The sequence below is a fragment of the Paenibacillus sp. lzh-N1 genome (assembly GCF_002872435.1).
In the GTDB taxonomy this organism is placed as follows: Bacteria; Bacillota; Bacilli; order Paenibacillales; family Paenibacillaceae; genus Paenibacillus; species Paenibacillus polymyxa_C.
Window position 1 is genome coordinate 1720343 of sequence record NZ_CP025696.1, and the last position, 115343, is coordinate 1835685.

The 115343-nt window shown below is 45.1% G+C and carries 104 protein-coding genes, 1 tRNA gene and 3 pseudogenes (2 of these 108 running past the window's edge); 82 read left to right on the forward strand and 26 right to left on the reverse strand.

Annotation, left to right across the window (positions count from 1 at the left end; translation table 11 throughout):
* The 7 genes from mnmE to C0638_RS07800 form a co-directional block, all read left to right on the forward strand.
* Positions 1–857, forward strand: partial view of a tRNA uridine-5-carboxymethylaminomethyl(34) synthesis GTPase MnmE gene (gene mnmE / locus C0638_RS07770; protein ID WP_013373919.1) — the 3' portion only. It extends 520 nt beyond the left edge of the window; the window shows 857 of its 1377 coding nt (coding positions 521–1377); its start codon lies beyond the left edge, outside the window; it ends in the stop codon at positions 855–857.
* Between the two features lie 95 nt (positions 858–952).
* Positions 953–2842, forward strand: coding sequence for a tRNA uridine-5-carboxymethylaminomethyl(34) synthesis enzyme MnmG (gene mnmG / locus C0638_RS07775; RefSeq protein ID WP_013373918.1), 1890 nt, complete (start codon positions 953–955; stop codon positions 2840–2842).
* Positions 2842–3564, forward strand: coding sequence for a 16S rRNA (guanine(527)-N(7))-methyltransferase RsmG (gene rsmG / locus C0638_RS07780; protein ID WP_040102455.1), 723 nt, complete (start codon positions 2842–2844; stop codon positions 3562–3564). The genes mnmG and rsmG overlap by 1 nt, the downstream gene beginning before the upstream one ends.
* A gap of 386 nt (positions 3565–3950) precedes the next feature.
* Positions 3951–4769, forward strand: a complete 819-nt coding sequence (noc, locus tag C0638_RS07785; RefSeq protein WP_013373916.1) for a nucleoid occlusion protein — start codon at positions 3951–3953, stop codon at positions 4767–4769.
* 187 nt (positions 4770–4956) lie between these two features.
* Positions 4957–5718, forward strand: coding sequence for a ParA family protein (locus C0638_RS07790; protein ID WP_013373915.1), 762 nt, complete (start codon positions 4957–4959; stop codon positions 5716–5718).
* Complete coding sequence (locus tag C0638_RS07795; protein WP_058712148.1) at positions 5711–6553, forward strand: ParB/RepB/Spo0J family partition protein; 843 nt, start codon at positions 5711–5713, stop codon at positions 6551–6553. The genes C0638_RS07790 and C0638_RS07795 overlap by 8 nt, the downstream gene beginning before the upstream one ends.
* A gap of 204 nt (positions 6554–6757) precedes the next feature.
* Complete coding sequence (locus tag C0638_RS07800) at positions 6758–7279, forward strand: DUF4446 family protein (RefSeq protein WP_040102457.1); 522 nt, start codon at positions 6758–6760, stop codon at positions 7277–7279.
* Here the strand turns inward: C0638_RS07800 and yyaC are convergent.
* Positions 7233–7838 carry a spore protease YyaC gene (gene yyaC, locus C0638_RS07805; protein WP_082689681.1) on the reverse strand — a complete coding sequence of 202 codons (606 nt, stop codon included), beginning with the start codon at positions 7836–7838 and terminating at the stop codon, positions 7233–7235. The genes C0638_RS07800 and yyaC overlap by 47 nt on opposite strands.
* A gap of 250 nt (positions 7839–8088) precedes the next feature.
* Between yyaC and C0638_RS07810 the strand changes: the two genes are divergently transcribed.
* The 3 genes from C0638_RS07810 to C0638_RS07820 all read left to right on the forward strand — a co-directional run bounded on the left by C0638_RS07810 (position 8089) and on the right by C0638_RS07820 (position 9420).
* Positions 8089–9039, forward strand: a complete 951-nt coding sequence (locus tag C0638_RS07810; RefSeq protein WP_013373910.1) for a mechanosensitive ion channel family protein — start codon at positions 8089–8091, stop codon at positions 9037–9039.
* Positions 9029–9253 carry a DUF951 domain-containing protein gene (locus tag C0638_RS07815; protein WP_013373909.1) on the forward strand — a complete coding sequence of 75 codons (225 nt, stop codon included), beginning with the start codon at positions 9029–9031 and terminating at the stop codon, positions 9251–9253. The genes C0638_RS07810 and C0638_RS07815 overlap by 11 nt, the downstream gene beginning before the upstream one ends.
* A gap of 76 nt (positions 9254–9329) precedes the next feature.
* Positions 9330–9420, forward strand: a tRNA-Ser gene (locus tag C0638_RS07820).
* A gap of 206 nt (positions 9421–9626) precedes the next feature.
* On the opposite strand, the gene C0638_RS07825 is transcribed toward C0638_RS07820, so the two are convergent.
* Positions 9627–9944 (reverse strand): hypothetical protein, encoded by a 318-nt coding sequence (locus C0638_RS07825; RefSeq protein ID WP_016822453.1) that lies wholly within the window; start codon positions 9942–9944, stop codon positions 9627–9629.
* Between the two features lie 366 nt (positions 9945–10310).
* Complete coding sequence (locus C0638_RS07830) at positions 10311–10505, reverse strand: YjzC family protein (protein ID WP_013373906.1); 195 nt, start codon at positions 10503–10505, stop codon at positions 10311–10313.
* Between the two features lie 318 nt (positions 10506–10823).
* Here C0638_RS07830 and rpsF point away from each other — a divergent pair, with 318 nt between their 5' ends.
* The 24 genes and pseudogenes from rpsF (at position 10824) to C0638_RS07950 (ending at position 36266) form a co-directional block, all read left to right on the forward strand.
* Positions 10824–11108, forward strand: coding sequence for a 30S ribosomal protein S6 (rpsF, locus tag C0638_RS07835; protein WP_007433230.1), 285 nt, complete (start codon positions 10824–10826; stop codon positions 11106–11108).
* Positions 11109–11157: 49 nt separating this feature from the next.
* Positions 11158–11649 carry a single-stranded DNA-binding protein gene (gene ssb / locus C0638_RS07840; protein WP_010346813.1) on the forward strand — a complete coding sequence of 164 codons (492 nt, stop codon included), beginning with the start codon at positions 11158–11160 and terminating at the stop codon, positions 11647–11649.
* 21 nt (positions 11650–11670) lie between these two features.
* On the forward strand, positions 11671–11943 hold the full coding sequence (gene rpsR / locus C0638_RS07845) for a 30S ribosomal protein S18 (protein WP_013312800.1): 273 nt from the start codon (positions 11671–11673) through the stop codon (positions 11941–11943).
* Between the two features lie 531 nt (positions 11944–12474).
* The gene (locus tag C0638_RS07850; RefSeq protein ID WP_013373905.1) at positions 12475–14214 is read left to right on the forward strand and encodes an ABC transporter substrate-binding protein; all 1740 of its coding nucleotides are present in this window, start codon (positions 12475–12477) and stop codon (positions 14212–14214) included.
* A gap of 68 nt (positions 14215–14282) precedes the next feature.
* Entirely contained in the window at positions 14283–15245 is a 963-nt protein-coding gene (locus C0638_RS07855; protein WP_013373904.1) for an ABC transporter permease, read from the forward strand.
* Positions 15246–15256: 11 nt separating this feature from the next.
* Entirely contained in the window at positions 15257–16180 is a 924-nt protein-coding gene (gene opp4C, locus C0638_RS07860; RefSeq protein ID WP_013373903.1) for an oligopeptide ABC transporter permease, read from the forward strand.
* Between the two features lie 13 nt (positions 16181–16193).
* A complete protein-coding gene (locus C0638_RS07865) occupies positions 16194–17177 on the forward strand; it encodes an ABC transporter ATP-binding protein (protein WP_040102459.1) in 984 nt (327 codons plus the stop codon).
* Positions 17174–18139, forward strand: coding sequence for an ABC transporter ATP-binding protein (locus C0638_RS07870; protein WP_025679381.1), 966 nt, complete (start codon positions 17174–17176; stop codon positions 18137–18139). Before C0638_RS07865 ends, C0638_RS07870 begins: the two co-directional genes overlap by 4 nt.
* Positions 18140–18299: 160 nt before the next feature.
* Positions 18300–19241 carry a D-alanyl-D-alanine carboxypeptidase family protein gene (locus tag C0638_RS07875; RefSeq protein WP_040102460.1) on the forward strand — a complete coding sequence of 314 codons (942 nt, stop codon included), beginning with the start codon at positions 18300–18302 and terminating at the stop codon, positions 19239–19241.
* A gap of 234 nt (positions 19242–19475) precedes the next feature.
* Positions 19476–20537, forward strand: coding sequence for an LCP family protein (locus tag C0638_RS07880; RefSeq protein WP_016324927.1), 1062 nt, complete (start codon positions 19476–19478; stop codon positions 20535–20537).
* A gap of 45 nt (positions 20538–20582) precedes the next feature.
* A complete protein-coding gene (locus C0638_RS07885) occupies positions 20583–21011 on the forward strand; it encodes a CBS domain-containing protein (RefSeq protein WP_013373897.1) in 429 nt (142 codons plus the stop codon).
* 120 nt (positions 21012–21131) lie between these two features.
* Positions 21132–21434 (forward strand): MazG-like family protein, encoded by a 303-nt coding sequence (locus C0638_RS07890; RefSeq protein WP_013373896.1) that lies wholly within the window; start codon positions 21132–21134, stop codon positions 21432–21434.
* 5 nt (positions 21435–21439) lie between these two features.
* Complete coding sequence (locus C0638_RS07895; protein WP_058712149.1) at positions 21440–22357, forward strand: DUF2232 domain-containing protein; 918 nt, start codon at positions 21440–21442, stop codon at positions 22355–22357.
* A gap of 11 nt (positions 22358–22368) precedes the next feature.
* A complete protein-coding gene (locus C0638_RS07900) occupies positions 22369–24357 on the forward strand; it encodes a DHH family phosphoesterase (protein ID WP_013373894.1) in 1989 nt (662 codons plus the stop codon).
* A complete protein-coding gene (rplI, locus tag C0638_RS07905; protein ID WP_013373893.1) occupies positions 24354–24797 on the forward strand; it encodes a 50S ribosomal protein L9 in 444 nt (147 codons plus the stop codon). Before C0638_RS07900 ends, rplI begins: the two co-directional genes overlap by 4 nt.
* 2 nt (positions 24798–24799) lie before the next feature.
* On the forward strand, positions 24800–26158 hold the full coding sequence (gene dnaB, locus C0638_RS07910) for a replicative DNA helicase (RefSeq protein WP_058712150.1): 1359 nt from the start codon (positions 24800–24802) through the stop codon (positions 26156–26158).
* Positions 26159–26534: 376 nt separating this feature from the next.
* Positions 26535–27821, forward strand: coding sequence for an adenylosuccinate synthase (locus C0638_RS07915; protein ID WP_013373891.1), 1287 nt, complete (start codon positions 26535–26537; stop codon positions 27819–27821).
* 230 nt (positions 27822–28051) lie between these two features.
* Positions 28052–28708 carry a hypothetical protein gene (locus tag C0638_RS07920; protein ID WP_058712151.1) on the forward strand — a complete coding sequence of 219 codons (657 nt, stop codon included), beginning with the start codon at positions 28052–28054 and terminating at the stop codon, positions 28706–28708.
* A gap of 311 nt (positions 28709–29019) precedes the next feature.
* Complete coding sequence (locus C0638_RS07925) at positions 29020–30543, forward strand: M23 family metallopeptidase (RefSeq protein WP_058712152.1); 1524 nt, start codon at positions 29020–29022, stop codon at positions 30541–30543.
* A gap of 232 nt (positions 30544–30775) precedes the next feature.
* Positions 30776–31507 carry a response regulator YycF gene (gene yycF / locus C0638_RS07930; RefSeq protein ID WP_058712153.1) on the forward strand — a complete coding sequence of 244 codons (732 nt, stop codon included), beginning with the start codon at positions 30776–30778 and terminating at the stop codon, positions 31505–31507.
* 71 nt (positions 31508–31578) lie between these two features.
* Positions 31579–33264 (forward strand): annotated as a pseudogene (gene walK / locus C0638_RS07935) (cell wall metabolism sensor histidine kinase WalK); the annotation flags it as partial.
* A 65-nt stretch (positions 33265–33329) separates the two neighbouring features.
* Positions 33330–34670: a YycH family regulatory protein gene (locus C0638_RS07940; RefSeq protein WP_013373886.1), complete on the forward strand. Its 1341-nt coding sequence runs from the start codon at positions 33330–33332 to the stop codon at positions 34668–34670.
* Positions 34671–34688: 18 nt separating this feature from the next.
* Positions 34689–35453, forward strand: a complete 765-nt coding sequence (gene yycI, locus C0638_RS07945) for a two-component system regulatory protein YycI (protein WP_013373885.1) — start codon at positions 34689–34691, stop codon at positions 35451–35453.
* Positions 35454–35459: 6 nt separating this feature from the next.
* Entirely contained in the window at positions 35460–36266 is an 807-nt protein-coding gene (locus C0638_RS07950) for an MBL fold metallo-hydrolase (protein ID WP_058712154.1), read from the forward strand.
* On the opposite strand, the gene C0638_RS07955 is transcribed toward C0638_RS07950, so the two are convergent.
* A complete protein-coding gene (locus C0638_RS07955) occupies positions 36235–36441 on the reverse strand; it encodes a hypothetical protein (protein WP_013373883.1) in 207 nt (68 codons plus the stop codon). The two genes, C0638_RS07950 and C0638_RS07955, sit on opposite strands and share 32 nt — an antisense overlap.
* Before the next feature lie 503 nt (positions 36442–36944).
* Here C0638_RS07955 and C0638_RS07960 point away from each other — a divergent pair.
* A complete protein-coding gene (locus tag C0638_RS07960; protein ID WP_058712155.1) occupies positions 36945–38180 on the forward strand; it encodes a S1C family serine protease in 1236 nt (411 codons plus the stop codon).
* 86 nt (positions 38181–38266) lie between these two features.
* Here the strand turns inward: C0638_RS07960 and C0638_RS25155 are convergent, their stop codons facing one another.
* Both C0638_RS25155 and C0638_RS07965 read right to left on the reverse strand, forming a co-directional pair.
* Positions 38267–38392 carry a hypothetical protein gene (locus C0638_RS25155; RefSeq protein ID WP_324912061.1) on the reverse strand — a complete coding sequence of 42 codons (126 nt, stop codon included), beginning with the start codon at positions 38390–38392 and terminating at the stop codon, positions 38267–38269.
* A complete protein-coding gene (locus C0638_RS07965) occupies positions 38347–38532 on the reverse strand; it encodes a hypothetical protein (protein WP_058712156.1) in 186 nt (61 codons plus the stop codon). The genes C0638_RS25155 and C0638_RS07965 overlap by 46 nt, the downstream gene beginning before the upstream one ends.
* Before the next feature lie 206 nt (positions 38533–38738).
* Here C0638_RS07965 and C0638_RS07970 point away from each other — a divergent pair, with 206 nt between their 5' ends.
* From C0638_RS07970 to C0638_RS07985, 4 genes are all read left to right on the forward strand, one after another.
* Complete coding sequence (locus tag C0638_RS07970) at positions 38739–39503, forward strand: class I SAM-dependent methyltransferase (protein ID WP_058712157.1); 765 nt, start codon at positions 38739–38741, stop codon at positions 39501–39503.
* A gap of 105 nt (positions 39504–39608) precedes the next feature.
* The gene (locus C0638_RS07975) at positions 39609–39776 is read left to right on the forward strand and encodes a CxxH/CxxC protein (protein WP_013373879.1); all 168 of its coding nucleotides are present in this window, start codon (positions 39609–39611) and stop codon (positions 39774–39776) included.
* A gap of 80 nt (positions 39777–39856) precedes the next feature.
* Complete coding sequence (locus tag C0638_RS07980) at positions 39857–40765, forward strand: AraC family transcriptional regulator (RefSeq protein ID WP_058712158.1); 909 nt, start codon at positions 39857–39859, stop codon at positions 40763–40765.
* Positions 40766–40793: 28 nt separating this feature from the next.
* Positions 40794–41282, forward strand: coding sequence for a DinB family protein (locus C0638_RS07985; RefSeq protein ID WP_058712159.1), 489 nt, complete (start codon positions 40794–40796; stop codon positions 41280–41282).
* Between the two features lie 83 nt (positions 41283–41365).
* On the opposite strand, the gene C0638_RS07990 is transcribed toward C0638_RS07985, so the two are convergent.
* Together C0638_RS07990 and C0638_RS07995 are read right to left on the reverse strand one after the other, a co-directional pair.
* Positions 41366–41710 carry a helix-turn-helix domain-containing protein gene (locus C0638_RS07990; protein WP_058712160.1) on the reverse strand — a complete coding sequence of 115 codons (345 nt, stop codon included), beginning with the start codon at positions 41708–41710 and terminating at the stop codon, positions 41366–41368.
* A 57-nt stretch (positions 41711–41767) separates the two neighbouring features.
* Positions 41768–42112, reverse strand: a complete 345-nt coding sequence (locus tag C0638_RS07995; protein ID WP_013373875.1) for a helix-turn-helix domain-containing protein — start codon at positions 42110–42112, stop codon at positions 41768–41770.
* A 165-nt stretch (positions 42113–42277) separates the two neighbouring features.
* Here C0638_RS07995 and C0638_RS08000 point away from each other — a divergent pair, with 165 nt between their 5' ends.
* From C0638_RS08000 to C0638_RS08075, 17 genes and pseudogenes are all read left to right on the forward strand, one after another.
* Positions 42278–43111 carry a hypothetical protein gene (locus C0638_RS08000; RefSeq protein ID WP_058712161.1) on the forward strand — a complete coding sequence of 278 codons (834 nt, stop codon included), beginning with the start codon at positions 42278–42280 and terminating at the stop codon, positions 43109–43111.
* 177 nt (positions 43112–43288) lie between these two features.
* Positions 43289–43768 carry a 23S rRNA (pseudouridine(1915)-N(3))-methyltransferase RlmH gene (gene rlmH / locus C0638_RS08005; RefSeq protein ID WP_058712162.1) on the forward strand — a complete coding sequence of 160 codons (480 nt, stop codon included), beginning with the start codon at positions 43289–43291 and terminating at the stop codon, positions 43766–43768.
* A gap of 440 nt (positions 43769–44208) precedes the next feature.
* Entirely contained in the window at positions 44209–46320 is a 2112-nt protein-coding gene (locus tag C0638_RS08010) for a type I restriction-modification system subunit M (RefSeq protein ID WP_058712163.1), read from the forward strand.
* Positions 46317–47579, forward strand: coding sequence for a restriction endonuclease subunit S domain-containing protein (locus C0638_RS08015; RefSeq protein WP_158657697.1), 1263 nt, complete (start codon positions 46317–46319; stop codon positions 47577–47579). The genes C0638_RS08010 and C0638_RS08015 overlap by 4 nt, the downstream gene beginning before the upstream one ends.
* Positions 47576–50581, forward strand: a complete 3006-nt coding sequence (locus C0638_RS08020) for a type I restriction endonuclease subunit R (RefSeq protein ID WP_058712165.1) — start codon at positions 47576–47578, stop codon at positions 50579–50581. The genes C0638_RS08015 and C0638_RS08020 overlap by 4 nt, the downstream gene beginning before the upstream one ends.
* 502 nt (positions 50582–51083) lie before the next feature.
* Positions 51084–51710, forward strand: coding sequence for a hypothetical protein (locus C0638_RS08025; protein WP_058712166.1), 627 nt, complete (start codon positions 51084–51086; stop codon positions 51708–51710).
* Between the two features lie 216 nt (positions 51711–51926).
* Entirely contained in the window at positions 51927–52148 is a 222-nt protein-coding gene (locus tag C0638_RS25605) for a hypothetical protein (protein ID WP_233902296.1), read from the forward strand.
* A gap of 596 nt (positions 52149–52744) precedes the next feature.
* Positions 52745–54463, forward strand: coding sequence for a methyl-accepting chemotaxis protein (locus C0638_RS08030; RefSeq protein ID WP_013373868.1), 1719 nt, complete (start codon positions 52745–52747; stop codon positions 54461–54463).
* A gap of 434 nt (positions 54464–54897) precedes the next feature.
* Positions 54898–56862 carry an elongation factor G gene (locus C0638_RS08040; RefSeq protein WP_058712167.1) on the forward strand — a complete coding sequence of 655 codons (1965 nt, stop codon included), beginning with the start codon at positions 54898–54900 and terminating at the stop codon, positions 56860–56862.
* Between the two features lie 269 nt (positions 56863–57131).
* Positions 57132–57296: pseudogene (locus C0638_RS25610) on the forward strand (BBE domain-containing protein); the annotation flags it as partial.
* Positions 57297–57970: 674 nt separating this feature from the next.
* Complete coding sequence (locus C0638_RS08050; RefSeq protein ID WP_233902297.1) at positions 57971–64093, forward strand: carboxypeptidase-like regulatory domain-containing protein; 6123 nt, start codon at positions 57971–57973, stop codon at positions 64091–64093.
* 19 nt (positions 64094–64112) lie between these two features.
* A complete protein-coding gene (locus tag C0638_RS08055) occupies positions 64113–64892 on the forward strand; it encodes a class B sortase (protein WP_058711378.1) in 780 nt (259 codons plus the stop codon).
* A gap of 203 nt (positions 64893–65095) precedes the next feature.
* Positions 65096–65666 (forward strand): annotated as a pseudogene (locus C0638_RS08060) (uracil-DNA glycosylase).
* Positions 65667–65863: 197 nt separating this feature from the next.
* Positions 65864–66325, forward strand: a complete 462-nt coding sequence (locus tag C0638_RS08065) for a DUF4303 domain-containing protein (protein WP_267893768.1) — start codon at positions 65864–65866, stop codon at positions 66323–66325.
* Positions 66288–66425, forward strand: a complete 138-nt coding sequence (locus C0638_RS25980) for a hypothetical protein (RefSeq protein ID WP_267893769.1) — start codon at positions 66288–66290, stop codon at positions 66423–66425. The genes C0638_RS08065 and C0638_RS25980 overlap by 38 nt, the downstream gene beginning before the upstream one ends.
* A 51-nt stretch (positions 66426–66476) precedes the next feature.
* On the forward strand, positions 66477–67118 hold the full coding sequence (locus C0638_RS08070; RefSeq protein WP_058711379.1) for a hypothetical protein: 642 nt from the start codon (positions 66477–66479) through the stop codon (positions 67116–67118).
* A 142-nt stretch (positions 67119–67260) separates the two neighbouring features.
* Positions 67261–67797, forward strand: coding sequence for a hypothetical protein (locus tag C0638_RS08075; protein WP_058711380.1), 537 nt, complete (start codon positions 67261–67263; stop codon positions 67795–67797).
* A gap of 67 nt (positions 67798–67864) precedes the next feature.
* Here C0638_RS08075 and C0638_RS08080 read toward each other — a convergent pair whose 3' ends face one another.
* From C0638_RS08080 to C0638_RS08090, 3 genes are all read right to left on the reverse strand, one after another.
* Positions 67865–68245, reverse strand: a complete 381-nt coding sequence (locus C0638_RS08080; protein WP_058711381.1) for a hypothetical protein — start codon at positions 68243–68245, stop codon at positions 67865–67867.
* Positions 68246–68452: 207 nt separating this feature from the next.
* Complete coding sequence (locus C0638_RS08085) at positions 68453–70447, reverse strand: serine hydrolase domain-containing protein (RefSeq protein WP_058711382.1); 1995 nt, start codon at positions 70445–70447, stop codon at positions 68453–68455.
* A 166-nt stretch (positions 70448–70613) separates the two neighbouring features.
* Positions 70614–71702 carry a GntR family transcriptional regulator gene (locus C0638_RS08090; RefSeq protein ID WP_013373855.1) on the reverse strand — a complete coding sequence of 363 codons (1089 nt, stop codon included), beginning with the start codon at positions 71700–71702 and terminating at the stop codon, positions 70614–70616.
* A 289-nt stretch (positions 71703–71991) separates the two neighbouring features.
* Between C0638_RS08090 and C0638_RS08095 the strand changes: the two genes are divergently transcribed.
* From C0638_RS08095 to C0638_RS08115, 5 genes are all read left to right on the forward strand, one after another.
* Positions 71992–73605, forward strand: coding sequence for a xylulokinase (locus tag C0638_RS08095; protein WP_058711383.1), 1614 nt, complete (start codon positions 71992–71994; stop codon positions 73603–73605).
* A 1-nt stretch (position 73606) separates the two neighbouring features.
* Positions 73607–74302 carry an L-ribulose-5-phosphate 4-epimerase gene (locus C0638_RS08100; RefSeq protein ID WP_058711384.1) on the forward strand — a complete coding sequence of 232 codons (696 nt, stop codon included), beginning with the start codon at positions 73607–73609 and terminating at the stop codon, positions 74300–74302.
* 41 nt (positions 74303–74343) lie between these two features.
* Entirely contained in the window at positions 74344–75768 is a 1425-nt protein-coding gene (araA, locus tag C0638_RS08105; RefSeq protein ID WP_058711385.1) for an L-arabinose isomerase, read from the forward strand.
* Positions 75769–75941: 173 nt separating this feature from the next.
* A complete protein-coding gene (locus C0638_RS08110; RefSeq protein WP_058711386.1) occupies positions 75942–76187 on the forward strand; it encodes a P-loop NTPase family protein in 246 nt (81 codons plus the stop codon).
* A 155-nt stretch (positions 76188–76342) separates the two neighbouring features.
* Positions 76343–77920 carry a sigma-70 family RNA polymerase sigma factor gene (locus C0638_RS08115; RefSeq protein ID WP_058711387.1) on the forward strand — a complete coding sequence of 526 codons (1578 nt, stop codon included), beginning with the start codon at positions 76343–76345 and terminating at the stop codon, positions 77918–77920.
* 31 nt (positions 77921–77951) lie between these two features.
* Here the strand turns inward: C0638_RS08115 and C0638_RS08120 are convergent, their stop codons facing one another.
* The gene (locus C0638_RS08120; protein WP_058711388.1) at positions 77952–78308 is read right to left on the reverse strand and encodes a hypothetical protein; all 357 of its coding nucleotides are present in this window, start codon (positions 78306–78308) and stop codon (positions 77952–77954) included.
* Positions 78309–78853: 545 nt separating this feature from the next.
* Here C0638_RS08120 and C0638_RS08125 point away from each other — a divergent pair.
* The 5 genes from C0638_RS08125 (at position 78854) to C0638_RS08145 (ending at position 83426) form a co-directional block, all read left to right on the forward strand.
* Positions 78854–80353, forward strand: a complete 1500-nt coding sequence (locus C0638_RS08125; RefSeq protein WP_058711664.1) for a malate:quinone oxidoreductase — start codon at positions 78854–78856, stop codon at positions 80351–80353.
* A 374-nt stretch (positions 80354–80727) separates the two neighbouring features.
* Positions 80728–81306 (forward strand): TetR/AcrR family transcriptional regulator, encoded by a 579-nt coding sequence (locus C0638_RS08130; protein ID WP_058711663.1) that lies wholly within the window; start codon positions 80728–80730, stop codon positions 81304–81306.
* Between the two features lie 79 nt (positions 81307–81385).
* Positions 81386–81946: an NAD(P)H-dependent oxidoreductase gene (locus C0638_RS08135; RefSeq protein ID WP_058711662.1), complete on the forward strand. Its 561-nt coding sequence runs from the start codon at positions 81386–81388 to the stop codon at positions 81944–81946.
* Between the two features lie 21 nt (positions 81947–81967).
* The gene (locus tag C0638_RS08140) at positions 81968–82678 is read left to right on the forward strand and encodes an SDR family oxidoreductase (RefSeq protein ID WP_058711661.1); all 711 of its coding nucleotides are present in this window, start codon (positions 81968–81970) and stop codon (positions 82676–82678) included.
* A 172-nt stretch (positions 82679–82850) separates the two neighbouring features.
* Entirely contained in the window at positions 82851–83426 is a 576-nt protein-coding gene (locus tag C0638_RS08145; RefSeq protein ID WP_013373844.1) for a histidine phosphatase family protein, read from the forward strand.
* Positions 83427–83519: 93 nt separating this feature from the next.
* On the opposite strand, the gene C0638_RS08150 is transcribed toward C0638_RS08145, so the two are convergent.
* Positions 83520–84584 carry a DUF4367 domain-containing protein gene (locus C0638_RS08150; protein ID WP_058711660.1) on the reverse strand — a complete coding sequence of 355 codons (1065 nt, stop codon included), beginning with the start codon at positions 84582–84584 and terminating at the stop codon, positions 83520–83522.
* Complete coding sequence (locus C0638_RS08155) at positions 84545–85135, reverse strand: RNA polymerase sigma factor (protein WP_058711659.1); 591 nt, start codon at positions 85133–85135, stop codon at positions 84545–84547. Before C0638_RS08155 ends, C0638_RS08150 begins: the two co-directional genes overlap by 40 nt.
* 268 nt (positions 85136–85403) lie before the next feature.
* On the opposite strand from C0638_RS08155, the gene C0638_RS08160 reads away from it, so the two are divergent.
* Entirely contained in the window at positions 85404–86486 is a 1083-nt protein-coding gene (locus tag C0638_RS08160) for an elongation factor G (RefSeq protein ID WP_233902298.1), read from the forward strand.
* 63 nt (positions 86487–86549) lie between these two features.
* On the opposite strand, the gene C0638_RS08165 is transcribed toward C0638_RS08160, so the two are convergent.
* Positions 86550–87995, reverse strand: a complete 1446-nt coding sequence (locus tag C0638_RS08165; RefSeq protein ID WP_058711658.1) for a DEAD/DEAH box helicase — start codon at positions 87993–87995, stop codon at positions 86550–86552.
* Between the two features lie 285 nt (positions 87996–88280).
* Between C0638_RS08165 and C0638_RS08170 the strand changes: the two genes are divergently transcribed.
* Positions 88281–88691 carry a YjdF family protein gene (locus tag C0638_RS08170; RefSeq protein ID WP_058711657.1) on the forward strand — a complete coding sequence of 137 codons (411 nt, stop codon included), beginning with the start codon at positions 88281–88283 and terminating at the stop codon, positions 88689–88691.
* A gap of 147 nt (positions 88692–88838) precedes the next feature.
* Here the strand turns inward: C0638_RS08170 and C0638_RS08175 are convergent, their stop codons facing one another.
* Positions 88839–89420, reverse strand: coding sequence for a TetR/AcrR family transcriptional regulator (locus C0638_RS08175; RefSeq protein ID WP_013373837.1), 582 nt, complete (start codon positions 89418–89420; stop codon positions 88839–88841).
* 319 nt (positions 89421–89739) lie between these two features.
* Here C0638_RS08175 and C0638_RS08180 point away from each other — a divergent pair, with 319 nt between their 5' ends.
* The 5 genes from C0638_RS08180 to C0638_RS08200 all read left to right on the forward strand — a co-directional run bounded on the left by C0638_RS08180 (position 89740) and on the right by C0638_RS08200 (position 94178).
* Complete coding sequence (locus tag C0638_RS08180; RefSeq protein ID WP_016324914.1) at positions 89740–90801, forward strand: LLM class flavin-dependent oxidoreductase; 1062 nt, start codon at positions 89740–89742, stop codon at positions 90799–90801.
* A gap of 26 nt (positions 90802–90827) precedes the next feature.
* Entirely contained in the window at positions 90828–91766 is a 939-nt protein-coding gene (locus tag C0638_RS08185; RefSeq protein WP_016324913.1) for an alpha/beta hydrolase, read from the forward strand.
* A 294-nt stretch (positions 91767–92060) separates the two neighbouring features.
* On the forward strand, positions 92061–93017 hold the full coding sequence (locus C0638_RS08190) for an endo-1,4-beta-xylanase (RefSeq protein WP_058711656.1): 957 nt from the start codon (positions 92061–92063) through the stop codon (positions 93015–93017).
* A gap of 238 nt (positions 93018–93255) precedes the next feature.
* Positions 93256–93807, forward strand: a complete 552-nt coding sequence (locus tag C0638_RS08195) for a TetR/AcrR family transcriptional regulator (RefSeq protein WP_058711655.1) — start codon at positions 93256–93258, stop codon at positions 93805–93807.
* A complete protein-coding gene (locus tag C0638_RS08200; RefSeq protein ID WP_016822518.1) occupies positions 93807–94178 on the forward strand; it encodes a DMT family transporter in 372 nt (123 codons plus the stop codon). The genes C0638_RS08195 and C0638_RS08200 overlap by 1 nt, the downstream gene beginning before the upstream one ends.
* Before the next feature lie 107 nt (positions 94179–94285).
* Here C0638_RS08200 and C0638_RS08205 read toward each other — a convergent pair whose 3' ends face one another.
* Genes C0638_RS08205 through C0638_RS08215 form a run of 3 tightly spaced genes read right to left on the reverse strand, consistent with a single transcriptional unit; the run spans position 94286 to position 97921 of the window.
* Complete coding sequence (locus C0638_RS08205; protein ID WP_058711654.1) at positions 94286–95632, reverse strand: GntP family permease; 1347 nt, start codon at positions 95630–95632, stop codon at positions 94286–94288.
* 26 nt (positions 95633–95658) lie between these two features.
* On the reverse strand, positions 95659–97197 hold the full coding sequence (gene gntK / locus C0638_RS08210) for a gluconokinase (protein ID WP_058711653.1): 1539 nt from the start codon (positions 97195–97197) through the stop codon (positions 95659–95661).
* Entirely contained in the window at positions 97190–97921 is a 732-nt protein-coding gene (locus C0638_RS08215; RefSeq protein WP_058711652.1) for a GntR family transcriptional regulator, read from the reverse strand. The genes gntK and C0638_RS08215 overlap by 8 nt, the downstream gene beginning before the upstream one ends.
* A 213-nt stretch (positions 97922–98134) precedes the next feature.
* Between C0638_RS08215 and C0638_RS08220 the strand changes: the two genes are divergently transcribed.
* Both C0638_RS08220 and C0638_RS08225 read left to right on the forward strand, forming a co-directional pair.
* Positions 98135–99430, forward strand: a complete 1296-nt coding sequence (locus tag C0638_RS08220) for a GntP family permease (RefSeq protein ID WP_058711651.1) — start codon at positions 98135–98137, stop codon at positions 99428–99430.
* Positions 99431–99451: 21 nt separating this feature from the next.
* A complete protein-coding gene (locus C0638_RS08225) occupies positions 99452–100597 on the forward strand; it encodes a glycerate kinase family protein (protein WP_058711650.1) in 1146 nt (381 codons plus the stop codon).
* A 25-nt stretch (positions 100598–100622) separates the two neighbouring features.
* Here the strand turns inward: C0638_RS08225 and C0638_RS08230 are convergent, their stop codons facing one another.
* On the reverse strand, positions 100623–101663 hold the full coding sequence (locus C0638_RS08230; protein WP_081317912.1) for a CdaR family transcriptional regulator: 1041 nt from the start codon (positions 101661–101663) through the stop codon (positions 100623–100625).
* A 222-nt stretch (positions 101664–101885) separates the two neighbouring features.
* Positions 101886–103004, reverse strand: coding sequence for an RDD family protein (locus C0638_RS08235; RefSeq protein WP_058711649.1), 1119 nt, complete (start codon positions 103002–103004; stop codon positions 101886–101888).
* A gap of 245 nt (positions 103005–103249) precedes the next feature.
* Here C0638_RS08235 and C0638_RS08240 point away from each other — a divergent pair, with 245 nt between their 5' ends.
* Positions 103250–103807, forward strand: a complete 558-nt coding sequence (locus C0638_RS08240) for a GNAT family N-acetyltransferase (RefSeq protein WP_058711934.1) — start codon at positions 103250–103252, stop codon at positions 103805–103807.
* Here C0638_RS08240 and C0638_RS08245 read toward each other — a convergent pair.
* Positions 103788–104672, reverse strand: coding sequence for a GNAT family N-acetyltransferase (locus C0638_RS08245; RefSeq protein WP_058711933.1), 885 nt, complete (start codon positions 104670–104672; stop codon positions 103788–103790). The two genes, C0638_RS08240 and C0638_RS08245, sit on opposite strands and share 20 nt — an antisense overlap.
* Positions 104673–104844: 172 nt before the next feature.
* Here C0638_RS08245 and C0638_RS08250 point away from each other — a divergent pair, with 172 nt between their 5' ends.
* The gene (locus C0638_RS08250; RefSeq protein WP_058711932.1) at positions 104845–106797 is read left to right on the forward strand and encodes a BglG family transcription antiterminator; all 1953 of its coding nucleotides are present in this window, start codon (positions 104845–104847) and stop codon (positions 106795–106797) included.
* A gap of 170 nt (positions 106798–106967) precedes the next feature.
* Positions 106968–108965: a PTS fructose transporter subunit IIABC gene (locus C0638_RS08255; RefSeq protein ID WP_025678123.1), complete on the forward strand. Its 1998-nt coding sequence runs from the start codon at positions 106968–106970 to the stop codon at positions 108963–108965.
* Between the two features lie 139 nt (positions 108966–109104).
* Here C0638_RS08255 and C0638_RS08260 read toward each other — a convergent pair whose 3' ends face one another.
* Both C0638_RS08260 and C0638_RS08265 read right to left on the reverse strand, forming a co-directional pair.
* Positions 109105–109446 carry a DUF3243 domain-containing protein gene (locus tag C0638_RS08260; protein WP_013373818.1) on the reverse strand — a complete coding sequence of 114 codons (342 nt, stop codon included), beginning with the start codon at positions 109444–109446 and terminating at the stop codon, positions 109105–109107.
* Positions 109447–109579: 133 nt separating this feature from the next.
* On the reverse strand, positions 109580–110494 hold the full coding sequence (locus C0638_RS08265) for a phosphatidate cytidylyltransferase (RefSeq protein WP_040102509.1): 915 nt from the start codon (positions 110492–110494) through the stop codon (positions 109580–109582).
* 97 nt (positions 110495–110591) lie between these two features.
* Here C0638_RS08265 and C0638_RS08270 point away from each other — a divergent pair, with 97 nt between their 5' ends.
* Positions 110592–111134, forward strand: coding sequence for a hypothetical protein (locus C0638_RS08270; protein ID WP_040102510.1), 543 nt, complete (start codon positions 110592–110594; stop codon positions 111132–111134).
* 14 nt (positions 111135–111148) lie between these two features.
* Here C0638_RS08270 and C0638_RS08275 read toward each other — a convergent pair whose 3' ends face one another.
* Entirely contained in the window at positions 111149–112042 is an 894-nt protein-coding gene (locus tag C0638_RS08275; protein ID WP_040102511.1) for a diacylglycerol/lipid kinase family protein, read from the reverse strand.
* Positions 112043–112180: 138 nt separating this feature from the next.
* Between C0638_RS08275 and C0638_RS08280 the strand changes: the two genes are divergently transcribed.
* Entirely contained in the window at positions 112181–113047 is an 867-nt protein-coding gene (locus C0638_RS08280) for an SDR family oxidoreductase (RefSeq protein WP_013373814.1), read from the forward strand.
* 155 nt (positions 113048–113202) lie between these two features.
* Complete coding sequence (locus C0638_RS08285; protein WP_058711931.1) at positions 113203–113544, forward strand: zinc ribbon domain-containing protein YjdM; 342 nt, start codon at positions 113203–113205, stop codon at positions 113542–113544.
* A gap of 120 nt (positions 113545–113664) precedes the next feature.
* On the opposite strand, the gene C0638_RS08290 is transcribed toward C0638_RS08285, so the two are convergent.
* Complete coding sequence (locus C0638_RS08290) at positions 113665–114420, reverse strand: AIM24 family protein (RefSeq protein WP_013373811.1); 756 nt, start codon at positions 114418–114420, stop codon at positions 113665–113667.
* A 250-nt stretch (positions 114421–114670) separates the two neighbouring features.
* Here C0638_RS08290 and C0638_RS08295 point away from each other — a divergent pair, with 250 nt between their 5' ends.
* Positions 114671–115343, forward strand: partial view of an LLM class flavin-dependent oxidoreductase gene (locus C0638_RS08295; protein ID WP_058711930.1) — the 5' portion only. It continues 380 nt past the right edge of the window; 673 of the gene's 1053 nt are visible here — the first part of the coding sequence; its start codon is at positions 114671–114673; the stop codon falls past the right edge of the window.

Below are 115343 nucleotides of genomic sequence, written 5' to 3' on the forward strand. Positions count from 1 at the left end.
TCGAAGTAAATATTGATTACCCTGAGCATGATGTAGAATCCTTTACGTCTGAGTTAATCAAGGATAAAAGCAGCCAGGTCATGGCGGAAATTGATCGGTTGTTGCATACAGCGGAGCAGGGGAAAATTTTGCGTGAAGGGCTGACTACAGCGATTGTCGGAAGGCCGAATGTAGGCAAATCGTCACTGCTAAACACACTGGCTCAGGGCGAACGGGCGATTGTGACCGATATTCCGGGTACGACCCGTGACGTTATTGAGGAGTATGTGACGATTAATAATATTCCGCTCAAGTTGCTGGATACAGCTGGAATCCGGGAAACGATGGACGTCGTGGAACGGATCGGGGTAGAGCGTTCGAGAACGGCAGTGAGTGAAGCGGATCTGTTGCTCATCGTCATTAATGCCAACGAACCACTGCACGAGGATGAAATGGCATTAATGGAACAAATCCGCGGTAGACAAGCGATTGTTATTATGAATAAAATGGACTTACCGGCCCAAATAGACCGGGATTTGTTGCTGCGCTATGTTCCTGAAGAGCTTATTGTGCCGATGTCTGTGAAGGAAAATGAGGGAGCAGATCGGCTGGAGCAGGCTATATCGAATTTATTCTTTAGCGGCAAGCTGGAATCAGCGGATATGACGTATGTCAGCAATGTACGGCATATTGCTTTGCTGAAGAAAGCGCGCCAATCATTGGTAGATGCCTATGAAGCCGCTGATCAATTAGTTCCGATTGATATGATCCAGATTGATGTAAGGCTGGCATGGGAGCAGTTGGGTGAGATTGTAGGCGATACTGCGCATGATGCGTTAATAGATCAAATATTTTCACAATTCTGTCTGGGTAAGTAGAACATTCAAGCATGGCTGTTTTAAGCCTGCTATCGTTATAGATACACAAGAACATATTGGGTGAAGACTCGAATGTATAAGGAGGTAAGAGAGGTATGGGATATCAAGGAGGCGACTATGATGTGATTATCGTCGGTGCGGGCCATGCGGGCGTAGAATCCGCCTTGGCAGCAGCACGGATGGGCTGTCGTACATTGATGATCACAATTAACCTGGATATGGTCGCATTCATGCCCTGCAACCCGTCTATTGGTGGTCCCGCAAAGGGTCATGTAGTACGGGAAATTGATGCATTGGGCGGCGAAATGGGTCGGAATATCGACAAGACATTTATCCAAATGAGAATGTTAAATACTGGTAAGGGTCCTGCCGTGCATGCCTTGCGTGCGCAAGCAGACAAGTTTTCTTATCAGCATGCGATGAAGGAAACGATGGAGAAGGAACCGAATCTGACCTTACGCCAAGGTATGGTTGAAGAACTAATTATAGAAGATGGTAAATGCGTAGGTGTAATTACGAAGACGGGCACAGAGTATCGTAGTAAAGCAGTTGTCCTGACTACTGGCACCTATCTGCGCGGGAAAATCATTATGGGTGAGCTGATGTATGAGAGTGGTCCGAACAATCAGCAGCCTTCGTTGAGACTTTCTGAACATTTGAGAGAGCTTGGTTTTGATCTAGTTCGGTTTAAGACAGGAACACCACCACGTGTGCATAAGGATACAATTGATTTTAGTAAAACAGAAATACAGCCAGGCGATGATCAGCCGAAGTTCTTCTCCTATGAAACGAAGTCCTCGGATAATGAGCAGCTTCCTTGCTGGCTGACGTATACTTCAGTGGAAACACATCAGATTATTAATGATAATTTGCATCGTGCACCGATGTTCTCGGGTCTGATTGAAGGAACGGGACCACGTTATTGCCCATCTATTGAAGATAAAGTGGTGCGTTTCAGTGATAAGCCGAAGCACCAAATCTTTTTGGAGCCTGAGGGTAAAAACACATCTGAATACTATGTTCAAGGCTTGTCGACAAGCTTGCCAGAAGATGTGCAATTAGCAGTACTGCGTACCATTCCAGGGATGGAAAAGGTAGAAATGATGCGTAATGGTTACGCTATTGAATATGATGCGATGGTACCTACTCAGTTGTGGCCTACTTTGGAAACGAAAAAAGTACCTGGCTTGTTCACAGCAGGTCAGATTAACGGGACATCCGGTTATGAAGAAGCTGCGGGTCAAGGAATTATGGCTGGGATTAATGCAGCTCGCAAGGTGCAGGGCAAAGAGCCCGTCGTCCTGGATCGTTCTCAAGGTTATATTGGGGTTCTGATCGACGATCTAGTGACGAAGGGTACAAATGAGCCATATCGCTTGCTGACCTCCCGTGCAGAATACCGTCTGTTGCTGCGGCATGATAACGCGGATCTGCGATTGACTCCGATCGGGCATGATATTGGCCTGATTACTGATGAACGATACGAGCGCTTTTTGGATAAAAAACAAAAGGTAGAGCAAGAAATTGAGCGTTTGCGTTTAGCTAAAGTTCGTCCGGTTGATGTAAATGAGATGCTGGAGCAAGGTGGATCTGCACCGATACAGGACGGCAGTAATTTGTTAACGGTACTGCGTCGACCTGAGATTAGCTATGCACAAGTGGCACAAATTTCACCTTCACCTGTAGCCCTTACTGAGGAAGAGCAAGAACAGGTGGAAATCCAAATTAAGTATGCGGGCTACATTGAAAAGCAGTTGATGCATGTAGAACGCCTGCAAAAAATGGAGAAGAAGAAGCTTCCAGAGGATATCGCATACAATGAAGTTCAAGGCTTGGCCATTGAAGCCAAGCAGAAACTTGAGAAGATTCGTCCGATGTCCATTGGTCAGGCATCCCGTATCTCCGGTGTAACTCCTGCGGATATTTCCATTTTGCTGGTTTATTTGGAGCACTATAACCGTGTAACGGCAGCGAGGGGATCTTAATGGACGCGATACAACAGCAGTTCAAGCAGCGGCTGGCAGAGCATAGCATTGTGATTAATGACAGTCAGTTAGAGCAGTTTGAAACATATTACCGTGTGCTGGTTGAATGGAATGAAAAAATGAACCTGACGGGTATTACTGAGCGAGAAGCGGTGTACACCAAGCATTTTTACGATTCTGTTTCACTTGCCTTTTATGTTCCGTTAAATGATGTGGAGAGCCTGGCTGACATTGGGTCAGGCGCAGGTTTCCCTGGTATCCCTTTGAAAATATGTTTTCCACATATTCAATTGACCATCGTAGACTCATTGAACAAACGGATACAATTCTTAGCACATGTTGTAGAGCAGTTGGGACTGGAAAATGTCGAACTGATTCACAGCAGGGCAGAGGAATTGGGACGCAAAGCAGGATATCGTGATAGCTATGATCTGGTCACAGCCCGAGCCGTTGCCCGTCTCGCGGTACTAAATGAATTTTGTCTGCCTTTTGTCCGTGAAGGTGGGCACTTTGCAGCGATGAAGGGTAGCGATCCAACCGAAGAAATCAAGGAAGCTTCCTACAGTTTGAAAGAGCTGAAGGGGAGAATTAAGCATGTTCAGGCCTTCCAGCTACCTGTTGAGGATGCAGCCAGACATATGATTATTATTGAAAAAAGAGCAGCTACACCACGGAAATACCCGCGTAAGCCAGGTACTCCTTTGAAGGCTCCGTTAGTGTAAATGTTTGAAAGAAAGTGAATGTTTCACGTGAAACATTCACTTTTTTTATGGTTTATAGATCTTTGCTTAAGAAGACTCCTTGCGTAATACCCTCTACATAATTTTATTCTTTTATCCTTTCGAAAAGCTGGTAGAGACGATAGGATTATGACTGGAAAAGTGATAGAATAGAGATAATCGTTTTAGTGTAAGTTGGCTGCTTCCCGTACTCATGATTTCAGATATACATATAGGGAAGTGGGACAACAAATGTCAGGGGAGTACGTGGAGTGTACCCGCTTACGGCGCTGTTTCATATAGAAGGGTCTACAATCCCCGTAAGGAACTGTTTTTCACGAAGCGCTGTTTGTATGGTGCTATTATGAAATTAGGTGGTATTATACGGAATGAAAGAACAATTTTCCAAGCTATTTGGTTTGACGGAGCGATCCAATGGGGACGAAATAAAACAAATTCCAGTTCGGGATATTGTCAGCAGTCCTTATCAGCCCCGCACCATATTTGACGACGAGAAGATTGATGAGCTATGCCAGACTATTAAGACGCATGGTGTAATTCAACCGATTGTCGTTCGTTTCCGTAATGGACAATATGAAATTATAGCAGGGGAACGTCGTTGGAGAGCTGTCACCAAGCTGGGTATGGAGACGATTCCAGCCATTGTTCGTGAGTTTAATGATTCACAAGCTGCATCCATCGCGTTGATTGAGAATCTTCAGCGTGAGGGTCTAACTGCGATTGAAGAGGCTGTAGCTTATCAAAAGCTGATTGACCTGCATCAACTTACCCAGGAAAGCCTCGCTCAGCGACTTGGCAAAAGCCAATCCACTATTGCTAATAAAATACGGCTGCTTCATTTGCCGGAGAGAGTGAAAGAGGCCCTAATGGAACGGAAGGTGTCCGAGCGTCACGCCCGTGCATTATTGTCGTTAGAGACCGAAGAACTACAGTACAAGGTTTTAGATGAAGTAATTGCTAAGGAACTCAATGTGAAGCAGACAGAGGCACGAGTTGCCTTTTATAAACAAGTATCCACGATTAAGAAATCAAAGCGGATTTCCTTTACTAAGGATGTCCGGCTTGCGCTGAATACGATTCGTCAATCCATTGATATGGTGTCTGGCTCAGGGTTGGATATCAAAACAAAGGAATCTGATCATGAGGATCACTATGAGATTGTCATTCAAATTCCCAAACGTAAGTAAGGGATGAAGCGTACAGCGGCAGCAATTGCCGCTTTTTCTGTCTAACGCCAACATAAAACCGCAGCATACTCGTATTCTATTTTGAAAATTGCCGTTATCCGTAAGTTAAGGACTAAGTAACGTCTTCATAGAGCTTTTGCAATCATGGAACGTAGCAGGATTCCGATTAAATTATGAGGTGAATGAAGTGTCAAAAATAATAGCCGTAGCCAATCAAAAGGGCGGAGTAGGCAAAACGACTACTTCCGTGAATTTGGGCGCCGGACTTGCTTCCCTCGGCAAAAGGGTATTGCTCGTGGATATCGACCCGCAAGGTAATACAACCAGCGGTGTGGGTATCAATAAGGCGGATGTGGCAAATTGTATTTATGATGTACTCATTAACGAGGTTGACCCTAGCGAGGCGATTATCAGTACACAGGTCGAGGGATTGGATATTATCCCGGCAACCATTCAATTAGCAGGTGCTGAAATCGAACTGGTACCAACTATTTCTCGCGAATTGAGATTAAAAAGATCACTTCAGCTCGTCAAGCATAATTATGATTATATATTAATAGATTGCCCTCCATCGCTGGGTATTTTGACGCTCAATTCATTGACGGCTTCCGATTCAGTCATTATTCCGATCCAGTGTGAATATTACGCGCTGGAAGGATTAAGCCAATTGTTGAATACCGTGCGATTAGTACAAAAACATTTAAATACCTCTTTGCAAATTGAAGGTGTGTTGCTAACCATGTTTGACGCTCGCACAAACTTGGGCATTCAGGTCATTGAAGAAGTGAAAAAGTACTTTCAAAGCAAAGTTTATCAGACGATTATTCCACGCAACGTGAGACTCAGCGAAGCACCATCACATGGCCAGTCCATTATTACGTATGATCCCCGTTCTCGTGGGGCAGAGGTATATATTGAGTTGGCAAAGGAAGTGGTATCTTATGAGTAAACGGTTGGGAAAGGGACTGGACGCACTTATTCCCTCCCTTACAGTCAGTGAAGAGGATAAGGTTGTTGACATTCCGCTCAGCCAGTTGCGGGCGAACCCATACCAGCCTCGGAAAACGTTTGATGAGGAGTCTATTAAGGAATTAGCGGAATCCATTCGTCAGCACGGTGTTATCCAACCCATTATTGCGCGTAGTGTCTTGAGAGGATATGAGATTATAGCCGGGGAAAGGCGGTTTCGGGCATCTCAATTTTGTGGGAATCCGACCATACCTGTGGTTGTTCGTAATTTTACAGATCAGCAGGTAATGGAGATTGCCTTGATTGAGAATTTGCAGCGTGAAAACTTAAATGCAATGGAAGTAGCAGTAGCTTATCAGGGGTTAATGGATCAATTCTCCTTAACGCAGGAAGAGTTGTCCATGAAAGTGGGAAAATCACGTTCACACATTGCCAATTTCCTTCGCTTGCTCGCATTGCCTGAGGAGGTTAAAGATCATGTTTCACGTGGAACATTGTCTATGGGGCATGCTAGAGCAATTGTTGGGCTCAAAGATCCAGACATGGTGAAACAACTAGCCTCGCAATGCATTGAGCAACAGTGGAGTGTTCGTGAACTCGAGGAAGCCGTACAGCAGTTGGATCATAAGCCTGGAGAAACAAAAGCTAAAGCAAAGGCACGAAAAAAGGACCCCTATATTGACCATATGGAAGAGTCCCTGCGCGAGCGTTTTAAAACAACTGTGAAGATCAAGCACAATAAAGATAAAGGCAAAATCGAATTGAATTATTACAGCCAGCAGGATTTGGAAAGATTACTGGAGCTATTACAGTAGTCTGTAAAAATATGGACATGTCTCCTTGAGTGAAATGGAAAGTGAGATATGTCTTTGCTTTGTCTGGAATTGCAGGAATCAGAATGGTTTTGATGGATAAACTAATAGCCTTGTGTTATTTGTCTCGCTGTTCTCAAACGTTTAAAATAAAAGGTAAGCAAAGCAGTAACATGATTTTTGAGGTAGAGGGGTAGAAACAAACATATGGCTGAATTGAATGGACTAATCATGGAGCAGCTTGCTGGAATTGTTGCAGGGATCGTGCTTATTTTGCTTATCCTGTTGATTGTTATTATTGTACAGGGATCAAAGCTGAAGAAGATGCGGCGAAAGTATGAAACCATGATGGCAGGCAGCGGGGTTGAGAATTTGGAAACGCTGCTGATTGATTTAAAGGTACAGATGGATACGATTGAAGACGAGCAGGAAGCCCACCGTGCAAGTATGAAATCACTACGCAGCAAACTGACTGGCTTGAAGGGACATATAGGCATCAAACGTTATAATGCCTTTGGTGAGAGAGGGAGCGATTTAAGCTTCTCTCTGGCTATTGTAGACGATAATCAGGACGGAATAGTATTGACCGGTATTTATAACCGGGATGGCTCATATGTGTATGCCAAGCCTCTGGAAGCGGGACAATCCGCTTATTCCTTATCACCTGAAGAGAAAGAAGCTATTACTCTTGCGCAGCAAGTAGGACAGACCGGTAATGCCACTCCCTAATTGCGGAGTATAAGCTACTAGCTATGATATCTGATAACTTCATTACCAAATTTAGTCTCGTATTTTGTAACACGAAGTATTCCATGAAGCCGCCGACGTTAACGATACCAGTCAAATGGATATCGCCGACCGGCGGTAATTCTTTATTTACACCTGCCCCAGGCTTGAGAGGACCCTCTGCAACCTGAATGCATCCAACACTGGAGGTTTGTCCAAGACATGCGTCTATGCCAATGATATAAGGCTGTTCGTATCGGTCATGTATGCCGTTCAGTGTGGTTTGCAGGTTCATAGCATGTACAGGCTCATCTAATGTTCCATATAGATTAAATAGGGGGCTTTTGTAGCGGGACAAATGGGTACCCACAAGCGGGCCAAGGCAATCTCCAGTAGAACGGTCGGTGCCGATGCAAATGATGACGATATTTTGCAGACTCCGTGCCTGATGCAGATGGAACAGCAAACGATGGATGATGGCTGATTGGATCCCGGGATCGGTGTGTGATATTTTTAAGCTTAGGGGTTCTTGCCCCGGAATGAAGTCAGATGGATGAGTCATGGAATCTTCCTTTCGTCCTGTAATGGAGTGTGCAGGTTATGCTCGCCTACCTTTAAGAATATACTTGGCCTGCGGGTAACAATTATTCTCAAGATAGTAGCTAGTATATGGATAAACTTGTGCTTTTATACTTGGGAAAAGTAGATTATTCATAGCCATTTGTTTGAAGTCGGGAGATATGCTTATATAGATAGGAAATAGAATGTGGGAAATAGAAAGAGTAGTTCCCTGGTTTGAGGAGGAGTACAGCATGACCTTTATACATTGGTTGGCCGGTAATTTAGACACGGATGACGTAGTGCAAGGTGCGATTCATTGGAAGGATGCTGTATGGAAATGGCTTACAGATAGTGCGATGTGGTCGACCTTTTTGTTTGTGATTTTGAAAATCGTAATTATTTTCATCATTACACGTATCTTTATTCGAGTTATTAATAAAATTATAGATAAGTCGATGGAGCAAAAGGGAGATAATGGCAGATTCCGATTGAATACCAGACGGTTAACGACTGTTGGGGAACTGCTAAAAAATGTAACAAATATTGTATTCAATTTCATCTTGATTATGCTGGTGCTATCGCAAATGGGTATAAATCTAGGCCCTCTGATTGCTGGAGCTGGAGTGCTTGGGTTGGCTGTAGGTTTTGGGGCACAGAGCTTGGTTAAGGATGTAATTACCGGATTCTTCATTATATTTGAGGATCAATTTGCCGTAGGAGACGTCATTCAGACGGGAACTTTCAAGGGGACGGTAGAAATGATTGGGCTGCGTACAACCAGGCTGGTGAGCTGGAAAGGTGAGGTGTACATTTTACCGAACGGCTCCATTACGACAGTAACGAACTTCTCCATGTCCAACGCGTTGGCGGTGGTAGATGTGCCAATGAAGGCGGAGCGTAGTCTGGAGGAAGCCGTCAGCTTGGTAAAACAGGCGATCCAAGGCATTGAAGAGTCCAATGCGCAGATACTTAATATGCCGGATGTGTTAGGCGTTCAGTCCATGACTACATCAGAGTATATCGTACGTGTTGTGGCGGAATGTATGCCGAACACAGGGGCCTTGGTAGAGCGTGATATTCAGAATAATATCAAGAGGGCTCTGGAGGACGAGGAACATCGTCAGGCCGCACTGGAAACGGCGATCACCCTTGAAAAAGAAGATGAGCCAGGAAGAAAAGGGGGAGAGAAGGGTGGAGCGTAAGTCGTTTGAACTAGGGGATATTGTGCAGATGAAGAAGCCTCATCCGTGTGGAACGAACGAGATGGAAATCATCCGGATGGGGATGGATATTCGAATCAAATGTGTCGGATGCCAGCATAGTGTGCTGATTCCGCGTGCCAAGTTCGAAAAGAACATGAAAAAAGTGCTGCGCTCAAAGTCCAGTGGTGACGAGCAAAATTCGGAAACCATTTGAGTAGAGAAAGTGGATCATGGTGAACAAGAATCAGCTTGCGTCATGGTAGCAATGATGATATAATTATCCTTGCTGCGGAAAGGTACCCAAGAGGTCCAAGGGGGCTGACTCGAAATCAGTTAGGCGTCGCAAGGCGTGCGTGGGTTCGAATCCCACTCTTTCCGCCACTAACTTCATGAACTAAATCAATCTCTTCTGTCTGCTGACGTGGGGGATTTTTTGTTTTATGGCAATAAATAAATCAGATTACTAAAAATGAATGTAACGATATTGAAGAAATGATTAAGAATCTATTGGTGAATGAATAAGGCGTTAGAGCAAAAGAAAGCTCCTAACAGCATTTGAAATAATTGCTGTCAGGAGCTTTCTTTTGTTATAGCTGATTAGGCGGGTAATGATAGCGTTTTGTTCTCTTTGAGCCAGAGATCATCAGAAGGATGGCTGCAATCAAATGGAGTGCCCAGCCAACAAAAGGAATCCAGGCTAGCAAGGAAGTGAGTACTCCCCAGACAGAACCGTAGATCGCTTCCTGATTGCGTAACGACAGGATAAGTGTTACTGCATGCAGGACAAGCATAAACCCTAAAGCTGAGTAGCCAGTCCCCATGACAATAGCTCCTCCCACAATCGGTACAGCCAGCACCAATTCGAATATACCTGATATCCACTTTAATATACGAGAATAGCTCATCTTTAAACCTCCGTAAATAGTAGGTCTTTGTACTTGGATATATTCTAGCAGAAGGAGCTGAATTAATCTGCATTTTACCAGTATATGCAAAAAGTCCGATAATGCAACAAAGGAGGACCACAAAGGTCCTCCATCGTAGGCGATACATTTTTAACAGGATACGATCTGTCCAATCACATCATGAAACTCGGTGTACTGACTAGCAATACCGTGTTGAAAAGACAGTGTCCTTTTACACAAACCTAACGCTTCTAATGCCCGGAATGGATCTCCTAACAGTTTGTAAGGCTACGTTGTCCAACGGAACCACACCTCTCTGTTGTATCGCCTAATCATAATATGGCCAGGATTCCGAAGAAATATACATTAGTGGACGCGAGCTTTCGTTTTTTTCTTCCACTTGCGATTATGATTGGTGGTCTTCGGAAAAGAATCGCCTCTTTCCAACGTTATTTGCTGCGGGTTTTGGATTTCAGTATGAAAGCTTTTTTCTCCAACCTCCATATATACGCCGTCGTTTGGGACCTTATCCCCGGGTACGAACTCAGTCTTTTCACCCATACGGTTGTGCCTCCTTAGATAATGAATTTGGACTGCAACGGTTATTGTGCGCTGTCTTAAACAGAAACATGCGAAATTAGGGTACACAGATAGTAGTTAATCAAAAATTATTTCCTTTATATATGCAAAATTTGTGGTGTGATATAAAATTGTATAAAACCAGTGATATGATGTGTGTGAGCAGTTTTTAGCCTTATGCTCGAAATTGCAGGTTGCATTCAGGTGCTCGATTTGATAAACTGTTTTAGTGCGAGTTTAGGCTCGTTCCTTGCTCTCAACTGAGATTGAGGGCCTTATGTCCATAAGGAGGTGTAAAGAATGCGCAAATATGAAGTGATGTACATTATTCGTCCTGACATTGAACAAGAAGCTGTTCAAGCGACAGTCGACAAATTCCAAGGTATCATCTCTAACGGCGGTGGCGAAATTACGAATCACGATGTAACTAAACGCCGTCTTGCGTATGAGATCAAGAAATTCCGTGATGGTTCTTTCGTTCTGGTAAACTTCACAGCAGAACCTGCTGTTGTTACTGAGCTTGAGCGTATCATGAAAATTTCTGACGAAGTAATTCGTTATCTCATTACGAACGACGTAGCTTAATTATTGTACGTGATTATGTAATGAACAACGCTCAAAGGAGGGGATTGGATTGTTGAACCGTGTCATTCTGATCGGTCGTTTGACCAAAGATCCAGAGCTGCGCTATACACCGTCTGGTGTAGCAGTAACCCAGTTCACCCTGGCTGTAGACCGTCCGTTTACAAGTCAAGGCGGCGAACGGGAAGCGGATTTCTTGCCGATCGTAACCTGGCGTCAGCTTGCTGAAACATGCGCTAACTATCTTCGTAAAGGTCGTTTGACGGCTGTTGAAGGCCGTGTACAAGTGCGTAATTATGAGAACAATGAAGGAAAACGTGTATACGTGACTGAAATTGTTGCTGATAATGTACGTTTCTTGGAATCTAACCGCGATAGCGGCAACGGTGGCGGCAATAGCGGTGGAGGTATGCGTGAGGAGTCTCCTTTCGGAGGCGGTAACAGCAATAGTGGGCGCGGGAATAATAACTCGCGAAACAATCAGGATCCTTTTTCCGATGACGGAAAACCGATCGATATTTCGGATGATGATCTACCATTTTAATTGGGAAAGGACTGACAAAGAATGGGCTTCAGACAAAGAGAAGGCGGAGACGATAACAAAAGACCAGCTCGTCGTGGTGGTCGCAACAAACGTCGTAAAGTATGTTTCTTCACTGTGAACAAAATTACTCACATTGACTATAAAGATACAGACCTGCTTAAAAAATTCATCAGCGAACGTGGAAAAATTCTTCCTCGTCGTGTGACTGGAACAAGCGCGAAATATCAACGTATGTTGACAATCGCTGTTAAACGTTCCCGTCAAATCGCATTGCTTCCTTACACTACTGAATAGTAGTGGGTGGAAAAAAAGGATGTCCCCAGAATTGAGGACATCCTTTTTTATGATTTTTTTTATTGACAACAAGTGCCATCTATTGTAACTTACTAATAATACAATCCATGTTTACCCATTAAGTATAAATCACCTTTTAGTGGCTTAAGAAATTACAAGCTCCCCAACTCGCCAGAGTACACATTTCGGTCATTCGAAATGTTATTTTATATTACATAACACTCAGTTTTCTAATCATTTTCCACAAGTGAATTTCATAAACTTTACAAAAATAGATGTTTTGCAATTGCATATTACATAAAAAAAGATATTGACGTGATATTATTTTACACTTAAGATAAACCTTAATAAAAATGTAATGGTTGTCAGTGCACAAAATTGACCAAGGGTCTAAAACATGTGTTCTACACTATCATTAGGAACAGTAAGGAGGATGTGCAAAACTTCATTTTTGAACCTCGAGCTTTAACGAATCACCGCAGGAATGAGACAGGCTGTTAAATAAAGAACCGACTAAGGGGGATTAACAGGATGGTGCAAACGAAGAAATGGGTTTCTTTGCTTATGGTGCTTACGATCGTTGGTGTTCTGTTTGCAGGATGTAGTGGAGGTGCTAATGAGGCACAGCCGCAGCAAGGCAATGCGGATAATAAAACAGAGGGAAATGAAGCAAGCGCACCAGTTACAGAGGGTGTTATTAAAGCGACGGATTTGTCGCAAAATCCTCCAGGAGCAACGAATCGGAAAGATAACATTGTAGTAGGTATGACGTCACCTAAAGGGGTATTTAACCCGCTATTCTGGCAAACAACTTACGATTTATATGTAGTCAGAACAGTATTTGATTCCTTCTTACAGGTGAAGGCAGATGGTACATATGAAAATAGTTTGGCTGAAAAGGTTGATGTATCGCCGGATGGTCTAAAATACACATTCCATCTGAAACCAGGTGTGAAGTATAGTGACGGCACTCCAGTAACCGTAAAGGATTATGCTTTTGTTCTCAAAGTGCTGCATGATCCGAATTATGATGGAGAAAGCGATATATTATCTTTTAAGATTAAAGGCGGTAAGGAATACCACGATGGCAAGGCGAATGATATCTCGGGTATCAAGGTCATTGATGATAACACAGTAGAGGTAACCGTTACAGAAGCAACAGCTTATACGAAGGATTATCTGGGTGAGCAATACTTCATGCCAGAAGCTTATTACGGAAAAGGGTTCAAGAAGGGTAACCTGGACAGCATCAAGGCGCTTAATAATAAACCAATCGGCTCCGGGCAGTATGTGCTGAAGAGCTTTTCCCCAGGTCAACAAGTCGTACTTGAAGCGAATCCAAACTACTTCAAAGGTGCACCAAAGGTGAAATCAGTTATTTTCAAAACGACAACAGAAGAAACAAACCTGTCTATGCTGCAAACAGGCGAAACGGACATGGACAATATCACAGTTACGGAAGACAATGTAGAGGAATTAAAGGCTCTAGGCTTCTTGGACGTGAATATTATGCCGACAAATGGCTATGGATATATTGCGTTTAATCACAAGGAAAAGAAATTTCAAGACCCTAAAGTACGTCAAGCTTTAACTATTGGTTTAAACCGTAAAGAGATTGTGCAGGGCGTGTATGGGCCATATGCGAATGTCATTAATATTCCACAGTCTACAGAATCTTGGTCTTACACGGATGAAGGTATCAATAAATATGAGTTTGATACAGCGAAGGCGAAGGCTTTGCTGGATGAGGCAGGCTGGAAGGTTGGGGCTGACGGAATTCGCGAAAAGGACGGAGAAAAGCTGACCATTAACTTCTCCGCAACTGCTGATAATCCAGTAGTAGAGGCCTTGCTACCGATCATGTCCAATAACTATAAGGAGCTCGGCATCAAGCTAACTTCTGAAACTTTAGATTTTAACGCCATTATGGATAAAAAGGATACGGGCAAGTTTGATATGTTCTTTGCGGCTTGGGGCTTAACTCCAGACCCGGACACAACGACTTTTATTACGAATGGTGCACAAAATGATATCGGCTATTCCAATAAAAAGGTTGATGAATTAACACTTGCTGGTAAGCATGAACTGGATCAAGAAAAACGCAAACAGATTTACAAACAGCTCTATCAAGAGCTGAACAAAGATCTGCCAACTATCTTTTTGTACCAACGCAGAGATATGTGGCCAGTGAATGGACGTGTATCCGGCTTAGAAATTACACCATACAAAGATTTTGAGTTCACTCTGCATAACGCTCAAATCGCTCAATAAGGGTTGCCAATTGTATGCTCAGCTCTCACGAGCTGGGCATATCACTTTATTCGTCTGGAGGAATGAATATGAAGCAGTACATTATTCGAAGACTGCTGCAACTCATCCCCACACTTATTGGCATATCCATTATCGTTTTTGCGATTTCAGCCATGGTGCCGGGTGATTATATTACAGCCAAGCAGAACCCGAATATGACCGCCGAGAAGGCGCAGCAGCTACGACATATCTACGGGCTGGATAAACCGGAATACCAACGTTATTTTATATGGGCCGGTAATATGTTAAAGGGAAATATGGGGGATTCATTGCAGCATAAGCAGCCGGTAACGAAGGTTATCAGCAATTATGTATGGAACTCTTTTATTATCGCTTTTTTTAGTCTTATTTTTAGCTGGCTCATTGCCATTGTTGCAGGGGTATTTTCAGCTAAGTTCCAATATTCCTTATTCGATAAGTTTGTTACGTTATTTATTTTCTTATGTATGTCGCTGCCTTCATTTTTTATTGGTCTATTGGTCATCAAAATATTTGCTCTTGAATGGGGGATTCTTCCCGTCGGAGGCATGACCACAGCAGGGGTGGAAGCAGGCTCGTGGGATTATATGGTGGATGTCCTCAAGCATATGTTCCTACCGACACTCGTACTTACGATGCTGAGTACAGGAAGCCTGACTCGTTATTTCCGTACAGGCATGTTGGAGGTCATCCGGCAGGATTATATCCGTACCGCACGTGCCAAGGGCTTGAAGGAGCGGACGGTTATTTTCAAGCATGCACTGCGCAATGCTCTGATTCCAGCAATCACACTGCTCGGGTTCGAGCTTCCAGCCTTATTTGGTGGGGCAATGATCCTGGAAAAGGTATTTGTATGGCCGGGTGTGGGGCAGGTTTATCTGGAGTCTATTAGTATGCGGGATTATCCGTTTATGCTGGGCTTCACGATTTTCCTGGCCATTCTTACGCTCCTCGGTAATTTACTTTCTGATGTATTGTATGGCATGGCCGATCCAAGAATTCGCTTGAAATAGGAGGGATACTATTGTCCGCGGAAACAGTCACGATTGAAACGAATCAAAAGGCGGCGATCCGTCCTGAAGCGTCTCCATGGAGAATCGCCATTCGTCGTTTTAACCAAAACCGCCTGGCTTTGGCAGGTCTCGTTATATTAATTCTCATGGTTATCATTTGTGTATTTGGCCCCATGATTTCACCTTATCATTTAGATGATTACAAGCTATCTGACAAAAATTTATCCCCTAATGCGAAGTACTGGCTTGGTACGGATAAGTTTGGTAGAGATATTTTACTGCGTACGATGCTGGCCGGCCGTATTTCTTTGACAGTGGGGCTGGTCGCCACGTTTATTTCGGTCATGATCGGGGCGACGTTGGGTGCGCTGGCAGGGTTTTATCGTAAAGGCGTGGATACGGTTATTATGCGGATTGCCGATATTTTCATGGCGCTGCCTACATTGCCGCTGCTTATTATTTTAGGTGCTGTTCTGTCGGATTTGAAGGTTGATCCGTCGAACCGTATTTATTTTCTGATGCTTATTATCGGAATCCTGAGCTGGACGAGCTTGTCCCGTCTGGTCAGAGGGCAGATTCTTACGCTGCGTGAACAGGAGTTCATGCAGGCGACGGAAGCACTGGGGTTGAGAGACCGCCGTAAAATATTCCGACATCTGCTGCCGAACACGATTCCTACTATTATTGTTACGGCTACGCTTGGAGTGGCTGGTGCGATTATTACAGAATCTGCGCTCAGTTACTTGGGGATTGGCGTTGTGCCGCCCACACCTTCGTGGGGGAACATGATATCGGCTGCGAATAACCTGATTGACTTCCGCAAACGGCCCTGGATATGGGTACCACCGGGAATGTGTATTCTAATTACTGTTGTAGCGATTAATCTGATTGGCGACGGTTTGCGTGACGCGCTGGACCCTAAAATGAAGAAGTAGGAGACGAACGTTTATGGAAAATGCTTTGATTGAATTTCGTAACCTGAAAACCCACTTTCATACCTCTAACGGAACTGTCAAAGCGGTCAATGACGTCAGTTTTAAAATTCGTGAGGGTGAAACGCTCTGTGTGGTAGGAGAATCTGGTTGTGGTAAGAGTGTAACTGCGATGACGATGATGCGGTTGATTGATTCTCCCCACACCTCCGACGGACAAATCTGGTTTGAGGGCAAAGACCTCCTAAAACTCAATAAAGGTCAAATGCAGCAAATTCGCGGCAATGACATTTCGATTATTTTTCAGGAACCGATGTCTTCGCTGAATCCAGTGCTTACGATTGGAGAACAGATTACGGAGCCGTTGCTGATGCATACATTAATGAGTAAAAAAGAAGCACGCGCCCGGGCAATTGAACTGATTAATTTGGTGGGCATTTCGCGATCGGAGGAAATATTCCATTCCTATCCTCATGAATTGAGTGGCGGTATGCGCCAGCGGATTATGATTGCTATTGCTTTAAGCTGCAATCCGAAGCTGTTGATTGCGGATGAACCGACAACGGCACTGGATGTAACAATTCAGGCGCAGATTCTTGATTTAATGCGGGATTTGAAGGATAAGCTTAAAACGTCCATTATGCTGATTACGCACGACTTGGGTGTTGTGGCAGAAATGGCCGATTATGTGGTCGTTATGTATGCCGGGAACGTTATTGAAGAGGCTCCTGTCATTGAGCTGTTCAAAAATCCGCAGCATCCGTATACTCAAGGGCTATTAAAGGCTAAACCTGTCATTAATCAGAAAATGGATCGGCTGTATTCCATCCCAGGACAGGTGCCAAACCCCATTGAGCTGGGTGAAAATTGCCATTTTCATGATCGGTGCGCACATTGCATGCAAATATGCAAGGATCAGGCTCCTCCCTTAAATGAAAAGGAGAATGGTCATAAGGTTGCCTGCTGGCTATATGAGAAAGAAGGAGGGCAACGGATATGAGCGAGCCTTTGATTCAAGTGGAAGGGCTGAAAAAGTATTTCCCGATCACAGGCGGGGTGTTTCAGCGTACGGTCGGACATGTAAAGGCGGTCGATGATGTATCCTTTCACATACATAAGGGTGAGTCCTTTGGTCTGGTAGGAGAATCAGGCTGCGGTAAAAGTACGATTGGGCGCACGATTCTCAGATTAATGGATAAGACAGAGGGATCAGTACGGTACAAGGGCGAAGACTTGCACGCGTTAAACAAGGAGCAGATTCGTGCGCTTCGTCCGAAGCTGCAAATCGTCTTTCAGGACCCCTTTAGCTCACTGAACCCGAGAATTAAGGTTGGTGAGGCGATCGGGGAGGCTTTGCTGGATCACGGGTTGATTGATCGTAATGAGCTGCGGCAAAAGGTCAACGAAACGCTGAATATTTGCGGTCTATCCTCGTATCACTATGATCGTTATCCGCATGAGTTCTCTGGCGGTCAGCGGCAGCGGATCGGGATTGCACGGGCCTTGATTTTGAATCCTGATTTTATTGTGGCTGACGAGCCGGTATCTGCCCTGGATGTATCGATTCAGGCCCAGATCATTAACTTGTTAAGCGATTTGCAGCAGGAACGCCAACTGACGTACCTGTTCATCTCGCATGATCTGAGTGTGGTCGAGCATCTGTGTAGCCGGATTGGTGTGATGTATCTGGGCTCAATGGTAGAGTTGGCCTCCAAGGAGGAGCTGTTCAGCAATCCGCTTCACCCGTACACCAAGGCTTTGCTATCAGCAGTACCGATTCCAGATCCGACGATCAAAAGACAGCGGATTGTGTTAAAAGGGGACATCCCGTCTCCGGCTAATCCGCCGTCAGGATGCAAGTTTCATACACGTTGTCCTATGGCGGAAGCACGCTGTAAAACAGAGGCTCCAGTATATCGAGATGCAGGCGACCAGCATTTTGTAGCCTGTCATTTTGCTTAATACGTCATACTGAAGAAGCAAAATATCCGCCTTCCTGTAACAGGGATTGGCGGGTATTTTGTTGTGAAATAAAAAAAGGTAAAAAAATTGTATCTTTTTTTCGAAAAATTGCAGACAAAATGGATTTTTCATCGTCTAATAAGGTATGGAGGTTATTACGATGATGAAAAAACATTGGTTACGTTGGGCTATTGTCGTCCCGGTACTTATTATATTGATTTTTATGACACTTGGACCCCGCTTGTTGATCGGAAAGCCGAATGTGGATGCAGACGCTGCAGTGCTAATGGACATGCATACCGGGGAATTACTGATGGATGTGAATGGCGATAAGCCTATGCCCTCCGCAAATATGTCCAAGCTCATGACCGAGCTACTGGTACTGGAGGATATTCGGACCGGACGGTTAGGCTGGAATGATGAGGTGCGCATTAGTCGTTATGCCAGTACGGTGGGTGGTGTGAATCTATCCCTCCGGTATGGAGAAAGAATGACCGTATCTGAATTGTTTCAAAGTATGGTAGTGTATTCAGCGAATGACGCAGCTGTGGCACTGGCGGAACGTTCATCAGGGAATGAGTCCGCTTTTGTAAAGCGCATGAATGAAAAAGCTGCCCAAATTGGGTTGTCGCCCGATAGTCGCTTTAGTAATGCCTCTGGGGCAGGTCAGAGTGAATTAGGGCCGAACCATCCTAAGGACATTCGCGGAGAAACGAAGATGACGGCAAGCGACACTGCAAAGTTGGCCTCTTACTTGATTACATCACATCCTGAGATTCTCAGAACGTCCAGCCGTACACAGATGGAATTGAAGGATAAGGGCATTTACATCAGCAATACGAACTGGATGTTGCCTTCCTTGGCTGGACCGTACTCTTATGCGGGCACGGACGGATTGAAAGCAGGATACACAAGCGATGCTGGATATTGTTTCACGGGTACAGCTGAGCAGCATGGCAAACGGTTAGTTGCTGTAGTACTGGGTGCACCGAGCAAGGAGGAGCGTTTCGAGCAGACACGGAAGTTGTTCGATTATGGTTTTTCTCTGTCCACCTCTTTCCCTGTGCGTTTGCAAAATTTGGTGAAATTGGCTCCTCATTAAAAATAAAAGATAACTTTGAAGGCTACATAGAATACTTATATATACATTACTGAAGGCTTTGACCGTAAGGGCGAAGCCTTTTTTGTCATGAATTTGAGGAACTGACCACGCCATGGCACTTTTGACAACAAGGTAGCTGACCTTTTATGCTTTGAGGGGAAGTTTCCGCTTCATGAGGGACCCATCCGGTTTAATGAAGAGATGGGATTTGTGGACGAAAGAAGGAAGGAAGCCATGATGGAGAGAAGACATAAGAGAAGGACCCGTGGAAAGCCCAAAAAGAAAAAGAGGTTTACCGCTCTATATATTTCATGTATTGTCTTGCTTTTAGTTGCAGTGGGAGGCTATCTATTCCGCAAACAGCTGACGCTCGTGGCTTTCGACTGGTTTGTGTCACCGACGCTGGAAAGCAAACTGGAGAAATCCTACCAGCCTCGTCAATCCGCGGAACAGCAGCCGCAAGAGAAGGTGGCTTACCAAAAGGAGCCTTTTTCGGTGTTGCTACTGGGAACGGATCAAAGGCCAAACGAAAAGGCACGTGGTCGCTCAGATACGGTGATATATGCTGCTGTACGGCCCGCAGAATCGCGTGTGCTCTTGGTCTCCATTCCAAGGGATACGTATGTACAGATTGCCGGACATGACTCCAATCGAGATGGCGAGGATGATTTTGATAAGTTAGGGCATGCTTATGCGTTCGGAGGCGAGGATATGTCCATGGCCACCGTAGAGAAGCTGATGGAGCATAAGGTCGATTATTATGCTACGATTAATTTCCAGGGGATTCAGGATGCCGTGAATGCAGTGGGTGGAGTTGTGCTTCCTATCGATCAGCCCATCGAGAATAAAAACCCGCTGCATATCAAGTTCCGTATTGAGGCGGGCAAGCCGCTTTATAATGGTGAAGAAGCCATGTATTATGTTAGGTATCGGGAAGATAGCGACTTCAACCGTACAAAACGTCAGCAAATTTTTTTGAACGCTATGGCCGATAGGCTGCTGAATATCGATGGAATCACCAAGATCCCGGAGTTGCTCGATATTATGGGGGCCAATTTCACAACGGATATGGAACCTGCCTTTATTACTAGGCTTGGCAAGCAAGCTATTTCACAGGGGAATCCACAAATTTCAAGTTTTACGATTACGGGGGAAGGGTTCAAGAAAAAGGGTCTGTACTATGACCGGGCTAATGAACAGGAGCTTGAATATGCCAGACTTATGATTGCGAACTGGCTAGACTCTGATACAACCCCGCAGACGCTGAGGCTTCCCGACAAGCAGGACATTCAGTGAGTAATCAATTGATTTATATTTGATTTTGAGGGGGATTCGTTTCTCATGAATATCGCTTTTTTCTTGCTTCCCAAACAAGAGGTCGCTTGTGTAACGGCGGATGCTACTCTACGGCAAACATTGGAACGAATGGAATATCACCGGTTCACAGCGGTTCCTATTTTGGATAAGGAAGGTAGATATACGGGTACGGTTACAGAGGGCGACCTATTGTGGCATATGAAAGAGTCTGAGGGGAAAATCACCTTTGAAAACGCTTCTAAGTTTATGCTCAAGGACGTTCCGCTGCGGGTTTCGATGAAACCTGTATCCATTGATGCCAATATGGAGGATCTGATTAATTTGGCGAAGGTACAAAACTTTGTGCCCGTCGTGGATGATATGGAACGGTTTATCGGTATCGTGCGCCGCAGCCAAATTATTGAGTATTGTGAGAAATTTGTGTCTAAGGAATCGCTTAATACTTCAAGCTAAAATAAGCAGCAGAGCTGCTATGAAATAACGATTTACCCTATGGGGTAACAGTTATTTTCAAAATAGGATATGCTATAATGGAGAATAAAGCTTTTTCAGAGGGGTGTGACTCTTCATCATATGCCTAAAGAAATGGATGTAGTTAAACGAGCCAAGGTTATTGAATGGCTTAAAACAGAGGTGCTCGACCAAGTCTCCCGTCTGTTTAAGGCGATGTGGGAAGGCAGTACAGTCCGTATTGGTGATTGTTTGGCCAGCCTGGTGATGAGCAGTTATATTCTGGGGAGGCGTCTTGGGGTGTCTTACCGTGAATTGGATGATCTACTCATCGACAAGCTAAGAAAGCACAGAAAAGAAGGACACCAGTTGGAGGATTGGTATCAAGACATTTCCGCACTGGAAGAACATATGCGTAAGAGGTGAAAACGTTGAAATTCCGCTTGGCCACTGTAGCATGGAGCGTTATTTATTTGCTTCTGCTGCTGACTCTATTGACACCATTTAGAATTATTACCGTATTTTTTCTGATTGTGCCTGGCGCTGTATTGTTTTCATCGCTGCCTTTCAAAGGTTTTCTGGTTCACGTCATACCGGTGCTTTTAATTATAGCGCTACTCGATGTGTATTCGCTGCTTCCTGCGATTTACTTTCTGATTCCTTCTATATTGATGGGACGGGTATATAAAAAGGGAGGATCTGCCTTTCAGGCGTTGGTGACCGGAACGGGCATTATTTTAGCCGAATTGTTGTTTGTACTGTTTATCGCTACGTATTCCTTCGGGTTTGATCTTTCGCAGTTCCTTCGTGATCAGGCTGAGATGTCGGCCAGTATTGTACAGCAGATTTTGAGTGCGAATCCGATGTTTGCGAATATGAGCTGGACAGCTGAAGATACGCAGAAACTCGGTACAATGCTGATTGGTAAAGTTCCATATGTGATGATTGTCAGCTCGTTCATACTGGCAGTGATCACACATGCTTTGGCACGTCCAGCGTTGAGTAGTCTCGATGTGCCGGTACGTAAAATGAAGCCTGCCCGCGAGTGGATGCTACCGCGTACGCTGATCTGGTACTATCTGCTGGCAATTGTAATTGGATGGATAGCGGATTCTTCCGATAGCAGCTGGATTCAAACGGTCTCCATTAGTATGCTACCGCTGATCCATGCATGTTTTATTATCCAGACAATTGGTTTTGTATACTTCTGGACGCATAGCCGTAAAAAGAGCCCGGTGATTGCGTTGCTGCTGTCGCTCGTCGTTCTGGTGTTCCAGCCGCTCCGCATTATAGGTATTATTGATTTGGCCTTTCCGCTGCGTGAAGCTATTACAAGATCAAAGAAATAGGGTGAACAGTCATGCCTAAATTTCTACAAAAACGCTGGCACGGCTATCAGACGGTCTGGGCGTTTTTACTGCTGCTGGTGCTTGTCATATGTATTTCCATGTACAACTGGGAACTGGGTGTGATAGGACTGCTGCTATCATTCTTGCTCGGCGGACTGATGCTGAAGACGGAGCTGGATTTTCGTCGGGAACTGAATCAATATATCAGTGGTCTTTCCTTCCGGATTAAGCGGGTGGAGGGAGAAGCGATCAGTACACTGCCGTTCGGTATCATTTTATACAGTGAAAATCGAACCGTAGAATGGCACAATCGCTTTGCCAGTGAGATGTTCGAGGAGCAATCATTGATTGGAGAGCCTCTTCAAGATTTGTTTCCTCAACTCGCAAATGCTCTAAGCACTAAAAAAGAAACGAAAGAACCTGCTCGTGAACTAAAGGTTGAATTACAGCATGATGAGCGTCATTATCAGTTTCTAATCGTGCCTGATGAGCGTCTGATATATTTGTATGAAGTGACGGAGCTCGCGGTACTGCGCAAGCAGTATGAGAACGAGCGGTTGGCGCTTGGTATCGTCATGCTTGATAATATGGACGAGGCTGCTCAGGGAATGGACGATCAGCAGCGCACCGCGCTTATTGCGAAGGTTTCCAGCGAGATTACGTCTTGGGCCAATCAGTACAATATTTATTTGCGCCGGTTGTCATCTGAGCGTTATCTGATTATGCTGAATCATAAAGCACTCCAAGAACTGGAGCAGAGCCGATTCGTCATTTTGGATACCGTGAGGGAAATGACGGCGGATTTGAAAGTACCGATGACATTGAGCATTGGCTTGTCTTTCGGCGCAGAGAGTATCAAGGAGCTGGGCGAGTTGGCCCAGTCCAGTCTAGATATGGCGCTTGGACGCGGGGGGGATCAGGCAGCAGTGAAAGCGGGACAGCGTCTGTCCTTTTATGGAGGCAAGTCCAATGCTGTCGAGAAGCGTACCAGGGTGCGAGCCCGAGTCATTGCACATGCGCTGCGTGATCTGATGCAGGAGAGCGACCGCGTGCTGATTATGGGACACAAAATACCGGACATGGATGCAATAGGAGCAGCTATCGGTGTATGGAAGGCCGCGGCACTTTACAATGTAGAGGCCCATATCGTACTGGACAAATCCAATCCGTCTATTGACCGAATGATGGAGCAGGTAAACAAGGATGAGAAGCTATCGCAAGCGCTCATGACACCGGAGCAGTCGCTTCAGGTGATGACCGAGCACAGCCTGCTGGTTGTGGTGGATACGCACAAGGCTTCAATGACGATTGAGCCTCGTCTGGTGCAGACGGCCAGCCGGGTGGTGGTTGTGGATCATCACCGTCGGGGCGAGGAATTTATTAATGATTCTGTTCTAATCTATTTGGAGCCATACGCGTCATCGGCCTGTGAACTGGTGACCGAGCTGCTGCAATATATCCATGAGAAGGTCCAGCTGACACCGCTGGAGGCAACATCACTGCTGGCGGGGATTACGGTGGATACCAAGCATTTTTCCCTGCATACAGGCTCACGTACGTTTGAGGCTGCTGGCTTCTTAAGACGTAGTGGAGCAGATACAGTCATGATCCAGCGCATGTTAAAAGAGGACCTGGATGAATATATTGCTAAGGCGGAAATTATTAAGCATGCTAAAATGATATATGGGCATATCGCAATTGCGGTGACCGAGCCTGGACAAAAAATACCGCAGCTCCTGATTGCTCAGGTGGCGGATTCATTGCTCAATATGACGGATGTACTGGCCTCCTTTGTGGTCAGTGAACGTCCTGACGGCCTGGTGGGGATCAGCGCCCGTTCACTCGGACGCATGAACGTACAGGTCGTCATGGAACGGCTAGGCGGCGGAGGACATCTGACAAACGCAGCGGTTCAGCTGGATTGCTCGCTGGAGGAAGCTAAGCGCAGAGTGGTCGACGTTCTGGCCGAAATTGATGGGGAAGAGGGGTTATTTGAATGAAAGTAATATTCATTAAAGATATGAAGGGCCAAGGTAAGAAGGGGCAGATTAAGGAAGTGTCGGACGGTTATGCAGCGAATTTCCTGTTGCCACGTGGGATTGCCCGCCCAGCAACGGAAGGAAATATGAAGACGCTGGAAAACCAAAACGCTGCTGAGGAAAAACGCAAGCAAGAGGAAAAGGAAGAGGCACAAGTACTCGGCAAAAAGCTGGAAGAGACTACAATTCAGCTCAAAGCAAAGGCTGGAGAAGGTGGACGTCTGTTCGGCGCAATTACAAGCAAGCAAATCGCAGAGGCTGTTGCTAAAACAGGCATCAAGCTGGACAAACGCAAAATCGAGCTGGAAGAACCGATTCGTACGTTGGGCGTGACTCAAATGACCGTCAAGCTTCATCCTGAGGTCAAAGCTACGCTGAAAGTACAGGTGACTGAAGAATAATTATGGGCGGCGAATTTTTTGATCGGATTCCTCCGCAAAATCTGGAGGCTGAACAGGCGGTTATCGGGTCTATTTTGCTTCAGTCCGAAGCACTGATTACCGCAATGGAGCGGGTGCAGACCGAGGACTTTTACGATAAAGCTCATCAGATGATTTACGAAGCAATGATTGAGCTGGGTGAATCCGGACAGCCGATTGACTTGGTTACGCTGACCTCGAAAATTCAAGACAAGGGACAGCTAGAGGATATCGGTGGTGTCAGTTATCTGGCGAAGTTGGCTCACGGGGTGCCAACAGCGGCTAACGTGGATTACTATGCCCAGATCATTGAAGAAAAAGCGATGCTTCGTCGCTTGATTCGTGCAGCTACACAGATTGTGAGCGAAGGCTATAGCAACGGCGAGGATGTCGCCGGCATGCTGAGCGATGCCGAGCGCAAGATTATGGAAATCTCCAACGGGCGCTCAGGCAGTGGCTTTATTGCCATCCGCGATGTCGTGATGGAAGTGTTTGACCGCGTTGAATTGCTGCATCAGAACAAGGGCAACACGACCGGAATTCCGTCCGGCTTTGTTGATTTGGATAAGATGACAGCGGGTTTCCAGCGCAATGACTTGATCATTGTGGCTGCTCGTCCATCTGTAGGTAAAACGGCATTTGCCCTGAATATTGCACAAAACGTTGCAGTACGGGCAAAAGAGACGGTTGCCATCTTCAGTCTGGAAATGTCGGCGGCTCAGCTCGTGCAGCGGATGATCTGTGCCGAGGCTAACTTGGACGCGAACGTCATGCGGACAGGTGAATTTAAGGGCGATGACGATTGGGCGAAGCTGACGATGGGCATTGCAGCCTTGTCAGAGGCGGAAATCTATATCGACGATACGCCCGGCATCACTGTGGCTGATATCCGAGCCAAATGCCGCCGTCTCAAGGCGGAAAAGGGACTGGGTATGATCGTTATTGACTACTTGCAGCTCATTCACGGACGCGGCAAAGCGGGCGAGAACCGGCAGCAGGAGGTATCCGAAATTTCACGGACATTGAAACAAATCGCCCGTGAACTTGAAGTGCCTGTAATTGCCCTTTCCCAGCTGAGTCGGGGCGTGGAGCAGCGTCAAGATAAGCGGCCAATGATGAGTGACTTGCGGGAATCGGGTTCCATCGAGCAGGATGCTGACATCGTTGCGTTTCTGTACCGGGATGATTACTATAATCAGGAAACAGAAAAGAAAAATATTATTGAAATTATTATTGCCAAGCAGCGTAACGGCCCGGTCGGTACGGTAGAGTTGGTATTTCTTAAAAATTATAATAAATTCGCTAATTACGAGCGTGCCCATTCGGATGCGTTCGCCGGTTAATATATTAGTATGTTTAGAAAAGGCTCTTTCGACGCGGGTATCGCGGTTTCGAGAGAGTCTTTTTTATAGAATTCATATATTTTCATAGAACGATTGAAACTCTCAATTACGAACAATACTATTTTCATGTAATATAATGTTCGCTTTTTATTTGACTTTGAAAAATGGTACTGGTACACTTATAGTGCTGCTTCAACGTAGCGGGAGATCATTACGCCCGGGGCTTTCCGAACTTGTGGAATGTCTGCGACGGACGTTTTTTCCTGCTGTCCGAGAACGCTTCATATCTGCCCGCTGAGGCGGTTGAAGCCAGATATGTGTTAGCGCGTCAGCTCAAAATCAGAGTGTCTGTGGGCACTCCACGGAGGAATGAAACATGTCAACTGTAGTCGTTGTGGGAACACAATGGGGAGACGAAGGCAAAGGTAAAATCACGGACTATCTGGCGGAAAGCGCTGAAGTGGTGGCCCGTTACCAAGGCGGAAACAATGCTGGTCATACGATTCTCATTGACGGTAAAAAGTATAAGCTGAGCCTGATTCCATCCGGCGTTTTTTATGAAGATAAAAAGTGTGTTATTGGCAACGGCATGGTAGTGAATCCAGCCGCTCTTATTGAAGAAATTACTTATATTCATGATAATGGATTTTCCACAAAAAATTTGGTCATTAGTGACCGCGCACATGTCATTATGCCTTACCATATGACGTTGGATGTGCTGGAAGAAGACCGCAAAGGTCCTAACAAAATTGGTACTACCCGTAAAGGGATCGGTCCTGCTTATATGGATAAAGCTGCACGTAACGGTATTCGTATTGCTGATTTGCTGGATGCAGAGGAATTCGAAAAGAAACTGCGCCATCTAACGAAGGAAAAGAATCAAGTGATTGAGCAAGTATACGGCGGCGAGCCGCTGGATGTTGAAGAAATATTGAAACAGTACCTGGAATATGCTGAGTTTATCCGTCCTTATGTAGCGGACACGTCTGTTGTGCTGAACGATGCAATCGACGCGAATCGTAAGGTATTGTTTGAAGGTGCGCAAGGCGTTATGCTCGATATCGACCAAGGTACGTATCCATACGTTACGTCCTCTAACCCGTCGGCTGGCGGCGTATGTATCGGTTCCGGTGTAGGCCCGTCCAAAATTCAACAAGTGATCGGTGTAGCTAAATCGTACACAACTCGTGTAGGTGATGGACCTTTCCCAACGGAGTTGAACGATGAAGTCGGCGATTACATTCGTGAAACAGGTCATGAGTATGGCACGGTTACAGGACGTGCTCGTCGTGTTGGCTGGTTTGACAGCGTCGTTGTCCGTCATGCCCGTCGTGTCAGTGGATTAACGGGTCTTTCCCTGAACTCGTTGGACGTTTTGACAGGCCTGAAAACAGTCAAAATCTGTACAGGCTACAAATATCGCGGTGAGATCATCACGCATTATCCAGCTAGCTTGAAAATGCTGGCGGAATGCGAAGCGGTATATGAGGAATTGCCAGGTTGGAGCGAAGATATTACTGGCGTAAAAACGTTGGAGGAACTGCCTGAAAATACACGCAAATACGTACAACGCGTATCCGAGCTGACAGGCATTCCAATCGCTATTTTCTCGGTTGGTCGTAACCGTGATCAAACGAACCAAGTGCTTCCGATTTATTTGTAAGACATCTATAGGATTCTATGAAGGCGTCATGCCTGTTCTAAAATATAGCTATTCCTGCACGATTAGGAGAGAGAGGTGGTTAATTCCTTTCTCTCCTTTTTTCTGTGTAGTTGTGTTTGTGCTAGTTTTACATATTCCAAGGGTTAAAAATCGTCATATCTCGTCAATACTGGTCTATATGCACTTCATGGTGTACACATGGCAGGATGCGTATAAGGAGGTAACGGGATATGAGGTGGCTTGGATGGCTGCTTAAAAAAGGAATGACGGTGGTGCTGGTCAGCGCGCTGACACTGGCAGTGACCGGTGTGGTCGTGAATGCCTATGTTCAATCACTGCTGCGGCAGTTTAACATTCAGCTTGATCACCAGCCGATATGGGGATGGAGTTGGCTAAAAGGCAGCGCTGGTACTGACCAAAGTACAGGCACAGGGAAGAGCAAGACGACAGGGAGCGACTCTGGAGGTGTAACACCGCCTGATAATGCTTTGCCTGTCATGGGACAGGGCTTAGAAGAAAGTGGACATGAAGCTGGTGGCTCATCCAATGGAAAGGGATCTCAGGAAGGGGCCACATCGGTGGGAACACCAGACAGCGAGTCGCGTCAGCAGGCAGAAGGTACAGCTACACCCGAAACGAGTATCGAAGGTCATGATTTGGTCATTACGCCCGACCATCTGACAGAGAAAAAGAACAATTTACCGGCGGCTCAGAAGCAGGAGATTTTTACGATTCTCATGAATAAACTACCGCCGGAGGAGATGCAGAAAATATCAGCCGCGATGGAAGGCGGTCTCACCGAGCAGGAGCTGCAAGATATTCAGCAGGTGCTTGCGAAGTATTTGACCAAAGAGGAATATAACAAGTTGATGGGTATGCTTAAATAATGCATAAATAAAAACGCATGAAATGTATGGGCAATGTTAATGCTCAAAACAGGACTGTAGAATCCGCGCCAGGCGCGGATTTTTTTGCGTTCAAGGAAGTAATTGGGTTGTAGTTGAATTCTTTGTAAAAGCTATGTTAAAGTAAACTGTGTTGTGAAAAGGTTAAATTTTTGAAACCTTTTACGTAACTATGCAATGCTAGATAGCGACTATTATCATAGATAAGCTTGTAAAAGGGCTACTTTTATCATGTAAAAAAACAATAATGAACGCATTTAATAGAGATAGGATATGCTGAAAAGGAGAGAACCATGGAGGTTTCTAAGGGGAAGTTATCACCAGACCACAGGAGTGGAAATTCAAGTGTTGAGGGCAATTCTGCTGATAAAGCAGGGAAAATAGCAACATGGTGGAGCGGACGGAAAAGATGGTTAAGTTGGGCGGCAGGCGGCATTGTGATTGTTGGCGGTCTTATTTTTGCTAGCAATCAGTATGTTGGAGCCAATACAGTTCCTTATTATAAAGTGTATGTTAAAGGCGTTGAGGTCGGCAGTATCTTGAATGAGCAGCAGCTTAAGCAGCTGTATACAACGAAGAGCAAACAGTATAAAGACAAGTATCCTGACGTGGAAATGGTGCTCAATACGAGCGCAGTAACGACGAGCACGGAAAAGGCATATAAGGCGGATATCGATAGCGCAACCACGCTGAAGAAGCTGGACGGCATGCTGACTGCCTATGCCAAAGGAGTAAAAGTGAAGGTCAACGGACAGATGGTTGGCATTGTAAAGGATAAAGCGACTGCACAAGCGGCTTTAAAGCAAGTGCAGAAGAAATACACACCTGCAGGTGAAGGTACGGCGACAGGCATCAAGGGGCTGGTTCGCAAAACATCCGTGGGGAGTAGTCATGCTAGCGCAAGCACTAAGGCACCTAAAGCATGGCTGGAGTCTGCCAGTATCCGTGAAAAAATTGCGTATGAGCCGGTGAAAGCAGATCCGAACAAGGTGCTGACAGAGGCAGAAGCGGTTAAAGTACTAACCGAGGGGCGTGAAGCGCCTATAACGTATACAGTGCAGGAAGGCGATTCTTTGTCATCCATTGCTGCTAAATTCGATATGACGGCTTGGGAGATTAAGCAGAATAATCCTGGCTTGCGTGAATTGTATTTGCAAATTGGGGACGAATTAAAAGTCACGGCTCCAAAGGCACCTGTTACGGTACGAACAGTAGAAAAGGTCGTCGAGCAGATCGCCATCGAGCCTGAGGTAGAGATTCGCCAGAGCGATGAATTGAAAGCAGGAGTTACGAAAGTCGTCAGACCGGGACAAGCAGGTCTTAAAGAGATGGACTATCGTTTGACCAAGGAGAACGGCGAGGTCGTGCAAGAGGAATGGCTTGGTCAAAAGGTGTTACAGCCGTCTGTTACCGAGGTGGTTCTGAGAGGAACGAAAGTCGAGGGAGAAGGTTCCGGACAGTTCGCTTGGCCGGTGTCTGGCGCTACGATGTCGAGTAGCTTTGGCGCACGCTGGGGACGTATGCATGAGGGCGTCGATTTGGTTGGCAGTCCTGACATTCACGCATCTGATGAAGGTGTGGTGTCATTTGCAGGTCAGCAGAATGGATATGGCAATGTCATTATGATCGATCATGGCAACGGCTACCAGACGGTGTACGGGCATTTGAGCAGCATTGGCGTTCATGTAGGACAGGTTGTTCAACAAGGCGAGTCGATCGGAGTTATGGGGAGCACAGGACGCTCAACAGGAACGCATCTTCATTTTGAAATTCGCAAGGATAATACGGCACGCAATCCCATGACGTATTTAAGATAGATTTGATGATTATATCGTTAGCTACATGATTGACGAAGAACAAGGAGAAAGGCCATGTTTTTCTGCATGCTTAACAGCAGGTGCAGACATGGTTTTTTTCTGCGTAAAGAAAAGGGTCTGGAAAAGTAATGGAATAGCGTATGGGTATGATAGAATAGAATAAGCATCTTATGGGCGCTAACAAACGAAAGTTAATGATAGATGATGATCCGTGAGAAGAGGTGATCGCTGTATGCAGGGGACGATTCTAGTAGTGGATGATGAACAACCTATCGCTGATATTTTAAAATTTAATTTGGAAAAAGAGGGCTACGAGGTCATTTGCGCCTTCGATGGAATCAGTGCAGTGGATATTGCGGTTAAGCAACAGCCAGACCTGATTTTACTGGACCTGATGCTGCCGGGCATGGATGGTATGGACGTATGCCGCGAGGTGCGTGGACATCAGCTTCAGACGCCAATTATTATGCTGACTGCGAAGGATGGGGAAATCGACAAAGTGCTAGGGCTGGAGCTGGGCGCGGACGATTATGTGACGAAGCCGTTCAGCACACGGGAATTGCTGGCACGGGTGAAGGCACAGATGCGTAGACAGCAACGCGGCGTGGCGGGCACGCCGGAAAGCCGCCCACAGGAGGATAAGCAGGGGCTGCGCGTAGGCGATCTCTTTTTTGATACGGATATGTATACAGCCTATAAAAACGGAACTCCACTTGACCTGACGCATCGCGAGTATGAACTTCTATATTATATGGCGAAAAATGCAGGCAAGGTCATGACTCGCGAGCATTTGCTTCAAGCAGTATGGGGATTTGAATACTACGGGGATGTGCGGACGGTAGACGTGACGATCCGGCGGCTGCGCGAGAAGATTGAGGAAAACCCGAGCAAGCCGGAGACCATTCTGACACGCCGTGGCCTCGGATATATTGTTAACGGGGGCAAAGGTGGCCTGCGGGCATGAGATGGCTGTCTTTCTTTCGCACCATTCATGCCAAGTTGATTATTATCTATGTGCTGCTTATTTTGGTGGCCATGCAGTTGATTGGAGTCTATTTTGTCAGCTCGATGAAGAACTCTTTGACGAGTAATTTTACGCAGGATTTGCAAGCACGGGCGGAGATGCTGTCCGTGCTGGCGGAGCAGGATCTGAGCGGCAGTGATGGCAAAATGGAAGAAGATAGCGTCGAAAGTCTGCGTGCACGCGTAAATAACTTGTTTGATTTCAGCGGTGCGGAAATTCAGGTGCTGGATGCCAGCGGCAAAGTACTGATTACTTCTCAAGGCTCCCACGCTGACTATGTCGGACGTAAAAATACGCAGACAGTGGTTAGCCGCGCACTTCAAGGAATCCGTGATAACGAGGAATATATGGTGGACGAGGATAACGTCCGCAAGAAGGTCGTCGCCAAGCCTGTCATCAGCCAAGGCAAAATCGTCGGTGCGGTGTACATCGCTGCTTCGATGGCTGAGCTGTACGATACGATGAAACGCATTAACAATGTGTTTCTCTCAGGTATGCTGATTGCACTCGCGTTGACGGCTGTGCTGGGCGTGGTATTGGCCCACACGATTACGCATCCGATCAAAGTGATGACACGTCATGCAACAGAGGTCGCTGAGGGCAAATTTGACCAGCAGATGCCGGTGTTTGGCGAAGATGAAATCGGTAGGCTGAGCGTGGCCTTTAACTATATGACAGGACGTCTGCGTGAGGCACTGTCGCAGAATGAGGAGGAGAAGGAAAAGCTCTCCTCCATCTTGACCAATATGAGCGACGGTGTGGTCGCTACCGACGATCATGGCCGGGTCATTCTGGTCAATCGCCGGGCCAGCGCCATGCTGGGCGTGAACGAGAATGAAATGACTGGCAGACATATTGCGGTACTACTGGGGATCGACCCCGAGGAAACTGAGGCTCTGTACAGCGGCTCGTCCGCTTCTACACTCTTGCAGTTGGAGCCGGCTGGTCAAGATGAGCCCATCGTCATCCGCGTGACCTTTACGCCAATTCATCGGCGGGAATTTGGCATTACGGGTACGATTGCTGTGCTCCAGGACGTGACAGAGCAGGAGGAAATGGAGACGACGCGACGGGAATTCGTAGCTAATGTATCCCATGAGCTACGCACACCGCTGACGACGATCCGCAGCTACGCTGAAGCGCTGGATGACGGCGCGATGGCTGAGCCGCAGCTCGCAGAGCGTTTTGTGGGTGTTATACGCAATGAGACGGAGCGTATGATCCGGTTGGTTACAGATTTGCTGCATCTATCGCGGCTCGATTCCAATGAAGCGCCTTTGCGGATGCAGCCTGCCGATGTGATGGAGATGCTGGACGAGGTCGCGGATCGGTTTTCTTTTCAGATGAAGGAAAATCACATTCGCTCAGGCATGTTCGTAGAGCAGGGGATTGGCAAGGTCGTAATCGACCGCGATCAGATTGATCAGGTGCTGGACAATCTGATGTCCAATGCATTGAAATATACGCCAGAAGGTGGAAGTATTCGGATCGAGGCTCGCCGCAACAATGAGGGCATGCTGGCTATTTCGGTGCAGGATACTGGAATTGGTATTCCCAAAAAAGATCTGGACCGGATTTTTGAACGGTTTTATCGTGTGGACAAGGCGAGATCGCGCAATATGGGTGGCACGGGACTGGGGCTGTCGATTGCCCGGGAAATTGTAAAGGCCCATGGAGGCCAGATTTTCCTGGAGTCCGAATATGGTCAGGGAACTTGTACGACTTTTACGCTGCCTATGTCGGGTGAAGGGAGGGAAGCACAGTGAAGGAACGTTTGAAGTCCTGGACGCTTGTTTTGCTGGTGGCTTCCAGCCTGGTTCAGACTTATTTTTTGATCTACCGTCTTCCGGGCAGTGATTCTGTAATCACCTCAGAAACGAACTATGTCAAAACCGAAAGCATGGGGCAGGAGAAAAAGATTGAAAATCTTGTATTCCCTGATAGGATGCTAATTCATCAAGGTGAGAAGAAACATACCGTTTTTTATCCGGGGGTTACTTTTTACGATTTAATTTATACACGGCTGGAAAGTCGAAGTTTTAACAATTTCCAACGTCGGAGTATCCAATCAGCGGACTGGGCACGGATCCGCAGTGAGAATGAGGGGATCGAACTATCATTTTCAGGCGGAGTTCCGGTTTCATTACTGGAACGGGTTATGCGTCTGACGCCGGATTCGGTGTTTCAGGGAGAGACGATTAACCGCATCTGGATCTATATCGACGAAAAGAATGCCAAGCCGCACGCGCTTTTTTTTAGTGCCAGAGGCGATGTGGTGTATGAGGCGAACCAGTTCGATATGACGGTAGAAGACATTCGGCAGCATGTGAATTTTGGGAAAAATGCTCCGTTGTACAAGCTGGTGAATAATCAGTACTACATTCCCGTGAATAACCTGGAGACTGTACAGCCTGTGGTATATGCCGGGTTGTTTACGACGGAACAGATGCAGCGAAATTTATTTTTCGATCCAGGCATTACGCGCAATATTCAGGAAAAAGATGGTTCCCAAATTTATACAGATAGCAAGCGTAGTCTACAGATCAAGCAGGATCAACGTTGGATGAGCTATACCGATCCCAGTGCACCAGGGGCAGATGGAAGCAGTCCGATTAGGGACGTATTGGCCGCAGTTGATTTTGTAAATCAGCATGGCGGTTGGGATGCTTCATATCAGATGAAATTGAGGAGCAGCGATGAAAATCGCACAAGTGTGATGTTCCAGCAGTATTATGGTGCTTATCCGGTGCTGGACACGCCATCGTTCCGCTTTGGTACGATTTCATTGCAAATCCAGCAGGAAACGGCATCTGTCTATGATCGTTCGTTGCTGTATCTCAAGGGCGGGGAGCAATCCTCGAGAAAGGTGTTGCTGCCAGGTGGCGAAGCCTTGGAGAAGCAACTGCAAATGGTAGGCGATGGCAAGTCGATTAGGGATCTGACTCCTGTATATCAGCCGGAGCTGATCAATGACGGATTGAAGCTTGTCCCTGAGTGGCGTGTTACGTTCAGCGATGGTTCTGCGGCAGAGATTCATGCTGTTCCTGTAACGACAGCATCCAATACAACACCAACGAAATCAGACCAAGAGACAAAGCGATGATAGGAAGGGGGAACGGGAATGGATTGGAGCCGCGCTAAAAACGTACTGATCTGTACATTTTTGCTGCTCAATGTGGTATTGGGTTATCAACTGTGGCATGATGCGCAGGAAACGGCCGGGCCGAATCTGGATTTTACTTCACTGGATGAAAACACGCAGCGTTTAATGGAAGAGAAAAGCATTCAGGTGTTGGCTCCGATTCCCGGAGATACCCCGCAGCTGCCCAAGCTGTCTTACACCTATGTCCATAGTGGAGAGAAAGATGAACTTGTGCAGCTGCTGAGACCGGTGGACAGCAAGCTGGTATTTACTCATGATGCGCTAGTGGAGGCACTGGAGCCGCAAATCAAGGATATCGATAGCTATCAGTATGATCCGCTGGATGTTCAGGAGGAGCTCGTATCCGGACAGGCAGATGCTTTTGTGCTGCATCCATTGGTACAGGGCAAGTGGCCGCTCTTTAATGTGAAGCTGGCTCTGTTTTACAGCAATCAGAAGATTACAGGGTATCGCAAAATTCAGGTGGAGCTCCAGCCCTCGGATGAGGCAAAGAAAATGCTGCCTGCGTCCAAAGCCTTGGCGAGGTTGATCGACGGCTATTTGCCGCGTGACTCCGTAGTGAAGGATATCCGGCTCGGATATTATGGGCAGACCTTTAACTCCGATAGCCAGGTGGCTGCCCCGGTGTGGCGGTTTATGCTGGACAACGGAAAAGGTGTGTATTATGTACAGATGAACGGAGATGTCATTAGTCCAAAGACAGAACATACAGAAGGGTCTTGAACAGATATGGGGATTTCTTTTACCGTGCTGTCGAGCGGTTCGACCGGCAACGCTACCGTTGTGCGGAACGAAGACACGACATTGCTCATCGATGCAGGTCTCAGCGCAAAGCGTATTGACGAATTGCTGAAAGAACGCGATCTGAGCGGAGAAGAGTTGGATGGTATTTTGGTCACACATGAGCATTCCGATCATGTTAAAGGACTAGGCGCCATGGCGCGTAAATATAATTTACCTATATATGCTAACGAGAAGACTTGGTTTGCCATCAGCAACGCTGTTGGGCAAATTGCGGATGATAACCGCAGAATATTGGAGACAGGCGCGACAAGGGAATTTGAGTCATTGCGTGTAGAGTCTTTTGGCATCTCCCATGATGCGGCTGAGCCCGTAGGGTACAGCTTTTATGATGGGGCAGAGAAGCTTAGCGTAGCAACCGATCTCGGCTATGTCAGCGATAAGGTAAAACAAGCGATATCAGATGCAGATGTATTGGTGCTGGAGGCTAATCATGATGTAGAAATGCTGCGTATGGGCCGTTATCCTTGGAACATCAAGCGCCGTATTCTCAGTGATATCGGCCATTTATCCAATGAGATGGCAGGAGCGATTCTTAGCGAGCTGTTGACCGGACGGACAAAGCGAACGTATCTGGCACACTTGAGCCGCGACCACAATATGATGGAACTTGCGAAGATGACTGTACGCGATGCGATGGAAGACCGCGGCTGTTTTTACAAGGATAGTGAGTTTCGATTGTGTGATACGTATTATGATCGTCCTACACCTTGGGATAAGGTAAGTGAGCCATAAAGCTGTCCAGCTCGGCGGCTTTGCGCTCGACCTCTTCACGGGTCACTATGCCTTTGTCCACCAGTAGTTCAATCAATGTACTTAGCGCCAGTGTATTCCGGTAGTGCTCGTCTTTCAAATCCGCAAGCTTGGCTGCCATGCGAACTTCATCCATAGCGGAACGATGGGAGTTCATCTTATATTCCTCCTGTAAAAATATTTTTAAAATGGCGTGCAATAAGCTTGGTTCTGCCTGTGGTTTTGCCAGGTGCTGTGATACAATAAAGCTAACAACAGAAAGCTTTCTGAAGGAAGGCTCTCATCGAAAGTATAGGCTGCTTTAAGCGGACGGGAACAAGCCAGAACGTCTCTATGAGACGATCATTTTGTAATAGAATAGAAGACTTGTTACTATTGTAGTCCATTGGTTTGGAAATCATTCCTCTTTTTCCCTCTATTCGGGGTCAAATTTGGCGTGTATGCTAATTTATGAGATTTGGTTGCTTAGGAAAGTGCTATTTGTGGTGATTAATAAGTAGACCGAAACGATTAGTTGCTGAATTCCGATGGTGGGGGATATTCAATCCATTTGTGATGTTCAACGGAGCAGGTTCTCTGTAGCATAGGTTGGCGCAAGCCCGAATAGCCCTAATTTTTTAGTGAGTGTCGGTGCATGACAACGAAGGGGAGAGGATTAGCATGGGCTTGTTTGAAGATGATTTTTATTCAACGAAGGTGTCCACACGTGCGGCTAAAAAAACAGCATTTAAAGCACGTCGCGGAGGACGGGGACGTTGGCCGCACAGGAATCGCCGGGTAAGTCCGGTGCAGGCTGCTGTCATCAGCGGTGCGGTTAGTGCAGTGGTTGCCGTGCTGCTGTTCAGCTTTATTACAGGTCTTCCCTCCACTACAGCAGTAACCGGAGCAAGTCATTATCCCTTGCGGCAAGCAGCGGGCGATCCTTATGACCGGATTGTGCAAGCGGCAGCCAAGATACGCCCAGCTGTCGTCAGCATCGTAAACCTGAAAGGGGAAGACGGTAACAGTACGGAACAATCAGCGCTTGGATCGGGCGTCATTTTCCGTGTAAGCTCAGGCAAAGCCTTTATTATGACGAACAACCATGTCATCGAGGGATCGGATGATCTGGATATTGTAACCGTAGACGGTGTCAGAAAAGAGGCAAAGCTGATCGGGAAGGATCGCATTAGTGATATCGCGGTACTGGCAGTTGACGATAAAGGCATTAGCACAGTAGCGGATATCGGCGACTCCAGCAAACTTCGTCTGGGCGAGACGGTCATTGCGATTGGCAATCCACTCGGATTGGGAGACACGTTGACCTCTGGCATTGTGAGCTATACGAATCGAATTATTCCGATTTCCATCAATCAGGATGGTGTATATGACTGGGAGCAGCATGTGATTCAGACTGATGCGGCGATCAATGAAGGAAACAGCGGCGGAGCGCTGGTCGATCTGGACGGACGGGTGATTGGCATCAATACGATGAAAATCGCCGATACAGGTGTGGAAGGATTGGGCTTTGCCATTCCCGCCAATGAAGTAATGAAGACGGTGAATGAACTGGTTGAGGACGGCAAGATCACCCGCCCTTATCTGGGGGTGTACACGGTGGATCTTAATAATGAATATGCACCGCTGGATGAAACTCAGCGCAAGGAGCTCAAGCTGCCTGACAGCGTGAAAGATGGGGCCGTTGTTCTGGAGGCCCATGGTCCTGCCAAGGAGGGCGGCTTGAAGCTGAACGATGTCATTACGGCGTTTGATGGCGAACCGATTAACTCTACGCTTGATTTGCGTCGTTACCTGTACGATAACAAGAAGATTGGCGATGAGCTGAAAGTTACCTTTTACCGGGCAGGCAAGGAAGAGTCGGTGACGTTAAAATTAACAGATAAGCCGGAAGGCTAAGGTTGAATGATAGGCTTAACTATAAAGAAGGCGCTCTCCGGCTTATTTCCGGGAACGCCTTTTTTCGTTTTCTGCTGTGCCTTAGATTAAGACGTCACGCCCGTCACACGGGTTCCGCTCTTGGTGATTTTGTATGTCACCACATCTCCGCTCCAGAAGTGGAACTTCAGTGTGACTTCGCCATCCTTCCGGGCTGCATGGCTTCTACATATGACTGCATATTGCCGATGGCAGCGGCTGGCTGTGCTTGTCCGTCTGTTTCAGCAGCAGCGGCAACGGATGCGAACGTGGATAACAATAAGGTAATGGCAAGCGTCAACGACAGCAATGAAATGGGTCTTCGTTTTAACATAACAGGCCCCTTTACAAAGTTATTTTTGAAAGCGCTTTCCATTAAACACTATCATATTATTTTAATTTGGAATACCTGTATAATTCATGTAAAAATCATGTGCTAATTAGATATTTTAATTTTGTAAGCGTTATTATTGAAAAAATACAGAAATGAGTGTAGAATCTATGGCCCCCTCAAATACCAAAAGAAAGAAGGAGATGAATATGAATAAGTGGAACACCGAAGAGGCCATTCGACGCTGGAACATGCATGCAGAAAACTTTACTGCCAAGTACACCGAAGAAGGGGATCGGTCTCGTGAAGTGCTGCTAAATCCTGCCTTGCAAGAGTGTATGGGACTGATCGCAGGTAAAAAAGTGCTTGATGCCGGGTGTGGCGAAGGTTACCTGAGCCGGAAAATGGTTCAGGAGGGCGCGTTGGTGGAAGCTGTTGATTACTCGACAGAGATGCTAAAGCTTGCAAGAGAGCGGACACCGTCAGCAATGGGAATTACATATCACCACGGCAATCTGGAGAGGCTGGAGATGTTCGAAGACCAGAGTTTTGATCTGATCGTATCCAATATGGTCATTCAGGATTTGGCTCATTATGAGCTGGCGATTGCCGAAATGCGGCGGTTATTAGTTCCAGGGGGCAGCTTTATTTTTTCTATTTTGCATCCGTGCTTTCTGACACCGCAGAGTGGATGGGTGAAGGATGAGACAGGGAAAAAGCTGTATTGGAAAGTGGATCAGTATTTCAACGAAGGTCCCCTGGAGCAAGCGATTCCTTATGATCAGGAGGAAAAACTTTTGTATTTTCACCGTACGCTGGGAAGCTATGTGCAGGCCATTGTGGAGTCGGGTTTGTTGTTGGAAGGGATGATCGAACCGAAGCCGTCTGCTGGTATGCTGGAAAAATATCCCCATTTCCGTGAAGACCTGAACGTCAGTAATTTCCTCATTTTTAAGACCAAACGTCAGGGATAGTGGGCAAGCCCTTTCCTTTCCGCGTCAAGTGTGGTAGAACAAAAGAAGGCGGTTTAGACACACCTACAACAGGAAGAGCTTCAAACGGAAAGGGATGCAACTGGAATGTACGTGGTATGTAAAGAGCATGTGGAACTGGCAATTGATATGTTCGTCGATGAATACGAGGATGCACCGGATGTCGTCGATCTCAAAGAAACGAAATTTTCGGATTGGGACCCTCCAGTGAAGTGCAAGGAATGTGAGAAGAAAGCAGAGTTTTTGGTCGTCTAAAAAACAAGCACGGGCGTTTCGGGGAGAAACGTCCTTTTTGTATTTATTCCTACCACATCTGAGACAGGAGTGAACGATGGATGGACCCTTTGCTGCATTCACTGTTTCGTCCGCTTCAAGTCAATGGAAGTGACCTCTATACATATTATATTGAGCAAAAACCGTCTGCTGCGCTGAGAGCTTACGTAGCCTGTTATTGGGAGTCTGGCCCGGTTACTAAAGAAGTCCCTGAAGGGAATATGAGAGTATCGGGTAGAGAGGCAGTGGACCGGGTATTACCTGACGGTTGTACGGATATTCTATTAGAATACGACCCGGTGAGTAAGCATCAGGAACTCTCATACTGCGGGACATTTACGCACCCGTTCGTGTCTACCAGACAAGCAGGGTCCGAGACACGTATTTTTGCAGTGAGATTTTTCCCCGGTGGAGCACATTATTTTCATGGGATGCCGACTTATTTGTTTACAGGTGGTAATTATCGCTTGGAAGAGATATGGCCTGAAAATGTCGAGATCATAGGTGAGCGTATTTTGGAGGCACGAGACTTTAATGAACGGGTGCGTATAATGGATCAGTATCTCAACCAGCTGCTACTGAGTCGTAGGATAAGCGATTGTGACCTGATGAAAAACCTGCTGCATCACATCTTTGTGAGCGGTGGGAGTGTGGGGGTTAAGGAGCTCGCGGAGCGTGAGGCGATCAGTGAAAGACAACTCAACCGCAAATTTGGGCAATGGATCGGGATCAGCCCCAAGAAGTTCAGTGAAGTCGTCCGCTTCCAGAGCGTTCTGCACAGTATTCAGAGTGGTGGTTCCGTCGATTGGACGGGGCTGGCATTAAAGCACAGCTTTTTTGACCAGGCGCATCTGATCCGTGATTTTCGCAAATTTTATGGAGCTTCTCCGCTTACTGCGGCTAAAGACTTTCGGAAGTTGTCCGATTTTTACAATACACGTTCAGGGACCCCGGCTATACTCAAAATATGAATAAGAATGGCAAAGGAGAGATGTGAATATGAGCGGAACGCTGCAAGTTCGCGATCATCTGCTGAATGAGCTGGAGACTGGAGTACGGACAGGGGAAGCCTTGATTCGTAAAATACGTCCAGAGGATTGGAGCTTTCGCCCACAGGATAATTTCCGCTCGCTGTTGGAGTTAGTGCATCACTTTGTGCTTATTCCGGCTTCGGATCTTGCGATTATGCAGGAGAAGTCCGAGGCAGAAGTGGGAAGCATCGAAAATAGCCTGTCCGGAATGGAAGATCCCGAGCGTTTAGCTGCGACCTTCAGGCAGAATTTTGAGGCTTATAAGGCTTACATTCTTTCGCTCAGCGAGGACGATTATCTGAATCGTTCAACGAAGGCCTTTTATATGGAGCATGGGCATTTACAGGTTCAATGGCAGATTGAGACCGTGACCCACGTATTCCATCACCGCTCGCAGATCTATAATTATCTAAAGCAACTGGGACATGAAGTGAGCTTTTTTATGTTGTATGCTTGAGTATTTTTATATAAAAAGGTTTGGAGGGCACCTGTTGGGTGCTCTTTTTTGGTTTTATTCAAGGCTTTTTAGGGTGAAATGACTTAGTCGAACGCGCGTGAAACTTCTTTACTAACACGTCTAAGAATGCTGATCTGCTCATCATTCAATCTGCTGGTGAGCGCAACAAACTCATCTATCGCCTCTTGCCGAATCATTTCGTCTGTAGTCATATGTTCTTCGGAAAACATCAACTCACTGATAGACACGTTTAAGGCGGTTAGCACTTTCTCCAAGGTATCAATCGAAAAGTTCCTTTCGCCACGCTCTAGTGATCCGATATATGCATCATCTAATCCTGAAAGCTCCGCAAGTTGTTGCTGTGTTAATCCCTTAGCCTTCCGAATTGCTCTAATTCTTTCTCCAACCGAATTCCGTAATTTTGTCATATTAACCACCTTAACAAGCTTATAGAAGAGGAAGTGTAAAAATTAGAAGGGAATAGTTCAGTTCTTTTTTTGCTGAAGCTCAATTAAACCAACAATATTTTTAGTTATAGTAGTCAGGATTTCGAGTTCAGTTGTTTCTCTTGAATTTATGAGTAACATAAGTTCATTTATAATTTGTTTTCGATCTGTAGTTTCATCGAATTGGAAAAGTTCAAAAGGCGGAACTTTTAACGCTAGAATTATTTTTTCCAACGTCTCCAATGAAATATTTCGATCCCCACGTTCTACTCCACCAATATAACTGTAATGAAGTCCTGCGGCTTCTGCCAGTTGTTCCTGTGTCCATCCTTTAGCCTTTCTTAGCTCCCGTATCCGGTTTCCGACACTTTCTGGTAAACTCATGTGATCACCTCCACTTAAGGTTAGAAGAGGAGAGAATATCGTTACAGACCATCTTATACAAAATAAAAACACATAAAATTGTACTCTTAAGTACTATTTATATTGACCTCCTCTTCCAATTTCCATACAATTGGATGTAAATGGGAATATGAGGAGAGGCTACTCTTGGAAACTTCCATACTGAAATCACTCAAACCGGATATCATTGTTGAAATGTTGGAGATGGCTGTGGCTTTTGAAAATTGGAAAAAGGTGATGGAGACGGCGGATATTTTGCACCAATGTGTCCAGCGTATCTACGAAGAACGGCAGTATCATAAAGCAATGAAATTACCCATCCCGCATGTCAATTTAGAACGTCCGTTGGTATACTATTTTGGTTTCAGTCACCTGATGTGTGGAATGGCTCACCAGAACCAAGGTACATATGAGCAGGCAAGGGAGTGCATCTATAAGTATGCTGAGCTGGGGTGGATGGAGGACCTAAAGGAAGATGACAATCAGGTTGTCGAGGAATTCAGGTTTTTAGCCAAAACTAATTTATATGCAGTAGATATTTTGTCTGGAAATATAGAGCTTGTCGAGGAATATGTAGCCTTTTTGCAGGATAATTTAGAGGAAATATTACCGGGGCTGAATACCATATTACAGGCAGCGCTTATGTATCATTTGGATGTAGGAGATATTTTACATACGTTTGCAGAGCAGATTGATGAATTCGGGAGTTATGAAGACGCAGAGAACATATCTTACTATTATAGTTACTGCTATCACTTGGCTTTGTACTATCGGAAGTACGATAGATTACAGGATGCAGTGGGACTTACTTTACAGGCGATGCAACTAGCTGATCAGTCGGGTAATGATCGTAATTTCAAGAAATGTACAGCATTGTTTGAATCATTACGGGAGTCAGCGACAGCGGAGCAAATCAGCAAATATCGACAGATAGTAATGAAGTGTCTTGATGACTACGGAACTGATAGCATTTCATTGTGAAGAGTGTAAATGACTGATCCGTTATGATCTGAACAAGGGATAGGCTCGCAACAGAGAGGAAATAGATAGGTAAGAGGCGTTTCAGGTGCTAAAATAACTATGTTACAGGTATGTTTTTAGTTCGGGATCGTAAATACGATTTTACATTATCATTCGACATAGATAGGGGTATGGAATTTGTTTATTCAACTTATAGGTGTTGGCAAGTTAAAAGAGAAATATTTGGTCATGGGCATTCAGGAATACGCTAAACGGCTAGGGCCATACATCAAATTTCAAATGATCGAAGTACCCGATGAAAAGGCTCCTGACACACTGAGTGAAGCGGAGGTTCGACAGGTCAAGGAACGAGAGGGCGAGCGCATCCTTGCTCATGTGAAAAGTGAAGCACACGTCATTGTGCTCGCCATCGACGGCAAACTGTGGAGCTCGGAAGAACTCGCAGAGGAATTGGACAAGCTCGGCACTTACGGTACAAGCCATGTTGTCTTCGTCATTGGCGGCAGTCATGGTCTCTCTGACGAAGTCCTCCGCCGCGCCCAGCAGAAGCTGAGCTTCGGAAGAATGACCTTGCCACATCAGCTGATGCGATTGGTGCTGGTGGAACAGATTTACCGAGCGGTGAAGATTAATCGGGGGGAACCGTATCATAAGTAGAGCGAAAATTGCAAAGTGACAGAAATAGAAATTTGATTTGTCAATAATTCTCTTGAGTGCATTACAAGTGAATGTAACGATTTCTTAGAATATTCTATGATATAGTTGATTGGGGAGTTCAAAGTTTAATTTGGTGTATTTTAATGTCGTGTCTGGACTGAGGTTGGTGCGTTCAATCAGAGATTCCGATAGCTGCCTTTTTATTTTTAAGTCAAAATTTTCTGTAAGTAGATCCAAGCATTATATGACAAAATATATAAAACTTTGATTGTAAGATGTATTTTGTGATTCAAATTATTCAAGTTTCATACTATATGTATGTAGCTAAAAGGAACTATCCCTTACTACTATGCAGGAAAACAATATAATTCAAGACTTCCATCGCTGACTATTGGTGTAAATAGGAAAATGATGAAGAAAATCATAGGAGGAGTCACCCAATGGCGACTAAACTTGTAATCGATGCGATGTGGGATGATGCACCCATAGATGTATCCGCAGAAGTGAATTTTATATGGTCTATCGCAAACAAACTGCGCGGACCCTATCAAAGTGATAAATATAAAGATGTCATCATCCCGATGACGATTATTCGCCGTTTTGAGTGCGCTCTTGAACCGACCAAAAATGCGGTTGTTGCCCAGCATAAAGCAAACCCGAACTATCCGGCTAAGGCTATGTACCGTGTATCCGGCTTTCAGTTTTACAATACGAGCGAATATGACCTTGCAGAACTCATTAACGATTCCGAGAATCTTGCCGCTAACTTCAAAAGCTACATTCAAGGTTTCTCGGCAAACGTGCAGGAGATTATCCTCTCCAACGACAAAGGCTTAGATTTTAAGACTCAAATAGATAAGATGGATAAGAGTAACCGGCTCTTGTCCGTCATAAAAGCGTTCTCTGAACTCAACTTGAATCCACAGACCATAGACAATGTGAAGATGGGGTATATATTCGAGGAACTAATAAAAAAGTTCTCAGAAAATGCCGAGGCAGGCGACCACTACACAGGTAGGGACATTGTTAAGACGATGGTAAACATTCTGCTTGCGGAAGGCTGCGAAGACATCTTCGATGACGGTAAAATCATCACTATATTAGACCAAGCCTGTGGAACGGGTGGCATGCTCACGACTGGATTAAACTTCATTAAGCGTTATAATCCGACCGCCGATGTGCGGCTGTTCGGGCAAGAAGTAAACCCTGAATCATATGCAATGTGCCTAGCGGAAATGCTTATCAAAGGGCAAAACGCCGAAAATATTCGCTACCGTAACACGATGGAGGAAGATTGCTTCCGAGACACTAAAATGCGGTTTGTACTTGAAAATCCTCCGTTCGGAACGCCGTGGGGCGGCAAAGATGCGCCGGAGGGCATGGAAGATGCTGTTAGGAAAGAAAGCTTAAAAGGCTTTGACGGACGTTGGGGAGCGGGATTGCCCAGCTCCGGTGATGCACAAATGCTGTTCGTACAGTCTGCTGTAAATAAGCTAGACGATAAACTTGGACGATGTGCTATTATCCAAAACGGCAGTCCGCTGTTTTCCGGCGGCACGTCATCGGGTGAGAGTCAAATCCGCCGTTGGCTTATTGAGGAAGACTTAATAGAGGCGATTATCGCTCTGCCGACCGACCTTTTCTACAACACAGGCATTGCCACCTACGTGTGGGTACTTTCAAAAAATAAACGCAAAGAGCGCCAAGGCAAGATTCAGCTTATAAACGCCACGGGCATTTACCATAAACTTCGCAAATCCCTCGGCGATAAGAAGAATGAAATCAGTCCCGAAGACCGCTCTGTCATCACAAAGCTTTACGCGGATTTTGAGGAAAACGAACTTTGCAAAATATTCAAGAATGAAGAGTTTCTCTATCGTGAATATACGGTCATGCAGCCGTTGCAGCGCAGCTACGCCATAACCGCAGAGCGGATAACCGCTATGCTTTCCAAGGGTGCACTCTCATCTCTCTATGACGAGGCGAAAGTCGCCGAACTGGAAAGCGCTGAGGAACTGGGCGGTAAAGACCAAAAGAAACTTGAAGGTTACCAAGAGAAAAAGCCTTTGTATGACAGCATTGTCGCTGCGCTTGAAGCGGCTATATCTGACAAAGTGTATCTCTCGCCGAAGGCGTTTGAACCGGTTTTGGCAGACTTGCTGTTGCTTCATACTACCGACAAGAAACTGCTCGACAAAATAGCCGACGGGCTTTCCGTGATGGACAAGACCGCCGAAATTCAGCGTGACAAAAAAGGCGAGATTATATACGACAAAGAAACCAAGGATACCGAAATCGTCAAGTACCAAGAGGACATCGAAACCTATATGTCGCGAGAAGTCTATCCGCATATCCCGGACGCAAAGGCGTTCTTTGAGGAAGACCTCTCAAAGAAAAAGCCCGTAATCAAGACCGGCGCGCAGATACCGTTTACCCGCTACTTCTATGAATACCAACAACCGACGCCAAGCGAGGAGCTGGAAGCCAGATTCTTGGAATTGGAGTCTGCCGTTTCTGCGCGAATTAAGAAGCTGTTTAGCGGGGTGAAATGATGAGAGAGATGAAAGACAGCGGGATTGAATGGTTGGGTTCGATCCCCAAAGATTGGCACTTAGAGAGATTGCAATGGCATTTGAATGAAGTGAATATTTCCAATAACCCCATAAAGACTGAACAGATTCTTTCTCTTACAAATAAACTCGGTGTAATACCTTATGAAGAGAAAGGCAATCAGGGCAATAAGTCAAAGGAAAACTATTCAGAGTATAAATTGGCTTACCCCAACACAATAGTTGCAAATAGCATGAATGTAATTATTGGTTCCGTTGGAATTTCTAACTATTTTGGCTGTGTTAGCCCTGTTTATTACGTTTTTAAACCTCTAGCAAAAGAAAGCATTGAGTTTATTAACTATGTTTTTCAAACCGTGGGGTTTCAGAAAGAATTAAGAAAATATGCAAATGGAATTCTTGAAATTCGCCTACGTGTTTCGGCAGATGGGATACTTAAAAGACCTATACCATATCCGTCGTTAGAAGAACAAGAACGCATCTCGAATTATCTTGCGGAAAAATGTTCGGAAATTGATTCAGTAACCTTTGAAATTCAATCTCAAATTGATTTGCTTGAACAGTATAAGCAATCATTAATTACCGAATCCATATCTAAGGGAATCGATGGACACCCTATGACAGTTTCGCATGAGGTTCCTTGGATTTCTGGTATACCTCGTGGTTGGCGAATGAGCAAAATAAAATACGAAATTATACCACTAAATAGAAATGTCGAAAATGATGACGAAGTCATTACGTGCTTTAGAGATGGACAAGTCACACTAAGAAAAAACAGACGAGAAGACGGTTTTACGGTATCGTATACTGAAAATGGATATCAAGGTGTTAATGAGGGGGACTTGGTCATTCATGGAATGGATACTTTTGCCGGGGCTATTGGATGCTCTGACAGTCGAGGAAAATGTTCCCCTGTTGTCCATGTCTGTAAAACAAGTGGAAACAATAGATATTTTATGTACTGTTTGCGAAGCATGGCAAAAAATGATGTACTTTGGTTCTATGCTAACGGGGTTCGGGTAAGGTCAAGTGATTTTCGCAATTTCAGCAGTCTGGGGAGATTTACCATTTTAGTACCACCCCAAAAGGAACAGGATGCTATTGTGGAGTTTTTAGATAATAAATGTGAAGACATAGATGCTGTTGTTGCATTCAAAAAATCTCAACTAAGCATTCTTGACGAGTGCAAGAAGTCCCTCATATACGAATATGTTACAGGCAAAAAGGAGGTCACAGTATGAATATGATACTGAGCGAAAAAGAATACCAAGCATTTATAATGGAGCGGTTGCATAAAGACAACGGCTATCTTGAGCCGCGCAAAGCCACTAATTTTGACCGCCTCTTTGGCCTTGATCGTGAACTGCTTTTTCAGTTTCTTAACGATACGCAAAAGGAAAAGATGGATGCTATTGCCAATATTTACAAAGATAACTTAGAAGAAACCATCATCAACTTCATAAACACCGAAACCACAAAGAGCGGCGGCAGCTTACTTAATGTCTTAAAGAACGGCATTGAAATCTCAAATATGCCGTTGAAACTGATGTACAACAAACCCGCCACTGACTTTAATAAAGAGTTACTGGCTAACTATGAGAAAAATATCTTCTCTGTTATGGAAGAAGTCTGGGCAAGCGACTCCGAGCGCATCGACCTTGTTATCTTCCTAAATGGTCTCGCTATTATGAGTTTTGAACTCAAATGCAATATGGCAGGGCAATCCTATGGAGATGCAATCTATCAGTATCGTGCCGAACGTAACCCCAAGACGAGACTGTTTCGCTTTAAGGCGGGGGTTCTCGTCAATTTTGCTATGGACTTGGAAGAAGTCTATATGACCACAAAGCTGTCCGGCAGCGATACGTTCTTTTTGCCGTTTAATACTGGTAACGGTACAGGCGTGAATGCCGGCAAGGGTAACCCGCCACGCAGAGACGAAAACAGCGACTATAGCGTGTCGTATATGTGGAATGATATTCTAAAAAAGGATACCATCATCAACCTTATCACGAAGTTTATCTTTATCGAGACGAAAGAAAAGGAAGATGAACTCACTGGTAAGAAGAAGAAGAGCGAGAATGTTATCTTCCCTCGCTACCATCAGCTTGATGTTATCCGCAAGATTCTCGGTGATGTTTACGAAAACTTAACCTCTCAGAATTATCTGATTCAGCATAGTGCAGGTTCCGGCAAAACCAATTCTATCGCTTGGCTTGCTCATAGGCTGACCTCACTCCACGATGCAGATAACAGAATCATCTTTGATAACATCATTATTGTCACCGACCGTGTTATTGTTGACCGTCAATTACAAGCGGCGGTTATGGGGCTTGAGCATAAAAGCGGACTTATTAAGGTTATGGACGATAAGTGCAACTCCGCCGACCTTGCTAAAGCCCTTGCAAGCAATACCAAAATTATAGCTACGACAATTCAAAAGTTCCCTTACATAGTGGATTCTGTTAAGGGACTGAAAGATAAGCATTTCGCCGTGATTATTGACGAAGCGCATTCCTCAACAGCCGGCAAAGATATGGCGGCGGTTACAAAATCGCTCGGTGCGGGTGAGCAAGAATACGATGACATTCAGGACGAGATTGTTGACGAAATCGCTCGCAACGGCAAACAGGAAAATGTGTCTATATTTGCCTTTACCGCTACTCCTAAGCCGACTACTCTACAACTGTTCGGTAAGCTGAACTACAAAGGACAGCGTGAGGCATTCCATATTTATTCGATGAAACAGGCAATCGAAGAAGGCTTTATTCTCGATGTACTTCAAAACTATACGACGTACAACACGTTCTACCAGATTAACAAAGAAGTCGAGGATGACCCTCGTTGCAAAACAAACGATGCTAAAAGGCAAATCGCCCGCTTTGTCGAGCTACACGAAACGAACATCGGGCAACGCATTGAGGTTATAGTCGAGCATTTTCGCACAAGCGTAATGTCAGAACTCGGCGGTATGGCAAAGTCTATGGTGGTAACCGCCTCCCGTGAAGCAGCTGTAAAATATCGCAAGGCTCTGGAAGATTACATCACCAAGAAAGGCTATACCGACATTCACGCTCTAGTGGCTTTTTCCGGCAAGGTTAAAGTTAAAATCAAAGATGAAAACGGCAATAAAGAAGAAAAAGAGTATTCCGAAGCGGGTATGAATGGGTTTTCGGAAGATAAACTTGCAAAGCAGTTTGATAAAGATGATTACAATGTACTGCTTGTGGCGAATAAGTACCAGACGGGTTTTGACCAACCCAAACTCTGCGCTATGTATGTTCTGAAAACACTGAAAGGTGTGACTGCGGTTCAAACACTCTCAAGGCTTAACCGTATCTGCCCGCCGTTTGAAAAGAAATCTTTTATACTGGACTTTTCCAACAGCTACGAGGATATAAAGGCGGCGTTTGCTCCGTACTTTACGACCACGTTGCTTTCCAATTCTGTAACTCCTACGGCCATCTATGATTTGGAAGCACAGATTGATGCTTATTATGTACTTGATCCCTCCGACATCGATGCCGCCAATGAACTGCTTTACAAAAGCATTATTGATGCCAGGGATAAGAAAAAGCTGACTTTCTATTTCTCGAAAGCAAAGAAACAAATTGAAAACTACGATCTTATGGAGCAAACTCAGATAGTTTCACTTATGCGGAATTTCAATCGGTTTTATGAATTCTTAATTCAAGTGTCCTCTTTCGAAGATGTGGACTTACATAAGAAGTATAACTTCATCACTTACTTGCTGTCGTATATCAATATTAAACACCCCGGCGGTGGTTTTGACCTTGACGGTAAGATTAAAGCGACTAACTTCGTACAGAAAAAAGCGGAGGAACACCAGACCCCTAACCTCGTGGCGCAGCCTATAGTAAAACTGCCTGTGGCAGATAAGTTCGGCTTGACCGAAGCCAAGGAGGAGCGGCTTTCGCAGATTATCGCCGAAATTAACTCACGCACAGGCAAAAACTACGATAACGATGTAGCCGTGAAAGCAATGTTACAGATTAGGGATATTTTGCTGAAATCCTCTAAACTGAAAACAACCGCAAAAAACAACACGATTAAAGACTTCGAGTTTTCTTATTTAGACAGCATTGACGATGCGCTTATTGAGGGGCTTGAGCAAAACAAGGACTTCTTCTCGTTGTTGCTGGATAACGATGAAATCAAGAAACAAATGCTTGGTATATTCACTGATGAAATATATATGAGTCTGCGTGAAGTAGGGGAGTAAATCTTTATAGACGCAGTATTACTTGCAATAGGCATAGTTATAGTCGTTCTGTTAGTGGGCGTGATTATTCGCCAAATCATCGGACGAAGAAGCAGGTCACTTAGCTACTGTGACCTGCTTTTTTTTGAAATTACCAGAAAAATTCGCCGATAGACCCGATACGGTGAACCATATCATAAGTAGGGCGAAACTTTTATAGCGTATGCTTATAGAAATATAAAGTTTCTGAATAACGTTAGGTTTAGAGGAAATATGATTTGTAGTATTGAAAGGTGATGCTAAAGGGTGGAAAGCTGAGTACACGAAAATGGTTAATGACTTTCTATTCAATCCTGATAATTTGCTTTGCTTAGGGAAGTTTTAGGAGACATACTTACTTCAGAGGCAAAATTGGCCGTCACAGTGATTTGCTGAAGCTAACTCTACAATCTGTTATTGTCTTAATGGATTTGTATCTAAATGTAGCATTCATGTTGAATAAGTTTATAAAGGGGCATGCGCTATGTCTTTAAATAATCAAGAGCTTCACAAGGAATCGATTAAGTACCTCACAACTGCGCCGATTCGCGAAAATGATCCTAGGTTTATGAGCGCATTAGATGATGTAGTCTATGAGTTTTTAACAAAAGAAGAGGCAGACTTAATAGAAATCTTGTATTTTAAATCTAAGAATGCCGCATGGCGAAATAAAATTCTGAGAGGTCTCATCCAATGCAAGGAATTAGAGTTGAAAGATTTTTTTCAGAAAGCTTATAAAAAAGAACGATACTTAGATATGAAACTACTCACGATCCATGGGCTGGCCCAATATGCTACCGAACAAGAGATCGACAAGGTCATCAATCATTTCTTAAAGCTCTTAATAAAAAGAGCAGAGACAACTCCTTATAACTACTATGAATATGAGTTTCTAAGGTCTGCTTTCGGGTTTCCTCTTCTAATTAAAAAATACGGGTATTCCTGTTTTGAAAAGGTATATCAACAAGTCGAGAAACAATATCAGGATATGCCAGAAGCATTTAAGGGGCATTTGACCTTTGATGAAGATGGGAAGCAAGTTTCGTTGAGAACTCCGATGAAAATAAAGCAAATGATAGATCGTTTTTATGAATCACGAAATCTTCGATAAGCTGAGTCCAAGAAGTTGAAAAGCAGCGACGACTATAACAATGATGAGGTTTGTTGAAAGGAGAATAGAGATGACCGTAAAGTTTACTTTGAATTATACGGATGGAGATTTCATCGAAACCATAGAAGTTCCAATTTATAAAGCGTATCGCAAGGGTACTTCTTTTCAACTGTATCATTTAAATCGCACCCTACTCGTATTGAACACAAGGAATTGTTGGTTATCGATGAATCGGGGATTGCCCCAGAGTGTATGTTTAAAAGTGTTACAGAATTTTGTGAAAAAATTATCCCTTATTTATTGAATAGGAAAAATGAGTCATTGTTTTTATTCGGGGAGTACTATGATGCAGAGAAAGATAAGATGATGGACATTGATGATATTGAGATTCCCTGTTTAATAGGCGGGGCAGCCACCTTACAAGAAGAGGAAAAATAGTCTGGGACCTACAGAGGTAGTCGCTGAGGAACCTGAATCAATAGATTTTTTAATTAGCGATAGTAGTGGTTGTAATATGATATGAAAACATAGCAAATTTCCTTGTGCAGCTTGGACGGTACCTCATTAAGTTTCTTGAAGGAGAGTTGTAGAATCTCTTTGGACAATAAAATGAAAGTTTTAGTTTAGCCAATAGACAGTATTCTTCATTATGCCGATGATGGCTAAATTTTTGGCTAAACTTATTAAATCTATAAGCCTCATTGTTTAGAGAATCTAATACAGTACGCCATTTTTTAACCGCTGACCCTTCTGCGATCCATGCAGAGGGGTCCTTTGCTGTCAAAATGAAGCAAAAGGATTAAGGGTCAGAGTATTTCGATTGTGATTTAAAAATTAAGCATTTCCTCCCTAGGAAGAATGGGGTTTGGAAACGTAATCCCATGTGTGTGACTCTTGGTTTCTAACAATTTCACGATTTCGTCATAACTCTGCTGTATAGAAAGGTGTTTAGCAAACCATGTCGAATATTATTTTATGTTACCTCGAGAGGGACTAGATGGGAGTGAGGCATAATGAGAGGTAGGAAGTTCACGATGACGATCAGGAACAAGGTAATTCTAACGATCGTCGTTACTGTAATCACTAGCCTTGTGATCGGAGGCGTTGGGATTTACAATCTGAAGCGGGTACAATCCTCGCTTGAGGAGAGCCTTAGTATTAGGGCGGAAGTCATTGATCTCATTCGTACAGCAGATATCGACCTATATCAGATGCTGTTGGCAGAGCGATCGCTGTACAGTTATGAACCAGGGTCGGAACAATTTTCGAAACAACTGGAGGATTACGAGAAACAAAAGGAGTCGGCAAAGAAGAAGCTTAATAAGTATAAGTCAATTGGAACAATTTTTGATAATGAGGAAAAGTTGATTCAAGACTACGAAGCAACGGTTGCAGCGTATGATTTGGTCTCCAAGAAAGTGATTGACGGATTATCGTCAAAGGATTCAACTGTCCGTGAAAGGGCGAATCTTCTTTCTTATCAGGAGGGCAGCGAAAAGTTTGATCAGATGGAAGACGCTTTGGATCACATAGGCGATCTGTACTACGATGATAATCAAATCATGTTGGACAGCACACAAAAACAATACAGCTTCCTGCGATTGGTCAGTATCCTCTTAACATTGGCAGGCTTGATCGCTTCATCGTTGCTTGGTTATTTGATCATCCGATCCATCCATCATCCGATCCGTTATTTGCGCGGACGTGTGCGAGAGATTGCGGAGGGCAATCTGGCCGTCGATATACGTACTTTCTCCCAGGATGAGCTTGGGCAATTAACCGCTGATTTTAATATAATGGTATCTCGTATGAAAGAACTCATTTCGACAGTAAGCCAATCGATTGGCCATGTAAATACTTCTGCTCATGAACTTACCTTTATTGCGGAACAAACAACGGCAACCGGCGAGGAAATGACGTCAGGCATTAATGAAATTGCAGTTGGTGCTTCTGAGCAAGCATCCTTGACAGAGGCAACGAGCCGTGAAACGATGGCGCTATCGGACACGATTGAAAAGGTAAATGTAAGGAACAAAAAAATGACCAGCTTGTCTTCAGAGGCTGAAATCGTCTTAAGAGGCGGCATGGATAAAGTAAAGAAATTACAGGATCACAATCTCCAAACGACAGAAGCAAACCAACTGGTCGTACAACATATTGAAGGACTGGCAGAACAGATGCTTACGATTTCCACAATCGTACAAACGATTAATGAAGTATCTGAGCAAACGAAGCTCCTCGCATTAAATGCGAGCATAGAAGCGGCGCGTGCTGGCGAATCCGGAAAAGGATTTGCAGTTGTCGCTACAGAGATTCGCAAGCTGTCGACCATGACTTATGAATCAACAGAGAGAATTAACACAACTATTGCACGCCTCAAGTCAGAAGTTTCTCAAACGTTGCAGGTCATGAATCAGACAGAGGTGATTATCTCCGAACAATCTCTTATTGTTCAGGAGTCGGGAACGGTATTTGAATCGATTATGGATATGCTAAAGGAAATCATTAGCTCGATTCAAGAGATGGATGGGGATATAGGGCAGATGAATGTTAGCAGGGAACAGGTCATCTCATCCATTATCAAGATATCCGATGTAGCTCGAGACGCAGCTTCTGCCACAGAAGAGATAAGTTCGGCTTCTAACGATCAGAGTCAAGCGTATTCCCATCTGCATAGTGCAGCTGAACAATTGAAACAATCAAGCCAACAAGTGAGCGAAATGATCAGCAGATTTCGAATTGTACAAGAATAATTCGTACTGAGAATAAGAAAAGGAGCTATCTGACTACGGATGGCTCCTTTTCTGAGTTTTTAAGATCTGCCTTCGGATTGCCTCTACTAATTAAAAAATACGGATATCCCTGTTTTGAAAAAGTACTTCAACAAGTCGAGAAACAGTATCAGGATATGCCAGAAGCATTTAGGGGGAATTTTACCTTTGATGAAAACGGAAAGGCAGTTCAATTGAGAAGTCCAAACGAAACGAAGCAAATGATTGAACGCTTTTTCGCATCACAGAACCGTTACTAATCAGCCGGATAAGGAGGTAATTCGGTATCACTCATCACAGCCAGATAAGCCCCCAATCTTCTCCGATTTTAATTGGAGTGTTCCTACCCACTCTCCCGATTTCTATGCTTTAATAAAATGAGCAGTATCAACAAGAAGCGTTGAAAGTGGGATTCTATGAAGCGACTAACGATTGGCCTGTTCGCCCATGTGGATGCAGGTAAGACAACTTTTGCGGAACAGCTGCTGTACCATACGAACAGTATCCGATCGCGGGGGCGGGTGGATCATCAGGATGCGTTTCTGGACAGCCACGACATCGAGCGGGCAAGAGGTATTACGGTGTTCGCAGATCAGGCGGTAATAGAATATAAGGGAGATAGCTATTACATAATAGACACGCCCGGACACGTCGATTTCTCCCCGGAGATGGAGCGGGCGATTCAGGTCATTGATTACGCCATCCTGATTGTAAGCGCAGTTGAAGGTGTCCAGGGTCATACGGAGACGGTCTGGCAGCTGCTGCGCAAGCATCGGATTCCGACGTTCTTCTTTATCAACAAGACAGATCGGATCGGCGCGGATGCAGGCAGAACCGAGGCGGATATCCGTCAGCAATTGACGAGGGAAGTATGTTGCATTACACAGAGCTTCGCTGACGGCATAGTCGGCGAGCCGCTGCGGGAGGCCATGGCGGAGCGGGACGAAGTCCTGCTAGAAGCATTCCTGGAGGGGAGAGAGGATTCCGGCTTCTGGCTGGAGGCTTTGCAGAGGATGATAGCGGCGGGTCTTCTCTTCCCCTGTGCTTACGGCTCTGCGCTTCAGGATACAGGCGTCATTGAATTTCTGGATCAACTGCATCTGCTGGCGACAACCACTTATGATGAGAATGCTTCGTTCCAGGGGCGGGTTTATAAAATTCGGCACGATGCAGGCGGAGCGAGACTCACATTCATTAAGGCGCTGGGGGGTCGGCTGAAGGTGAGAGAACAGCTTAGTTACGAGAGCGGCGGGGTTCAGTATGACGAAAAAATTACGCGGCTCTTCTTGTTTAATGGCCTTAAATCGCAGCCGGTGGAACAAGTAGAAGCCGGCGATTTGTTTGCGGTTACCGGATTGTCCGCCGCCGAGGCCGGACAAGGCCTGGGGTCGATATCAGATAAGTTAGCTTACGATTCGGAGCCAACGTTACAATCGAAGGTACTATTCGACAATTCGCTACATGTACAGAAGGTGCTCGGTGCCTTTCGCACGCTGGAGGCGGAGGAGCCGTCTCTGAACGTCGTTTGGGATGAGAAATTGCAGGAGATTTCTATCCGCGTCATGGGATTGATTCAACTGGAAGTGCTGGAGCAGCTTGTTAGAGAGCGGTTTGGCTTGGCTATCTCTTTTGGACAACCGGAAATCTTGTATAAGGAAACGATTCAATCGACTGTAAAAGGGTACGGCCACTTTGAACCGCTCAGGCATTATGCGGAAGTGCATTTGCTGATTGAACCGGGAGAAAGAGGCAGCGGCATCATGTTCGATAGCAGATGTCATGCCGATGATCTGAATGTCAGCTATCAGAATCTGATTCGGAATCATCTCTACGAACGGGAGCATCACGGACTGCTGACCGGCATGCCGGTCACCGACGTGAACATTACGCTACTGAAGGGCCGCGCGCATAAAGAACATACCCATGGCGGTGATTTTCGTGAGGCTGCCTTTCGAGCACTACGGCAGGGTCTGGAGAAGGCGGACAACGTGCTGCTGGAGCCTTATTACGATTTCAAAATCAAGGTTAATATCGATGAAATGGGCAGGGTGCTGTCCGATATTCAGCGTGCTTCAGGTATTTTTAATCCACCGCAGACAATCGGAACGCAAGCGGTGGTCACGGGCAGGGTGCCTGTATCGACTTTCATGAACTACAGTGCCGAATTCGCATCCTTTACGCATGGACGAGGCAGTATTCGCTGCGTGTTCAGCGGCTACGACCGCTGCCATAATACGGAGGAAGTTATAGAGCGGATGGGCTACTGCAAAGGGGCAGACCCACTGTATACATCCTCCTCCATCTTTTGTGCCAAGGGGGCAGGTTACTCGGTGCCATGGGATGAGGCGGAAGCTAAGATGCACCTTGAATTAGAACCCTGAATGATCTTTATTAGGAAACTAAGCAACTAAGAAATTATCGTGAGTAGTACATTTAATAATGTACTACTTTTACGATTCAAACTGGGCAGTTGCCGTTACTAGGACAGGTGTCCCTACATAGAAATAAGCTGATGAGAAAGGCTTATGTCATGAGCAGGGATGGTGTAAAGTAGATGGCACAAAAGTCGAAAAAGAAAAGTACACGATTAACCGGAAGGATCGTACTTCCGGGCAATCCGTCATACAATACGGCCAGAATGGAGTTCAATAGGGGGGATTATGTGAATTTCCCCGATCTGCAGATTAAGAACTGGCCCAAGGCGTATTATGGCGAGAACTTTGGCAGATTGAAGCAGGTGAAACGAAAGTACGATCCTCATAATGTGTTTCGTTTTGCTCAGAGTATTCCAGTGGGTAAACAGGTCAGGAAATAACAATACGCACACCAGATCGAATTAAAACAAGGAGCTGTCGACGGCAGCTCCTTTAGCAATTTAGCTGATAGCGACGATAAGCTGAACCGTTCCTAAGAGGCGCCGAAAAAGTTGAACTTTCGCAAGTGATTTTAGACTCCTTTGGTATGTGAAAAAGTAATTTCCTAATACACTTACCAACTTGGAAGGAAGATTACATAGTTTGTATATGATAAATATATTTATGTTTTATTTACAGATTTTTTGAACGAGGACTCTTAGGTCAAGAGTATTACTTTTAGCCAATGAAAGGTTCCTTGAACTTAAAAATATTAAATTTTAATTAATAAAAATCCGATAAATAAGAATGGTCAATCTTACCATACGCAGTCTATTAAAAATCTCATAGTACTGGTGGATGCAGCATCAGAGGGAGGTAATATGAGAAATGAAGAAGGGAGGAATCCATGTCTAGCTTACTATGTATAGTTCCTTAGACTTGTATAAAATCGGGTCTAAAGTCTGGCAATTGTTTAGAATTTGTCTAGGTCTCTATATTATAATGATCGGACACGCCATATAAATATGGCGAATTTGGTAACTTTCTGTTGTAAGCGGCGAAGATGACCAAAGATGAAGGGAAAAAGTTACTGGCCGCTCCAAAAAAAATTTTAGAAATGGAGGAGATTTTCGTATTGAAACAAAAAAGCAGTTTAGGTAAAACTATGCTATCTTTCTGCCTGGCAGTTTTGCTTGTCTTGCAGACAGTGGTATTCCCTGCTGCTGCATATGCGGATGACGAATCCGGCTCGCAGAATGTGGCTGAATCGCCTTCGGTATCTGAGGCGGTGTACGGCGCGCCAGACCAACCGTCGTCGGCAACTGAGGCGGTGTACGCTCCGCTGCTCACTTTCGCGGCGTTGACGGCAAATCTGACGGACAAAACGGCGGTGCTGGCGAACGCCAATCCGACGTTCAAGCTTACAGTGAAGCAGGGTAACCCTGAAGCTGTGGTTCCGGCAGGGGGCGAGATTAACGGCCGGGAGAATTTTACCCTTGAACTGGATAGTATCGCTGTGCCGACCAAGGGCGACGATCTCAATGCTCCGCCCGAAAGTGTGATTCAGCAGGGGGATTATGCCGTCCTGGATAAGGCGACCTACTTCCCTGGTGTGAATTTGGCGCCTACAGCTCCTATGCCAATCAATCAGGGCGGACTGAAAATTGCTACCGTCCAGTTTTTTGCCGATTCAATCAAAATTACGTTTGATGGCGCAGGGGTATATGACGGCAGTAGACGCGACGTCAAAATCGGCTTTTCCGCTGCTGCTAGAGCGGCAGATCAGACCCCTGGCGGTGGCGGGGATACGACCATTTTCGGAGATGGCTATAAGTTTAAAAACTCGGATTTGGTGCCCGAGTATACCATTACTGTAAGCTCCTTAAGCAACGGCGGCTATGACAGTGGGATTAACAGCCCTTCTTTTCAAGAGGGTACCATTACGTGGCGAGCGGTAGTAACTGCAACTGACACGGACGATAAGACCATCCCCATGCGGCTGGACGGGTTGACTTTCTCTGATGAGCTTGCGAACGTCGGTGTATATGTGCCTGGGTCCTTCACTGTGGATGGAAATGCGGCAGATCCTGATTATGCTGCTGATCGCACACTTTTCTATAAGTTCCCAGACGCATCCACTGTAGATAACGTCAAAAGCACGGCGACTATTACTTTCAAAACGTGGATTCCTAAGAATAGTTATTACTACGAAAAGAATGGCAATTTTGCTGATCAGTATGGATGGAACCGCATTGATAATACCGCAAAGCTTTTGGGTGACGCTACCGATGTGAAGGCTTCATCAAATACTCATCGGATTGCTATACGCCCCAACTGGATTGCGGCGAGCGGCAAGCCGGGCAAGAGTGGAAACGATACGCTCATCACGTGGACGGTTGAGGTCAACAAAAGGATTAACAATAACGGTGTACTGTCCAGAACCGGCTTGCAGAACGTTAAAATTACAGACGTCCTGCCCGACGGGACGGAGTTTGTTTCCGCAACCTATAAGAATGGGGACAGCGGTACGGATACCCCAATTACCCGTAACGCCGCAGGGGAGTACGAGATCGGAACCGCCATCGGCGGGAATCTGGACGGGCCCCTCTATATGACAGTTGTGACGAAGGTGACAGACAGCAGCAAGTCAATCTTCGATTACAAAGCGCGCGCAAACTGGGAATTGGATGTGAAGGATGGAGGAACTGCCATCCAGAACAACGATGCAACCGGCTGGGTCGCTCCTGCTGCCGTTGTGGACACTGCACAGGTTAGAATTGGCGCACATGCCTTCACGAAAAGTGCGACCACAACCACCGCGCTGCACAACGTCGCAGGCACCAAGTGGACGATAAACTTGACGCTGCAGTACAATCTGGATGCTCCAGTCGTCTATGATTTGCTGGTTCACGGCGATTCTCTCGATGTACTGAATAATCTGGATGCCAATCCTAAGGTAACGTCGACAACTCTGGATGCAATCAAGAGCCAGATCGACACCAAGCAGCTTTGGCAAAAATACCGTGACAATACGCTGACTGTGAGCAATGGGTTGAACGGTGAAGTGATCCCCTTGACGGTGAACGGCGAGCGGGTGGCGGACCTTATCAAAGTGACCGGGTACAAAGGAGATGTACCAGGGAGCGTTTCCTTTGAGTCTGTCACTACCAACCCGGATAACCTGTTCCGCCAGGATAACGCTGGAAACACATGGAGCAACCGGGGACTGCTCTTCGACGGTGACGATTATGTGAGTCGCGCCGAAGCCAACACCTCGAACCTTGTGCGGATGCTGAACAAGGAGATGCTGTATGCGAACACGGCGGGTTTAGAGGGGGTTGCAGCCGATTGGAACCGAAACTATTCAGGCCAATGGAGCGACAGCATATGGAAAAGAACGCCCGTGGCCAGCGACCCGAATTGGTATATGGACAACTCCCGTCCTGACAATTATATCCTGGCAGGCTATGACCGCAAGGATAGAACGGTCACCTTCCGGCTGGCGGTGAACATGCCAGGCTTCAATACGGAGGAGATGGCCAAGGATGGCGGCACCCGTGTAGCCAGCGACATCAAGCTGGTGGATGTATTGCCGGAAGGCTGGGAGTTTGTAGATTATGCTCCGGGCGAGGCTTATAGACTTTATAAAGGTGGTACCGGCTATAGAACCGATGGTAAAGGCGGAAGTGGTAGATATGCACAGGCCGTTTCAGTCATTGCGCCGGGTACGCCTCAGCATGTGGTGAGCTTTACCAAGGATGACAATGAAGGAACCTTCACCTTCTCCAAGCTGGAGAGTCCCTACGTCATTCTGGTGAAGGCGCGTCCAACCAATGCCGCGCTTGCCAATTACAAGCTAGGCAATAATAACGCCGGGGAGAATCAGGCTATGTTCTCCATGAAATGGGGAGACAAGCCGTATAGTGCTACCGAAGCTCACAGAATCATTGTACCTGTGCAGTCTCTGAGCAAGACGGTGCAAAAGCCTGTTTCTGGTGTACAGGAATGGACGGTGAATTACACACCTCCGTTCGAGATGAAGCCGGGCGTTTATCTGCTGGATACTCTCGCCAAAGGTCTGAAGCTGCGCCAAAATGCGGAGGGTGGCCTATCCCTCGAACCTTCCGACATCGCTGTCTATCCCGGTAAGTTGAAGCCGGATGGCACTTTAGAGCGTAACGGAGGACCGCTGAATCTTGCGGATCCGAATAGTGAGGTGAAAGTCACCGCAGGCACAGACCCGGCAACCGGGGGATCGACGCTTAGGTTTGATTTTGTCGATCCGAACAAGTTCTATCAGATCGTTTACCAGACCGAATCCCAGGGCATGCAGCCGGGAACAGCTGGGAATTCCATCAAGCTGATGGGCGATGATTCCCTTCCGCCGATCGGAGCGCAGAGCAGTATTATGCTGGACGCGAACGATGTAGCGGGAAGTGCCAATGAAAACGGCCTGCTCTTCCTTAAAAAAGTCGGTCCCGACGGTATAACACCGCTGAAGGATGTAAAGTTCCAGTTGCTCAATCCTGACGGTACACCGGCTAGGGATAAAGAAAATAATGTAATGGTGGAAAAAACGACGGGCACGGACGGCAAAACGAATTTCATTATTCAGGTGCCAGGGGATTATTTGCTCAAACAGACATATATTGATCTCCTCACTTACTTGCCTACGACTACGATATACCGGGTACGTGTCATCGATGCGCCCGGCAAGCCTGTCCTTGTTGATGGACAGAAGGTGGAATCGAACAATCCGCTGATCGTTCCTACACCGGCCGAAGGCAAGCTGACCATCAGCAATAAGGTGGAAGGCAACGGCAGCGACCCGCACAAAGAGTTTGAGTACACCGTGACCTTCAACGGCGAAGGCAAGGACGGAGAGTACACCTATAAGAAGCCAGATAATACGTATGGCAAGATCAAAAGCGGTGACAAGATTACCCTCAAGCACGGACAAACTGCGATGCTGCCGATATTGCCTGCGGGTCTGGTTTATACCGTAACCGAGGGCGATTATACGACCGTTGACGGCTACACGACTGATCCGGAGACGAGAGAATGGTCCGGGACAATTGTGAATAAAGGCGACCACAAGGCGGACTTTGTTAATGAACGGGTTGTCAACAAGCTGACCATCAGCAATACGGTCATGGGCAACGGCGGCGACAAGGCAAAAGAGTTCGAATACACCGTCAGCTTTGCGGGTGCAGGTAAGGATGAAAGCTACTCTTACGTGAAGTCGGACGGCGACAAAGGTTCGATCAAGTCCGGCGGTACCCTTCGGCTCAAGGATGGAGAGACACTGGATGTTTTGGACCTGCCTAAGAATCTAACTTACACAGTTACCCAGAAAGACTACACAACCGATGAATACATGACTACTCCTGAGGAGCGGTACTATACCGGAGTCATGAAGGGTAAAGATGAAGTTGCCCCATTCAAGAACATGCGAGTCATGACGGGGAGCCTGCTAATCAGCAACAAGGTTCAAGGTAATGGCGGTAACAAAACGAAGGCGTTCAAGTACAAGGTCACCTTCACAGGCGAGGGAGCAAACGGCTCCTACTCCTATGAGAAGTCGGACGGCAGTAAGGGCACCATCAAAAGCGGGGATACCTTTGAGCTTAAAGATGAGGAACTCTTCATTGTGGAAGGACTTCCTACGTATCTCCAATATACGGTGACCGAAGATAATTACACGGACGACGGCTATGTGACAGATCCTGCTAGTCTCATTCGCACGGGTACCATTCCGGTGAAAAGCGCGGCTGAAGCACGCTTTGTGAATACCCGCCAGCTTCCAGTTCTGGAAGGCGTGCTCCGTGACAACAACACAAGAGAAGTCATTCCGAATGCGTCCATCACAGTGACCAATCTGAAGACAGGCGAGAAGCAGACGATTCAGACGAATGAGAAGGGTGAGTATTCGGTCATTGCCGAGGCAGCTACCGACTACACGATCACATTTACGAAGTGGTATCCGGTAGGCGGAAAGGATGTGCCTGTCGAGTTCACGCAAAAAGCAAATGTGGACAGCAGTGTGACGGACGAGACCGTTCCGGCTGATATTACGGCGGTAGGTATTGTGCTTCTGAAGCAGCCTGAAGGGCAGACTTCGCTGCTGGACAGCAAGCTCGCTGGCAAGATGCACATCTACTTGCGGGATGCCAGCAACCAGTATGTAGTGGATAAGAATGGCGCTCCCAAAGCGTTCAACCTAGAGTCGAACGGCGTCTTCTCAGCGGACGGTTTAGCCGCGAAGACTTACAAAATGGAAGTGCGCTACGAAGTGGCGCCAGGTCAAGAATTAACGGTCCTTCAAGCGGATCTGGATGTGAAGGCCAACGGGGAATTGAATATTTCCCAGGGGCTCGTTGACCCGTATGGCATCATTACGGATGCAACAACCGGCATGGTGATTGAAGGCGCTGAAGTGACGCTATATTATGCTGATACGCCAGGAAACACAGCGAGCGGCATCGTGCCGGGCACGAAAGTAACGCTGCCAGCGATTCCGGGCTTTGCACCGAATGATAACGCCAGCCCAAGTCAGAACAGTGACGCAAACGGCGCATATGCATACATGGTATTCCCGAACACGGATTACTACCTGGTTGTAACCAAAGCCGGGTATGATGCGTATACAAGCCCAACTATCTCGGTCGGAAGCGACATCGTACGCCACGATATACAGTTGAAGCCGATAAGTTCCGGCGGCGGTGGTGGCGGCAATAGCGGCGGCAGTGGCGGCGGAACTGGGTCCGGCAGTGGCAGTAGCGGTACCGATAACAGCGACGACGGAGCAGGCAACGTGAACAACGGGGCAAGCAACGTGAACAACGGAGCGGGCAACGTGAACAACGGAGCGAGCAACGTGAACAACGGAGCGAGCAACGTGAACAACGGAGCGAGCAACGTGAACAACGGAACAAGCAACGTGAACAACGGAGCAAGCAACGTCGACAACGGAGCAAGCAACGTGAACAACGGAGCAAGCAACGTTAACGGTGGAGCAAGCAACGTCGACAACGGAGCAGGCAACGTGAACAACGAAATCAACAAAGGCAACAAAGGCAACAACGCAAGCGGTAGCGTCGACAATGAAGTCGCCAATGGCGATTACGAGCTGGACGATGCTCCGAAAACAGGGGATAGCAGTCCATCGCCAATCTTCTATATGGTTTTGGCGCTGATATCCTTGATTACGATTGGATTCTGTTTACACAGCGGCAAGAAGAAAAAGCATATTCAGTAACCGGAAAGGCGGTAAGAAAATGAGTAAAACTAAAAAAGTTCTTATCGCCGTTTCCTTCCTTGTATTGGTATTCTCTCTCGCCAATATAGCGAGAATTTTCCTGTGGGGTTATGCCGATCAAGTGAAAATCGAAGAGTTAGCAAAAGTTTGGGAGGAACAATCGGACAAAGGAGGAGGGGAGGCGATCCCCTCCCCTTTGATTACGAAAGCGAATGAGCCGGTCATGCTCCCCGAATTTCGAGAGCTTTACGAGAGAAACCCGGACATCGTCGGTTGGCTGAAGATTAACGGCACCCGAATTGAGTACCCGGTTATGCAGAATCCACAAGATGAGCAGTACTATCTCGATCATGATTTCGATAAAAAGAAGAGCAAACTCGGTCTCCCCTTTTTGGACGAGCACAGCCGGATCAACGGTTCCGATATTTTACTGATTCACGGACATCATATGAAAAACGGCTGGATGTTCAAAGATTTGATGAAGTATAAGCAAGAAAGCTTCTATAAGGAGCATGCTACGTTCCAGTTCAGTACACTTTATGAAAAGGAAGAGTATGAGGTTGTTGCCGTTATTCTGTCACAGGTTTATCGCAAATCGGATGATGTATTTAAATACTACCAGATTGAGAAAGTAAGTACGCCGGCCGAGTTCGATTCGTATGTTCAGAACATCCAAAAACTTGCTCTTTACGAAACGGGTGTAACCCCCCGTTATGGTGACAAGCTTATTGTACTGTCTACGTGTGAGTACTCGACCGAAAACGGTCGGTTAGCGGTGGTTGCCCGAAAGCTTAAATGACGATGTTGAAATACGGAGTTAAGCTGGTTTATATCGCGTTCTCCTCTGGAGGACGCGATTTTTTTTTACGCTTCTTTTGATCCAGTTTAGGTGCCCTTACTTTTTCCGATGGACCCGTTATGCTGAACCTTAGGCAAGTTTTTGCTTGAGGTGGGCATAATAGATTCATTGTGTGTGAAAGGAAGGAGCTACACGACAAGGAAATGGATCATCCTTATGTAATTTTACCTGAAGAACAAGCACCCGATGGTATAGAGCATTGTGAAATTTGCGAGCTATCCAAGCAGCGGAATCGTGTCATCTGGGGTGAAGGAAATCCGAAAGCTCCACTTATGATGATTCTGGATAATCCCGGAGCCCGGGAGGATCGGGAAGGAAATTCGTTTTTATGCGGTACCCGAGAAACACTACAATACGGCATGAGAGAGGCTGGGATAGACGAATGATGTTTATGTCACCTATTTGCTAAAATGCCGACCGATGCGTGCCTATAATAAACCCGAGGCTAGAGCCGCGTGTCTCCCTCATCTACAGTTGCAGCTCTTTCAGAAGCAGCCGCTTGTATTATTTCGATTTGGTAATGTCGTAGTGGAAGCCATATTCTCTAATAAGGAGGGTGCCAGTGTCAAGGAGTTACGAGGCAGCTGGTATGAGTTACAGGGTACGCCCATCAGTTTCACCTATCACCCGCTTGCAGTAAGAAGACGACCCAATCTACTTAGGTTCTTCGTAGAAGATTTGAAAGCTTTGAAGGAGAAGTGGAAAGAGATTTAGCTCAAGCAGGATATATAGATTGACGAGAATATTAAAGGAGAGAGGCTGGTTGTGCCAGCCCCTTTTTCATTTTTTTCTCCAACTCTGTTTTTAAGCGCTTATTTCCAGGATTCAGGCAAGAAGTAGGTAGATTTAGGACAAACAATTTTTATAATGGAAATAAGATATATATTTTATGGGGCTAAGGGGCGAATGTCATGAAACCGACGCAAGAGATAGAGGCGCTGACGGCAGAGATTGCCGATGTGGCTAGGACGTCCTTTCGCACTCTGTTTGAAAATGGCGAACGTTACTATTACTGCACGCTATTTACGACTGGAGAGGGACATGCGCCAAGCATCTCCGCCTGGTCATGGGAGGCCTTGGAGAGAGAAGCGGCCAGGCAAGGAGAAGAAAGCGACACACCGGAATCAACGATTGCGGAACTCATCAAATGGTCCTATGCCGATTCACCTTATTGTTGTTTTAGAGATGAGAACTTCGATGATGTTAAACAATTGTTTATAGAGCGTCCTTCCATTGCGGAACTTGAAGCTGACGAATGGAATCGTGAATTTGATTCGAGGCTGAAGGCCATGGAGCTAGCGATGAAAAGGCTCGATGATGAAGGCATTATTTGCCTTGAATCAACCGCGAGAGTCTGTATGCGTCCTTGTTGAGGTCATGCCGCCAGATGAGATCAATACCGAAATCGCCCTGCGTTTGAATCGGGCGGAGTCTCCGGCTATGCAAGCATGGCTGGCGGAAGCGGCAGAGTAAGGGTATTCGCATTTAAGCACCTCGTTAAGTTTCTTGAGGGAGAGTTGTAAAATGCCTAATGAAAACCAAAAGAATATTTTAGTTGAGAGAACAAATTGTATTCTTTATTATGCGGGATCGGCCCTATTGAACGAACATAGTGCAGGCTGGATCGGTGGGAATGCACCTGAATTTTTTGATGATCAAGAAGACCTCATTCACGAAGGTAACCCAAAATATGTTTTTTACTTGAGTCTCGTCCATCCCTTTAAACCTGAGAGTATGATTTCGGTCTTCATCCCTGAAGACTATGAGGAGTATTTGGAAAATAACATTTATCCTAATTGCTCGATCAAGGTGATTGAGCATCCCATTTCGACTGAAAGCGTCAAAGATATGTTTACTAACCCAGGTCTTATAAAGCATGCAATTTCAAACGGGGAACTAAGCCATGACGAAAAATCGATGGATCAGTCTTTTTTAATCAAAGTAGGCGGAAACCCGAGACTTATTCAAAATGAAGACTATTATTTTACGAAGCTGAAGGAGGAATCACTCTCTTTTTTATTTCAGGTAGATGAAGATGGCTATCCCGAAACGTTGCTTCAGGAGGATTACAATTATCCTTTTGGTTTTGGATCACTATATATTTTCGCCAAAATGGGGACGACTGAGATACAACATCCAGTAGCAGGTTTTTGGCAATTCTCTTGATATAGCGTGGGGACCTTTAGGAGGACTTGAACGGCGGTGAGCCCATCAAACGATTTTCGGCGTGCGTATGCCCCATTCGCACAAGCAGGCAGCCCGCCCCTGGCGTAAACTGAATTATAATCAGTGAGCGAGGTGAACTTCCATGGCACAATCCAAAGAGATGCGTGCACGGGCTAAGAAGTTTCAAGGCCGTCCGGTCTGTGTCACCCTGCACAACGGAGAGACTTACGTCGGCTACATCACTGACGTTAATCGTGGCGGGTTGGTACTTGCGAGTGCTGGAGCTCCCCCACGTGCTTCTTCCGGGAAGCAAGATTCCCGATCTCTCAAACGCAGAGCTGGTGCGCATGCCCCAGGCGTCCGTCTCGGCAACCGGAGAAGCGGCGCACGCAAACCATCTGGCCGTTCGCGCTCCCGCAAGCCGGATGCCAAGGTGTCGGCATTCCTACCGATGATGGGCTCGCTGTTCGGCGGACTTGGTGGACTTGGCGGTGCAACTGCGGGCGCAGGAGGGCTTGGAGGTATGCTCGGCGGCGGCTTACGGCTGTTCGGTATGATCCAGAAATTTGTCCCGGTTGTGAAGATGGGCTACGGTATGATCAAGTCCATTCGCCCATTTCTCAGTGCCGTTAAAGGCTTGATGCCCTCGGCTAGTCCGACCACGCCGAATAACGAATAATCGTTAACCTGTGGGCTTTAAGCTCCCTTTGGGTGGTCAGAGGGGGCTAGTCCACAAACCATTACGACTACCACTGTCTAATCCAGATTGGCTTGAACTCGCAATAACCCATTTCTTTTAGTAAATCCCAGGCATGATCCAGAACTTGAGGTCTCCCCTGAATCCAAAGCTCTTGTCGTTTTGCCATCAAGTAAGAGATGATTTCAGCGATATGCTTGGGTTTACCCAGATGAATGACAGTTTCCATTCCATTAATTTGTGCTGAAATGTCATAAAAGGACCAAGAAGTGTGAGGCTCTTCTTCAGGAGGGTCTGCCTGGAAGATTAACGTAATCTTGATGTTTTTATTTTCTTTCGGAGATAGGTTTAAGATGAAGCTAGACCCGCCTGTATACCAATAAACGAATGCATAACCGTCAACCGTAATATTTCTCATTTGGCTTTTCATTATTTTCCCCCTCACTATATGTTGGTTAAAAGATGATCGGCACCTGCGACTCACCTTTGATTTAATTATGGCGTGGCAGAGCCTGAACATTCCGAAATCAGATTTACGAGGAATCCGAAAAATGTAAAACGCTACTGATGTTCCGTTGTCAGTAGCGTTTTTGTATATTAGGAGTATTATTTTACTTTTTCTATTTAATCTTTTGAATTAGTGACTGATTGGCAACGTATAGTAATTAAATGCTTGATCCAACAAGGCACTGGCTTCTTGACGCTTCAAAAGCTGTTTGGAGCGGAAGTCTATGGAGCCGTCTACATTGATCTTGGTATTCGGGTCCATGATACCTTGGGAAACCAAAGCTGTGACTGCTTTAACTGCCCAAGCATCCGTTTCGCCACTCAATTTAACCTTAATTCCAGGCTCAACCTGTTTCAGGTTCTGGATCATTACCGCCGCCATTTGTCTAGTGATAGGAGAATTAGGCTGATAATTACGTAGTCCGGCCATCATCTGCTTCTTATTCGGTTCAATCATGAAAGGTTGTTTATACCACCCGTGGGCGCGCAGTAGCACTTCTGAGAATTCTCCCTGAGTCATCGTTCCTTTCGGATCGAAGAGGTTGGCTGACTTTCCGCTCATGACTTCCAAAGCATTAAGGTTGTTTATATATGAAATATATTTACTATCCGCAGGTACATCAGAAAATGGTGAATCAATGTTTACTTTTTGCGCATAAGCAACGAGGTCTGGGAGCTGCATGTAATACAAATATGCAATATGGCCTGCTTCATTTTTATTAAACGTCAATTTATTACCTGATTCATCTTCAAATAATAAAGGGTGGATCATTTTTAGTGTATGTTTGCCTGATGTTCCTGTCTCCATTATTAATTTCCCGTCCGAATACGAAACCTTCGTCCTTAAGGCAGCGATACGCGTGTTTTGGTATAATCCCACGTAGTCTTGGGCCTGCTGCTTACTTAATGTCGCGTAGGTTGACTTTGGAACCTCTGATTTTCTCGGATAATAATGATTCATAAATTCTTCATATACGTCAAGACTCATCATGGAGTCGTTATTGTAGGACATGTACATCGCTGTATTCTTCTCGGGCAGAATAACAATCAAGGAAGAATGCCCTGTAACATTCCCTCCTTTTAGAATCACATGCTGATTATTCATCTTCTCTTTGAAGTAGCCTTCGAATCCAATTGTTGTAACCGGGAACTCCTTGTCAGGGAATAATTGGTATGTGTGCATTTGCTCTATGCTCTTTGGACTCACCACTTCTTTACCTTTGTACTTGCCTTTGTTCAGGTGCATAATGAGGTACTTTGCCATGTCATCTGCGGTTGAGACGATACCGCCTTCAGGTTTTTCCGTTGGTTTAAACCCGTCCAAGGGAATCAGTTCACCTGTTGGTCCATAGTGAGCAGCCATTCTGCTTAACAATTGGGGTGTAAACCGCACACTCGTCGAATTCATGCCTAACGGTTTGAAAATATTCTTTTCCATATATTTGGAATATGACATACCCGTTACGTTTGCTACTGCATATCCCGCTAGCATGAAACCAAAATTGTCATAAGTGTACGCTTCTCCTGGAGGCCTGACCACAGTTGGCATATTTGATGCAATGTACTTCTTCATTGGGAAATATTTGTCCGCGTATTCTGGATGCATCTCCATGAGAATATCTGGTTCATCAAATCCACTTGAATATGTAAGTAGATCAAACATCGTCAGTTTTTTTCCTGTTTTATTCGGAACCTTTATTCCTCCTAAATACTCTTGGATATCGTGTTTTAAATCCATTTTTCCTTTATCAACCAACTGCATAGCTGCCAATGCAGTGAATGACTTTGTAACAGAGCCGATTTGAAAAACGGTATTTTTATCAACAGGGATTTTTTTGCCTTTGTCGGCATACCCGTAACCTTTGCTTAGTATCACTTTCCCACCTGCGACGACCACAAAATTAGAACCAACGGTATTAAACTTTTTCATTTTGTCCGCAAAAACACCATCTGCAAAAGCTTCTAGTTCCTTGGCATCTCGCGGCCCCTCCAAGCTAGCCTTTTCAGATGCAACTGGTATGTTAACGGGTGCGGCAACTGACGCGCCGTTGGGTGCCATACATGCGGTAGTTATCGTAGTAGATAATAGTAGAACCGCGAGAATGGTGTAAATCATTTTTTCCATGAATGGTTTCTCCTTGAAATGTATTTTTGCCTTATCGTCCGGCAAAACCAAGTATGGCAAAGGATTTGTCATACCAACAAGTTACATTTCGTCACCCACCATACCAAATCACTCCAAAGTGTCATATGACAATTAGGCACTAGGTTTAAAGGGGCTATGAACCCCTTCAATTCAGTTTCTTCTTTACTGTCTCTCCTTCGATTAACACGGGCTGGTAATAGGTGTTGTTGCTTAGATCCTTTTTTCCTTGCAGTTTCTTAATTACCCAATCGGCGGCATCACGGCCCATTTGTTCCTGTGGGTGTGTCAATGTCGTGAGTTTGATGTTCGCATTTTTGGAAATATAGGAATTATCTTGACCAATAATGGACAAATCTTCGGGAACGGATATTCCAAGTTGTCTGCATACATGTACAACTTCTAATCCGACCTCGTCGTTATAGCAGACAATTGCGGTTAAATCGTCTCTTTGTTCGGTCAGGAATTTCTTCAAGTTGGTGGATAGGTCCTGCTTTGTCTCTGTATAGAATGAGAGCACTTGCTCTGGGTGAAACCGTAATTTGGCTTCTCCAAGCGCTTTGATATAGCCCTTCATTCGATACTTTCCTTGTAAATCGTCCATTTTGGCAATGATGCCAATCTGTGTGTGTCCGTTAGCGATCAATTCTTTGGTTGCCAGATAGCTGGATTGTACGTCATCGAGGCAAAAGAAGGGAACCTCCAACTCTTCATAATAAGCATTAATCATGATGAATGGAACATCCTGTTCCTTGAACGTCAGGTAGTAAGCGATATTGGGATTATATAGATTGCTCTTTGTAGGCTCAATGATCAAACCGTCTACACCAAAGGACAACATCATCTCCAAAGCTTTCTTTTCCTGTGCGACATCATTATTGGTGCTCGCTAATAGTAATGAATAATTATCTTCATTTAATCTGGCTTCAATCCCGCGAATAATAGAGGGAAAGATGTAATCAGAGATGTAAGTCGTGATGACTCCAATGGTTTTATTACTGGAATTCCCACCGGTTTTTGATCGGAATTGGTTGCTGACATAGGTGCCAGATCCCTTTTCACTTCTTAAAAAACCTTCGTTGGATAGTTCTAAAATAGCCTTGCGAACCGTCTGGCGACTAACTTTATACTTATCCTGCAAAGCCAATTCCGTTGGAATTTGTTCTCCTACGCTGTATGCTCCTGAAAGAATGTTGCTTTTTATATCCTCAAGGATAACCTGATACTTTGGTTTCACTTTATTCCTTCTTTCCAAGTTGTTCTAATACTAATTGATGTATCCATAATATTTGTATGTACATATTTTAGCATAATTATGAGTTTATTATAATCTATTGTCCTATCTGTATAAACACTAAAGATAAAATAGAAAAATGCTCGGTTTATCATACTATTTGTAGGCATAAATATGTTTTTGTGTTGACAAATGTACGCACAAAAAATATACTAAGGCTGTAAACAAAAGAAAGCGCCTTCTTTCATTATTGCAGTTATAACAGTTGTTCAGAGAGAGGAGTAACGTGAGCATGGATCAAGACATTAAACAAGCGATTACTAAGGGAGAAACCTCACTTGGTATCGAATTTGGATCCACACGTATCAAGGCAGTGCTGATTGATCATCGTTTTGAAACAATCGCATCTGGAAGCTATGAGTGGGAAAACCTCTTGGTAGACGGATATTGGACGTACAACTTAGAGACTATCATTACGGGTCTGCAAGAGGCTTATAGTGAAATGAAACAAGAGGTTGAACAAAAATATGGAGTCACCCTTCATACGGTTGGTTCTATAGGATTCTCTGCAATGATGCACGGATATATGGCTTTTGACAGCAAGGGTGAGTTGCTTGTTCCGTTCCGGACTTGGCGGAATGCGACAACCGGGGCTGCAGCAAAAGCTTTAACTGATAAATTCCAATTCAACATTCCTGAGCGATGGAGTATTGCTCACTTGTATCAAGCGATATTGAACGAAGAGCAACATGTTCCTCATATTGATTTTATGACGACGTTGGCTGGATATATCCACTGGCTGCTGACTGGCAACAAAGCAATTGGTATCGGAGACGCTTCGGGTATCTTCCCAATTGATGAGACTACACATGATTATAACGAGTCGATGGTTAAGCAGTTTGATGAACTCATTGCAGCCAAAGGTTACGATTGGAAGTTACAAGACATTATTCCTAAAGTTCATATCTCGGGCGAGCAGGCAGGTGTACTAACCGCAACGGGAGCCAAAATCTTAGATAAATCTGGCGATTTACAACCAGGTATTCCGCTTTGTCCTCCAGAAGGTGATGCGGGAACAGGAATGGTCGCTACGAATAGTGTGAGAAAACGTACTGGCAACGTGTCTGTGGGAACCTCGGTTTTTGCGATGATTGTATTAGAGAAGGACCTTTCAGCGGTATATCCGGAAATTGATCTGGTGACCACACCGAATGGTAATCCGGTCGGAATGGTTCATGCCAACAACTGTTCAAGTGATCTCAATGCTTGGCTGGGCTTGTTCCGTGAATTTTATGAGGCCATGGGGCAAAAGGCAGACCCGAATCAATTATTCAGTGTGTTGCTGAACAAGGCTTTGGAAGCAGACCCAGATGGCGGCGGCTTACTTAGCTACGGCTATTTGTCAGGAGAGAATATCACCGGAATAGACAAAGGTCGGCCATTGTTTGTCCGCTCCCCTGAGAGCCGTTTCAATTTGGCCAATTTCATGCGCACTCATCTGTTCACTGCGTTTGCTGCTCTGAAAATCGGGATGGATATTCTGACAAAGAAAGAAAACGTCGCAATTGACAGCATTCTAGCTCACGGTGGTCTATTTAAAACCCCTATCGTCGGACAAAAGATTGTTGCGGCAGCCATGGATGTTCCGGTATCCGTGATGGCAACAGCTGGAGAAGGCGGAGCGTGGGGTATGGCTATTCTGGCTTCTTACATGATGAACAAGGATCAACAAGAAAGTCTGGAAGACTTCCTCGACCAAAAAGTATTCAGAGATGTTGAGGGACAAGAAATTCATCCTGACCGTTCCGATGTTAAGGGATTCGAAACATTCCTAGAACGGTACACACAAGGCCTGGCGATTGAGCAGGCTGCTGTAGATAATCTAGTGGAAAACTGGAGGAATTGACGTGTTAGAGCAGCTGAAAGAAGAAGTATATCAAGCCAATCTGGATTTGCCTAAACATGGACTCGTGAAATACACCTGGGGTAACGTAAGCGCGGTTGATCGTGAGCGTGGCTTATTCGTTATCAAACCGAGTGGTGTTAGTTATGACACGATGAAACCTAGCGATATGGTAGTTGTTGATTTTGACGGCAATGTTGTTGAAGGAGAGATGAGACCTTCATCGGATACACCGACTCATGCCGTACTTTACAAGCACTACGCAGAGATCGGCGGTATTGTGCATACGCATTCGACTTGGGCGACGATTTGGGCTCAAGCAGGCCTGGATGTACCTGTAATGGGGACTACTCATGCAGACACCTTCTATGGTTCTGTTCCCTGTGCTCGTTTCCTGACACAAGAGGAGATTGATCGTGGCTACGAAGCCGAAACCGGCCGTGTCATCATCGAAACTTTTGAGCAGCGCGGGCTGGATATTTTAGCAGTGCCGGGTGTCCTGCTTAAGGGTCACGCTCCCTTCACTTGGGGGAAAGATGCGAAATCCGCAGTTATGAATAGCGTCGTGTTGGAAGAAGTTTCGAAAATGAACTTATTCGCACGGGAATTGAATCATTTTGCTGAAGAATTGCCGCAGCGTATTCTAGATAAACACTATTTGCGCAAACATGGGAAAGACGCTTACTACGGACAAAAATAAGACCAACTAAACTAACAAATGAAGAAAAGAGGATGAATGTTATGTCAACAGTAGGTACAAAACAGTTCTGGTTTGTCGTAGGTTCACAACATCTGTATGGAGAAGAAGCATTAGCAGAAGTCAAAGCACACGCACAAGAAATGACCGATGCCCTAAATAAGAGCGGCGTTCTGCCTTATCCGCTTGTATTGCAGGATCTGGCAGTTAGTGCAGACAAAATCACCAGCCTTATGAAAGAAGTCAACTATCGCGACGAGGTTGCTGGTGTCATCACGTGGATGCATACCTTCTCACCTGCAAAAATGTGGATTCGTGGTACTAAATTGCTGCAAAAGCCGCTGCTTCATTTGGCTACACAGTATAATGAAAGCATTCCTTGGGCTACGATTGATATGGACTTCATGAACCTCAATCAGGCAGCTCATGGTGATCGTGAATATGGATTTATCAACGCCCGCTTGAAGAAACAGAATAAAGTGGTTGTAGGTTACTGGGAACGTGCAGAAGTGCAAAAGCAAATCGCAGAGTGGATGGATGTAGCGGTTGCTTATAACGAAAGCTTCAATATCAAAGTTGCCCGTTTCGGCGACAACATGCGTAACGTTGGTGTTACGGAAGGTGATAAGGTCGAAGCCCAAATTCAATTTGGATGGACCGTTGACTATTTCGGAATTGGCGACCTTGTTCAGTACGTCAATGCTGTGAAGGAAGAAGAAATTGATGCTTTGTTCGCGGAATACTCCGAACTCTATGAATTTGATTATGGTACTTACAGCAAGGAAGCTTGGGAATCCAGCGTAAGAGTGCAAGCAAGCTATGAAATTGCTATTAAGCGATTCCTGGATGATGGCGGCTATACTGCCTTCACAACAAACTTTGAAGACCTCTATGGTATGAAACAGCTTCCTGGTCTTGCCGTTCAACGTCTGATGGCACAAGGATACGGCTTCGCGGGTGAAGGAGACTGGAAGACTGCAGCGCTCGATCGTCTGCTTAAAGTCATGAGCCATAACCAATCCACTGGCTTTATGGAAGACTACACCTATGAATTAGCAGCGGGTCAGGAATCGATCCTTCAATCCCATATGCTTGAAGTTGACCCAACGTTGGCAAGCAACAAGCCTAAAATCATCGTGTCTCCGTTAGGTATCGGCGATCGCGAAGATCCAGCCCGTCTGGTATTTGACGGTAAGGCAGGAGACGGTGTAGTTGTTTCCATGGCTGACTTTGGCACCCATTATAAACTGCTGATCAACGAGGTTACTGCATTTGAACCAACAGTTCCTGCTCCAAAACTTCCAGTGGCCCGTGTACTGTGGAACGTGAAGCCAAACTTCCAAGATGGAGTTAAAGCATGGATTGAGAACGGTGGCGGTCACCATACCGTGGTTTCCTTGAATCTAACCACAGACCAAATTGTTACTTATGCAAAACTGGTTAACCTGGAATACGTAATAATTAAATAATTATAGTTCATCGATAAAAGCATTGGGTCAGTCCTCAAGACCCAATGCTTTTTTATTGCTCGTCAGAGGATTTTTAATTCATAAGGACGTGATACTATGACGAATTTACCAGCTACGAAAACGAAATTGGTTATCGTTGAAGGCAACCTAGTGTCCGTGAGGCGATTGAGCGAGTGAAAACGATGAGGTCTCCAGAGTGGCTGGATTTTGTGATTCGGTACCATACAGAGCAGGATTATGGAAAGAATAAGGGGCTGCACGGGTACGAAGGATATATTCAGTTCCTTGAGTATCGACGAGAGCTAGAATTGCACATTATTGAGCAACTTCCTTTTCAATCCTTTATACTGGATAACTCCGATTATGATTGGGGGAATCAACAACAGACCGTTTCAAACATCATGATGAAGTGTTTATAATTACGGGAAACGATCGTTTAATTAGAGAGAGCCATCCTATAAGGGATGGCTCTAAACTTGCTATAGGTTTTTCACAACTTCAATCGAACAAAGTAACCATTTGCAGCAATACCGGCACTTATATATAGAATTTGCATACAGAGGAGGTGCAAGAGGTGCAGTGTTGGATTGGGGAAGCTCGGCTAGGCGATCAAAATGCTTGGAAGCAGATCGTGCAGCATTTCAGTGGGATGGCTTTTTCAGTAGCATATACGAGGTTGGGGGACTGGAGTCTGGTAGAGGATACAGTTCAGGAGGCGTTCGCTGAGGCTTTTGCCAATCTTCATAAATTACAGGAAGCAGAGGCGTTCCCTGGATGGTTCAAGATCATTGTCGAACGTCAATGTCATCGTCTTCTGCGCCGGAAGAGGCCCACGATGATGCCGTTGGCCGAAACTATAGTAATGGATGTAGAGAAATATGATGTGGAACTCATCGCAGAGAGAAGGGAATGGCATCAAAAGCTTCATCAATCCGTCGAGGGTTTATCTGACAAGTTAAAACTGGCGGTTCAGCTGTACTATTTTCAAGGGTACTCAATCGGTGAAATATCAAGCTATCTAAGCGTATCTCCATCCGTGCTGAAAAAACGGTTGTTTGATGCCCGCAATAAGCTGAGAGCTTCACTACTTGTCACCGACTTTGTATCCATGTTTAACGATATTTATGAAGGAGGAGATTCGGTGCTACATGTAGTCAACGGAGATCATGTCGGTGACAAGCTAAGGAAAGGGAACATTCGCGGAGATATCTTGGTCTGGAGAGAAGTGTATCCGGTAGGTCCGGTTTTCCTTGAAATGAGCGAGCCCTCATCTAGAGCAGCTAGAGTGGAATATTTAGGGAAAACTCTCGGTATCCCAGGGGAAGACTATGTGTCCAATTGCAAGACTCAGGAGCAGGTTCTGCATAACTTTCATAAGTATGACGAAGTCGTGCTATGGTTCGAGCACGATTTGTTCGACCAGCTGATGCTAAGCTACTTATTGCACTGGTTTTCGACGCAGACCCTAGGTCAAACCAAACTGAGCTTGCTGTGTATCGGCAACTACCCCGGTATTGATCCGTTTAGGGGTTTGGGACAGCTTACAACGAAGCAGTTAGAAAAATTGTCAGGCACGTGGCAGCAGATCGGTCAGCAGGAGCTTGAGACGGGCAAAAAAATCTGGGAGGCATATACTTCCCCGGATATAACGCGGCATGTTGACATTTTACGTGAAGATACATCTGCCCTGCCTTTTGCTCATGTGGCACTTGAACTGCACCTATCTCGTCTACCTTCCACCATGAATGGGCTGGGCATCGTAGAGCAGACAACCCTGGAACTCGTCCAGCAAGGAGTGAACTCTCCACAAGAGCTGTTTAAGCAGATCGGGAACCGGATAAGCGGCCTAGGAATGGGTGATTTGGAATTTTGGTATCGTTTAAGGAATATGTCGGAACAACCACATGCACTATTAGAGATTCAAGGGCCCCACTCATTTCCTGATCATCAAAAGAAAACAACTCCATCCTTTGACCAATGTGTTGTTGTATTAACGGAAGTAGGGAGAAATATAACGGCGGGGGCACATGACTGGGTGAAGATGAAGGGAATAGACGAGTGGTATGGCGGCTTGTGGCTGCAAGGTGATTTAGCATGGCGCTGGGATTCAGAGAGAAACCAGTTGGTGTATACGGAACCGTATCATAAATGACAACAAGTTCTGGATGTAGAGCGGGCTTAGTTCATATCAAAAGCCCGGTTACATCCTGATACCCCATACTAACCAACAATTCATTACCATTTAGCTCATGCACTTTCTCCACTGTCACATCTAACTTCATACCAAGTATATACTGTAACACTTCAGCAACATACTTAGGTTGGTTAAGATTAATAGAATATTGTTTGCCCTCTCTCATCACCCGTAATCCCTCATTCAAAGGGCTACCAGTGACAATTGTATCTTTAGTAGTAAACAGAATTATAAATTTTATATCTTTATTTTCAGAAATAATAGTCAACTTGGATCTACAGTAAATATCTCTGACCGTTCTATAATTCCACAAATACGTATTTCCACTAACTACTATTCTCCTCATAGCACTCTAGTCTCCATTCCTACAAGGATGGCAGAATCATTGCGGATTCTGCTTCTTTAGCATTTCAGTCCGGAAGCCGTTCTACCTGACAAAAAGAAAATGTTTCAAAAATAGTCCAGGTCATGGGGTATCTTCGCCACCTGTCCCTTATTTTACTTGATTTCTACGCATTGTACAGTTGGCGTACGGGTCCTAGATGAATCACGTGTTAATTCTTGAAATCCCACATAACAATTCCTGGTTATTCATATACATAAACTGTTGATTTAATTATTGGGAAGCTGTAATCCACGGGAGTAACAAAAACAGCTAGGTTTCTTATAAAAAAACTGAGTTCAATTCTTATTTTCGCGAAGAAAATTCTCACTTTTTAGCAGAAATGATTTATAATTATCAGATAAAAGTAGATATAATTTTTAAATGATTATATTTAAGTTATAATGGAGATAGAAAAGGTATGTTCCTGAGTGGAGCCTTGCTTCTTGAGTCAGTTAAGCAGGAGGGCCTGCTCTTTTTTGCAAATATAAGAGATAAGGAAGGTTTTTATGAATAGTATTCAGAAAAATACAGACGTTATCTTAATTGGTGCCGGGGTCATGAGCGCGACTCTGGGATCATTGCTGAAAGAGTTAGCACCGGAATGGGAAATTAAAGTGTTTGAGAAACTGGCAAGTGCAGGAGAAGAAAGCTCTAACGAATGGAATAATGCAGGCACGGGCCATGCTGCACTGTGCGAGCTGAACTACACATCCGAAAAATCAGACGGATCTGTAGATATTCGTAAAGCGGTTAATATCAACGAACAGTTTCAGCTCTCAAGACAGTTTTGGTCTTTTCTTGTCAACAGTAATTTGATTCGTAATCCACAGGACTTTATCAGGCCAATACCCCATATGAGTTTGGTAATGGGTGAAAAAAACGTATCTTTTTTAAAAAAGCGCTTTAAAGCGCTTTCAAGTGTTTCCCTGTTTCAAGGCATGGAATTTTCCGATGACCCTGAAAAGCTAAAGGAGTGGATTCCGCTGATTATGGAAGGTCGTACATTGAATGAACCAATTGCGGCAACCAAAATCGACTCTGGAACAGATGTCAACTTTGGTGCTTTAACACGCATGTTGTTTGACCATTTAAAAAGCAAAAATGTCGAGATTAAATACAAGCATAGTGTAAAGGATATTAAACGTGCGAGCGACGGCTCGTGGAGAGTCAAAGTGCATAATCTGGATAACGGAAAAATCGAATATCATACTGCCAAATTCGTTTTTATCGGTGGTGGTGGCGGAAGTCTACCTTTACTGCAAAGAACCGGCATTCCTGAGTCCAAATATATCGGGGGATTCCCGGTAAGTGGACTATTTATGGTATGTAACAATCCTAAAGTGGTCGCCCAACATCATGCAAAAGTATACGGTAAAGCGAAGGTTGGTGCTCCTCCCATGTCTGTCCCGCATCTGGATACAAGATACATCGGTAACCAAAAAGCACTGCTGTTTGGACCATTTGCCGGCTTCTCACCAAAGTTCTTGAAAACGGGTTCAAACTTGGACCTGATTGGTTCCGTAAAACCCAATAACCTCATTACAATGTTGGCAGCAGGGGCAAAAGAGATGGCATTGACCAAATACCTGATCCAGCAAGTGATGTTATCGAATGAAAAGCGTTTGGAGGAACTACGCGAGTTTATTCCCAACGCCAAAATCGAGGACTGGGGGATCGTGGTAGCAGGCCAACGTGTGCAGGTGATCAAAGATACGGAGGGCGGTAAAGGAACTCTTCAATTTGGTACGGAAGTGGTTAGTTCCGCTGACGGCTCGGTGGCTGCATTGCTTGGAGCTTCTCCGGGTGCCTCTACTGCTGTTCACGTTATGCTGGAGGTATTAGAGAAATGCTTCCCACAGCATATGGACGAGTGGGAACCGAAAATAAAAGAGATGATCCCTTCTTATGGGATGTCACTAGCGGAAAACCCAGAGCTTTACCAAGAAATCCATAATACCACAACAGAGACGCTGGGTCTGGGCGAAAAAGAACCGCTGCATCATTAATTTTTACATGGCTAGTAAATTCGATCATCCGAATATTTTTAATAAAATACACAGTAATCTTACGATACGTATTCAAGTCGTATAAGCGACAACGCCAAGCGGTGGGAAGCTCCCCACCGCTAAAATGATTATTTTACGAGTGCAAAACTTTGTAATGCTTCTGTGTTTATCGGTGTCTGCTATAGTGACTGCAGTAATTATGGAACGGGTTATAAAGGGAAAAACAAATAATTCTTTACCGACCGTTCCCAATATGTTAGGATAAAGCCAGACAGAGAAGAAAAACATATGCGATGACCAATGTAGAACGATCGTTCCCAAAAGGTCGATCCATTTAATCCAGACATATTCTAAATGGTCAGGGGGTAGATAGAATGGCCAGGAGCAAAGAATTTGAAGAAAACGTTGTTCTGGAAAAGGCCATGAAGCTGTTCTGGGAGCAGGGGTATGAGAAAACCTCGATGAATGATCTTGTCGAACATATGGGGATTCATCGAAGAAGTATCTATGATACCTTTACCGACAAGCATACCTTGTTCCTCAAAGTGATGGACCGATTCGGAGAGCGTATTAACGGTAGGTGGGCAGCAGGCATCGAGCAATCTCGGACGGCTAAGCAGGCACTTCAGTTCATTTTTGACTTCATCATTAACGGTGAAGAGGACGTACCTCCCGGCTGCATGTTCGTGAATTCGGCTGTCGAATTAGCGATTCGGGATGAGGACATTGACGAGATAGCGACGAAGGCCTTTGCAAAATCGGAGAAAATGCTTGCAGAAATCGTAACGTGGGGACAGCAAAACGGCGAATTTACACAGCAATACGAAGCGAAGGAATTGGCTGAGTATCTGCAAAATGCCTTAACGGGACTAAGGGTTATGGTGCGGACTTCTGTTCCGAAAGAAAAGCTGCAACGGATAGCCGAGTTAAACCTACGCATTTTAGAGACATAGACGTAACCGAAAACAAATTTTTTTCATGGTTTTAGAACGATCGTTCTCATAAACTTTGAAATAACAAAGGAGAGTTAGTATGAAAACATTAATCATCGTTGCCCACCCGGATTCGCAAAGCTCCCGAGTTAATCGGGTCTGGACGGAAACCATGAGGCAGCAGCCTGAAACGACCGTACATGTGTTGTATGAAGCCTATCCTGATCAGAAGATTGATATCACCCATGAACAAGCTTTGCTGGACAGCCATGATCGAATCATTTTCCAGTACCCGCTCTATTGGTATAGTACGCCGCCATTATTGAAGCAGTGGTTTGATGAAGTGCTGACTTTCGGATGGGCTTTTGGACCCGGCGGGGAGCACTTGAAGGGCAAGGAAATTGGCATCGCCATCTCGACGGCAGGAACTGCAGCCTCGTATCAGCCCGGCGGCTACAACCTGTTCACGATTCGGGACATCGCGAAGCCGATGGAGGCGCTGGCCAACTATGTGAGTGCCCACTATCTGCCGCCTTTTGCTATCCATAATGCAAACCATGTGACGGATGAGCAGATTACCGCGAGCCAGGCTGCATATGTCCAGCATCTGGCGACCGTGCGTCATGTCCAAACATCTGATTTGATCACAATCAATAAATAAAAATCGAGGAGGAAATGAATCATGACAAATAAAATCGCATTAATTACCGGAGCAAGCAAAGGAATCGGACTGGAGGTTGCTAGACAACTGGGGCAGCAAGGTATAACGGTATTGGTTGCTGCACGTACCAAAACAGCAGCAGATGAAGCAGCCGCCAGGTTGTTGCAAGAAGGCATTCAGGCAGTCGGCGTGAAGCTCGAGGTGACGAATTCTGCACATATCGCAGAATTGGCCCAATTCATCGAAGATACTTACGGACGGCTGGACATATTGGTCAACAATGCGGGCATTTTGGCAGAAAAAGCGGGTTATGACGGGGATGCTTTCAGAGATACTTTTGAGGTGAACACGTTCGCACCCTATTTGATTACAGAAGCACTGTTGCCGTTACTGCTAAAGAGCAAAGCAGGCAGAATCGTCAACCAAAGTAGCGCTATAGGCTCGATTCAATTTCAGTTGACCAATGAACGGGTGCAGCGGCTTGCTACCCCGGCTTATGCGGCATCTAAAGCAGCTTTGAATATGCTGACGGCCTACTGGGCGCAAAAAAATAGCGGGACACATCTGAAGGTCAATTCCGTACACCCCGGCTTAGTCAAAACGCAAATGGGTGGTGAAAAGGCGGAGCTGTCGGTGGAGGATGGGGCAAAAACGGCGGTCCGACTGGCGACCCTTCCGGAAGAGGGTCCAACAGGCGGATTCTATTACATGGATGATCAGCTTCCGTGGTAAAGCTTTATGTATTGAAAGAAAAAGATTTATATGACATCGTAACAGCAATTATCAATTCGTGTATGGTGAGTGCAGACTGATTGGTCATACCGAAAGATTTACTCTAGAATTATAATTAATGGGAGATTTCAGGAATTACGAGAACAAAACGATATCCTTTAAGGAGGCTATTTTGGAAACTTTCATTTACATGGTGAGACATGGCGAGTCACCAAAGACGGAAGGAAATGAAAGAACAAGAGGTTTAACGGATAAAGGTAAATCAGATGCTTATCGAATAACTGAATTATTGAAGGGAGAGGGGATCGAGGTTTTCGTTTCAAGTCCATATCAACGAGCAATTCTGACCATTCAAGAGCTGGCTCGGCGTTCAGGACAAGAAGTTTTGGTATTCGAAGATCTTAAAGAAAGGATCTTTTTGAATGAAGATCACCGAATGCCCGATGCGGAATTATTTCCTTTGTTAGATAAGTCATTTTCTGATCCAAACTTTGCTTTACAGGGAGGAGAGTCTAATACGGTTTGTCAGAACCGAAGTATAGCAGTTCTAAAAGAATTGTTAAAAACCTATCGAGGACAGAAAGTTGCATTAGGCACTCATGGGGCGATAATGACGTTGATGATGGGGTATTATGACAAGCAGTACGACTTGAATTTTCTACTACACACATCCAAACCAGATGTATACAGAATGAAGTTCAACGGTCAGGAGTTAATAGAAGTTAAAAGATTGTGGTATACGCCGTAATGTTACGGGAGAAATAGGTACGAAAACGTTGCTCAAAGAGAGACCGTCCTTAGTACAGGATAGTCTCTCTTCAAAACCTTTCTGTAACATCTATTACGATGAAGCATTAAGCAAATCCTCAGCTATTTTAACCAAATCATCTTTGGTCAGCGGGCTGTCCTGGTTATCGGATATGTTGTAGTGTAAATGTCTTTTTTCATCGATCCATCCCAGTCGATTTTTTCCTGCTTCCAAGGGCCTGCTTGCTTCACTTGCCCTGATGTAATAGGCCTTGGTTCCTTTGATTGTCAATTGCTCAGCCGAATCCTGTTCATTTTGCATGATGGTTGTCTTTGTGACTTCAGGAGTGTATTTGGTGACGGTAATGTTTACATAGTCGTTTCCTCTCGCATACCGGGCAAAGGAGGAGTCTGACTTGTCCCAGTTCAGCTTTTGAATAAACAGATTTTCACCCTTCGGTGCAGCTTTGGCCTGTTGCATCAGTTTATCGGTTAAAGCTCGATATTCCTTTTTATCCATCATCCCAGGATATGCAGCGATTGGATAGACGTATCCGAATTCAAACTGATAGCCATCCGGTAGATGAGTGGGATTGCTGAATAATGGAGCCTCAGTTCGCTTGATTTCATCTTGTAAGCTGTTGAAACTTGAAAGTTCAGCCGGTTTGTACGCAAACAGGGCCAGATTAGATAGGTTGTTTTGATTCATAGAATCGTCTTTGACGTAATAAGCGGCATACTCTCCTGGTTGCAAACGGTTCTTCACCTCTTCGTTCCACCGTGCGTAGGTGGAGGTATACGTTTTGGAGGCATCCGTTTCGGCAGGTGTTTTGGCGGTATTTAATACAACGTCGCCCTTACTGTTGCGGAATTCAAGATATTGTGAAGCTGCGTAACCGGTCACAGAGGCCCCTACTACAAAAAGTAAAATCATGATAGGGACGGTGATGCGAGGCTGGAAATGGATTTTTCCTATATTCCCCTTTTTGGGCGTCGCCTTTTGGTAGACCTGTTCCATCACTTTGTCAGAGACGTCAAAAGCCTGGATTTTTAAGACATTCTCTGGCTCGGTTAGCTTGTCCATGTTTTTGAATCCCCTGTCTTGCAGATCGGTGTATTTCAGGCTTTGTTTTTGAGTTCTGTCTTGTAACTCACGCATTTGTGGTCCTCCTTTAGGGGCTCCATTATTTTTTTGAGCTTTGTTTTTGTTCTGCCGTATTTTTTCTTGATAGCTTCCTCGCTTTTGTTCATGATTTCCCCGATTTCTCCAAACGTTCTCTCTTCAAAAATGCGCAGCACCAGCAGGTTACGCTCCTCCGCGCTCAGTTGGTCCAACGCCCGGCTCAGCGGTTCACTGAAAAGCTGACGTTCCATAACCTGCGCTGCACTGTCTGAAGTCATGTTAGTTGAGGTGAACAGGCTAAGTTTAAATTTGCGCTGTAGATTCTTCCTGCGAATCAGGTTCAGGCAGTGATGATAGGCCATTTTATACAGCCAGGAGGAGAAGCCCACTGTCGGCTTGTACCTGCTAATTCTCTCAAAAGCATTGACGAAAATATCCTGCACAGCCTCTTCCGCCTCCTGCTCACTTCCTAATAGCCTCCAGCAGTACACAAAAATCTGACGCTGATACTCCTTTACAATGTAGGCGTAATCCTGGATCTCGCCAGCTTGAACTTGTTTGATTCTGTATTCGATTTCCTCATTCAAAGATGTAGGCACCCCCTCTGATCAAAAAGAAAATTATATCTGTATAACAAACGAAGATGACCGAAAGGGACACTTTGTCTAAAATTTTTTTAAGTGTTCTATCAACTCTCTAAGAGAATACGATAAAGCAGAACAATTATCACCCACGTGGTTAGTTTTATAGAGTTAAAGGTATATTGTGGAAGTGAGGGGATGGTAAAATGAAATTAAGATATTCCAGTAATAGTAGGCCCATCTCGTAAATAAATAGGAGAGGACACAGTTTCTAATGAATGAAAATGCTAAGAAATATAATTTTGATAATGTGATGCTTTACCTTCATGATCAAATGAAGCTGCTACCTAACTTAGAATCAAAATATATTGGATTAACCATGCCATTTCCTCGACAAGCTGCGCTACGAAGTAGGATTATTGAAAGTATTGAGACATTGAAAGCATACGATGAGGACGTTTGTATTGCTGTTCATTTTAATCAATCTGATGCTGGGACTATTGAATATAAGAAAATAGTTTTTATAGGAACGGATTATTTGCATCTAAAGAAAATCGCTGATTTTATGAAAAGACAAGACATTAAACTGGATATCAAAGACACCTGTATACTCTATAGAGAATGTACTGCTGACTTGAATATAAATTTAAAAGGCAATCATTCCAGAATAACAAGTTTAAATGACTTATTTGCAGGAGTTGAAATTCATATTGATCATTTAGAGGCTGGAATGGGATATCAATATGAAAATAAACAAGTGAAAGAAGATATTATTCATTATTGCTGTCATAAAGACGATGAGGAAGGTAAGGAGCTTGGATACCAATTATTTGTAAAATCGTTGGATTACTTCTCCAAGAAATTATTAGCTGAAGGTTTTGTATTAGGGTATCCTGCTGTAGATTCAAAAATTAAAATAATGAAGGCCTCTTGTTCAATGTGTTTTTATCGAGATTATTATTACATTAATGGAGCACATGTATCGCTCGAAACCGCTATGCTTGAGGCAGATTGGCAAATATGCGAACCATTGATGCAGGTCCATATGACCTGTAACAAGCTATATTTTAAAGGAAATTCCTTTTTTAGTGGGGTAGAAAATCTATGTATGCTCGGCGAGGACGAAGATAATTGTAAGTTATCATTTAAATCTAGACTTTCCACAATCATTGATATTCTAAAAGAGATGTATAACCATGAAAAAGATGTTTCGGACTTCCATATGGAATTGGACAGCTATGTGCCAGTTGAAGATGTTACTCAGTTAAAAGAGAAATTCAAAGTGATTTATAATATCGATAAATGGAAAGATGAATTAGAGGAGCAAGAGATGAACTCGGCCATCCCGCCTGTATAGCTTACGAAAGCCATCGGCCGTACTGAACGGGATTGCCTCACTCTTTTTTATACAGCGTACCTTCTACTTATGACCTTTGCGTACCTTTAAAAGCTTGCCCTTTACGGTAGTATTCTTCATAATCTCAAGCACCAGTGGGCCCTTGCCATTCAGAATCTCAACATCTGTCACATTATCCAGAATCGTAATGATCCCGATATCATCTGCCGTTACCCCGTCAAGCTTAGCGATGGTACCCACAAAGTCGACAGCTCTAAGTTTCTTTTTCTTACCGCCGTTAAAATTGAGCTTCATAATCTGTTGGTTTAATTGCTCGCGTTTGTCGTTTTTGAGTACAGTTTTCACATGTAGTTTCCGCTCAAAATCTTTTCTGCGTAGATCAACAGCCTCTTCTGAGGGGGCCTTTACTTGCGGAATTGCAAATCCGATATATGCTTCGATATCAGCTAATCGTTTGTTATCTTTAGGAGTGATTAGAGTAATGGCTTTCCCTGTTTTGCCAGCACGTCCTGTACGTCCTGTACGATGAACATAGCTTTCCTTTTCAAGGGGAATATCGTAGTTAATGACATGGGTGATATTCGTGATATCAATCCCTCTGGCGGCTACATCAGTTGCGATCAAGTAACGGAATTGTCCCCTTCTGAATGCATTCATTACCTCAAATCGCTCATCTTGCTCCATGCCGCCATGGATGCGATCACATGGATATTCGAGGTCAGCCAATGCTCTGAATAGTGTATCTACATGCTCCTGCGTACGACAGAAAATGATGCAGCTGTCAGGGTTCTCAACAACGAGCAGATCCTGTAGCAGAGCCAGCTTGTCCGCCTCCCGCACCTGGATAAGAGAGTGATCAATCGTGGCTGTGGTTACACCTGTCGCCTTAATCTCAATTTCCACAGGATCGTTCATATATTTACGTGACAGTTTGGCTACATCTTCGGGAAAAGTAGCGGAAAACAACATCGTAACCCGGTCATTAGGCAGTGCCTGAATAATTGACTGAACCTGCTCGATAAAGCCCATATTCAGCATCTCGTCAGCTTCATCAATCACGAGATAGGTAATTCGATTTAAAGATAGTGTTCCTCGTTCAATATGATCTAGTACACGTCCGGGCGTACCTACAGCCACATGTGTTCTTTGTTTTAGCTCGGCCTTTTGTATATGAAAAGGATGTTTCCCATAAAGGGGCGTTGCTTTTATCCGCTTAAAGCGTCCAATATTCGTGATGTCTTCAGTAACCTGTAATGCGAGTTCACGGGTTGGTGTCAGGATTAAAGCTTGGGGTTTATTCTCATTCCAATCTACTAGCTCACACAGTGGAATACCATATGCTGCCGTTTTGCCGCTGCCTGTTTGCGATTTGGCCACAAGATCCTTCTTCTCAAGGGCAACGGGAATAACCTCCGTTTGAATTTCTGTTGGCGTCTCATAGCCCAGGCTATTCAGAGCCCTCACAATTTCTTCACTTAATGGGTAATCTGCAAAATGCTTTTGACTCATTCTCAACCTCTTCTGCGCTGTATTTAAGTACCATTACATATATCATGTCATCGTGTATCGAACTTATACTCAACCAGTATACTCTATTCCAGCTACACTCTAATACATATCAGCGATTAACTTGCTGTTTTCCAGTAAGGCAACTATACTTTTTCTGAGACGAAAAAACACAGTCTGGTTGGTAGTCCAGGCGCATGGACGACTCTATAATTGCAAGAGTGCCATGTCAGTAACCTTCCCCCCTCGGGATGTCCATCGTTTCGATTTAAAATGAGGGGGATTCAAATGAAGCTTACGGTTTATTATGATGGACAGTATTGGGTTGGAGTCGTGGAGGAGCAGGACCAAGGGAAATTGAAGGCAGCCAGGTACATTTTTGGTACAGAGCCTAAGGACGAGGAAATTCTCCAGTTTATCCGTGAGGAGATGGGGGAACTTATTAGTCGGCTCTCACAAGAGGTGGCTATAAAGTGGTCTGAAACGAAGAAGGTCAATCCGAAGCGGCTAGCAAGGCAGGCAGCGTATGAATTAAGGCGGAAGGGAGTCTCTTCCAACGCACAAGAGGCTTTAAAGTTAGAGTATGAGAAGCGCAAGTTGGAGAAACGTACCTACTCTAAACAGCAAAGGGAATCTATGAAGGCACGGATAAGGGAATTAAAGGAGAAAAAAGCGAAGGAAAAACATCGCGGACATTAATAAAACCTCCATACTTATCCGCAATTGTAACGCATGTTTTATCTCGGCATATGTGAAAACATGTGTTACACACAAAGGGCACCCGACTGGGTGCCCTTTAAACTGTCGTATAGAGATTGCTATCCGCTAAGATGAATCCATTCCAAATTACTTAAGCAGTGTCAGTGTCACTTCTATTGTATTATCAATAAATGATCGCTCTGGACGAGACTTTATCATGACGGTCAGACCAATTAACGATACAACTAATGCCTGTGATACAGCCTTCGCATCTAGTCCGATCTCAAGCTCACCTGATTGGATACCTCGTTCAATGGTTTCTTGAAAAATGACCGCCAGGTACATTTGATGCTCCCTTGTAAGAATTTCAAACTTCTCATCATGGGGCGCAAGTTCAACCATTGTATTAATGCAAAAGCATCCCTTTCTAGGATTTTCCGCATACTCCTCTTCAACCACACCCTCAAAAAAAGTACGAAATGCTTCTTTTACAGATGGAATGCTTTGAAGTTTGGTTCGGATCAGAGAAGCACGGGACATCGTGTATTTGCGTAGCGCGGCTTCGAACAATTCTTTTTTACCCCCAAAAGTGGAATATATACTGGGGCGTTGAATTTCCATTCTGGAAGTTAAATCACTTAATGAGGTGGCTTCATATCCCTTTTCCCAAAATATTTGCATAGCTGCATCTAAAACTTTCTCTTCGTCAAATTCGCGGGTTCGTCCCATAACAATACCTCTCGTTACTCATGATTTTATTCTTAATGGCTCCATGTATCTGCTTATAATGTTCAGTGAAATTTATTTAATTACCAATTGGTACGTTATTATCTTATAATTAGTCCTTAAAATTGTCAAATGAAGGTTGGACTTTCCCGAAAAGGGGAGGTGAATATGAAAGAATAATCAAATTGGATTACTATGATTGTTGACAGCATTCTTTTTTGTGAGTTATATTAACTGGGAAAATAACTTACCGATTGGTATGATATTTTATTGTTATTCAATTGGCACACAAAGAAAGCTATTAGAACGGGAGAGATAGACCATGGAGATAGGTATTACCTCGTTTGTAGAGACAAAGCCTGATGTTCAGACAGGCGAAGTGATAAGTCACGCACAGCGGTTGCGTGAAGTTGTCGAGGAAATTATCCTTGCTGATCAAGTGGGACTTGATGTGTTTGGTGTAGGTGAGCATCATCGAAAGGATTATTCGGCATCTTCACCAGCAATGGTGCTGTCCGCGGCTGCAGCGCAGACGCAACGGATTCGGCTAACCAGTGCAGTGACGGTGCTTTCTTCAGCTGATCCGGTGCGCGTTTTTCAAGACTTTGCTACGCTGGATGGTATTTCAAATGGACGTGCCGAGATTATGGCAGGTCGGGGTTCCTTTATTGAATCTTTTCCTCTGTTCGGCTATGACTTGGATGACTATGATGAGCTGTTTGAACAACATTTGGAACTTCTCCTTAAAATACGGGAATCCGAAAAAGTAATCTGGAAGGGCGGTCATCGGCCAGCCATTAACAATTTGGGCGTGTATCCCCGGCCAGTTCAGAATCCTTTACCTATATGGGTAGGCAGCGGGGGGAGGCAGGATTCTGCTATTCGTGCAGGTCTGTTAGGACTGCCCTTGATGTTGGCGATCATTGGAGGGAACCCGATAAATTTTGCACCGCTTGTCCAGCTTTATAAGAAGGCAGCAGCGCACGCTGGTCATGATGAATCGCAGCTTAGGGTTGGGTCGCACTCGATAGGATTTGTCGGAGAGAATAATGAGCGAGCGGCAGATACATATTTCCCCTCTACCATGGCAGGTATGAATAGATTGGGTAGGGAGCGAGGCTGGGCGCATTATGATCGTTCCAGCTATGATGCCGCGCGCAGCTTTGAAGGTGCGCTGTATGTTGGCGATCCCGAGACGGTTGCTCAGAAGATCATTCATCTTCGCAAGCATGTTGGTGTTACACGCTTTATGCTGTATGTTCCGTTAAGCACGATGCCGCATGCCGAGGTGATGAGAGCCATTGAGCTACTTGGAACAGAGGTAGCACCCCGAGTGCGGAAGGAAATAGCCAAGTGGGAAGCGGAGACGGAAAAAAGACTATAAAATAACCTGACATAGGAGTGATTCGCATGGATTTTGAAAATCGTTTATTACCAGAATTAAGGTCAGTAATTGCACAATTCCCCGGTTTTCAACTGGAGGAGAATTTAGAACTGAGCAGAAGTTATTTGTCGAGTCCGCCTATTGAGCAGTCGGAACACGTACGCACGACAAGCCGGATGATTCCGAGCGTTGCAGGCGAGATATTAGTCAAAATCTACGAACCTGCCCAGCGAACTGACGTTAAGCTTCCGGCCATGCTGTGGATTCACGGGGGAGGCTATGTAATGGGGCATCCTGATATGGACGATGCTTTGTGCGAACGCTTCGTGCAGGCGGCTAATTGCGTCGTCGTATCGGTCGATTATCGACTTGCTCCCGAGCACCCCTACCCAGCTGCCATCGATGACTGTTATGCCGCTTTGACGTGGATGACCGATGAAGCTGAGCTGCTGGGCATCGACTTGGACCGGGTCGCAATTGCTGGTGCAAGCGGGGGTGGCGGTCTAACCGCAGCACTTGCTTTAATGGCTCGTGACAAAGGCGGACCAGCCCTTATCTTCCAAATGCCGCTATATCCGATGATCGACGACCGCAATGTTACGGCATCAAGTCATGAAATTACGGCCGATAATGCACCATGGAGCCGGAAGAACAACTTGACGGCCTGGAACATGTACTTGGGTAATCGTACCGAAGATAGCGAGGTTTCCCCATATGCGGTGCCGTCGAGAGCAGAAAGCTTGGCTGGTCTGCCGCCGACCTACACGTGCGTAGGGCAGCTCGATCTATTCCGAGATGAGACGATCGAATATGTGGCACGCCTTGCCCAAGCGGGCGTTGACGTCGAATTTCATCTGTATCCCGGCACATTCCACAATTTTGAAGGGATGGTTCCTCAAGCAGAAGTAAGTCAACGCGCCAGCCAAAGTTATGTAGACGCGATTGCAAGAGCGCTTAATCCTTAAATAATTAAGGAGCGGTCTTCAGGTGATATGCTCCCAAGAAGATAGACAGGTTGAATAATAAAACCTACTACTGTGAAGGGAGTATACCACTTTTCGCAGCAGCCTTTTGTTATCGTTTCAGAGTTGTTTGGGATTCGTGTTGTGGCTGTTCTGCAATGATGTAAGATTTTTCGGGTAAAATCTATACTTTCACATGTAGCAGAAAACAACTATTCATTCTTATAATTGGAAATGTAAGCGCTTAAATTATTGAGGAAGAGTATTATCAAATTATACGTGTGAGGAGGAGATTTTATGTTAAGAACTAAAGTGGGCAAGCTGGTGAGCAGTTTGGCGTTGGCGGGTGTGTTGTTATCAACTGTTCTGGTCAACCAGGCTGATGCTGGCCTGGCAAATGGAAGCAAATTTCTCGGGAATATCATTGCGGGGAGTGTCCCTCCTAGTTACGGGACATACTGGAATCAAGTGACGCCGGAGAACTCGACTAAGTGGGAATCGGTTGAAGGCAGTCGTAACAACATGAACTGGTCGCAGGCGGATACCGCCTACAATTATGCCCGTAGCAATGGTTTCCCGTTCAAGTTCCATACGTTGGTATGGGGTGCCCAGGAGCCAGGATGGGTTAAAGGACTGTCGGCTGCTGATCAGAAAGCGGAAGTGACTCAGTGGATTAAAGCAGCAGGTCAGCGCTATCCGAATGCGGCGTTTGTAGATGTGGTGAATGAGCCGTTGCATCAGAAGCCGTCCTACCGCAATGCCATTGGTGGTGACGGGTCGACCGGATGGGATTGGGTCATATGGTCGTTTCAACAGGCTAGACAAGCTTTCCCGAATGCCAAACTGCATATAAATGATTATGGTATTATCAACGACCCTTCTTTAGCCGACCAATATGTCAATATTATTAATCAGCTCAAGAGTAGAGGCCTGATTGACGGTATTGGCATTCAATGCCACCATTTCAGTATGGACAACGTCTCAGTCAACACGATGAATACTGTACTAAATAAGCTGTCGGCGACCGGGTTACCGATCTATGTGTCGGAACTGGATATAACTGGGGATGATAATACTCAACTTGCCAGATACAAAGAGAAGTTTCCAGTCCTTTGGCAAAACCCCTCAGTGAAGGGAGTTACGCTTTGGGGGTATATCCAAGGACAAACTTGGAAAGATGGTACACATCTGCTGAACTCTAACGGCACGGAACGTCCTGCGCTCCAATGGCTGAGACAGTATCTGAAGAGATAAGCTATAGGTGGCACTTAAAACCCAACAGATGCGGACTTTTGCCAAATGTCCGGGCTGGGTAGTTGTTTATTTGAAGAAGTCTTGGCTGAAATGTTATACGCCCAAGACTTCTTTTTATTTAGCTTAAACGTACCAAAACCTAATCCAAGTCAATTAGGCTTACATATCCAATCCATTACTTTAAACTTGATTGAAATAAAACCGTCTGGACGGTATAGTCAAATGGGTGGTGATCAGAATGAATGCAACTAAAAAAACATTAAAAAGAGAATTAATCCTTAAAGCGGCTTCTATAATTGTACAAGAAGAAGGAGTAGAAAAATTAACGTTAGAAGCGGTGGCTAAGAAAGCGGGAGTAAGTAAGGGAGGATTGCTTTACCATTTTCCGAATAAAGATGAATTGATTCTGGGGATGGTTGAACAGCTATCGACCAGCTTTATCACCGAATTTAATGAAAGGGCAGAAAACGATACACATTCCCAAGGTAGATGGACTCGTGCTTATATGAATACGTCATTTTCCGGGGATCAGGATGCAAGTGACCTGTATACCGCTCTCTCGGCAGCACAATTTACGAACCCTCAAATGCTCAAGCTGCTTCAGGATGAGTATGCAAATATCCAAAATAAAATCGAAAACGACGAATTGGACCCGGTCCGTTCTACGATTGTCCGATTAGCTATAGACGGTTTGTGGTTTGCCGAAATGTTCGGACTCGCTCTTCCCAATGAAGAATTGAAGCAAAAAATTATAGAAGAATTAAAGACATATATAAAGGAGAATGAATGATGGCTTATTTTTTCTTGGCAATCTCTATTGCTAGTGAGCTTATTGGTACTTCAATGCTTAAAGCTTCAGAAGGTTTTACGAGACTGTATCCGACTCTATTCACGATTGTCGCGTTTGTAATCTCTTTCTTCTTTATTTCACTAACCCTCAAGACACTTCCTCTTAATATGACGTATGCCATTTGGTCAGGGGTGGGGGCTGTTGCTACAACGGTGATTTCAGTATTGATTTGGAAGGAGAAAATCAATACAGGGAGTATCGTAGGGATTGCTTTAATTGTTATTGGCGTGGTGGTATTGAACCTATTTGGTGCAGGACATGGTGAGGCCAAAGGAACAACAGAAGCAACCAGTTCAATCGTCCAAAAATGAAAAAGTATAATATCACTCCAGTTTGTAAAGAGGCGGTAGATCCTCACTTATCGACTTAGAGATTCTAAGAAAGATAGGTGGGGGATCTACCGCCCTGAAATCATGGTTTATACGAATAAACTTAGTATTAAGATGAATCCTAATCCGGCTACAGAAATAATGGTCTCAAGCAATGTCCATGTGGCAAAGGTTTCTTTCATGCTTAAACCAAAATACTCTTTAAACATCCAGAACCCGGCATCGTTAACATGTGAAGCTATTAAGCTACCCGCTCCCGTGGCAAGCACGACTAAAGCAAGATTAACGTCAGATTGTCCTAACATCGGAATTACTAAACCAGCGGTTGTTAAGGCTGCAACAGTCGCAGAACCCAGGGAAATACGTAAGATTGCAGCGATGATCCAGGCTAGCAGAATTGGTGATAATGTAGTTCCATTGAATAAATCGGCTACATAGTTACCTACGCCGCCATTAATGAGTACTTGTTTGAAGGCTCCGCCTCCCCCAATGATCAAGAGCATCATCCCAATATGAGTAATAGCAGTTGTACAAGATGCCATTACATCTTTGATTGGAATTTTTCTTGCTATTCCCATGGTGTAAACGGCAACCAGTAAGGAAATCAACATGGATGTTGATGCATCACCAATAAAACGGATCGCTGCCAGTAAACTATTATCCTCAAATCCCATTGTTTTTTGAAGCAAAGTAATAATCGTAGCAATCGACATTAAAATGACAGGAAGCATTGCAGTAAATACACTGATTCCGAATCCAGGAGTTTCCTCAGACTTAAATACTTTCTGTTCACCTAAAGAGGCAATATTACCGGTTTTCGTAAATGATGCAGGTACGAGTTTTTTGGCAAGCTTCGTAAATACAGGACCAGCCAAAATAACGGTTGGGATAGCAATAATGAAGCCATAAAGTAAAACCTCACCAAGGTTCGCCCCATATTCACCAGCAATCACGGTTGGTCCTGGATGTGGTGGTAAGAAACCGTGTGTGACGGACAAAGCAGCGACCATCGGAATACCGAGATATAAGATAGAAACCTTTAATTCTTTTGAAATGGCAAATACGATTGGAATTAACAATACTAATCCTACTTCAAAAAATAACGCAATTCCGATAATGAATGAAGCGGCTACGACCGCCCATTGAATATTTTTTTCACCAAATTTGTCAACGAGGGTCATGGCAATTCTTTGGGCCCCCCCAGAATCAGCGATCAACTTCCCTAACATCGCCCCAAGTCCAAAGATTAACGCTAAGTGGCCCAGTGTTCCGCCTAATCCGGCTTCAATGGTTTTGACAATTTCCTCTAAGGGCATTCCAAGGGCTAGGGCCACGCCGAACGATACAATGATTAGGGAAATAAAGGTATTTAATTTGAAGCCCATGATTAAAACGAGTAATGCTAAAATTCCAATCGCTACAACGACTAATGGCATTGTAATTACCCCCTGTATTTATCCTTTTAGTGTTTAATTAAGCTTCTTTGATAATTGGAAATCCGTGTATAATCGTCTTCCAAAACTCTGGATAGGTTAATGAAAATCGGTAGCAACTTTCTATATTCCTTGGTTGCTTCTTCTTTGGGTGCATGTTTGTTGGTACTGCCAATCATTTCAGAGGCGACTTCAAATGATTGGATTTTTCCGGTGGCGTACAAGCCTAAAATACAAGCTCCTAGACAAGAACTTTCGTAGCTTTCCGGAACGACGACTTCAGATGCGAATATATCAGACATCATTTGCCGCCAAACATCTGACCTTGCGAAGCCTCCTGTAGCTTGGATTCGGGTCACGGGCCCGTCCATGCATTCGGTTAAGGCCAAAAATACGGTGTATAAATTGTAAATGACTCCTTCTAAGGCTGCGCGAATCATATGTTCCTTTTTATGTGACATCGTTAAACCGAAGAATGAACCACGTACGTCTGGATTCCATAAGGGTGCACGTTCACCAGCGAGGTAGGGGTGGAATAACAATCCCTCAGACCCTGGCCTTACGCGTTCAGCAATTTTGGTTAGTACATCATACGGATCAATTCCTAGTCGTTTCGCTGTTTCTACTTCTGATGAGGCAAGCTCGTCACGAATCCAGCGAAGGACCATCCCGCCGTTATTTACCGGTCCGCCAATGACCCAGTGCTTTTCCGTTAACGCATAACAAAATATTCTTCCCTTTTCATCTGTTTGTGGCTTGTCTATGATGGTTCGAATGGCACCGCTTGTCCCAATGGTGACGGCAACTTCGCCTTTTCGTATCGCATTGACACCTAGATTAGAGAGAACCCCATCGCTGGCTCCAATGACAAATGGTGTTTGTGGATCGATCCCCATCTCTTTTGCTAAAACTGAATTACAGTCGGTAAATATTTTGGTTGTGGGTACGAGCTCAGATAGTTGGGAACGGGTTATCCCCGCAATTTTTAAGGCCTCTTCATCCCAATCCAGATTTTCGAGATTCATCATGCCCATGGCTGAAGCCAGGGAATAATCAACAACATATAAATCAAAGAGCTTTTTGAAAATATATTCTTTAATCCCGATATATTTTTTAACCTTGATAGCGATTTCAGGAAGGTCATTCACAATCCAAGCTATTTTAGTTAAGGGTGACATGGGGTGAATGGGTGTTCCTGTTCGTCTATAGACTTCTTGGCCATTCAACTCATCTTTTATATGATGTGCCCACGCTTCGCTGCGGTTATCTGCCCAAGTGATACAAGGTGTAAGTGGGCGGTCGTGTTCATCCATTGCAATAACACTATGCATAGCACTGCTAAATGAAACAAACGATAGCTTTTTTTGTGAGTGATGTTTCATGATATTGGAAGTCGCTTGTAGGACTGCTTGAAAAATCCCCTCAGGATTTTGTTCAGCTGTAGCTATATCCGGTGTATAAAGCGGGTACCCAATATTTTCTTGTTGGATAACTTCGCCTTTTTCACTAAATAAAACAGCTTTTGTACTGGTGGTTCCGATATCTATACCTAACATGTAGTTAGTCATTTTGTGGCACGGCTCCTTTAGACAGCAGTTGTTGGGACATCCATAAGTCTTCTACTTTACCTTGAACATCATCAAAGTTTACATGTAAAGACTTAATCATAAGGTCTCTATCTTTTGCCTGGATTGCTTCAATATAAATCTCATGATTTTTTACAATCCGCGTAAAGTCTTCATACTTTTCTTTGAAACGCATACGCATCGACAACAGAATAAGGCTTTCCATCACGGGCTTTAAATTATTCCAGATCATCAGGATGTATGAATGATTAACTGCACGAATAATCGTTTCATGGAACAAGACATCTTGATATGAAAATTCATCGGCATCACTGTATTTGACCGCGACTTTCATCATTTCGAGTATTTTACTAAGTTCCTTTGCTAAATCATGAGTGTCCATCTTTATAAGACGTTCAAATACGAAGGATTCTATAAGTAGACGAACATCATAAATTTCTTCTATTTCTTTCTCTGATAGCCCCATAACAACGGCACCCATTCTTTCTAAGCGGATGATATTTTCGGAAGCCAGTATTTTTAACGCTTCACGAATAGGTGAGCGACTTACAGCAAAATCAGCAGCCAATTTATTTTCAGATAATATGGTACCGCTTTCAATTGCACCAGAAATGATGCGCATTCTAAGCTCGGATGTTACACGATCACCAGCAGAGGCTTTTAGAAGCCATTTGGAGGGATATAAGAAATCACTGGACTGAACCATAAATTCACCTTCTCATCAATCAAGTATACTTGTATACAAGTATTATAATCTAAAATTTTAAATTTGCAAGCGTATTCATTAGATTATTTTTGTAAGCCGGTTCGGTTTTTTTGTGCAAATGCACAATCAATTTCGTCTGTTCTTCAATATAATTCACACTCTGCAATCGATATAATGAAAGCGTAATCAAAAATTGCCCGGGGGGTTAGACAGATGGAAGGGTTAACGATCAGTTGGATAGGAGCTCTGGCAGGGCTGGCTATTGCAATTATTTTGATATTGAGAAAGCTGAATCCGGTTTACGCCTTATTTTTGGGAGCTATTGTAGGCGCTTTATTGGGCGGAGCCAATCTGGAGCAAACGATCAGCGTGTTAATTAGTGGTACGCAAAGTGTGATGGGGACGGTCATTCGTGTGCTCGCGGCCGGTGTATTAGCAGGCGTGATGATGGAGTCTGGGGCAGCGGAGACGATTGCACAGGCTATTGTAAAGAAGTTTGGCGGCAGTAAAGCGATCCTTGCCCTAGCGTTAGCGACGATGATTATTACAGCAGTAGGCGTATTTATTCCCGTCGCAGTGCTAATCGTGGCACCTATTGCTTTGTCGGTTGGGAACAAAATGGGGATATCCAAGCTGGCTCTCCTGCTGGCCTTGTCTGGAGGCGGAAAGGCGGGAAATATTATCTCTCCGAATCCCAATACGATTGCGGCAGCACGCGGGTTTAATCTGGATTTAAGCCACGTTATGTTGGCGGGTGTGGTGCCTGCGATATGCGGATTAATCATGACTGTTCTGGTTGCGTCTATGTTAAAAAACAAGGGCGTGAAGGTATCCGAACAGGATATTATGGATAGTGATGTCGATACGTCGAAGTACCCGGCATTGGGACGGGCGATTGTAGCTCCGGTGGTAGCCGTTATTTTGCTGATGATTAACCCGATTGGTTCCATCTCTGGCATTGAAGCACTGTCGAATTTCAAGGTCGACGCAATGTACATTCTGCCGATTGCCGGGATTGTGGGTATGCTGGCTATGGGACAAGGGCGCAATATTCTGAAGTATTCGGCTTCCGGTTTGAATAAAATGACGGCAACCGTGCTTATCTTGATCGGTGCAGGCGGGATTGCGGGTCTGATCTCTGCCTCCAATTTATCTGCTCACGTAGTTGGCTTAATTGAAGCTTCGGGAGTTTCTGGCACATTTTTGGCACCGCTTGCAGGGATTCTGATGGCGGCTGCCACAGCATCGACCTCGACGGGCGTTATTTTGGCGACTGGCTCGTTTGGGGAAGCCATTTTGAACATGGGGACTGCCCCGTTAGCCGCCGCTGTAATGGTGCATACAGGAGCTACCGTCATTGATTCCTTACCACAGGGCAACTATTTTCACGTTACGGCAGACAGCATGAAAATGAGCATTAAACAACGGATGGGATTGATCCCTTATGAGGCTATTGTGGGCGGAACTATGGCGATTGTAGCAACAATCATATATGGATTTATACTTTAATATTCACGATGGGGTGACAAAATGAGAGAGAAAACATTTGTACTGGCACCGGACTCTTTTAAAGAAAGCATGACGGCAAAGGAAGTGTGCATCGCAATGGAGAAAGGGCTGCGCAAGGTCTATCCGACAGCCCATTATGTCCACGTTCCGATGGCAGACGGCGGTGAAGGAACGGTACAATCACTGGTGGATGCGACAGGCGGACAGCTTCGTTACATGGAGGTGACCGGACCGCTTGGAGAACCTGTAAATGCGGCATACGGCTTGCTGGGAGACGGCACTACTGCGGCAATCGAGATGGCATCTGCCAGCGGAATCCATCTGGTTAATAAGGACAACAAAAACCCGTTAAAGACAACAACCTATGGTACAGGCGAGTTAATTCGGGAGTGTCTGAACCAGGGAATTCGAAAAATTATCATTGGCATTGGCGGAAGTGCGACGAATGATGGCGGTACAGGTATGGCAGAAGCGCTGGGCGCTAGATTTCTGGATGCAGCAGGCAATTCTCTTCCACGCGGCGGCGGCAGTCTGGGCGAGCTGGCCAGTATTGATATTTCAGCACTGGATGACCGCTTGCAGCAGGTGCAATTGATTGTAGCCTGTGATGTAACAAATCCGCTCTGCGGAGAGCATGGGGCCTCTCGAGTATTTGGTCCGCAAAAAGGGGCAACCCCGGAAATGGTGCAGCAATTGGATGCTAATCTTGCTCATTATGCGGATGTGGTGAAGCAGCAGCTGGGCAAGGATGTACGCGATCTTCCGGGTGCAGGTGCAGCAGGCGGATTGGGTGCGGGCTTATTGATTTTTACTCAGGCGACGCTGCAAAAAGGCATTGAAATCGTGATTGAATACACTGGCTTAAAGCAGAAGCTAGCCACGGCCGATATCGTATTGACGGGGGAAGGCGGCATTGATTTCCAGACCAAATTCGGTAAAACTCCGTACGGAGTAGCTCAGGCAGCCAAACAATCCGGCAAAAAGGTCATTGCGATCGCAGGTTATATCGGGGAAGGGATCGACACGCTGTACAAGGAAGGAATAGATGCAGTGTTTGGCATCGTGCCGGGAGCCTCGGAGCTGGGTAAGCTGCTGGCCGAAGGACCGCAAAACGTAGAGCGTGCGTGCGAGAATATCGCAAGAGTACTTCAAATCAGTGAGAAATGAACGGATTCTCGCGTGATCCGGCAGTTCATTGATACAGCGCCAATAAGCCGTGTGTAAGCTCAAAAAGCTGAAGGAGATTCCGGGGATCTTTGCCAGTTAAGGTATGGATGCGCTTCAGGCGGTATTGCAGTGTATTTCGGTGAATGTTTAATTCATCTGCGGTGAAGGAGACACTGCCGTTATGGTTAATAAAGCTTCGCAGCGTATCCAGCAAATCCACGGTATCTTCCAGCTTGCTAACCAGATGAATCGTGTTGGTCAGGTTGGTTTGGCTTAATTTGACCAGAAATTCGACTTCAACAAAAGAAACGATCTGCACAGGCGGACGCAGTGCTAGTAAAACATTCATAGCGGACTTGGCTTGCATATAAACATCGGCAATGCTGTGCTCTTGTCTGCTGATGGCAAGCAGCACATCGGGATGGCTGCGTACAAGTGGTTCCAACAGTTTGGCGGTTGGTTCCTGATTCTGTATCAGGATGAGATAACTGTCTTCCTCCATCCGAAAGGATGGGTGCTGCATCAATATATTGGATAACTCGGCCAAATGAGCAGGATCAGAAGGAAGATGCTTTACATATACGGCCGAAGTTTTGAGAAGCAAATCAATGTGATATTGAGCAGCTTCTTTTTTTATTTTTTGGGTGTAGGCTCCCTGATGATTTAACAGCATTTCCAGTACGGATTTTTTACGGTTGGCCTCGTGGGCCAAATGCTCCAAGGAAATGCGCTGTTCAATGAGAAGAGATACCGTAGTTTTAACAATATTGCAAAAAGGACGCACTTCGTCAGGATTGCCTGAAATACCAATGACACCGACTAGCTCATGATGAATGACAATTGGTTCATTGGTTCCCTTTTTCTCGTAATGTCCGTCCTGCCACACTTCAATCATTTTCCCGGTTTCGAGCGCCTGAACAGCCCCTTGGTGAATGGTTCCGATTCGTTCACTCTCGCCGCTGCCAATGATGATGCCTCGTTCATTCATAATATTGATGTTGTATGGAATATCCTTCATCATTTTGTCTACGATGTCTTGGGCTTGTCTTTCGGAGAGCGGAAACAAATCAGGATTCCTCCTTTATCTAGTGATGTAAGGTGTTTTACTATATCGCATTTTTTGAAAGGGTTTTCAATTTGTTGTGCATCTGAACAATATAATAAAGCAGGGCGCTGAACATGTCAGCCTATTTTATCATAGATATCAAGAGTAGTTGTATGCAAAAAAACAGGGCTCCAAGGAGCGCCTGTCTTTTGCGTCGTATTCTCTCATTGCCAGTCATGTTGCCTATGGTCGAACCTCACGAAAGCTATAGGTAATGTCATGAAGTTCTTTCTTTAAACGGCTATATTTTGATGCAGGTGTATAACCGATGATCTGATAGAAATTATTTTCAGTTTCAATAATAGCTACATGGGTGACATAACGGTCTACATCTTTCTGTCCTTTAATCGTGAACTGAGTGGCAGGATATCCTTGAATCGTGGTGTTGGATGAAGGTCCTACCGTAGAGAGATTAAACTCTTTGGTTATATTGTTTTGAATTTTCTTTGTGTAGTACTGGCGCGTTACATTACCCAATTTCTCCTTCGAATTGGATCGTACGATAACAGACTTTTGAATGTAGGGATTGAATATCGCAATATCTGCTTTTCCTTCCCAGTCCGGGTCTGTCGACCAGTCTAACGGGGCTGAGATTTGAAATCTTCCATCTCTACTTACATAGCTCTGTTCCTGCTTGCTTACCGGAGCTTCATTGGACTCGTAACTGTTTGCCAGTACAAAAATAGCATTTACAAACGAGGCTCCCAAGATCACCATTGCGGTAAAAAATATGAAGAGCGACCATCTCATTGCCTTTTTGCTAATCGGCTCTAAATCCCGTACCTTTACCACATATGTACCTGCAGCTAAATCACCAATTCGTTGTCTTGATGCAGTCACTAACACGCTGATACCAGCAGGTAGTGAACCCATTAGCAACGGATTGGTGTCTATTAACCTGAGTAGCGTGCGAATGAGTGATTTAAGAAAACCAGGAGGGTTTCCTTCTCCGTTAACCACCTTAATACGAAAAACGAATTTGCCAAGCGTATAGCCTGTGTAACCTTCCAAAAGCAAATAATAGCAGAAGAAAGCTATAATCAAAATGCAACGGGAAGCAATCGCTAAAGGCAACAACCATCTGTCTGTTACCTGAATGACCGAGATGAAAAAACAAATATAACCAATTATAAAAAATATGAAATCAAAAATCGTTGCTCCCCAACGTCTAAACAAAATAGACGAACCGTAGGTTTTTGATATTTCAGCCATTCTGTTTGTTTCCCCATAGTTTTGCCCATGTCGAATGTACCTCTCTCTTGCTGTTGCCTGTGAATTCTGCAATATGTGCTGGTCTTCCAAATCGTACACCTCATTTTAATATTCCATAATTTAAGACACACTCCTTATATAACGGTCTTTTTATTATCCATGTTTAGGAAAACATTCTATAAACAAAGAACTAATTATAAATATCCCTTTAGAGGTATTCTTTCATTTACTTTATAATTGGAAGAATAAAGTAATGATCATCGAATATTGAACTTAGGAGGCGTAGGTATGAATGGAAAGCTGGCGAAAGTGAACAAGGGAACAGGGGGGAGAATATGAAAGGTGAGTTTCCGGTTATAACAACCGAACGTCTTGTATTACGAAAAATGGTAGCGACGGACAGCAAGGACATGTTGGAATACTTTTCAGATGAGCAGGTGATGAAGTTTTATGGAGTGAGCCCATTTGAGTCTGAAGAAGAGGCACTGGAAGAGATCCGTTGGTATGATCGGATTTTTGAGACAGATCAGGGAATCCGCTGGGCTCTTCAAACGAATGAAGGTAAAATCATCGGTTCTTGCGGATTTCATAACTGGGATCAACGTCATCACCGAGCAGAAATGGGTTATGAATTGTCCAGAGCCTGTTGGGGCCAAGGGTTAATGTCAGAGGTACTTGCAGCTGTAATCGACTATGGGTTTAATACCCTCCTCTTGAACCGCATTCAGGCACTAGTAGAGCCGGAGAATACACAATCCTTGCGTTTGCTTGAAAAAGCAGGCTTTCGGCAGGAAGGAATCCTATCTCAGTATGAATTTACGTTGGGGAAATATGATGATCTTTGCATGTGCGCACTCGTTAAATCAGAATATATCAATCGTTCTCAGAAATGAGAGAAGTAGTTGGATCAAGGGGTATACACATTTCATACTGCTCAATAGGGTCCTTAGAGAAGCCTACCTTTTGGATAAAGCCTTCAAGAGAGTTATTGTCGGACAGGCAGATATATACCTTCTCGGCCTTTTGGGTTTCTGCCGCTTTATGAAGTAGGGTACGTCCAAGGCCTTGGTTTCGATGTTTGGGATCGACCCAAAGAAAGTTGATTTTACCTTGAGCACCCATAGCAATCATGCCGAGTCGGGTTTGATCGACTGCATAGATGCCGAGAAAAACTTCTTGTGTGCTGTTGGCGTAATAAGGTGTGTCACTTTGCCAATGGATGTGACAGTCGGTGAGGGTTGTACGGAAATCTGCGACATCATCAAATATAAGTTTTTTAAGAGCGTACGAAGATGAAGGAGCGGGAGAGACCGATGGGAGCATAGCGTTATAATATTTTAGCGTATAGCGTGCCTGATAGCCGTGCTTTTTATAGAATTGGACAGCTCGGTGATTATCTCTGATGACTTCGAGCCATAGCTGCTGGCAGCCCGCGGAGATGGCCGTTTGTTTATGCAATTCGAGCAACCTGTTGCTAATACCCTGGCCACGGTAAGCTGGACCGATGCATAGCGTACCGCAACGCATGGTCTTGTACCCGTCAAACTGCCGGATACCGCCGAGAATCAAGCCGATTGGCTGATCTTCATCCATGGCAAGGAAAGAGTGGCTCCGTGAATTACCCTCTGGACCGAAAAAACGTGCCGCGAAATCGTCCTGTTCCATGGTCAGGCGAATGGAATAGTCTGAGAATCCGAGCGAAAATGCCTGGAAAATGTGCTCCATGCTGACTTCATTGCATCTCAAATAGGTGATCACTGTTCTTCCTCCTGAAAATCCAGTATATTTGGATTGTCTTATTACACACTCCGTATGTTGCTGTAGGGTTACAATTAGTATATCGATAAGCTAATATAAAGTTAATATAAAGCTAACGAAATATAAACCGATATGCCTGAACATTCTTTATTTTGGAAGATAGGAGATTGGAATGAACAAAAGGCAAGTAGAAATTCTCCGCAAGTTGTTAATTGAATCGAACCGACTGTGGTTAGTTCAGGATTTGGCCGATCAAACGGATTGCTCTGAAAAGACGATTCGAAACGATTTAAAAGTAATTGAAGAATATCTAGCTAAGCACTCCAATGCCAATCTGGTGAGAAGACCGGGACGCGGTATTTATTTGGAGATAAGTGAAGCGGAGCAGGCTGATTTATTCCACCGACTGTATGCAGGCGAGAGTACAGCCCAGCATGAATCGGATGAGGAGAGGGTGTTACATCTCGCCTATCGGCTTTTGATGGATGCCAAGCCTGTAACGATACAAGATCTGGCCTCCCAGTATTATGTGAACAAGACGGTGATCCGTAGAGATATGGAAAAGATTGATGACTGGCTGCACAACTTTGATCTTGCCTTGGTTACCAAGCAGCGCGTAGGATTGACCATTCAAGGCACAGAGAAAAACAAGCGGATCGCTTTGGCGCGGATGAATCAGCTGATTGATAGTCCTGAGTTAACAGGACAGATGATGCGCAAGCAGTTTGAGCCGCACGAGATTGCAACCATCAATTATGAATTAAAAGCATTTCAAAAGCATCATGAACTCAGCTTTACTGATGAAGCTTTTGAGGGTTTAATGCTCCATATTCTCTTAATGGTCAAACGAACCAAGCTGGGACAGCCCATCTCTCTCTCCGAGAAAGACATTGCCTTTTTGCAGGAGAAGGCCGAATTTACATGGGCTACTTCGTTTTTACGGCAGCTGCAAAAACTGTTTTCCGTACCTTTTTCCAAGGAAGAAACGGCCTATCTAACCCTGCATTTGCTGGGCGGAAAGTTCCGTTACCAGCAAGAGGATAGAAAGGGCAAACAAAGCGATCTGGCAGACAGCCATCCGCTTTTGCCTAAGCTGATTGAGCAGTTAGTCCGGCGGATGTCGGAGCTGAATATGATTGACTTTTCCAAGGATAAGATGTTGCTGAAAGGGTTGAAGGTCCATTTATATACGACCCTGAACCGGCTTCAATATGGTTTGACGGTGTCCAATCCTATGCTGACTGAGATTAAGAAGATGTATCCTTACATGTTCGACCGGGTTATTATTACGCTGGAAGAGGTAGGGATTTCGATCCGGTTATCGTTCCCTGAAGAGGAAGCGGCGTATTTAACGCTACATTTTCAGGCTTCTGTGGAACGACTTCACCAGAAAGAGAGTCATCCTCAGAGAGCCATCATCGTGTGTCACATGGGTATCGGTATGTCCCAGCTACTGCGCACAAAGGTGGAACGTAAGTTTCCGGCTGTACATGTGGAGATAACCCTTTCTAAGGCAGAAGTCCAGGACTATCTGGCAACCCAGGAGGTGGATCTCATCATTACAACCGTAGCTCTTCCAGAGCTGAGCGTTCCGCACATTCTCGTCTCTCCATTGCTGGATGCCAAGGATGAGCGTCAACTGGAACAAGTGATCAGACGAATGGATGAGCCCGAACCTAGAGTCGCAGATGAATCTGTATTTTTTAAGTATACTACACCTTTTTTAGTCTTTCCCCAGCAAGAAGTGCAGCGTCCGGAACAATTGATTTCCAAGCTGGCGCAAATACTGGAGGACAAAGGGTATGTGGAGAATGGATATGTGGACAGCGTATTGGCGCGAGAAAAAATGTCGGCTACGACGATTGGGGGAGGCATAGCTATCCCGCATGGCGGATCAGAGTGGATAAGGCAGTCCTCCATTGTAGTCGCTACTTTAAAGAAGCCACTTACTTGGGGAACCGAGAAAGTAGAGCTTGTGTTCTTGCTTGCGGTAAAACAGGATGGGCGGGAAGAAATGCGGCAGTTATTTAAGGAATTGTCCCTAATCAGTGAGCAGCCAGCTCTAGTTCATGCTTTATCTAAGGAGACCGATGCGATGAGACTATTAGGGAAGCTAAAGGGATAAACTAAAATTAAAAGCCGTGCTTAGGAGCAGGACTTATCTATAAGTCCTGTTTTTTTGTCCGTATTATTCTATTTTTCCGAAAGTTCCGGTAAAAAGTTCGCCCGATAACAGCAAAAAAGGCGGTTATACTATCAATGTAAGCGGAAACATCAGAGAGAAGGGGAATGACTATGAAGATATTAGCGATAACCTCATGTCCTAACGGAATTGCACATACGTATATGGCAGCTGAGAATCTGCAAAAGGCAGCAGCCAAACTGGGTATCGAGATGAAGGTCGAGACACAAGGCTCCATTGGAGTAGAAAATCAACTAACGGAGCAGGAGATCCGTGAAGCGGATGGCATTATTATTGCAGCGGATAAGACGGTGGTCAAAGACCGCTTCGTCGGCAAGAAATTGCTGGTCGTTGGAGTACAAGATGGGATTCGCCGTCCGGAAGAATTGATCCAGCGGGTGATGAAGGGGAATGTGCCTGTGTACCAGGCAGAGTCACGTGCCTCCGAAGCTAGCTCACAGGAGAATAAACCGAAGCAGAATCCTATCTACCGCCACTTGATGAATGGTGTATCCTATATGGTGCCCTTTATTGTCATTGGGGGATTGCTCATTGCCATTGCGTTGACGATTGGCGGTGAGAAGACACCAGGCGGTCTGGTTATACCGGACGGTTCATTTTGGAAGACGGTTCAGGATATCGGTTCGGCTTCGTTTACCTTTATGATACCAATCCTCGCTGGATTCATCGCGATGAGTATTGCGGATAGACCGGGGCTTGCACCGGGTATGGTTGGCGGATTCATTGCTGCGAACGGCAGTTTTTATGGAAGTGAGGCGGGAGCCGGATTTATCGGCGGAATTATCGCTGGTTTCCTGGCGGGTTATGTTGCACTGGGTATTCGGAAAATGAAGGTTGGGCGAGCGTTACAGCCGATCATGCCTATTATTATTATCCCTGTGTTGTCATCTTTAATTGTAGGATTAATCTTTGTCTTTATAATCGGTTCTCCAGTCGCACAATTGTTTGAAGCTTTGACGGGTTGGCTTGCAGGTATGCAAGGTACAAGTTCAATTCTATTGGCACTGATTTTAGGTGCGATGATCTCCTTTGATATGGGTGGTCCAGTCAATAAAGTAGCATTTTTATTTGGCTCGGCCATGATTGGTGAAGGAAATTACGAAATTATGGGACCGATCGCCGTTGCGATTTGTATTCCACCGATTGGAATGGGACTTGCAGCAATGATCAACAAGCGTAAATTTGCACCAGCAGAACGCGAAGCCGGAAAAGCTACATTCACGATGGGATTATTCGGTATTACTGAAGGAGCGATTCCCTTCGCTGCACAAGATCCATTGCGTGTTATTCCTAGTATCATGGCAGGATCTATGGTCGGTTCAGTCATTGCGATGTTGGGAAATGTAGGGGATAAGGTAGCTCATGGTGGACCGATTGTAGCCATTCTTGGTGCAGTGGACAATGTGTTCATGTTCTTCATTGCTGTTATTGTCGGAGCAGCCGTCTCAGTTATCCTGGTGAGTCTGCTGAAAAGGGATATTGCAACTGCAAATCCGGCTGTTGCTGGAGAAGAGACATCTGGAAATTCTGCCGCAGTAACGGAACAATCTACGATGACTACGACTGCCGCCGAGTCATCAGCTTCAGCGATTGCAAATAACGAGCCCGAGGTATCTTCGCAAGCCATTCACATTGAGAAGTTGACAGATATTGTAACGATGGATCTGATTAATCTGGATCTGGAAGGAACGACACAGGATGCCGTGATTGATGAAATGATCGGAGCACTTGAGAGAAATGGAGCCGTAAGTTCTGCAAGTGGTTTTAAACAGGCTATATTGGACCGAGAGAAGGAAAGCTCCACAGGCATTGGAATGAATATTGCCATTCCTCACGGTAAATCGGAAGCTGTTCTGAAGCCAAGCGTGGTCTTTGGGGTGAAGCGGAGCGGAGTGGACTGGAAAAGTATGGACGGAAGTGAAGCGAAACTGATCTTCATGATTGCTGTTCCGCGTAATAGCAAGGACAATGCCCATCTGAAGGTGCTGCAAATGTTGTCTCGTAAGCTGATGGACGACCATTTTAGAGAAGCGCTTCTGGCGGTTACTACCAAGGAAGATGCATATCAATTACTGACTCAGGTGCATTAATTCCATGCGCTAAGCAGAACATATTGTAATCATTAGCGGAACGCGCTGCAACGATAGTAAACGCAAGAGCAGTCTATCCTCGGATGAGGACAGACTGCTCCTTTATAGTAAGATATCATTTTTCATACATCATCTATTTCTACGAGGATTGAGCCACACGTACTAGCATGTGGGCAAGCGCGTGCTGCTGCTCTTTGTCCCCTACCTTCCACAATTCCTGAAGAAGCTTCTCCTCGCTATTGCGCGGTTCTTCTTTTGCTGCCAGATAGCCTGCGATCTTCTCAGCTGCTTTTGCCATCACTTCTTCATTCAAGCCGATTTTTTGAGCCATTTCAATTTTGTCGCTCAAATAACTTTTGAATGAATCAAAGCTGCCCAAGATGTCATCTTTTTTGCTGTCGTCTATCCGATTTAATGCGTCATCTACCTTGTTCAGGGCCACTTCGCCTTCCTTATTCACAACATGATTATGCTCTGCCATTTCTAACGCCTCCTCAAGATTGTTTTCTAGGATAAGGACTGCTTGTGGTACAGTAGTACTTACCCCGGCTAACCAAAATGAAAACGGCGAGAAGCAAGCAGAGTATCGTGGAGCGATGAAGAAGTACATATTGCTACATAAAGTCGAAAAAATAACGAATCACGTGAAAAAAGACGGGCGAGGTGTAGGTCAAGCTATCTACCCGGCTTAAGTAGCTTTTTTTCAAAGCATCGAACTTATTATCATCGCCGATTAATAAATCTCGCTTCAGCACGGAAACCGTTAAGCTCCCGAAGAAACCGCTCAAGCTAATCAACATACCGAAAATAACCCCAAATTTCAGATCAAACGGCGTCAGGTACGGATAGATTAGATAGGAAGCCGCTATGGTTACGGGAAAAGCAAATGCAAAGCCTTCCCAAGTTATATTGGGATTGGATGTCGGGACGATTTTCCGTTTGCCGAAATAGAGTGATGCCAGATAATGTGCGACATCATTGAGCTGTGTCAGTAACACTAGAAAAAGTACAAGTTTTGCTCCGTATTGCGGCGCCGCAAACTGAAAATAAGCCAGGTGACTCAGTCCAAAAACCATCAGCATGAGTCCCCATTGAGTCGAGCTGACACTACGTAGGAAACCAACGGTTCCTTTATTGATCAATCGCGGGAGCGGTAGCAGCAAGAATACATAGATAGGGATAAAGACGATAAACATCCCATACCACCCGATATAAATCCAATAAAACTGTACAGGAATCGCCAAGTATGCCCATAAAAACAACCTGCGGTCAGCTTTTCTGGATCTAATCATGGAGAAGTATTCTTTTAGCGCAAAGAAAGTAAGCACCATCAAGGAAAGCAGTGAAACGATCGGATTGAAAAGTGTTGCCAGGCAAAAGATAAAGAACATGCCCCACCAGGTCTTAATGCGAAGTCCAATAGCTGCATAGTCTTTGTTTGGCTGTGTTTTGACTACCACTATATAAATTAGATGGATGATTAATAAGGCTATACAAATAAGGGTTAACGTTAATAACGAACTGTCCATTGCGACTCACCAACTTATAGCGAAATAGGATTCCCTGAAGGGGGTCCTATGTTATTATGAAGGAATAATTCAAACTTGATAAGGGGAAGTTTCGTAAATGGTAGCTGATCAATCGGTTTTTATCTTGCTTACGAATACGGGAACGTTTCTGACGAGAGTCATTAAAAGCTATACAAGAGCACCATACAATCACGCCTCCATTTCCTTCAACCGAGAACTTTCGGAGTTATACAGCTTCGGGAGAAAGACCCCCAGTAACCCTCTGGATGGTGGTTTCGTGAAAGAGGATATTAAGACAGGTACATACAGCAGATTTCCGAATACAACATGTGTCATCTACGAGCTTCAAGTAACCGACCGTGAAGTCGAGAAAATGAAGAGAGTTTTACATGTATTTATCCGAAGTCGGCAAAAATATATGTATAACTTACTGGGATTAATTGGCGTTGCACTCAAAGAACCAGTCGAGTTCAGTAATTCTTATTTTTGTTCGCAATTTGTCGCGGAAATTTTACAACGATCCGGCATCAAAATATGGAACAAGTTGCCCGCCCTTATTACACCAGACGATTTTCGGCAAAGTGACCGATTCCATCTGATCTACGAGGGGAAATTGAGCGAGTATGAGCCTCAAGCCTGAGGATAAGCACTTTATTACTTAGACTCCTCAGGCACAATCACCTCGATGTGACGCGCTAGAATACCAAGCTCGATAGGCAAAGAGGGTCCTTCCTCACCATCTACATTCGTACTGACCGGTTCTGCAGAGCTGACACTTACATGCTTTGCAGTAAAGTAAACGATATCACTATGATCTTTCAGGTTGCCTAAAAATAAGCTTATGCTGGCCGTCACCGTGTTCAATATATTAAGGTTTTTGAAAATAAAGCAGTGAAGCAGGCCATCATCAACAGCCGCCCCGGGTGCCAGTTTCTCAAATCCGCCAACTGAGTTGGTTAAAGCAGCAAGAAAGAGAGGGGATTCGCCTTCCCAAGTCTTGTCATCATAGCGGACGATAAGCGGATGGGCAGGATGGTTGATAAGTTCTTTCAAACCTTCTTTAAAGTAGGCAAATGTACCAAACATGGATTTATCGTCTGACGACACAGCGGATAGCGATTCGGCAAGCGAGCCAGTGGCAACAACATTGGCAAACATTCGACCGTTTAAGAGACCCATATCTACGGCTTTCACGCGAGCAGAAGTGAGTGTACGGATCGCCAGTTCAGGACTTAGCGGAATTTGTAAGGCACGGGCAAAATCATTGACGGTCCCAAGCGGGATGACCCCTAGTTTTGGACGATGGGCTTGATCCATGAAACCATTAATGGTTTCGTGAAGCGTGCCATCTCCACCGAGGGAAATGACTAGATCATAAGCTTCCTGACATGCAGTGACGCAAAAACGGGTGGCATCAAGTTCTTGTGCCGTCTCTTCGACTGTAACGGCGTATCCTTGCTCACGTAGAATTTCTTCTACGTTTCTGACATGTTGGAGGGATTCCTCTTTGCCAGAAGAGGGATTTACAATGATCATAGCTTTCTTCATATACATATTCCTCTCTTTGGGGAAAGTCTGGGTTACCAACCCTTACCCGAAAAGCATGCCTTTAGACTCTAAATTAGACATGTATCATATTTTTAGTTACTATATAAAAGTAAATAAAAACCGAATGGAGGATTTCGTATGAAAATCGCATTAACAGGAGCAACGGGGCAACTGGGTTCCATTGTGGTAGATACATTGCTGGCATCCGTCCCGGCAAAAGACCTTATTGTTAGCGTAAGAAATCCGGAAAAAGCAGAGGGGTTACGTAATCGTGGCGTTGACGTTCGTCATGGCGATTTTGACAAGCCAGAAACGCTGGATCAGGCATTTGCTGGTGTAGATCGATTGTTGATTATATCCGCAGACGGGGATAATGATACTAGAATTCGTCAGCATAAAGCGGCTGTTGATGCTGCTGTGCGTGCGGGAGTAGGCTTCATCGCGTATACCAGTGCGGCCAATGCCGCTGACAGCACTCTATTCCTTGCACCCGTACATCGTATTACGGAGGAGTTCATTCGTGAGTCAGGTATTCCTTACTCCTTCTTGCGTAATAATTGGTATCTTGAGAATGAAGCAGGCACGATCCAATCCGTACTCGCGGGAGCTCCATGGTTAACCTCAGCAGGGTCCGGTAGAGTAGGTTGGGCTGCCCGCGCTGATTACGCGCAAGCGGCTGCAGCCGTGTTGTCTGGCGAAGGACATGAGAATACAATCTACGAGCTCTCTGGTAAGCCGATTACCCAAGAAGAGTTGGCAGCGATACTTGCTGAGGTCCTGGGTAAGGACGTTCCTGTACAGCAGGTAGACGATGCTGCGTATGCCGAGATCATGCTCGGTGCGGGAGTACCGGAAGGTGCCATCCCTATTGTGGTAGGCATTCAACAAGCGATTCGTGAAGGAGCTTTGGATGTTGTAAGCAACGATTTTGAGAAGCTGTTGAAGCGTCCCCTGACGCCGCTTAAGCAAGGAATTAGTGAACTGGTCAAGCAAATCCAAGCATAATAAACGTGTCGTACAAAACGGGTGCTGCCTAGGAAGGTTAGCATCTGTTTTAGTTACATTCATAACTGGAACCGCGACTGATTATCCAATATACTTGTAGGGAACTCCAAGATGGCTTGGAATAGAAATAAAAAATGAATGGAGTACATAATACTATGTCTAATTTACCAAATTGCCCTAAGTGTAATTCAGAGTACACTTATGAGGACCGCAGTCTGTTTATTTGCCCGGAATGCGCTCATGAGTGGTCTGCCGAGTCAGAAACTGAAAGCAGTGAAGACGTAAAAGTCGTCAAAGATGCGAATGGTAACATTCTTAAGGATGGTGACTCTGTAACTGTCATCAAAGACCTTAAAGTGAAGGGAAGCTCTTCCGTCTTGAAAATTGGCACCAAAGTAAAAAACATCCGTCTGGTGGAAGGCGACCACGATATTGATTGCAAAATTGATGGTTTTGGAGCAATGAAGCTAAAATCGGAGTTTGTTAAAAAGAATTAAAGTATATAGCAGAGAAACTGTTCAGTTCCATGAGGATTAAAAAAGGAGAAGCCGAGGGCTTCTCCTTTTTTATTAGCATTGGGCATCATTGGGCTTCCAATGCTCATGCCCATATAGATGTCATAGTGGTGCCAGCCACACGTTTCCTGTTCCCCTGTATACATTAACCAGCCCTTCGCCGGAAGCGGCCGAGCCCATTTTGGTTTTCCCCGATTTTTCGACGGTAAACTGTAGGGTGTTGGACCACATAAGGGCAAAGTTACCATCCACCTTAAGCACATCATTTTGCAATTCTATAACGACCGCTTCATCAGAAGGGATCGGCGCTTGAAGTGCCAGTACTCCTTTTCCACGGGCGCTTAAATTAAATAACCCTTCTCCGCCCAGTGCAGCAGAGGAAAGATTACTACGTGCAACAACGGATATGTCCAGTGTGGCGTCGCAAGCTAAAAACAATCCGTCTTCGATGGCAATGTCATCATTATCGACATCAATAAGCCAAATATATTGATAGGTAGGCTCCAGCATGATGGTTCCCGTGCCTTTATAGTGCGGCTTAATGGCACCTGTCCCTGTTACAGCACCGGATACCAAGTTTCGCATTAAGCCTCCCACGCCTTTTACACCGGTAGTCATTTCCATGCTACCTACAGTATATTGCATGGCACCTGCCCTCATCATAATCTCACTATTATTGATTTCGATCATGAGCTGCTTGCGGCGCATGTTACTTTTGCTCATATAGTAATTGTCTTTCGCAGCCGCAACCGAGGTGCAACTCAAATCTGTTATGTATTCCAGTACCGTAAATCCACCTAATTGGTCAGTGATGGCAACATTGCTGTTATCCTTTAAATTATTAATAACAAAAGCCATAAATGTATGCGCCTCCTTGTTGTTTTCATGGTGTGGGGATGGAAATCTTATTTACTCCATACCATAATTCGACAAAGAGACTGCTTTTCCTGCGCAGATCTCGGCACTTCTCTCGCCTGATTTTCAAACTCAGAAAAGGAGAGCTTGAAAAAGATATAAAAAAGGTTCAATATAAAGATATCGGTTTTTAAAATGATTGCTTCGAAAGCAACCGAATGAAAAATGAAACATACAATAGGGGGTAAGACAAGTGGAGATAGGTATAAGTACGTTTGTAGAAACAACACCGGATCCCCAAACCGGTGAGGTTATCAGTCACGCACAACGGATACGTGAAGTGGTCGAGGAAATTGTACTTGCTGATCAGGTAGGACTGGATGTGTACGGCGTGGGAGAGCATCATCGTAAAGATTATGCGGCATCTGCTCCGGCTGTTATACTGGCTGCTGCTGCGGCACAGACCCGACGAATTCGCCTAACCAGTGCGGTTACGGTGCTTTCATCGGATGATCCGGTGCGCGTGTTTCAGGATTTTGCTACGCTGGACGGTATTTCGAACGGACGAGCTGAAATTATGGCAGGTCGAGGTTCCTTTATCGAATCGTTCCCGTTGTTTGGATATGACCTGGATAACTACGATGAGTTGTTTGATGAAAAACTGGAACTTCTTTTGAAAATACGGGAGTCTGAGAAAGTGACCTGGAAAGGCGGACATCGGCCTGCGATCAACAATTTAGGCGTGTATCCGCGTCCGGTGCAAAATCCTTTGCCTGTATGGATCGGGAGTGGAGGCAATCAGGAATCTGTGGTTCGTGCGGGCTTGCTTGGATTGCCGTTGGTGCTTGCCATTATTGGGGGCAGCCCTATGCAGTTTGCACCATTGGTGGAGTTGTACAAAAAGGCAGCTAAGCAGGCAGGTCATG

Coding starts and splice junctions, on each gene's coding strand:
- mnmG (WP_013373918.1), top strand. CDS start 953: ATGGGATATCAAGGAGGCGACTATGATGTGATTATCGTCGGTGCGGGC.
- rsmG (WP_040102455.1), top strand. CDS start 2,842: ATGGACGCGATACAACAGCAGTTCAAGCAGCGGCTGGCAGAGCATAGC.
- noc (WP_013373916.1), top strand. CDS start 3,951: ATGAAAGAACAATTTTCCAAGCTATTTGGTTTGACGGAGCGATCCAAT.
- C0638_RS07795 (WP_058712148.1), top strand. CDS start 5,711: ATGAGTAAACGGTTGGGAAAGGGACTGGACGCACTTATTCCCTCCCTT.
- C0638_RS07800 (WP_040102457.1), top strand. CDS start 6,758: ATGGCTGAATTGAATGGACTAATCATGGAGCAGCTTGCTGGAATTGTT.
- yyaC (WP_082689681.1), bottom strand. CDS start 7,838: ATGACTCATCCATCTGACTTCATTCCGGGGCAAGAACCCCTAAGCTTA.
- C0638_RS07810 (WP_013373910.1), top strand. CDS start 8,089: ATGACCTTTATACATTGGTTGGCCGGTAATTTAGACACGGATGACGTA.
- C0638_RS07825 (WP_016822453.1), bottom strand. CDS start 9,944: ATGAGCTATTCTCGTATATTAAAGTGGATATCAGGTATATTCGAATTG.
- C0638_RS07830 (WP_013373906.1), bottom strand. CDS start 10,505: ATGGGTGAAAAGACTGAGTTCGTACCCGGGGATAAGGTCCCAAACGAC.
- rpsF (WP_007433230.1), top strand. CDS start 10,824: ATGCGCAAATATGAAGTGATGTACATTATTCGTCCTGACATTGAACAA.
- rpsR (WP_013312800.1), top strand. CDS start 11,671: ATGGGCTTCAGACAAAGAGAAGGCGGAGACGATAACAAAAGACCAGCT.
- C0638_RS07850 (WP_013373905.1), top strand. CDS start 12,475: ATGGTGCAAACGAAGAAATGGGTTTCTTTGCTTATGGTGCTTACGATC.
- C0638_RS07855 (WP_013373904.1), top strand. CDS start 14,283: ATGAAGCAGTACATTATTCGAAGACTGCTGCAACTCATCCCCACACTT.
- C0638_RS07865 (WP_040102459.1), top strand. CDS start 16,194: ATGGAAAATGCTTTGATTGAATTTCGTAACCTGAAAACCCACTTTCAT.
- C0638_RS07870 (WP_025679381.1), top strand. CDS start 17,174: ATGAGCGAGCCTTTGATTCAAGTGGAAGGGCTGAAAAAGTATTTCCCG.
- C0638_RS07875 (WP_040102460.1), top strand. CDS start 18,300: ATGATGAAAAAACATTGGTTACGTTGGGCTATTGTCGTCCCGGTACTT.
- C0638_RS07880 (WP_016324927.1), top strand. CDS start 19,476: ATGATGGAGAGAAGACATAAGAGAAGGACCCGTGGAAAGCCCAAAAAG.
- C0638_RS07885 (WP_013373897.1), top strand. CDS start 20,583: ATGAATATCGCTTTTTTCTTGCTTCCCAAACAAGAGGTCGCTTGTGTA.
- C0638_RS07890 (WP_013373896.1), top strand. CDS start 21,132: ATGCCTAAAGAAATGGATGTAGTTAAACGAGCCAAGGTTATTGAATGG.
- C0638_RS07900 (WP_013373894.1), top strand. CDS start 22,369: ATGCCTAAATTTCTACAAAAACGCTGGCACGGCTATCAGACGGTCTGG.
- rplI (WP_013373893.1), top strand. CDS start 24,354: ATGAAAGTAATATTCATTAAAGATATGAAGGGCCAAGGTAAGAAGGGG.
- dnaB (WP_058712150.1), top strand. CDS start 24,800: ATGGGCGGCGAATTTTTTGATCGGATTCCTCCGCAAAATCTGGAGGCT.
- C0638_RS07915 (WP_013373891.1), top strand. CDS start 26,535: ATGTCAACTGTAGTCGTTGTGGGAACACAATGGGGAGACGAAGGCAAA.
- C0638_RS07920 (WP_058712151.1), top strand. CDS start 28,052: ATGAGGTGGCTTGGATGGCTGCTTAAAAAAGGAATGACGGTGGTGCTG.
- C0638_RS07925 (WP_058712152.1), top strand. CDS start 29,020: ATGGAGGTTTCTAAGGGGAAGTTATCACCAGACCACAGGAGTGGAAAT.
- yycF (WP_058712153.1), top strand. CDS start 30,776: ATGCAGGGGACGATTCTAGTAGTGGATGATGAACAACCTATCGCTGAT.
- yycI (WP_013373885.1), top strand. CDS start 34,689: ATGGATTGGAGCCGCGCTAAAAACGTACTGATCTGTACATTTTTGCTG.
- C0638_RS07950 (WP_058712154.1), top strand. CDS start 35,460: ATGGGGATTTCTTTTACCGTGCTGTCGAGCGGTTCGACCGGCAACGCT.
- C0638_RS07955 (WP_013373883.1), bottom strand. CDS start 36,441: ATGAACTCCCATCGTTCCGCTATGGATGAAGTTCGCATGGCAGCCAAG.
- C0638_RS07960 (WP_058712155.1), top strand. CDS start 36,945: ATGGGCTTGTTTGAAGATGATTTTTATTCAACGAAGGTGTCCACACGT.
- C0638_RS07965 (WP_058712156.1), bottom strand. CDS start 38,532: ATGTTAAAACGAAGACCCATTTCATTGCTGTCGTTGACGCTTGCCATT.
- C0638_RS07970 (WP_058712157.1), top strand. CDS start 38,739: ATGAATAAGTGGAACACCGAAGAGGCCATTCGACGCTGGAACATGCAT.
- C0638_RS07975 (WP_013373879.1), top strand. CDS start 39,609: ATGTACGTGGTATGTAAAGAGCATGTGGAACTGGCAATTGATATGTTC.
- C0638_RS07980 (WP_058712158.1), top strand. CDS start 39,857: ATGGACCCTTTGCTGCATTCACTGTTTCGTCCGCTTCAAGTCAATGGA.
- C0638_RS07985 (WP_058712159.1), top strand. CDS start 40,794: ATGAGCGGAACGCTGCAAGTTCGCGATCATCTGCTGAATGAGCTGGAG.
- C0638_RS07990 (WP_058712160.1), bottom strand. CDS start 41,710: ATGACAAAATTACGGAATTCGGTTGGAGAAAGAATTAGAGCAATTCGG.
- C0638_RS07995 (WP_013373875.1), bottom strand. CDS start 42,112: ATGAGTTTACCAGAAAGTGTCGGAAACCGGATACGGGAGCTAAGAAAG.
- C0638_RS08010 (WP_058712163.1), top strand. CDS start 44,209: ATGGCGACTAAACTTGTAATCGATGCGATGTGGGATGATGCACCCATA.
- C0638_RS08015 (WP_158657697.1), top strand. CDS start 46,317: ATGATGAGAGAGATGAAAGACAGCGGGATTGAATGGTTGGGTTCGATC.
- C0638_RS08020 (WP_058712165.1), top strand. CDS start 47,576: ATGAATATGATACTGAGCGAAAAAGAATACCAAGCATTTATAATGGAG.
- C0638_RS08025 (WP_058712166.1), top strand. CDS start 51,084: ATGTCTTTAAATAATCAAGAGCTTCACAAGGAATCGATTAAGTACCTC.
- C0638_RS08030 (WP_013373868.1), top strand. CDS start 52,745: ATGACGATCAGGAACAAGGTAATTCTAACGATCGTCGTTACTGTAATC.
- C0638_RS08040 (WP_058712167.1), top strand. CDS start 54,898: ATGAAGCGACTAACGATTGGCCTGTTCGCCCATGTGGATGCAGGTAAG.
- C0638_RS08055 (WP_058711378.1), top strand. CDS start 64,113: ATGAGTAAAACTAAAAAAGTTCTTATCGCCGTTTCCTTCCTTGTATTG.
- C0638_RS08065 (WP_267893768.1), top strand. CDS start 65,864: ATGAAACCGACGCAAGAGATAGAGGCGCTGACGGCAGAGATTGCCGAT.
- C0638_RS08070 (WP_058711379.1), top strand. CDS start 66,477: ATGCCTAATGAAAACCAAAAGAATATTTTAGTTGAGAGAACAAATTGT.
- C0638_RS08075 (WP_058711380.1), top strand. CDS start 67,261: ATGGCACAATCCAAAGAGATGCGTGCACGGGCTAAGAAGTTTCAAGGC.
- C0638_RS08080 (WP_058711381.1), bottom strand. CDS start 68,245: ATGAAAAGCCAAATGAGAAATATTACGGTTGACGGTTATGCATTCGTT.
- C0638_RS08085 (WP_058711382.1), bottom strand. CDS start 70,447: ATGGAAAAAATGATTTACACCATTCTCGCGGTTCTACTATTATCTACT.
- C0638_RS08095 (WP_058711383.1), top strand. CDS start 71,992: ATGGATCAAGACATTAAACAAGCGATTACTAAGGGAGAAACCTCACTT.
- araA (WP_058711385.1), top strand. CDS start 74,344: ATGTCAACAGTAGGTACAAAACAGTTCTGGTTTGTCGTAGGTTCACAA.
- C0638_RS08120 (WP_058711388.1), bottom strand. CDS start 78,308: ATGAGGAGAATAGTAGTTAGTGGAAATACGTATTTGTGGAATTATAGA.
- C0638_RS08125 (WP_058711664.1), top strand. CDS start 78,854: ATGAATAGTATTCAGAAAAATACAGACGTTATCTTAATTGGTGCCGGG.
- C0638_RS08130 (WP_058711663.1), top strand. CDS start 80,728: ATGGCCAGGAGCAAAGAATTTGAAGAAAACGTTGTTCTGGAAAAGGCC.
- C0638_RS08135 (WP_058711662.1), top strand. CDS start 81,386: ATGAAAACATTAATCATCGTTGCCCACCCGGATTCGCAAAGCTCCCGA.
- C0638_RS08140 (WP_058711661.1), top strand. CDS start 81,968: ATGACAAATAAAATCGCATTAATTACCGGAGCAAGCAAAGGAATCGGA.
- C0638_RS08150 (WP_058711660.1), bottom strand. CDS start 84,584: ATGCGTGAGTTACAAGACAGAACTCAAAAACAAAGCCTGAAATACACC.
- C0638_RS08160 (WP_233902298.1), top strand. CDS start 85,404: ATGAATGAAAATGCTAAGAAATATAATTTTGATAATGTGATGCTTTAC.
- C0638_RS08165 (WP_058711658.1), bottom strand. CDS start 87,995: ATGAGTCAAAAGCATTTTGCAGATTACCCATTAAGTGAAGAAATTGTG.
- C0638_RS08170 (WP_058711657.1), top strand. CDS start 88,281: ATGAAGCTTACGGTTTATTATGATGGACAGTATTGGGTTGGAGTCGTG.
- C0638_RS08175 (WP_013373837.1), bottom strand. CDS start 89,420: ATGGGACGAACCCGCGAATTTGACGAAGAGAAAGTTTTAGATGCAGCT.
- C0638_RS08180 (WP_016324914.1), top strand. CDS start 89,740: ATGGAGATAGGTATTACCTCGTTTGTAGAGACAAAGCCTGATGTTCAG.
- C0638_RS08185 (WP_016324913.1), top strand. CDS start 90,828: ATGGATTTTGAAAATCGTTTATTACCAGAATTAAGGTCAGTAATTGCA.
- C0638_RS08190 (WP_058711656.1), top strand. CDS start 92,061: ATGTTAAGAACTAAAGTGGGCAAGCTGGTGAGCAGTTTGGCGTTGGCG.
- C0638_RS08195 (WP_058711655.1), top strand. CDS start 93,256: ATGAATGCAACTAAAAAAACATTAAAAAGAGAATTAATCCTTAAAGCG.
- C0638_RS08200 (WP_016822518.1), top strand. CDS start 93,807: ATGGCTTATTTTTTCTTGGCAATCTCTATTGCTAGTGAGCTTATTGGT.
- C0638_RS08205 (WP_058711654.1), bottom strand. CDS start 95,632: ATGCCATTAGTCGTTGTAGCGATTGGAATTTTAGCATTACTCGTTTTA.
- gntK (WP_058711653.1), bottom strand. CDS start 97,197: ATGACTAACTACATGTTAGGTATAGATATCGGAACCACCAGTACAAAA.
- C0638_RS08215 (WP_058711652.1), bottom strand. CDS start 97,921: ATGGTTCAGTCCAGTGATTTCTTATATCCCTCCAAATGGCTTCTAAAA.
- C0638_RS08220 (WP_058711651.1), top strand. CDS start 98,135: ATGGAAGGGTTAACGATCAGTTGGATAGGAGCTCTGGCAGGGCTGGCT.
- C0638_RS08225 (WP_058711650.1), top strand. CDS start 99,452: ATGAGAGAGAAAACATTTGTACTGGCACCGGACTCTTTTAAAGAAAGC.
- C0638_RS08240 (WP_058711934.1), top strand. CDS start 103,250: ATGAAAGGTGAGTTTCCGGTTATAACAACCGAACGTCTTGTATTACGA.
- C0638_RS08250 (WP_058711932.1), top strand. CDS start 104,845: ATGAACAAAAGGCAAGTAGAAATTCTCCGCAAGTTGTTAATTGAATCG.
- C0638_RS08255 (WP_025678123.1), top strand. CDS start 106,968: ATGAAGATATTAGCGATAACCTCATGTCCTAACGGAATTGCACATACG.
- C0638_RS08260 (WP_013373818.1), bottom strand. CDS start 109,446: ATGGCAGAGCATAATCATGTTGTGAATAAGGAAGGCGAAGTGGCCCTG.
- C0638_RS08265 (WP_040102509.1), bottom strand. CDS start 110,494: ATGGACAGTTCGTTATTAACGTTAACCCTTATTTGTATAGCCTTATTA.
- C0638_RS08270 (WP_040102510.1), top strand. CDS start 110,592: ATGGTAGCTGATCAATCGGTTTTTATCTTGCTTACGAATACGGGAACG.
- C0638_RS08275 (WP_040102511.1), bottom strand. CDS start 112,042: ATGAAGAAAGCTATGATCATTGTAAATCCCTCTTCTGGCAAAGAGGAA.
- C0638_RS08280 (WP_013373814.1), top strand. CDS start 112,181: ATGAAAATCGCATTAACAGGAGCAACGGGGCAACTGGGTTCCATTGTG.
- C0638_RS08285 (WP_058711931.1), top strand. CDS start 113,203: ATGTCTAATTTACCAAATTGCCCTAAGTGTAATTCAGAGTACACTTAT.
- C0638_RS08290 (WP_013373811.1), bottom strand. CDS start 114,420: ATGGCTTTTGTTATTAATAATTTAAAGGATAACAGCAATGTTGCCATC.